General features: G+C 73.6%; 96 protein-coding genes and 2 tRNA genes (2 of these 98 running past the window's edge). 33 read left to right on the top strand and 65 right to left on the bottom strand.

Annotated elements, in window-relative coordinates:
- On the bottom strand, positions 1–682 hold the 5' portion of the coding sequence (locus ACPPVO_RS05610) for an amino acid adenylation domain-containing protein (RefSeq protein WP_426510193.1). Its footprint begins 4,538 nt before the window's first position; the window shows 682 of its 5,220 coding nt (coding positions 1–682); it begins with the start codon at positions 680–682; its stop codon lies beyond the left edge, outside the window.
- Positions 679–8,163 (bottom strand): amino acid adenylation domain-containing protein, encoded by a 7,485-nt coding sequence (locus tag ACPPVO_RS05605; protein ID WP_426510192.1) that lies wholly within the window; start codon positions 8,161–8,163, stop codon positions 679–681. Before ACPPVO_RS05605 ends, ACPPVO_RS05610 begins: the two co-directional genes overlap by 4 nt.
- A 178-nt stretch (positions 8,164–8,341) precedes the next feature.
- On the opposite strand from ACPPVO_RS05605, the gene ACPPVO_RS05600 reads away from it, so the two are divergent.
- Positions 8,342–9,457, top strand: a complete 1,116-nt coding sequence (locus tag ACPPVO_RS05600; protein WP_426510191.1) for a glycosyltransferase — start codon at positions 8,342–8,344, stop codon at positions 9,455–9,457.
- Here the strand turns inward: ACPPVO_RS05600 and ACPPVO_RS05595 are convergent.
- On the bottom strand, positions 9,454–10,635 hold the full coding sequence (locus ACPPVO_RS05595; RefSeq protein WP_426510190.1) for an NAD(P)-binding protein: 1,182 nt from the start codon (positions 10,633–10,635) through the stop codon (positions 9,454–9,456). The two genes, ACPPVO_RS05600 and ACPPVO_RS05595, sit on opposite strands and share 4 nt — an antisense overlap.
- Positions 10,632–11,558 carry an RNA polymerase sigma factor SigJ gene (sigJ, locus tag ACPPVO_RS05590; RefSeq protein WP_426510189.1) on the bottom strand — a complete coding sequence of 309 codons (927 nt, stop codon included), beginning with the start codon at positions 11,556–11,558 and terminating at the stop codon, positions 10,632–10,634. The genes ACPPVO_RS05595 and sigJ overlap by 4 nt, the downstream gene beginning before the upstream one ends.
- An 88-nt stretch (positions 11,559–11,646) precedes the next feature.
- On the opposite strand from sigJ, the gene ACPPVO_RS05585 reads away from it, so the two are divergent.
- Positions 11,647–12,438, top strand: coding sequence for an alpha/beta fold hydrolase (locus ACPPVO_RS05585; RefSeq protein ID WP_426510188.1), 792 nt, complete (start codon positions 11,647–11,649; stop codon positions 12,436–12,438).
- Here ACPPVO_RS05585 and ACPPVO_RS05580 read toward each other — a convergent pair.
- A complete protein-coding gene (locus tag ACPPVO_RS05580) occupies positions 12,435–13,487 on the bottom strand; it encodes a Gfo/Idh/MocA family protein (protein WP_426510187.1) in 1,053 nt (350 codons plus the stop codon). The genes ACPPVO_RS05585 and ACPPVO_RS05580 overlap by 4 nt on opposite strands.
- 110 nt (positions 13,488–13,597) lie before the next feature.
- Here ACPPVO_RS05580 and ACPPVO_RS05575 point away from each other — a divergent pair, with 110 nt between their 5' ends.
- Positions 13,598–14,764, top strand: a complete 1,167-nt coding sequence (locus ACPPVO_RS05575) for a cellulose binding domain-containing protein (protein WP_426510186.1) — start codon at positions 13,598–13,600, stop codon at positions 14,762–14,764.
- A gap of 97 nt (positions 14,765–14,861) precedes the next feature.
- Here the strand turns inward: ACPPVO_RS05575 and ACPPVO_RS05570 are convergent, their stop codons facing one another.
- From ACPPVO_RS05570 to ACPPVO_RS05545, 6 genes are all read right to left on the bottom strand, one after another.
- Positions 14,862–16,034 carry a cytochrome P450 family protein gene (locus tag ACPPVO_RS05570; RefSeq protein ID WP_426510185.1) on the bottom strand — a complete coding sequence of 391 codons (1,173 nt, stop codon included), beginning with the start codon at positions 16,032–16,034 and terminating at the stop codon, positions 14,862–14,864.
- Positions 16,031–17,236, bottom strand: a complete 1,206-nt coding sequence (locus tag ACPPVO_RS05565; RefSeq protein ID WP_426510184.1) for an MAB_1171c family putative transporter — start codon at positions 17,234–17,236, stop codon at positions 16,031–16,033. The genes ACPPVO_RS05570 and ACPPVO_RS05565 overlap by 4 nt, the downstream gene beginning before the upstream one ends.
- Entirely contained in the window at positions 17,233–17,772 is a 540-nt protein-coding gene (locus ACPPVO_RS05560; protein ID WP_426510183.1) for a hypothetical protein, read from the bottom strand. The genes ACPPVO_RS05565 and ACPPVO_RS05560 overlap by 4 nt, the downstream gene beginning before the upstream one ends.
- Positions 17,773–17,843: 71 nt before the next feature.
- Positions 17,844–18,383 (bottom strand): hypothetical protein, encoded by a 540-nt coding sequence (locus ACPPVO_RS05555; RefSeq protein ID WP_426510182.1) that lies wholly within the window; start codon positions 18,381–18,383, stop codon positions 17,844–17,846.
- 212 nt (positions 18,384–18,595) lie between these two features.
- Positions 18,596–19,237 (bottom strand): LuxR C-terminal-related transcriptional regulator, encoded by a 642-nt coding sequence (locus ACPPVO_RS05550; protein WP_426510181.1) that lies wholly within the window; start codon positions 19,235–19,237, stop codon positions 18,596–18,598.
- The gene (locus ACPPVO_RS05545) at positions 19,189–20,475 is read right to left on the bottom strand and encodes a sensor histidine kinase (protein WP_426510180.1); all 1,287 of its coding nucleotides are present in this window, start codon (positions 20,473–20,475) and stop codon (positions 19,189–19,191) included. Before ACPPVO_RS05545 ends, ACPPVO_RS05550 begins: the two co-directional genes overlap by 49 nt.
- Positions 20,476–20,574: 99 nt before the next feature.
- On the opposite strand from ACPPVO_RS05545, the gene ACPPVO_RS05540 reads away from it, so the two are divergent.
- On the top strand, positions 20,575–22,617 hold the full coding sequence (locus ACPPVO_RS05540; RefSeq protein ID WP_426510179.1) for an MMPL family transporter: 2,043 nt from the start codon (positions 20,575–20,577) through the stop codon (positions 22,615–22,617).
- On the opposite strand, the gene ACPPVO_RS05535 is transcribed toward ACPPVO_RS05540, so the two are convergent.
- From ACPPVO_RS05535 to ACPPVO_RS05495, 9 genes are all read right to left on the bottom strand, one after another.
- Positions 22,608–25,367 (bottom strand): AAA family ATPase, encoded by a 2,760-nt coding sequence (locus ACPPVO_RS05535; RefSeq protein ID WP_426510178.1) that lies wholly within the window; start codon positions 25,365–25,367, stop codon positions 22,608–22,610. The two genes, ACPPVO_RS05540 and ACPPVO_RS05535, sit on opposite strands and share 10 nt — an antisense overlap.
- Positions 25,368–25,407: 40 nt before the next feature.
- Positions 25,408–26,124 carry an alpha/beta hydrolase gene (locus ACPPVO_RS05530; protein ID WP_426510177.1) on the bottom strand — a complete coding sequence of 239 codons (717 nt, stop codon included), beginning with the start codon at positions 26,122–26,124 and terminating at the stop codon, positions 25,408–25,410.
- A gap of 127 nt (positions 26,125–26,251) precedes the next feature.
- Positions 26,252–26,328: transfer RNA gene (locus tag ACPPVO_RS05525), tRNA-Met, on the bottom strand.
- A gap of 46 nt (positions 26,329–26,374) precedes the next feature.
- A complete protein-coding gene (locus ACPPVO_RS05520; RefSeq protein ID WP_426510176.1) occupies positions 26,375–27,580 on the bottom strand; it encodes an ABC transporter permease in 1,206 nt (401 codons plus the stop codon).
- On the bottom strand, positions 27,561–28,229 hold the full coding sequence (locus ACPPVO_RS05515; RefSeq protein ID WP_426510175.1) for an ABC transporter ATP-binding protein: 669 nt from the start codon (positions 28,227–28,229) through the stop codon (positions 27,561–27,563). The genes ACPPVO_RS05520 and ACPPVO_RS05515 overlap by 20 nt, the downstream gene beginning before the upstream one ends.
- Positions 28,222–29,379 (bottom strand): hypothetical protein, encoded by a 1,158-nt coding sequence (locus ACPPVO_RS05510; protein WP_426510174.1) that lies wholly within the window; start codon positions 29,377–29,379, stop codon positions 28,222–28,224. Before ACPPVO_RS05510 ends, ACPPVO_RS05515 begins: the two co-directional genes overlap by 8 nt.
- Positions 29,376–30,308 (bottom strand): hypothetical protein, encoded by a 933-nt coding sequence (locus tag ACPPVO_RS05505; protein ID WP_426510173.1) that lies wholly within the window; start codon positions 30,306–30,308, stop codon positions 29,376–29,378. Before ACPPVO_RS05505 ends, ACPPVO_RS05510 begins: the two co-directional genes overlap by 4 nt.
- A gap of 25 nt (positions 30,309–30,333) precedes the next feature.
- Positions 30,334–30,786, bottom strand: a complete 453-nt coding sequence (locus ACPPVO_RS05500; RefSeq protein ID WP_426510172.1) for a hypothetical protein — start codon at positions 30,784–30,786, stop codon at positions 30,334–30,336.
- On the bottom strand, positions 30,783–31,718 hold the full coding sequence (locus tag ACPPVO_RS05495; RefSeq protein WP_426510171.1) for a hypothetical protein: 936 nt from the start codon (positions 31,716–31,718) through the stop codon (positions 30,783–30,785). Before ACPPVO_RS05495 ends, ACPPVO_RS05500 begins: the two co-directional genes overlap by 4 nt.
- 152 nt (positions 31,719–31,870) lie before the next feature.
- On the opposite strand from ACPPVO_RS05495, the gene ACPPVO_RS05490 reads away from it, so the two are divergent.
- Positions 31,871–32,584, top strand: coding sequence for a hypothetical protein (locus ACPPVO_RS05490; protein WP_426510170.1), 714 nt, complete (start codon positions 31,871–31,873; stop codon positions 32,582–32,584).
- A gap of 1 nt (position 32,585) precedes the next feature.
- Here the strand turns inward: ACPPVO_RS05490 and ACPPVO_RS05485 are convergent, their stop codons facing one another.
- The 10 genes from ACPPVO_RS05485 to ACPPVO_RS05440 all read right to left on the bottom strand — a co-directional run bounded on the left by ACPPVO_RS05485 (position 32,586) and on the right by ACPPVO_RS05440 (position 41,074).
- Positions 32,586–33,257, bottom strand: a complete 672-nt coding sequence (locus ACPPVO_RS05485; RefSeq protein ID WP_426510169.1) for a hypothetical protein — start codon at positions 33,255–33,257, stop codon at positions 32,586–32,588.
- The gene (locus tag ACPPVO_RS05480) at positions 33,244–33,771 is read right to left on the bottom strand and encodes an RNA polymerase sigma factor (protein WP_426510168.1); all 528 of its coding nucleotides are present in this window, start codon (positions 33,769–33,771) and stop codon (positions 33,244–33,246) included. Before ACPPVO_RS05480 ends, ACPPVO_RS05485 begins: the two co-directional genes overlap by 14 nt.
- 60 nt (positions 33,772–33,831) lie before the next feature.
- Positions 33,832–34,395, bottom strand: coding sequence for a hypothetical protein (locus tag ACPPVO_RS05475; RefSeq protein ID WP_426510167.1), 564 nt, complete (start codon positions 34,393–34,395; stop codon positions 33,832–33,834).
- Positions 34,396–34,413: 18 nt separating this feature from the next.
- Entirely contained in the window at positions 34,414–34,608 is a 195-nt protein-coding gene (locus tag ACPPVO_RS05470; RefSeq protein WP_426510166.1) for a hypothetical protein, read from the bottom strand.
- Position 34,609: 1 nt separating this feature from the next.
- Entirely contained in the window at positions 34,610–35,182 is a 573-nt protein-coding gene (locus ACPPVO_RS05465; RefSeq protein WP_426510165.1) for a hypothetical protein, read from the bottom strand.
- On the bottom strand, positions 35,148–35,675 hold the full coding sequence (locus ACPPVO_RS05460; protein ID WP_426510164.1) for a hypothetical protein: 528 nt from the start codon (positions 35,673–35,675) through the stop codon (positions 35,148–35,150). The genes ACPPVO_RS05465 and ACPPVO_RS05460 overlap by 35 nt, the downstream gene beginning before the upstream one ends.
- Before the next feature lie 19 nt (positions 35,676–35,694).
- Positions 35,695–36,426, bottom strand: a complete 732-nt coding sequence (locus ACPPVO_RS05455; RefSeq protein ID WP_426510163.1) for a hypothetical protein — start codon at positions 36,424–36,426, stop codon at positions 35,695–35,697.
- A gap of 363 nt (positions 36,427–36,789) precedes the next feature.
- Positions 36,790–36,863 (bottom strand) — tRNA-Met (locus ACPPVO_RS05450).
- 118 nt (positions 36,864–36,981) lie between these two features.
- The gene (locus ACPPVO_RS05445; RefSeq protein ID WP_426510162.1) at positions 36,982–39,990 is read right to left on the bottom strand and encodes a UPF0182 family protein; all 3,009 of its coding nucleotides are present in this window, start codon (positions 39,988–39,990) and stop codon (positions 36,982–36,984) included.
- Between the two features lie 49 nt (positions 39,991–40,039).
- Complete coding sequence (locus ACPPVO_RS05440; protein ID WP_426510161.1) at positions 40,040–41,074, bottom strand: YlbL family protein; 1,035 nt, start codon at positions 41,072–41,074, stop codon at positions 40,040–40,042.
- 56 nt (positions 41,075–41,130) lie between these two features.
- Between ACPPVO_RS05440 and ACPPVO_RS05435 the strand changes: the two genes are divergently transcribed.
- The gene (locus ACPPVO_RS05435; protein ID WP_426510160.1) at positions 41,131–42,486 is read left to right on the top strand and encodes a zinc-dependent metalloprotease; all 1,356 of its coding nucleotides are present in this window, start codon (positions 41,131–41,133) and stop codon (positions 42,484–42,486) included.
- Between the two features lie 6 nt (positions 42,487–42,492).
- Here the strand turns inward: ACPPVO_RS05435 and ACPPVO_RS05430 are convergent, their stop codons facing one another.
- Together ACPPVO_RS05430 and ACPPVO_RS05425 are read right to left on the bottom strand one after the other, a co-directional pair.
- Positions 42,493–43,083 (bottom strand): hypothetical protein, encoded by a 591-nt coding sequence (locus tag ACPPVO_RS05430; RefSeq protein WP_426510159.1) that lies wholly within the window; start codon positions 43,081–43,083, stop codon positions 42,493–42,495.
- Entirely contained in the window at positions 43,080–43,604 is a 525-nt protein-coding gene (locus ACPPVO_RS05425) for a M48 metallopeptidase family protein (RefSeq protein ID WP_360379784.1), read from the bottom strand. Before ACPPVO_RS05425 ends, ACPPVO_RS05430 begins: the two co-directional genes overlap by 4 nt.
- 377 nt (positions 43,605–43,981) lie before the next feature.
- On the opposite strand from ACPPVO_RS05425, the gene ACPPVO_RS05420 reads away from it, so the two are divergent.
- The 3 genes from ACPPVO_RS05420 (at position 43,982) to ACPPVO_RS05410 (ending at position 47,388) form a co-directional block, all read left to right on the top strand.
- A complete protein-coding gene (locus ACPPVO_RS05420) occupies positions 43,982–44,137 on the top strand; it encodes a DUF5679 domain-containing protein (RefSeq protein ID WP_425516560.1) in 156 nt (51 codons plus the stop codon).
- A 334-nt stretch (positions 44,138–44,471) separates the two neighbouring features.
- Positions 44,472–45,836 carry a hypothetical protein gene (locus ACPPVO_RS05415; protein WP_426510158.1) on the top strand — a complete coding sequence of 455 codons (1,365 nt, stop codon included), beginning with the start codon at positions 44,472–44,474 and terminating at the stop codon, positions 45,834–45,836.
- Positions 45,837–46,047: 211 nt separating this feature from the next.
- On the top strand, positions 46,048–47,388 hold the full coding sequence (locus ACPPVO_RS05410; RefSeq protein WP_426510157.1) for an ABC1 kinase family protein: 1,341 nt from the start codon (positions 46,048–46,050) through the stop codon (positions 47,386–47,388).
- A 991-nt stretch (positions 47,389–48,379) separates the two neighbouring features.
- On the opposite strand, the gene ACPPVO_RS05405 is transcribed toward ACPPVO_RS05410, so the two are convergent.
- The 3 genes from ACPPVO_RS05405 to ACPPVO_RS05395 all read right to left on the bottom strand — a co-directional run bounded on the left by ACPPVO_RS05405 (position 48,380) and on the right by ACPPVO_RS05395 (position 51,655).
- Complete coding sequence (locus ACPPVO_RS05405; RefSeq protein ID WP_360379792.1) at positions 48,380–48,763, bottom strand: WhiB family transcriptional regulator; 384 nt, start codon at positions 48,761–48,763, stop codon at positions 48,380–48,382.
- A gap of 118 nt (positions 48,764–48,881) precedes the next feature.
- Positions 48,882–49,343 (bottom strand): hypothetical protein, encoded by a 462-nt coding sequence (locus ACPPVO_RS05400; protein ID WP_426510156.1) that lies wholly within the window; start codon positions 49,341–49,343, stop codon positions 48,882–48,884.
- A 200-nt stretch (positions 49,344–49,543) separates the two neighbouring features.
- The gene (locus tag ACPPVO_RS05395; protein ID WP_426510155.1) at positions 49,544–51,655 is read right to left on the bottom strand and encodes an ATP-dependent DNA helicase UvrD2; all 2,112 of its coding nucleotides are present in this window, start codon (positions 51,653–51,655) and stop codon (positions 49,544–49,546) included.
- 83 nt (positions 51,656–51,738) lie between these two features.
- On the opposite strand from ACPPVO_RS05395, the gene ACPPVO_RS05390 reads away from it, so the two are divergent.
- Both ACPPVO_RS05390 and ACPPVO_RS05385 read left to right on the top strand, forming a co-directional pair.
- Positions 51,739–51,981 (top strand): mycoredoxin, encoded by a 243-nt coding sequence (locus ACPPVO_RS05390; RefSeq protein WP_360379800.1) that lies wholly within the window; start codon positions 51,739–51,741, stop codon positions 51,979–51,981.
- Between the two features lie 79 nt (positions 51,982–52,060).
- Positions 52,061–52,708 (top strand): hypothetical protein, encoded by a 648-nt coding sequence (locus tag ACPPVO_RS05385; RefSeq protein ID WP_426510154.1) that lies wholly within the window; start codon positions 52,061–52,063, stop codon positions 52,706–52,708.
- On the opposite strand, the gene nudC is transcribed toward ACPPVO_RS05385, so the two are convergent.
- The 11 genes from nudC to ACPPVO_RS05330 all read right to left on the bottom strand — a co-directional run bounded on the left by nudC (position 52,686) and on the right by ACPPVO_RS05330 (position 71,630).
- A complete protein-coding gene (gene nudC, locus ACPPVO_RS05380; protein ID WP_426510153.1) occupies positions 52,686–53,600 on the bottom strand; it encodes an NAD(+) diphosphatase in 915 nt (304 codons plus the stop codon). The genes ACPPVO_RS05385 and nudC overlap by 23 nt on opposite strands.
- 136 nt (positions 53,601–53,736) lie before the next feature.
- Positions 53,737–55,071 carry a M16 family metallopeptidase gene (locus tag ACPPVO_RS05375; protein WP_360379806.1) on the bottom strand — a complete coding sequence of 445 codons (1,335 nt, stop codon included), beginning with the start codon at positions 55,069–55,071 and terminating at the stop codon, positions 53,737–53,739.
- The gene (locus ACPPVO_RS05370; protein WP_426514545.1) at positions 55,068–56,363 is read right to left on the bottom strand and encodes a M16 family metallopeptidase; all 1,296 of its coding nucleotides are present in this window, start codon (positions 56,361–56,363) and stop codon (positions 55,068–55,070) included. The genes ACPPVO_RS05375 and ACPPVO_RS05370 overlap by 4 nt, the downstream gene beginning before the upstream one ends.
- 7 nt (positions 56,364–56,370) lie before the next feature.
- The gene (locus ACPPVO_RS05365; RefSeq protein WP_426510152.1) at positions 56,371–57,567 is read right to left on the bottom strand and encodes a S8 family serine peptidase; all 1,197 of its coding nucleotides are present in this window, start codon (positions 57,565–57,567) and stop codon (positions 56,371–56,373) included.
- 46 nt (positions 57,568–57,613) lie between these two features.
- Positions 57,614–58,603: a hypothetical protein gene (locus tag ACPPVO_RS05360; RefSeq protein ID WP_426510151.1), complete on the bottom strand. Its 990-nt coding sequence runs from the start codon at positions 58,601–58,603 to the stop codon at positions 57,614–57,616.
- 85 nt (positions 58,604–58,688) lie between these two features.
- Positions 58,689–58,850: a hypothetical protein gene (locus ACPPVO_RS05355; RefSeq protein ID WP_426510150.1), complete on the bottom strand. Its 162-nt coding sequence runs from the start codon at positions 58,848–58,850 to the stop codon at positions 58,689–58,691.
- 108 nt (positions 58,851–58,958) lie between these two features.
- Positions 58,959–62,240, bottom strand: coding sequence for an ATP-dependent helicase (locus ACPPVO_RS05350; RefSeq protein ID WP_426510149.1), 3,282 nt, complete (start codon positions 62,238–62,240; stop codon positions 58,959–58,961).
- Positions 62,177–65,278, bottom strand: a complete 3,102-nt coding sequence (locus tag ACPPVO_RS05345) for an ATP-dependent helicase (protein WP_426514544.1) — start codon at positions 65,276–65,278, stop codon at positions 62,177–62,179. The genes ACPPVO_RS05350 and ACPPVO_RS05345 overlap by 64 nt, the downstream gene beginning before the upstream one ends.
- A gap of 96 nt (positions 65,279–65,374) precedes the next feature.
- Complete coding sequence (locus ACPPVO_RS05340; RefSeq protein WP_426510148.1) at positions 65,375–70,297, bottom strand: HEAT repeat domain-containing protein; 4,923 nt, start codon at positions 70,295–70,297, stop codon at positions 65,375–65,377.
- On the bottom strand, positions 70,294–70,854 hold the full coding sequence (locus tag ACPPVO_RS05335) for a TIGR00730 family Rossman fold protein (RefSeq protein WP_426510147.1): 561 nt from the start codon (positions 70,852–70,854) through the stop codon (positions 70,294–70,296). The genes ACPPVO_RS05340 and ACPPVO_RS05335 overlap by 4 nt, the downstream gene beginning before the upstream one ends.
- On the bottom strand, positions 70,854–71,630 hold the full coding sequence (locus tag ACPPVO_RS05330) for a TIGR00730 family Rossman fold protein (protein ID WP_426510146.1): 777 nt from the start codon (positions 71,628–71,630) through the stop codon (positions 70,854–70,856). Before ACPPVO_RS05330 ends, ACPPVO_RS05335 begins: the two co-directional genes overlap by 1 nt.
- A gap of 70 nt (positions 71,631–71,700) precedes the next feature.
- Here ACPPVO_RS05330 and ACPPVO_RS05325 point away from each other — a divergent pair, with 70 nt between their 5' ends.
- A complete protein-coding gene (locus ACPPVO_RS05325; protein WP_426510145.1) occupies positions 71,701–72,486 on the top strand; it encodes a DUF3152 domain-containing protein in 786 nt (261 codons plus the stop codon).
- A gap of 103 nt (positions 72,487–72,589) precedes the next feature.
- Complete coding sequence (locus tag ACPPVO_RS05320) at positions 72,590–72,715, top strand: hypothetical protein (RefSeq protein ID WP_426510144.1); 126 nt, start codon at positions 72,590–72,592, stop codon at positions 72,713–72,715.
- 388 nt (positions 72,716–73,103) lie between these two features.
- Here ACPPVO_RS05320 and dapE read toward each other — a convergent pair whose 3' ends face one another.
- A complete protein-coding gene (gene dapE, locus ACPPVO_RS05315; RefSeq protein ID WP_426510143.1) occupies positions 73,104–74,171 on the bottom strand; it encodes a succinyl-diaminopimelate desuccinylase in 1,068 nt (355 codons plus the stop codon).
- A gap of 53 nt (positions 74,172–74,224) precedes the next feature.
- Between dapE and dapD the strand changes: the two genes are divergently transcribed.
- The gene (dapD, locus tag ACPPVO_RS05310; RefSeq protein WP_426510142.1) at positions 74,225–75,277 is read left to right on the top strand and encodes a 2,3,4,5-tetrahydropyridine-2,6-dicarboxylate N-succinyltransferase; all 1,053 of its coding nucleotides are present in this window, start codon (positions 74,225–74,227) and stop codon (positions 75,275–75,277) included.
- Between the two features lie 411 nt (positions 75,278–75,688).
- Here dapD and dapC read toward each other — a convergent pair whose 3' ends face one another.
- Both dapC and fdxA read right to left on the bottom strand, forming a co-directional pair.
- Positions 75,689–76,795, bottom strand: coding sequence for a succinyldiaminopimelate transaminase (gene dapC, locus ACPPVO_RS05305; protein ID WP_426514543.1), 1,107 nt, complete (start codon positions 76,793–76,795; stop codon positions 75,689–75,691).
- Positions 76,792–77,118, bottom strand: a complete 327-nt coding sequence (fdxA, locus tag ACPPVO_RS05300; protein WP_360379837.1) for a ferredoxin — start codon at positions 77,116–77,118, stop codon at positions 76,792–76,794. Before fdxA ends, dapC begins: the two co-directional genes overlap by 4 nt.
- Positions 77,119–77,297: 179 nt before the next feature.
- On the opposite strand from fdxA, the gene ACPPVO_RS05295 reads away from it, so the two are divergent.
- The gene (locus ACPPVO_RS05295; RefSeq protein ID WP_426510141.1) at positions 77,298–78,446 is read left to right on the top strand and encodes a GNAT family N-acetyltransferase; all 1,149 of its coding nucleotides are present in this window, start codon (positions 77,298–77,300) and stop codon (positions 78,444–78,446) included.
- A gap of 11 nt (positions 78,447–78,457) precedes the next feature.
- Here ACPPVO_RS05295 and ACPPVO_RS05290 read toward each other — a convergent pair whose 3' ends face one another.
- From ACPPVO_RS05290 to mshB, 3 genes are all read right to left on the bottom strand, one after another.
- Entirely contained in the window at positions 78,458–78,922 is a 465-nt protein-coding gene (locus tag ACPPVO_RS05290; RefSeq protein ID WP_426510140.1) for a hypothetical protein, read from the bottom strand.
- A gap of 203 nt (positions 78,923–79,125) precedes the next feature.
- Complete coding sequence (locus ACPPVO_RS05285; RefSeq protein WP_426510139.1) at positions 79,126–79,482, bottom strand: hypothetical protein; 357 nt, start codon at positions 79,480–79,482, stop codon at positions 79,126–79,128.
- Positions 79,483–79,982: 500 nt separating this feature from the next.
- Positions 79,983–80,909 carry an N-acetyl-1-D-myo-inositol-2-amino-2-deoxy-alpha-D-glucopyranoside deacetylase gene (gene mshB, locus ACPPVO_RS05280; RefSeq protein ID WP_426514542.1) on the bottom strand — a complete coding sequence of 309 codons (927 nt, stop codon included), beginning with the start codon at positions 80,907–80,909 and terminating at the stop codon, positions 79,983–79,985.
- 192 nt (positions 80,910–81,101) lie between these two features.
- Between mshB and ACPPVO_RS05275 the strand changes: the two genes are divergently transcribed.
- A complete protein-coding gene (locus ACPPVO_RS05275) occupies positions 81,102–83,207 on the top strand; it encodes a prolyl oligopeptidase family serine peptidase (protein ID WP_426510138.1) in 2,106 nt (701 codons plus the stop codon).
- Here the strand turns inward: ACPPVO_RS05275 and ACPPVO_RS05270 are convergent.
- The gene (locus ACPPVO_RS05270) at positions 83,176–84,048 is read right to left on the bottom strand and encodes a hypothetical protein (RefSeq protein WP_426510137.1); all 873 of its coding nucleotides are present in this window, start codon (positions 84,046–84,048) and stop codon (positions 83,176–83,178) included. The genes ACPPVO_RS05275 and ACPPVO_RS05270 overlap by 32 nt on opposite strands.
- A gap of 70 nt (positions 84,049–84,118) precedes the next feature.
- On the opposite strand from ACPPVO_RS05270, the gene ACPPVO_RS05265 reads away from it, so the two are divergent.
- The 9 genes from ACPPVO_RS05265 to ACPPVO_RS05225 all read left to right on the top strand — a co-directional run bounded on the left by ACPPVO_RS05265 (position 84,119) and on the right by ACPPVO_RS05225 (position 94,018).
- A complete protein-coding gene (locus ACPPVO_RS05265; protein ID WP_426510136.1) occupies positions 84,119–84,550 on the top strand; it encodes a hypothetical protein in 432 nt (143 codons plus the stop codon).
- Positions 84,547–85,824 carry a hypothetical protein gene (locus ACPPVO_RS05260; protein WP_426510135.1) on the top strand — a complete coding sequence of 426 codons (1,278 nt, stop codon included), beginning with the start codon at positions 84,547–84,549 and terminating at the stop codon, positions 85,822–85,824. The genes ACPPVO_RS05265 and ACPPVO_RS05260 overlap by 4 nt, the downstream gene beginning before the upstream one ends.
- A gap of 2 nt (positions 85,825–85,826) precedes the next feature.
- Complete coding sequence (locus ACPPVO_RS05255) at positions 85,827–86,900, top strand: S8 family serine peptidase (protein ID WP_426510134.1); 1,074 nt, start codon at positions 85,827–85,829, stop codon at positions 86,898–86,900.
- Positions 86,901–86,924: 24 nt separating this feature from the next.
- A complete protein-coding gene (locus tag ACPPVO_RS05250; protein WP_426510133.1) occupies positions 86,925–87,209 on the top strand; it encodes a 4a-hydroxytetrahydrobiopterin dehydratase in 285 nt (94 codons plus the stop codon).
- Between the two features lie 63 nt (positions 87,210–87,272).
- Complete coding sequence (locus ACPPVO_RS05245; protein ID WP_426510132.1) at positions 87,273–88,709, top strand: TldD/PmbA family protein; 1,437 nt, start codon at positions 87,273–87,275, stop codon at positions 88,707–88,709.
- 49 nt (positions 88,710–88,758) lie between these two features.
- Positions 88,759–90,144 (top strand): TldD/PmbA family protein, encoded by a 1,386-nt coding sequence (locus ACPPVO_RS05240; protein ID WP_426510131.1) that lies wholly within the window; start codon positions 88,759–88,761, stop codon positions 90,142–90,144.
- A 188-nt stretch (positions 90,145–90,332) separates the two neighbouring features.
- The gene (locus ACPPVO_RS05235; protein ID WP_426510130.1) at positions 90,333–91,154 is read left to right on the top strand and encodes a hypothetical protein; all 822 of its coding nucleotides are present in this window, start codon (positions 90,333–90,335) and stop codon (positions 91,152–91,154) included.
- A gap of 9 nt (positions 91,155–91,163) precedes the next feature.
- Complete coding sequence (locus ACPPVO_RS05230; RefSeq protein WP_426510129.1) at positions 91,164–93,029, top strand: fumarate reductase/succinate dehydrogenase flavoprotein subunit; 1,866 nt, start codon at positions 91,164–91,166, stop codon at positions 93,027–93,029.
- On the top strand, positions 93,029–94,018 hold the full coding sequence (locus ACPPVO_RS05225; RefSeq protein ID WP_426510128.1) for a succinate dehydrogenase/fumarate reductase iron-sulfur subunit: 990 nt from the start codon (positions 93,029–93,031) through the stop codon (positions 94,016–94,018). Before ACPPVO_RS05230 ends, ACPPVO_RS05225 begins: the two co-directional genes overlap by 1 nt.
- Before the next feature lie 31 nt (positions 94,019–94,049).
- Here ACPPVO_RS05225 and ACPPVO_RS05220 read toward each other — a convergent pair whose 3' ends face one another.
- Together ACPPVO_RS05220 and ACPPVO_RS05215 are read right to left on the bottom strand one after the other, a co-directional pair.
- Complete coding sequence (locus ACPPVO_RS05220; protein WP_426510127.1) at positions 94,050–94,535, bottom strand: DUF1990 family protein; 486 nt, start codon at positions 94,533–94,535, stop codon at positions 94,050–94,052.
- A 23-nt stretch (positions 94,536–94,558) separates the two neighbouring features.
- Positions 94,559–94,951: a (deoxy)nucleoside triphosphate pyrophosphohydrolase gene (locus tag ACPPVO_RS05215; RefSeq protein ID WP_426514541.1), complete on the bottom strand. Its 393-nt coding sequence runs from the start codon at positions 94,949–94,951 to the stop codon at positions 94,559–94,561.
- Between the two features lie 207 nt (positions 94,952–95,158).
- Here ACPPVO_RS05215 and ACPPVO_RS05210 point away from each other — a divergent pair, with 207 nt between their 5' ends.
- Entirely contained in the window at positions 95,159–95,476 is a 318-nt protein-coding gene (locus ACPPVO_RS05210) for a 4a-hydroxytetrahydrobiopterin dehydratase (RefSeq protein ID WP_426510126.1), read from the top strand.
- 130 nt (positions 95,477–95,606) lie between these two features.
- Here ACPPVO_RS05210 and ACPPVO_RS05205 read toward each other — a convergent pair whose 3' ends face one another.
- Genes ACPPVO_RS05205 through ACPPVO_RS05195 form a run of 3 tightly spaced genes read right to left on the bottom strand, consistent with a single transcriptional unit; the run spans position 95,607 to position 98,015 of the window.
- Entirely contained in the window at positions 95,607–96,062 is a 456-nt protein-coding gene (locus ACPPVO_RS05205) for a phage tail protein (protein ID WP_426510125.1), read from the bottom strand.
- An 18-nt stretch (positions 96,063–96,080) separates the two neighbouring features.
- Complete coding sequence (gene ychF, locus ACPPVO_RS05200) at positions 96,081–97,154, bottom strand: redox-regulated ATPase YchF (protein WP_426510124.1); 1,074 nt, start codon at positions 97,152–97,154, stop codon at positions 96,081–96,083.
- 27 nt (positions 97,155–97,181) lie between these two features.
- Positions 97,182–98,015 carry a sugar phosphate isomerase/epimerase family protein gene (locus ACPPVO_RS05195; protein ID WP_426510123.1) on the bottom strand — a complete coding sequence of 278 codons (834 nt, stop codon included), beginning with the start codon at positions 98,013–98,015 and terminating at the stop codon, positions 97,182–97,184.
- Positions 98,016–98,033: 18 nt separating this feature from the next.
- On the opposite strand from ACPPVO_RS05195, the gene ACPPVO_RS05190 reads away from it, so the two are divergent.
- Complete coding sequence (locus tag ACPPVO_RS05190; RefSeq protein ID WP_426510122.1) at positions 98,034–98,879, top strand: aminoglycoside N(3)-acetyltransferase; 846 nt, start codon at positions 98,034–98,036, stop codon at positions 98,877–98,879.
- Between the two features lie 197 nt (positions 98,880–99,076).
- Here the strand turns inward: ACPPVO_RS05190 and ACPPVO_RS05185 are convergent, their stop codons facing one another.
- Together ACPPVO_RS05185 and ACPPVO_RS05180 are read right to left on the bottom strand one after the other, a co-directional pair.
- Positions 99,077–100,036 (bottom strand): helix-turn-helix domain-containing protein, encoded by a 960-nt coding sequence (locus ACPPVO_RS05185; RefSeq protein ID WP_426510121.1) that lies wholly within the window; start codon positions 100,034–100,036, stop codon positions 99,077–99,079.
- A gap of 55 nt (positions 100,037–100,091) precedes the next feature.
- Positions 100,092–100,655 (bottom strand): hypothetical protein, encoded by a 564-nt coding sequence (locus ACPPVO_RS05180; protein ID WP_426510120.1) that lies wholly within the window; start codon positions 100,653–100,655, stop codon positions 100,092–100,094.
- A gap of 85 nt (positions 100,656–100,740) precedes the next feature.
- Between ACPPVO_RS05180 and ACPPVO_RS05175 the strand changes: the two genes are divergently transcribed.
- The 5 genes from ACPPVO_RS05175 (at position 100,741) to ACPPVO_RS05155 (ending at position 108,228) form a co-directional block, all read left to right on the top strand.
- On the top strand, positions 100,741–102,141 hold the full coding sequence (locus ACPPVO_RS05175; protein WP_426510119.1) for an AlkA N-terminal domain-containing protein: 1,401 nt from the start codon (positions 100,741–100,743) through the stop codon (positions 102,139–102,141).
- Positions 102,138–102,626, top strand: coding sequence for a methylated-DNA--[protein]-cysteine S-methyltransferase (locus ACPPVO_RS05170; RefSeq protein WP_426510118.1), 489 nt, complete (start codon positions 102,138–102,140; stop codon positions 102,624–102,626). Before ACPPVO_RS05175 ends, ACPPVO_RS05170 begins: the two co-directional genes overlap by 4 nt.
- A 43-nt stretch (positions 102,627–102,669) precedes the next feature.
- On the top strand, positions 102,670–104,424 hold the full coding sequence (locus tag ACPPVO_RS05165) for an ABC transporter ATP-binding protein (protein ID WP_426510117.1): 1,755 nt from the start codon (positions 102,670–102,672) through the stop codon (positions 104,422–104,424).
- Positions 104,414–106,198, top strand: a complete 1,785-nt coding sequence (locus tag ACPPVO_RS05160; RefSeq protein ID WP_426510116.1) for an ABC transporter ATP-binding protein — start codon at positions 104,414–104,416, stop codon at positions 106,196–106,198. The genes ACPPVO_RS05165 and ACPPVO_RS05160 overlap by 11 nt, the downstream gene beginning before the upstream one ends.
- Positions 106,199–106,407: 209 nt before the next feature.
- Entirely contained in the window at positions 106,408–108,228 is a 1,821-nt protein-coding gene (locus tag ACPPVO_RS05155; RefSeq protein ID WP_426510115.1) for a tetratricopeptide repeat protein, read from the top strand.
- Between the two features lie 315 nt (positions 108,229–108,543).
- Here the strand turns inward: ACPPVO_RS05155 and ACPPVO_RS05150 are convergent, their stop codons facing one another.
- Both ACPPVO_RS05150 and ACPPVO_RS05145 read right to left on the bottom strand, forming a co-directional pair.
- Positions 108,544–108,933: a hypothetical protein gene (locus tag ACPPVO_RS05150; RefSeq protein ID WP_426510114.1), complete on the bottom strand. Its 390-nt coding sequence runs from the start codon at positions 108,931–108,933 to the stop codon at positions 108,544–108,546.
- A 119-nt stretch (positions 108,934–109,052) separates the two neighbouring features.
- On the bottom strand, positions 109,053–109,796 hold the full coding sequence (locus ACPPVO_RS05145) for a hypothetical protein (RefSeq protein WP_426510113.1): 744 nt from the start codon (positions 109,794–109,796) through the stop codon (positions 109,053–109,055).
- 76 nt (positions 109,797–109,872) lie between these two features.
- On the opposite strand from ACPPVO_RS05145, the gene ACPPVO_RS05140 reads away from it, so the two are divergent.
- Positions 109,873–111,048, top strand: coding sequence for a DNA recombination protein RmuC (locus ACPPVO_RS05140; protein ID WP_426510112.1), 1,176 nt, complete (start codon positions 109,873–109,875; stop codon positions 111,046–111,048).
- A 79-nt stretch (positions 111,049–111,127) separates the two neighbouring features.
- Here ACPPVO_RS05140 and ACPPVO_RS05135 read toward each other — a convergent pair whose 3' ends face one another.
- The 3 genes in view from ACPPVO_RS05135 to ACPPVO_RS05125 are tightly spaced (each overlapping or abutting the next) and all read right to left on the bottom strand, a layout consistent with a single transcriptional unit that may run on beyond the window.
- Entirely contained in the window at positions 111,128–112,120 is a 993-nt protein-coding gene (locus tag ACPPVO_RS05135) for a 4-hydroxy-3-methylbut-2-enyl diphosphate reductase (protein WP_360379918.1), read from the bottom strand.
- The gene (locus tag ACPPVO_RS05130) at positions 112,117–114,441 is read right to left on the bottom strand and encodes an FtsX-like permease family protein (protein ID WP_426510111.1); all 2,325 of its coding nucleotides are present in this window, start codon (positions 114,439–114,441) and stop codon (positions 112,117–112,119) included. Before ACPPVO_RS05130 ends, ACPPVO_RS05135 begins: the two co-directional genes overlap by 4 nt.
- Positions 114,438–114,454, bottom strand: the 3' end of a protein-coding gene (locus tag ACPPVO_RS05125) for an ABC transporter ATP-binding protein (protein WP_426510110.1). The gene runs 742 nt beyond the window's last position; only the last 17 of its 759 coding nucleotides appear in the window; the start codon falls outside the window, past its right edge; it ends in the stop codon at positions 114,438–114,440. Before ACPPVO_RS05125 ends, ACPPVO_RS05130 begins: the two co-directional genes overlap by 4 nt.

Genomic DNA, 114,454 nt, shown 5'->3' with positions numbered 1-114,454 from the left:
TCTGCCGGGGCGGGCGCGGGTGGTCGGTCGGCAGGTCGAGCGGCTCGACGCCGGCCAGGGTCCGCCGCCAGAAGTCGACGCTCGCCGGGAACCCGGTGTTGGCGCGCTGCCAGGCCGCGTAGTCGCCGTAGCGCACCGGCAGCTCGGGGAGCGTGCCCCCGGCGTAGAGGGTGGCGACCTCGCCCGCGAACAGGTCCATCGACCAGCCGTCGGTGACGATGTGGTGGACGGCGACGGCGAGCAGGTGGTCGCCCGGGGCCAGCTCGACGAGGGCCGGGCGCAGCAGCCGGCCGGCCGCGAGGTCGAACGGCTCCGCCAGGTGCGCGTCCAGCCCTTCCAAGGGCAACAGCGGCAGCGGTACCGGTCCGGGCTCGTCGATGCGCAGTTCGGGCCGGCCGTCTCCGGCGTCGGCGAACCGGCTGCGCAGCGGCTCGTGCCGGGCCACGACCCCGGAGATGGCGTCGGCGAGCCGCCCGCGGTCGAGGTCGCCGTGCAGCCGCAGCACGATCGGGATCACCGCGGCGAGGTTGCCCGGGGCGAGCTGCTCGAGGAACCAGAACCGCTCCTGCGCGAACGACAGCGGCGGCGGCGTCCCGGCGGGAAGGGCGGGGACGGTCCGGGCCGAGCGCCCCTTGAGGCGCTGTTCGAGCAGCGCCCGCTTGGCCGGCGAGAGCGTCGTCATGCGGTCTCCCCCAGCAGCCGCTCGGCCTCTTCGTCGGTGAGTGCGCTCAGCTCGGCCACGATCAGCCCCTCCACGGCCACGGCCAGCTCGGCGAGGACGGGATGGGCGAACACGGTCCGCAGCGGCACCTCGGTGCCGGTGGCCGCCCGCAGGCGCCCCACCACCTTCATCGCCAGCAGCGAGTGGCCGCCGACGGCGAAGAAGTCGTCGTGCACGCCGACCCGCTCCAGCCCGAGCACCTCCCGCCACACCTCGGCGACCAGCTCCTCGGCGGCGTCGCGCGGCGGGATGTACACCGTCTCGGCGGCCGTCGCCACGGCCCGCGGCGCCCGGACCGACCGCAGCAGCGCGGCCCGCGCGGCGGCGTCCCCGCCCGCGTCGACCGTCGACAGTGCGGCGTCGGGGTTGGACAGCAGCGCGGTGGCGAGCGCCTCGAAGCGCAGTGCGAGCGCCTCGGCGGTGGCCCGGTCGAACAGGTCCGCCCGGTAGCCGAGCACCAGGCGCAGGCCGTCAGCGGTGCGCCACACGTCGAGGCTCAGCTCGAACTTCACCTGGCGCGCGCCCGGGTCGTGGAACTCCGCCTCGACCCCGGGCAGCACGTCGGTGCCGGCCGCCTCCTCGGTGTGCAGCGTGAACGAGGTCTGGAACAGCGGCGTCCGGTTGAGCCGCCGGGGCACGTCGACCGCGGCGAGCAGCCGGTCGAAGGGCACGTCCTGGTGGGCGTACGCGGCCAGCGCGGTGTCCCGGGTGCGGCCGAGCAGTTCCCGGAACGTCGGGTCGCCGGCCAGGTCGGCGCGCAGGGCCAGGGTGTTCACGAAGAAGCCGATCAGGTCGGCGACCTCGACGCGGGGCCGGTTCTCGATGGGGGTGCCGACGCAGAAGTCGTCCTGGCCGGTGAGCCGGGCCAGCAGCACCTCGTAGACCGACAGCAGCACCATGAACGGCGTGCACCGGGCCTCGGCGGCGATCCGGCGCACCCCGGTGGCCAGGCTCGCGGGCAGGTCGTGCACCAGGAACCGGCCGTCGAAGCCGGTCATCTCGGGCCGCGGCCGGTCGGTGGGCAGGTCGAGGATCGGCACGCCGGTCAGCTGGCCGCGCCAGTACTCCAGCTGGTCGTCCTCGTCCCGCCCGCGCTGCCAGACGGCGAAGTCGCCGTACTGCACCGGCGGCTCCGGCCCCGCCTCCCCGGCGTACGCCGCCCGCAGCTCGCGCACCAGCACGCCGAGCGAGCGCCCGTCGGCCGCGATGTGGTGCACCACGAGGCCGAGCACGTGGTCGTCGGGGCCGAGCACCCGCAGCCCCGCGCGCAGCAGCAGCCCGGAGGCGAGGTCGAACGGCCGGTTGGTCCAGGCCCCGACGTCGTCGCCGCGCTCCAGCACCAGCCGCGCGCCGGTCACCTCCTGCACCGGCTCGTCCTCGCCGGGGAGGAAGCGCGTGCGCAGCGACTCGTGCCGGGCCACGACCGTGTTCAGCGCGGCCTCCAGCCGGGCCGGGTCCAGCGGGCCCCGCAGCCGGTAGGCGACGGCGATGTTGTAGGACGCGTCCGCGGGGTCGAGATGGTGCAGGAACCACAGGCGCTGCTGGCCGTAGGACAGCGGGCCCCGGGTCAGGCCGCGGCGGGTCACCGGCTCCTCGGCGCGGTACCGGTCCACCGCGGCCGCGAGCCCGGCGACGGTCGGGACGAGGAACAGCGCCCGCACCGGGATGTCCCGCCCGGTGGCCGCGCAGAGCTTGGCGACCGCGGCGATGGCCAGCAGCGAGTGGCCGCCGAGGGCGAAGAAGTCGTCGTTCGCGCCGACCCGCTCCACGCCCAGCACGCCGGCCCAGACCTGAGCGACGAGGTCCTCGGCCGGGGTCCGCGGGGCCACGTACCCGCCGGCCGCGGCGACGGGCGCGGGCAGGGCGGCCCGGTCGACCTTGCCGTTGACCGTGAGCGGGATGCGGTCCAGCACCGTCAGGTGCGTCGGCACGAGGAAGGCGGGGAGCCGCTCGGCGAGCTCCCGGCGCAGCGCGGCCGGGTCGAGGCCCGCGCCGGCCGCGTAGGCCGCCAGGGCGCCGTTGCGCACGACGACCGCGGCCTGGTGCACACCCGGCAGGCCCCCGAGCACCGTCTCGACCTCGCCCGGCTCGACCCGGTAGCCGCGGATCTTCACCTGGTCGTCGAGGCGGCCCAGGAACTCCAGAAGCCCGTCATGGCGCCAGCGGGCGCGGTCGCCGGAGCGGTACAGGCGGGCGCCGGGCGGGCCGAAGGGGTCGGGGCGGAACCGGTCGGCGGTGAGCCCCGGCCGGCCCAGGTAGCCACGGGCCACGCCGTCGCCGGCGATGCACAGCTCGCCCGGGACGCCGGCCGGGGTCAGCCGCAGCCGCTCGTCCACCACGTACACCCGGGTGCCGGCGATCGGGGTGCCGATCGAGGTCTCGCGCGGGCCGAGCGCGCCGGTGGTCGCGATGACCGTCGTCTCGGTCGGGCCGTAGGTGTTGAGCAGCTCGACGCGGCCGCCGACCTCGGCGTACCACTGGGCGAGCCGGTCCGCGCGGACCGTGTCGGCCCCCAGGATGAGCAGGCGCAGCGCCGCGGGCCAGGGCACCCCCGAGCCGACGAGCTCGTGCCAGTAGGGCGTGGGCAGGTCCAGGACGGTGACGGGCTCGCGCGCCAGCAGCTCGGGCAGGTCCTCCCCGGGCGGCAGCAGCACCAGGCGGGCGCCCGCGGTAAGCGTCGGCCAGACCTCCTCGACGTGGGTGTCGAAGCTGACGGTGGCGAACTGCGCGACGACGTCGTGGGCGCTCAGCCGGTACCGCCGCCGCATCCACGAAACGCGCGAGCTCAGCGCCTCCCGGGTGACCCCGACGCCCTTCGGCGTGCCCGTCGAGCCGGAGGTGTGGATGACGTAGGCCAGGTGCGCCGGGTCCACAGTGGACTCGAACGGTTCCCCTTGCGCGACCGCGCCGACGGTCACCGCGCACCCCTCGGCCAGCAGCGACCGGCGGGCCTGCGGGTAGCGCGGGTCGATCGGCACGTACGCCGCGCCCGCCTTCAGCACCGCCAGCAGCGTGACGATCAGGTCGAGCGAGCGGGGCATGAGCACGGCCACTCGGTCGTCGGGGCGCACCCCCTGCGCGCGCAGCCACCCGGCCTGGCGGGCGGCCCGCTCGTTGAGCTCGCCGTAGGTGAGCGACGCGGTTCCGCACGACACGGCGACCGCGGCCGGGTCCTGGGCGGCGACGAGCCGCACCACGTCGGGCGCGTCGCCGGCCGGGCCGGTGCCGAGCGCGACCAGCTCCTCCCGCTCCCCCGGCCCGAGCAGGTCCACCTCGGACAGCCGCCGCGCCGGATCGGCGGCCAGCAGCCGCTCCAGCCGGGCCAGCAGCCGGTCCGCGGTGGCGGCGTCGAAGAGGTCGGTGCGGTAGTTGAGGGACAGCTGGATGCCGTCCGGCTCCCGCCAGACGTCGAGCATGAGGTCGAACTTGGCCTGGGCGAGGCCGTCCTCGGCGTGCTCGGCGGCGATTCCGGGCAGCAGGCCGGTGGTCGCGCCCTCCTCGGTGTGCAGGATCAGCATGGTCTGGAACAGCTCGGTGCGCGACGGGTCGCGGGGCAGGCCGAGCTCGGCGGTGAGGCGCTCGAACGGGATCTCCGGGTGGGCGTACGCGCCCAGGGCGACCTCGCGCACGCGGCCGAGCAGCTCGGCGAGGGACGGGTCGCCGGACAGGTCGGTGCGCAGCACGAGCGTGTTGACGAACATGCCGATGAGCCCGGCGAGCTCGGGCCGGGCGCGGTCGGAGACGGAGGTGCCGACGCTGATGTCGCTCTGGCCGGTGTGCCGGGCCAGCAGCGCCTGGTAGCCGGCGAGCAGCACCATGAACAAGGTGCAGCCGTGGGCCGCGCCGAGGCGGTCGAGCGCGTCGGCGGCCCCGGCGCCGAGGCGGCGGCGGGCGTGGGCGCCGCGCGAGGTCTGCACGGCCGGGCGGGGGCGGTCGGTGGGCAGGTCGAGGTGCGCGACCCCGGCGAGCCGCCGGGTCCAGTAGGCCAGGTCGCGCTCGTCGCCCCGCGCCCGCTGCCACTCGGCGAAGTCGGTGTACCGCACCGGCAGCTCGGGCAACGGCTCTCCGGCGTAGGCGGCGTACAGCTCCTCGCACAGGATCCCCAGCGAGCGCCCGTCGCCGGCGATGTGGTGCATCACCAGGCACAGCACGTGCTCGTCGTCCGCCACCGGGACGAGCCCGGCGCGCAGCAGCATCCCCGAGCCGAGGTCGAACGGCCGGTTGGTCCAGCGGGCCACGTCCGCGGGCGCGCCGCGCTCCAGCGCCGGGCGGTTGCCGGTGACGACCTGGCGGGGCTCGCCGTCGGCCGCGAAGAAGCGGGTGCGCAGGGTGTCGTGGCGCGCGACGACCAGCTCCAGGGCCCGGTGCAGCCGGTCCGCGTCGAGGAGCCCGCGCAGGCGGTAGACGAGCGCCATGTTGTACGCGGCGTCGTCCGGCTCCAGCACCTGCAGGAACCACAGCCGCAGCTGGGCCGGGGACAGCGGGGCGGGCGCGGCCGGATCCGCCCGCGGGGTGACCGGCACGTCGCGGGTGCGGTCCGGGGCGGCGACGAGCTCGTCCACGGCGGCGGCGAGCGCGGCCACGGTCGGGTGCGCGAACACGGTACGCACGGCGACCTCGTAGCCGCAGGCGACCGAGAGCCGCGCCGCGACCGCCATCGCCGGCAGCGAGTGCCCGCCGAGCGCGAAGAAGTCGTCTTCGACCCCGAAGTCGAGGACGGTCCCGTCCGACGTCACGGCGTCGGACCGGTTCAGCGCCTCGGCCCAGATGTCCGCCACCAGGCGCTCGGTGTCGGTCCGCGGGGCCACGCCGGTGCCGGTCGCCGGCGCGGGATCGGGCAGCGCGGCCCGGTCGAGCTTGCCGTTCGGGGTCAGGGGCAGGGCGTCGAGGGTGACGTACACCCGCGGAACCATGGGCCCGGGCAACTGCTCGGCGAGGTCGTTGCGCTCGGGGGCGCCGACGACGTAGGCGACCAGCCGGTCGTCGCGCACCGCGACCGCGGCCTGCCGCACGCCCGGCAGCGCGGCCAGGTGGGCCTCGATCTCGCCGAGCTCGATGCGGTGCCCGCCCAGCTTGATCTGGTTGTCGGCCCGGCCGAGGAAGCGCAGCTGCCCGTCACCTCCCCAGCGGGCCAGGTCGCCGGTGCGGTAGAGCCGGGCGCCGGGCGCGCCCCACGGGTCGGGCCGGAACCGGTCGGCGGTCAGGGCCGGGCGGCCGAGGTAGCCCCGGGCCACGCCGAGCCCGCCGATGCACAGCTCGCCGACCGCGCCGGGCGGCAGCTCGCGGCCGTCCTCGTCGCAGATGCGGATGTGGGTGTACGCGATCGGCTCCCCGATCCGCACCTCGTCGGCGTGCTCGGGCACGGGCCACGCGGCCGACCAGATGGTCGTCTCCGTAGGCCCGTAGACGTTGAGCGTGGCCCGGCTCTTCGCGCGCAGCTCCCGGGCCAGCGCGAGCGGCAGGGCCTCCCCGCCGACCAGCGCGACGACGCCGGGCCGGTCGAACCCCGCGGCGAGCAGCAGCCGCCAGCGCGACGGCGTGGTCTGCACGTGCGTGACCCCGGCCCGGGCGATGAGCGCGTCCAGGCGGTGCCCGTCGCGCTGGGCCTCCTCGTCGGCGAGCACGATCCGCCCGCCGGTGACCAGCGGCAGGAACAGCTCCAGCCCGGCGATGTCGAAGTTGAGCGAGGTGACGGCGAGCCAGCGGTGCCCGGGCCGCGACCCCAGCCGGGCCGCCATGTCGAGGACGAAGTTCGTGAGCGCGTGGTGCTCGACGACCACGCCCTTCGGACGGCCGGTCGAGCCGGAGGTGTGCAGCACGTACGCCACGCCCGCCCCCGGGTCGCCGGCGCGCGCGTCGGCCCGGATCAGCTCCTGCCGGGCGGGCGGGTAGCCGGGGTCGACGGGCACGTAGGCGGCCCCGGCCCGCCAGACCGCGAGGACCTCCTCGACCAGCTCGGGCGTGCGCCGCAGGGCGATCGGCACTAGCACCCCGGAGATCTCCTCGGCCCGCCGGTCCACGTTGGCCATCAGCTCGGCGTAGGTGCGGGTCTGCCCGTCGGCGCACTCCAGCGCCACGGCGCCGGGCGTGCGGGCGGCCTGGGCGTCGATCAGGTCCAGGACGGTGCGCGGGTCCCGACGCCAGCGGGTCGGCCGCGGCGGCTCGGGCGCGCGCCCCTCGGCGAGCATCCGCAGGTGCTCGGCGAAGTGCTCGAGCGCCCCGTCCTCCAGGTCGGTGTACCGCAGCGCCAGCTCGGCGCCGCCGTCCGGCCGGGGCACGGCCTCGACCACGAGGTCCTGCTCGACGGCGGGCACGTCGTGGTGCCAGACCTCGGCGTGCAGGCCGGGCCACGCCTCGGTCGCGCGCGGCTGGTGCAGGTGCAGGGCGACGCGGAACAGCGGCGTGCTCCGGCCGACGGTCTCGAACGGCACCTCGTGCGCGAGCGCCTCGGTGACCGTGCGGCGGGTCCGGCGCGCGACCTCGGCCAGGTCGCGGGCGCCGCTCAGGTCGGTCCGCAGCGCGACCGGGTTGAGGAAGCAGCCCACGACCGGCTCCAGCTCGACCCGGGGGCGGCCCGACGAGATGGTGCCGATGCTGACGTCGGGGTCGCGGGTGTACCGCGCCACCGCGTCGGACAGCACCGCGAGCAGGGCGGCGAACGGGGTGGCCCCACGCCGCCGGTCCAGGGTGCCCGGGGCCAGCTCCAGCCGTAGCGCCCGGGTCGGCGCGCCGGGGGCGTGGTCGCGGGCGAAGGGCAGGCGGGTGTCGCCGAGGCCGGCCAGCCGCTCCCGCCAGTAGCGGGCGTGCGCCTCGGGCACCGGGCGGGCGGCGGCCCAGGCGGCGTAGTCGGCGTACTGCAGCCCGGGCGGGGCGCCGAGGTCGTGCCCGGCGTAGGCCCGCGCGACCTCGCGCCGGACCAGGTCGACCGAGTGCTCGTCGAAGGCGATGTGGTGGCCGACGAAGAGCAGCACGTGGTCGTCGGGGGCGGTCTCGACCAGGGTGGCCCGGAAGACGGGGCCGGTGGCGAGGTCGAAGCGCTCGCGGACGGCCTCGGCGGCGATCGCGTGCGGGTCGCCGGCGCACACGTCGAGGCGGACCTCGGTGCGTTCCAGAACCCGTTGCCAGGGCCGGTCGCCGACGACCTCGTAGACGGTGCGCATGGCCTCGTGCCGGGCCGCGACCGCGGCGAACGCCCGGCGCAGCGCGGCCACGTCGAGCCGGCCGCGCAGCCGCAGGCCGAAGGTGGCGGGCGGGGCGGCGCCGAGCCGGTCGGCGACCCAGATGCGCCGCTGCGCGGGCGAGCACGCGACGAGCCCGCCGCCGGGCGGCCGCGGCGCGATGGCGTCGGGCGCGCCGCCCGCGCCCGCGCGGCGGGCGGCGAGCAGGCGGTCGAGCGCGGCGCGGCGATCCGGATCAAGGCGCGCTAAGGCAGGCGTGACCATCAATCGTTCCCCCGCGAACAATTAGTGCCGGAATACCCACATTTGGCGGTGTTGGGAGCGCTTCCAGATGTGCGCACGCTACGCACGCCGACAGCACAGCGTCAAGGTCTACGTATTTGGATCTTCAGATCGAATGAGTCTTGTTTGACGGCCGCCGCGATGGTCATACTCCACCGCCATGGCCGTCTTCCTCCTCGTCGCGCACGGCTCGGCCGGCGACGTGCTGCCGTTCGCGCGCATCGGCGCGACGCTTGCCGCGCGCGGCCACGACGTGACGCTCGTGAGCCACGCGCCCTTCGCCCGGCACGCGCCGTACGGTTTCGCCGCGATCGACACCGAGGAGCGCTACCGAGACAACCAGGCCCACTCGGCCGGCCTGCTCGCCGCGCGCCGCCCCGATGACCTGCGCCGCTACTACGAAGAGCGCGGCCTCTTCGACGAGCTGCGCCGCGAGGTCGCGCTGCTGGCCGAGCGGCACCGGCCGGGCGAGACCGTGCTGGTGGGCCGGCACACCAGCGCGCTGTCGGTGCCGATCGCCGCCGACCTGCTCGGCGCCCCGGCCGCGTGGGTGGCGGTCGCCCCGGTGCAGCTGATGGTGGCCCCGGTGGCCGCGATGCACGCCCGCAAGGGCCTGGCCCCGGGCGTCGACGCGGTGCGCGCGGGCGTCGGGCTGGCCCCGGTGGCCGACTGGGCCGGGTTCCTGCGGGTGCCGACGCTGGGGCTGTGGCCGGGCTGGTTCGACGCGGCCGGCACCCGGTCGCGGGCCGCGCTGACCGGCTTCGTCTGCGGCGACGAGGACGGCGAGGCCGTGGACCTGCCGGGGCGCCCGATCCTGGTCACGGGCGGGACCGGGCAGATGCTGCACCCGCGGTACTACGAGGTCGCCCTCGCCGCGGCCGGGCTGGTCGACCACCCGGTCGTGGTCGTCTCGCCGCAGCCGATCGAGGGCTTCCCGTGGTACCGCCGCCTGCCCTTCCCCTCGGCCCTGCCCCAGTGCGGCGCGATCCTGCACCACGGCGGGATCGGCACCGCGGCCCGGGCGCTGCTCTCCGGCACGCCGCAGGTGATCCTGGCCCACGGCGCCGACCGCCCGGACGTCGCCCAGCGCCTGGCCCGCCACGACCTGGCGCGCTGGCTGCCGGCCGACGCCTGGACCGCGGAGGCGGCGGCCGACCGGCTGTGGGCGGCGCTGACCGACACCGGCTACGGGGGCCGGGCGGCCGGATTCACCGAGCCGACCGTGGCGGGCCCGGAGCGCGCCGCCGACCACCTGGAGCGCCTGCTTCCCCATTAATCGTGAGACGTCGATGCCTTCGGGACCCGCGAAGGTGAAAGTTTCAGCGCGGCGGCCCGGGCCGCACTGCGCGCCGAGTTGAGCGCCACCTCGGCGAGCATGCCCGGCGCGGCCACGCTGTCGCCGATCAGCCAGACGCCCTCGCCGCGGTCGATCGCGGGGCGGTCACGCCAGGTCGTGCCCGGCCCGTCGACCGCGCCCGTGCGGCCGTTGGCGAAGGCGTCGCGGCGCCACGTCACGCGGTCGCGCCAGCCGGGCAGGGCCAGGTCGGCGAGGGCCTCGGCGCGCGCGGTCGCGGCCGGGACCGCCTCGTCCGGGCGGGCCGGCAGCTCCAGCTGCACCAGGGCGTGGCCGGGCGGGGCGAGGCTCGGGTCCGGCGCGGAGTACCGCTCCACGAATCCGCCCTCGTCGAGGTCCGACACCACGAACGGGTCGCGGCGGTCCGCGCGCAGGCCCAGGTCGATGAGCGCGGCCCGCCCGCTCGGCCAGCGCAGCGACTCGTCGCCCAGCAGCGCGCGGGCCGCGTCCAGGCCGGTGGCGACGATGACCGGGCCGTCGGGCAGCGCGTCGACGCGCTCGCCGGTGGCGATGACCGAGCCGAGGCGGCGGGCGTGGGCGGCCATCCGCTCGACCATCGCCGACCAGCCGCCGTGCACGTAGCGCACCGCCGGCCAGCCCGGCGCGGCCGCCCGCAGCAGGCGCTCCCAGACGAACGCGGCGGAGAGGCGGCCCGGGTCGGCGGTGTACGTGATGACGCCCACCACCCCCGCGGCCGCGCGCGTCGCCTCGGGGCCGAACCGGCGCCCGGCCCACTCGCCGAAGGGCTCGTCGGCGGGCGCGGTGAGGCGGCGGTGGGCGACCATGCGCAGCAGCGCGAGCGGCGGCAGGGCGCGGATCCGTCCGTCGCGGCGGAACCGGAAGCGCGCGAGCTCGCCCGGGGTGGGCCGGCTGAACGGCTGGACCAGGCGGCGTTCGGCGAGCCAGCGGAAGGGCTCCCCGTCGCTGTACAGCACGTGCGTGCCGTCGTTCGCGACGTACGGCCCGGGCGTCGAGCGCGCCCGTCCGCCCAGCCGGCGGTGGGCCTCGTGCAGCGTGACGGCGAGCCCGCGCTCGGCGCACGCGATGGCGGCGGTCAGCCCGGCCACGCCGCCGCCGACGATGGTGATGGAGTTCCTCATGCGGGTGTGGACGCGGCGCCCTCCCCCGAACGTGACACCCACGCGAGCTTCTCGGGGTTGCCCACCAGGAACACGGTGCCGATGCGGTCGTCGTCCGCCGGCTCCACCGACAGCACCAGGATCACCTGCTCCTCCACCCGGATGACGATGGCCGGGGCGGCGTTCACGTCCTCGACGGCGACCCCGAAGTCGTTCGTCCGGGGCACGCCGATCGAGTCCAGGAAGCGCTGGGCCCCTTCGGTGTTGGAGATCGCGTTGAGGAACCGCCCGACGTGGTCCGCGCCGTGCAGGACCCGCAGCGGGGCCTTGGCCCGCCCGCCGCCGTCGCTGACCAGCCGCACGTCGGCGGCGAGCAGGTCGACGAGGCCGGCCAGGTCGCCACCGAAGCAGGCGGCGAGGAACCGCTCGGTCAGGCGCCTTCGCTGGGCGCGGTCGGCGCGGAAGCGGGGCCGTGCCTCCTGCACGTGGTCGCGGGCGCGCCGGGCCAGCTGGCGGGTTGCGGCCTCGCTGCGGCCGATGACCTCGCCGACCTCGGCGTGCGAGAGGCCGAAGGCTTCATGGAGCACGAACGCCGCACGCTCCAGCGGCGAGAGCGTCTCCAGCACGACCAGCAGCGCCAGCTCGACGCTCTCGGCCAGCTCCGCGCGCCCCTGCGGGTCGGGCTGGGTGCTGACCAGCTCCGGCAGCCACGATCCGGGGTAGGCCTCGCGGCGGGCCCGGACCTGGCGCAGCCGGTCGATCGCGAGCCGCGTCGTCACCGTGACCAGGAACGCCTGCGGGTTGCCGACCGTGGCCCGGTCGACGGCCGACCAGCGCAGCCAGGCCTCCTGCACGACGTCCTCGGCGTCCGAGACGGTGCCGAGGATGCGGTAGGCGACGTCGAGCAGTCGGCGGCGGTGCGGCGTGAAGTCATCGGGGCCCATGCGTGACAAGACGGTACCGCGCCCGGATTCGTGACATCACCCGCGCGGGCGAGGAACCGGCGGCCCGAGGCTGTCACCGTTGGTCCTCATGAGCACGGTCCTGACGACCCTCGCGCTGGTGCTCGGCCTGGTCCCGGCCCCGGCCGGGCAAGCGCCGCCCGCGTTCGCCGCCGCCGACTGCACGCCCAGGCCGACCGTGGTGCTCGTGCACGGCGCCTGGGCCGGCACCTCCAGCTGGAACGGCGAGACGGAGCGGCTGCAGCGGGCCGGGTACACCGTGCGCGCCTTTGCCAACCCGCTGCAGGGCCTGACCGGCGACGCGGCCGGGCTCGCGGCGTTCCTGCGGACCATCGACGGCCCGGTCGTGCTGGCCGGGCACTCGTACGGCGGCTCGGTCATCACCAACGCGGCCGCGAGCAGCCCGAACGTCAAGCAGCTCGTCTACGTCGACGCGGCCGCCCCCGCCGTCGGCGAGACGACGGGCCAGCTCAGCGGGGCCGGCTCCGCACTCGGCGGCCCCGCGGCGATGCTCTACGACAAGGTCGGTTCGGAGTTGTACCTCAAGGAGTCGGTCTTCCTCGCCTCGTTCGGCCCCGACCTGCCCCGGGCCACGGGCCGGCAGCTGTGGGCCGGCCAGAACCCGGCGACCATGGGCGCGTTCACCACCCCGTCGGCGGCGGCCGCGTGGCAGCACATCCCGTCGTGGTACGTCATCGGCTCGGCCGACCGGATCATCACCCCGTCGTCGCAGCAGGCGATGGCGAAGCGGGCGCACGCGAAGGTCCGCACGGTCCCGGGCGGGTCGCACCTGACGCTGGTGTCCCACCCGCAACCGGTGACCGAGCAGATCCTCGCGGCCGCGCGCGCCGTCTGCACCTAGAGCCTCACGACCTCGCCCCGCTCGGCCGAGCGGCGGGCCGCCTCCAGCACCTTGAGCGCGGCGACCGAGTCGGCCACGTCGACCGGGCTCGGGGCGCCGTCGCGCAGGGCGGCCGCGAAGCCGGCGTAGAACTCCTGGTACGCGCCCGGGTCGGTCGGCACCGTGTGGTCGTGGCCGTCGTAGTCGGTGAGCACCCCGTAGGCGCCCGGGTCCTCCTCGCCCCAGCCCGGCTCGGTGGGCAGCCGCCCGGCGCGCAGGGCGTCCTCCTGCACGTCGAGGCCGTACTTCGTGTACGCCCCGCGGTCGCCCAGCAGCCGCAGCCGCGGGCCGGTCTTGGCCGCGAGCGTGGTCATCCACAGGTGCGAGCGCGCGTCGCCCTCGTGCCGCAGCGCGATGAAGGTGTCGTCGTCCACGGTGATCCCGGCGCGGCGGGTGTGCGCCTCGGCGTACACCTCGGTCGCGGGGCCGAGCAGCTGCAGCGCCTGATCGACGAGGTGGCTGCCGAGGTCGTACAGCAGCCCGCCCGCCTCGGCCGGGTCGTCGCTCTCGCGCCAGCCGCCCTTGGGCACCGGACGCCACCGGTCGAAGCGGGACTCCAGGCGCAGTACCCGCCCGAGCGCGCCCTCCGCGACGAGCCGCCGGGCGGTGCGGAAGTCCCCGTCCCAGCGCCGGTTCTGGTACACGGTCAGCAGCAGCTGGTTCCGCGCGGCCAGCGCCGCCAGCTCCTCGCCCTCGGCCGACGTCGGCGTGAGTGGCTTGTCCACCACCACGGAGAGCCCGGCCTCGAGCGCGGCGCGGGCCAGCGGCGCGTGGGTGCGGTTCGGCGAGGCGACGACGACGGCGTCGAGCCCGCCGTCCCAGAGCTCCTCGGCCCGCTCGGCGATCCGGGCCTCGGGGTAGCGCGCGGCCGCGGCGGCCCGCCGCTCGGGGTTGGCGGTGACGATGGCCTCGAGCCGGAGGCCGGGCGTGACGCTGATCAGCGGCGCGTGGAACGCGGAGCCGGCCAGCCCGTAGCCCAGCAGCCCGACGCGCAGGGTGGTGTCGCTCATGAGGTCCAGTCTTCCAAATCGTCGTACGTCGCTTTAACATCCACGCAGCGCGATGCCAGTGGGAGCCGGCCGCCAGCACCCCCGCCTGCCCTCCTCCGAGGAGTTCTCCCATGCTGCGCCGAACGCTCCTGCCCGCCCTCTTCGCCGCGCTCCTGGCCGCGGCCGGCCTCGTCGTCCTCCAGCCCGCCGGCGCCGCCCAGTCGGCCGCGGCCGCGCCCGTACGGATCATGCCGCTCGGCGACTCGATCACCGCCGGCCCCGGCTGCTGGCGCGCCAAGCTCTGGCACCGCCTGCAGACCAGCGGCTACACGAACATCGACTTCGTCGGCGGCGTCTCCGACGGCGGCGGCTGCAACCCCGGCTACGCGTACGACTTCGACCACGAGGGCCACGGCGGGTACTCCGCCACGGGCATCGCCGACAACAACCAGCTCCCGCCGTGGCTGGCCGCGGCCCGGCCCGACGTGATCCTCATGCACCTGGGCACGAACGACATGTGGGGCGGCTACATCCCGCTCGCCACCAAGCTGGCCGCCTTCACGAAGCTCGTCGGCCAGATGCGCGCCCAGAACCCGGCCGTGAAGATCGTGGTGGCCCAGATCATCCCGATGAGCCAGGCCGCCTGCGCCACCTGCCCGGCCGACGTGGTCGCCCTGAACAACGCCCTGCCGGCCTGGGCCGCGGGCCTGACCACGGCCCAGTCCCCGATCACGCTCGCCGACCTGTGGACGGGCTTCGACGCGGTGGCCGACACCGGCGACGGCGTGCACCCGAACGACGGCGGCTTCGAGAAGATGGCCAACGCCTGGTACCCGGTGCTCGCCCGCGCTCTGGGCGGCGTGACCCAGTCGCCGTCGGCGTCCGTCTCGCCGTCGCGCTCGGCGTCGGCGTCCGCCTCGCCGTCCCGCTCCGCGTCCACATCCCCGTCGCCGTCGCGCTCCACGTCCCCGTCGGCGTCCTCCGGTGGCTCCCGGGCGTGTACCGCGACCGCCAAGGTCGTCTCCCAGTGGGGCGGTAACTTCCAGGGCGAGGTCACGGTGACCAACGCGTCGGGCACCGCCTCGACGGCGTGGACGGCGACCCTCACCTTCGCCGACGGCCAGCAGGTCAACCAGGCCTGGAACGCCACCGTGACCCAGTCGGGCGCGACGGCGACCGCGCGCAACGTGACCTACAACGGCAGCATCGCCCCGGGCGCGTCCACCTCGTTCGGCTTCCTCGCCTCCTGGAACAACATCACGAACGCGCCCCCCGCCGTGACCTGCACAATCTCCTAGCGAAATATTTTCACATCGATAGACCTTGGTACATGAGGGTCAAATGCCGTAAAGTGGTCGGCGGGACCGGCGTCTCCCCCCGTGGATGCCGGTCCCTTCAGCTTTTCAGCGTCAGCTGCAGCGCCGACAGCGAGCGGCTGCGGAACGAACGGCGCCACACGGGCGGCTCGGCCAGGATCGGGCGCGGGAACCGGCGCAGCAGCTCACCCACCGCCACGTCCGCCTCCAGCACCGCCAGGGCCGCGCCCAGGCAGTGGTGGGGGCCGTAGCCCAGCCCCAGGTGCGGCGCGCTCGGCCGGCGCAGCCGGAACTCGTCCGGCGCCTCGACCACCGACGGGTCGCGGTTCGCGGCGGCCAGGCTCAGCAGCACGGTGGCCCCCGCCGGGACCGTCACCGCGCCGTAGGTCAGGTCCTCCCGGGCGAACCGGCGGATCGACAGCTGCGCCGCGGGCTCGTGCCGCAGCGTCTCGTCGATCGCGGCCCGGCGCAGCTCGGCGTCCGTGCGGACGCCGTCGAGCAGGTCCGGGTGGCGTACCAGGGCCAGGACGCAGTTGGCGATCAGGTTTATCGAGTTCTCGTAGCCGGCGAAGATCGTCAGGAACGCCAGCGACGTGAGCTCCTCCTCGCTCAGCCGGTCGCCCTCGTCGCGGGCCGTGATCATCGCGCTCAGCAGGTCGCCGGCCGGCTCCTCGCGCGTGCGCCGGATCAGCTCGACCAGGAACCGCTCGATCGCCATGACCGCCCGGGCCGCGGCCTTCGGGTCGTCGGGCGGCGGGCTCAGCAGCGTGTTCGTCCAGGCCCGCATCCGGTCCACGTCGGCATCGGCCAGGCCGAGCAGGTCGCAGATCGCGGCGACCGACAGCGGCGTGGCGTACTCGGCCACCAGGTCGGTCCCGGCGTCGGCGGCCAACCGGTCGAGCAGGTCGTTCGCGGTCCGCTCGATCCCCGGGCGCAGGGCCTCGACCCGGCGCGGGGTGAACGCCGGCGCGACCAGCCGACGGATCCGGCTGTGGTCCGGCGCGTCCATGTTGAGCAGGTTGGCGTCCAGCCGCGGCGGGAGCGAGAAGCCGGCCCAGCCGCCGGTGGAGTTGCGCTTGTCCAGCGAGAGCCGCGGGTCGGCGAGCGCGGCCCGGACGTCCTCGTAGCGGGTCAGCAGCCAGACCGGGGACCCGTCGGGCAGCGTCACCCGGTGGGCCGGGCCGCTCTCGCGCAGCCTCGCGTAGAAGTCGTGCGGGTCCGCGAGCAGCGCGTCGATCGCGGCGGTGGTCAAGTCCGGCTCCCCTCGTCGGCGCCCCGCAGCTCCCGGGCGACGGCGACGAGCCGGCGCACCTCGCCGGCGAAGTCATCCTGGTCCGTGCCGTTGTGGTGCTCCGACGGCAGCGCGGCCCGCCAGGCGTCCCAGCGGGCCCGGCGCCCGGCCTCGTCGGCGGACGGCGCCGACCCGTCGTCGCGGGCGCGGCGCTCCGCCTCGTACGCCAGGCAGGCCGACACGATCTGCCCCGCGTCCGCGTCCGCGTCCGCGCCGGCCGCCGGGTCGTCCATGTGGGGGCGCAGCTGGCGCAGGCCGTCGCCGATCTCGACCACCCGCCGCCGCAGCCGCCGGTCCACGTGGCGCAGGCCGGTGCCCCGCCCCGCCCCGGCCGCGGGGTCGAGCACGACCTCGGGGACGGTGACCGTGACGGCCTCCCACAGCGGGTACATCTGCCGGTAGGCCCGGCGCTGGGCCTGCCACGCGGCGACGCGCGACAGCCGCGGCCCGAACGACGGCAGGGTGAGCCCGACGATGACGCACACCGCCCCGAGCGCCGAGAAGACCGGCACGAACACCTCCAGCCGCCGCGGGTCGCCGCCGAGCCGGCCCTCCACGAGGGTTATCGCGCGGACCGCGCAGTACAGCAGGCCCAGGCCCGCACCGGCGGCGGTGAGCCGCAGGCCCCGGCGGAGCCAGACGCGCCCGGCGGCGCGGGCGTAGGGCAGGCACAGCCGGAAGATGTCGAGGAAGCCCAGGCCCACCATCGCGATGTAGCAGCCGAGGTAGGCCGCGTAGACCGGGTCGTGCGCGTAGGTCACGGCGGCGTCGGTCGGGTGCTCGGCCTGCCGCGCGGCCGCGGTGAACAGCACCGTCATCACCGTGAGCACGGCCAGCACCCACGCGATGCGCAGGCGGGCCCGCCGCCAGGCGCCGGCGCGCGGATGCGTCCAGAAGATGATGATGCACTGGATCGTGCCGGAGAAGGCGATGACGCCGCCCTGGCTGATGAGCAGCGACAGGTTGGGGATCGCGACGGCGGCGTCGATGCGCGCCCACACTGCCGGGGTCGACACGGTGAAGATGAGGCCCAGCAGCGCGAACGCGGCCCCGACGGAGTACAGCGACGGGTCCCGCGGGTCGTGGCGCAGGCCCCGGGCGAGCCGGTAGGCCAGCGCGAGCCACGCGACCGCCGCCGCGAGCGGGTACAACAGGCCGTTCATTCGCCCTCCCCGAGCGCACGCTCGATGCGGGTGATCACGCCGGCCGCCCGCTCCGGCACGTCCCACCGCTGCTCGCCCCGCCACGGGTTGAGCCGCTCGAACAGTTCGGTGCCCAGCTCCTCGGCCTCCCGCTCGGCCGCCCCGGCGAAACAGGTGCGGGCGAGCGTGCCCTCCACCGGCTCCCGCAGGGTGGCGCGCACCGCCGCCGGGTCGAGGCTCGGCAGCAGGCGGCGCAGCGCGTCGGGGTCGTCGAGCTCCTGCAGGTGGTGGCCGTGCAGGAGGTGGGCGAGCTCGTGGCACAGCACCATGTCGCGCAGCCAGCGCGGCGCGGCGGCGTCGATGACGATGCTCAGGCTCGCCGCGCGCACCGCGACCAGGCCGCTGGGCAGCTCGGGCGGCATGGCGAGGTAGAGGCGCTGGATCGGCCGGCCCACGCGCGCGCTGACGGCGTCGCACAGGGCGTCGGCGGTGACGTGCCGGGGCAGTGCCAGCCCGGCGACGAGGCTGCCGCGCCGGTGCGGCCGGGCCCATCTCATCCGTCCACCGTCCCGCTCATCCTCCAGACCGGCGTGCGGCGCGAGCGCCCACACCGATACCAGGCTCTGGTTCACGCCGGCGTCTCCGGTGCGCCCGGGCCGGGCGCGTCGGGGTGGCCGGTGCCTCCAGTGCTCTCAAGGCCTTCGAGCTCGAGCAGTTGCGCGAGTACCGAGTTGAGCGCGTGCTGGCTGGCCGAGGACAGCCCCGTGCGGCCGATTACGTCGCGCAGCACGACCTTCTGGACGTTGAGCTCGCGCAGGGCGCGCAGGCGCGAGAGGTCGCCCTCGACGTCGTCCAGCGCCGGGTCGTCGTCGGCGGAGACGAGGTAGGTCGTCGGCACCCCGAACGCCATCGCCAGCGCCTTGAGGTGGCTCAGCCGCGGGTCGGTGGCCTTGCCGCTGCGCAGCTCGCCGATGTACGCCCCGCTGATCGTGACCGGTGCGTCCATCTCCTGCAGCAGCCGCTCGGCGACCTCGCCCTTGTTGATGCGCTCGGCGATCTCGCTGTTGAAGTACTCACCGTCGGAGCGCGCCCGGTTGACGCCGTCAACCGGCTTGAACGTCGCAAAGAGCAGGTTCAGGCGATCCGCCAGGGAGCGTCGTCCCTCCATGCCCGCCTCCTCCGCTGACGCGCGGCTGCGAGTATATGGCATCAAACGGGCACGCGTTGACAGTCGCCTATCCGGACGGCGTATTCTCTGACCGTTGTGCGAAACGCATGTTGAACATGGTGGGCAACCCCGCAACGCGCGTGAAGCGTCCAACACCGGGGTGGAAGGTGCGGCACCACGGTGTGGTGTAACAGGGGGCACCTTCCACCCGCTCAGCCCCCGAGGTAGGCCAGCACCGCCATCACACGGCGGTTGTCGTCGTCGGACGGCGGCAGGCCGAGCTTGGCGAAGATGCTGTTGATGTGCTTGCTGACCGCCTTGTCGGTGACGAAGAGGCGGCCGGCGATCGCGGCGTTGGAGCGGCCCTCGGCCATCAGGCCCAGCACCTCGCGCTCGCGGGCGGTCAGCGCGTCGAGCGGGCCGGCCGGCCGGCGGGCCAGCAGCGCCGCCACGACCTTCGGGTCCATCACGGTGCCGCCGCCGGCGACCCGGCGTACCGCGTCGATGAACTGCCCGACGTTGGCGACCCGGTCCTTGAGCAGGTAGCCGACGCCGCCGTTGCCGCCGGCCAGCAGGTCGCGGGCGTACAGCTGCTCCACGTGCTGCGAGAGCACCAGGACCGGCAGCCCGGGCACCCGCTCCCGCGCGGCGATCGCGGCCTGCAGGCCCTCGTCGGTGAAGGTGGGCGGCAGCCGCACGTCGACGACCGCGATGTCGGGGCGGTGCGCCAGCAGGGCGGGCAGGAGGGACGGTCCGTTGTCGACGGACGCGACGACCTCGAAGTCGAACGCCTGCAGGATGTGTATCAGCCCGTCCCGGAGGAGGGCGAGGTCCTCGGCGATGACAACGCGCACGGCAGCTCCATCGTCACGGTGGTGGGTCCGCCCGGCGGACTGACCACCGACATGGTGCCATCGAAGGCGGCGAGGCGGCGCCCTATGCCCAGCAGCCCGCTGCCCCCGGCGGGGTCGGCCCCGCCCCGGCCGTCGTCGCGCACCACGATGCCGATGCAATTTTGCCGGTACCGCACGAGCACCCACACCCGCGAGGCGCCCCCGTGCTTCACGGCGTTGGCGAGGGTCTCGGCGACCGCGAAGTAGGCCGCCGACTCCAGCGGGGCGAGCGGCCGGCCGGGCAGGTCGATCTCCACGTCGACCGGCAGCGGCAGCGTCAGGGCCAGCGCGCGGACGGCCCCGTCCAGCCCGCGCTCGGCGAGCACCGGCGGGTGGATGCCGCGGACCAGGTCGCGCAGTTCCTCGAGGGCCAGGCCGCTGTACTCCCGCGCCTGCGCCATCAGCCGCTGCGCCGCCTCCGGGTCGCGCCCCATCAGCTCCTCGGCGAGCCCGATCTTCATGCTCAGCGCGACGAGCCGGGCCTGGGCGCCGTCGTGCAGGTTGCGCTCGATCCGCCGCAGCTCGCTCGCCTGTGCGTCGACGGTCTCGGTGCGGGTCTGGGTCAGATGGTCGACCCGCAGGGCCAGCGCGGCGGCGCGGGTCGGGCCGAGCAGGGCGGCGCTGAACCGCCCGAACCAGCGCAGGGCCCGCGGCGCGAACGTCAGCCCGAAGGCCAGGAAGGCGACGCCCTGGGGCCAGCCGAGCACGGCCTGCACCGCGTTGCGCAGCGGCCAGAAGACGCCGTAGCCGTACCAGTCGAGGAGGTAGTAGAGCAGGACGGGTACACCCAGGATGCCCTCGACCCCGTATACGGTCAGCGCCGCGGGCACGATCAGCAGGGGCGCGGTGACGTAGACCGACACCATCAGCCAGAGCAGGTCGCGCCAGGTGGCGGCGTCGCTCATCACCCAGCGGTAGGTGCCCCAGACCCCGAGCCGCTCCGGCCGCGGCCGGTAGGGGCTCGCGATCTCGACCCCGGTCCACTGGGCCAGGGTCCGCCGGTAGTGGTCGGTGACGGCCCGGACCACCAGCGCGAGCACCGGCACGAGGAAGATGCCGAGGCCGGCGACGGACAGCAGGACCCCGACCAGGAACAGCCCGAACAGCGCGGCGTTGACCGCCAGCACGCCGACCGCCAGCAGCAGCCCGCGCAGGCCGGCCAGCAGGCCCCGCACCACCCAGACACGCACGGGTGCCATTCTCGCCCATCGCCGTACGCCGGTCGGTGGTGCTGGCTCCACCATGGCCGGGGAGTTGTCGCTCCTGACCGGCGCGCGCCCGGCGCCTTGGATCGAAGCATGCGTTACAGACTGCTGACTCTGGCCCTCTGGGTCGTCGTCGCGGCCGGGCTGGGCCCGCTCGCGATGAAGCTCACCGACGTCCAGGACAACGACTCCCTGGGCTCGCTGCCCGCCGCGGCCGAGGCGACCCGGGCCGCGGCCCGCGCCGAGGCCGCCTTCCCGGAGCCGGACGCGCTCGTGGCCGTGGCCGTGTACGTGCGCGAGTCCGGCCTCACCGCCGCCGACCGGGCCAAGGTCGACGCCGACCGGGCCGCGTTCGCCGCGAACGCACAGGGCGGCCTCGTTCCCGAGCCCGCCCCGGCCGCCGACGGCCAGGCGCTGCTGCTGACCTTCCCGGTCACGGACGACGTCGCCCCGATCCGCCAGCGGCTCGCCGAGCAGACCCCCGACGGGCTGCGCACCGCGCTGACCGGCTCGGCCGCGGCCGAGGACGACCTGGGCGAGGCGTTCTCCGGCCTCGACCTGACGCTGCTGCTCGCCACCGTGGGCGCGGTCGCGCTGTTGCTGCTGCTGACGTACCGCAGCCCCGTGCTCTGGCTCATCCCCCTGCTGACCGCGGGCATCGCGAGCCAGTGCGCGGGCGGCATCGTCTACCTGCTCGTGCGGCACACCGGGCTGACCGTCGACCTGCAGAGCCAGAACATCATGACCATCCTGTCCATCGGCGTCGGCGTGGACTATGCGCTGCTGCTCATCTCCCGGTACCGCGAGGAGCTGCGCCACCACGAGAACCGCCACACGGCGATGGCGGTGGCCCTGCGCCGCTCGTTCCCGGCGATCTGCGCGTCGGCGGTCACCGTCGCGCTCGGCCTGCTGTGCCTGCTCGCCGCCGACCTGCCGGCCACCCGCGGCCTCGGCCCGGTGGGCGCGATCGCGGTCGTGACGACCCTGGCCGCGATGACCACGCTGCTGCCGGCCCTGCTCGTGCTGCTCGGCCGCTGGATCTTCTGGCCGTTCGTGCCCCGCGCCGGCGCTGCGGCCTCCGCCTCCTGGTCGTCGCGCGTGGCGCGGCTCGTCGGCGACCACGCCCGGCCGGTCTGGCTCGCCACCGCCGCCGTCCTGGCCGCGCTCACCATCGGCATCGGCCACCTGAGCATCGGCCTGCCCGCGGACGAGACGTTCACCAAGGAGGTCGGCTCGATCACCGGCCAGCGGCTCATCGAGCGCCACTACCCCGGCGGCACCCTGGCCCCCGCGGTCATCACGGCGACCGCCGGCACCGCGACCGAGGTCGCCGACGCCGCCCGCCGCGTCGAGGGAGTGGCGGCGGTCGGCGCGCCGGCGCGGTCGGCGGACGGCCGCTGGGCGCGCATCGAGGCCACGCTGGCGTCGGAGCCGACCTCCCCGGAGGCGGTGCGGACCCTGGAGCGGCTGCGCACCGCGGTGCGCTCGGTGCCCTCGTCGGACGCGCTGGTCGGCGGCGACACCGCGGCCGAGGCCGACGGCGACGCGGTCACGAGCCGGGACAACCGCGTGGTCGTCCCGCTGGTACTGGCCGTGGTCCTGCTTGTGCTGATCGTCCTGCTGCGCGCCCTGGTCGCCCCGCTGATGCTGCTGGCGAGCGTGGTCCTGTCGTACGCGGCCGCCCTCGGCGCCGCCGGCCTGATCCTGGACGCGATCGGCCACCCGCGCCTGTGGAGCGCGGTGCCGCTGCAGACGTTCCTGTTCATCGTCGCCCTGGGCGTCGACTACACGATCTTCCTGATGACGAGGGCGCGCGAGGAGACCGCCCGGCTCGGCCACCACCGGGGCGTGCTGCACGCCCTGACCGTGACCGGGGGCGTCGTCACGAGCGCGGGAGTCGTACTGGCGGCGACGTTCGCGGCGCTGACGGTCCTGCCCATGGTCCCGTCGGTCCAGATCGGGGTCATCGTCAGCGTGGGCGTACTGATCGACACCCTGCTGGTGCGCAGCCTGCTGGTGCCGGCCCTGACCCTCCACATAGGACCTCGGGTCTGGTGGCCGGCCGCCCGCCGGGGTCCGGTCGCCGACGCCGACGGCTCCGAACAGCCGGACCGCGTCGCGGGGGCCTACCGCTGATCACCGGTCCGCAGGGCGTTGGTCAGCTGGACCCGGGAGTTGACGCCGAGCTTGGCGAAGATCGCGCGCAGGTGGGTGCCGATCGTGTTCGCGGACACGCCGAGCTCGGCGGCGGCCGAGCGGTTGGTGTGGCCGGCGACGATGAGGCCGGCGACGCGGGCCTCGGTCTCGGTCAGCGCGGACCGGCCGGTCAGGGCGCGCGGCGGGCCGGCCGGGGGGCGCCGCCGCGCCGGCCCGCCCAGGGCGGCCAGCTCACCGGCGACGGCGCCGGCGTAGGCGGACGCGCCGACCCGCGCGTAGATCGCGTGGGCCTCGCGCAGCGCGGCGAGGCCGCCGGGGGTGTCGCCGCCGGCGGCGAGCGCGGAGCCGAGATCGTGCAGGGCGGCGGCCAGCGGTATCGGGCGGGGCGAGCGGCGCAGCACCGCGACGGTCGCACGCACGTCGGCGACGTCCCCGCCGAGGTGGCCGCGCAGGTGCAGCGCCACGCCCTCCAGCGTGGCGACGCCCGGGTTGCGCCGCGCGCCGAGCTCGGCGATGTGCAGCGCCCGGGCGGCCCGCTCGGCGTCGCCGGCACGCCGGGCGGCGTCGCCGAACACCCGCATCCACGGCGGCGACCAGGCCCACGCGTGGCAGCCGTTGTCGGCCGCGTCCAGCAGCGGCCCGACGATCCGCAGCGCCTCGGCCGGGTCGCCCGCCTCGGCCGCCAGCCACGCCAGCATGAGCCGCAGCCGCGACGCGCGCAGCTCGTCGGCGCTCTCGGCCGCGGACTCGAGCGGCGCGAGCAGCTCGCGGGCCCGGCCGAGCTCGCCGCGGTAGATGGCGACGCCGCACAGGATCATGCGGGCGTTCATGGCGTACGTGAAGTGCCGCAGCGCCTCGGCCTGGCGCAGGAGGGTGCGCGCGGTGGCGTCGGCGGCGTCGAGCTCCGCGAGGTTGTGGTGCTGCCACATCTGGGCGTACAGGTACGACGGCAGCAGCCGGTCCAGGTCCCCGTCGGCGTCCTCGCGGGCGGCGGCGAGCAGGCCGGCGGCCTCCGCGTAGCGGTCGAGGTGCTGCAGCGCGCGGATCCGCTCGGGCCGGTGGGCGGCCGGCGCGATCGCGTGCAGCTCGTCGAAGTACGCCAGGACCTGCGCGTGGTCGCCGAAGTTGCGGCCGGCCTCGGTGAGCGCCAGCAGCGCGATCTGGCGGGTCAGGTCGTCGCCGAGGCGGCGCCCCTCGGCGTCGGCGGCGGCCGCGGCCGGGGCGGCGGCCGGGGCCGACGGGGTGCGGGTGGCGGCGAGCGCTCGCAGCGCCAGCAGCCGCGCCCGCTCGACCTCGGGCACGGCGGCGCGCTCCAGCGCGGCCCCCGCGCGGCGCTCCAGTTCGCGGCAGGCCCCGTTGGCCCACAGGGCGCGGCCCACGGCGACCTCGATGCGGGCGACCGCGGCGGGCGTCCCGGCGAAGGGCAGCATCGCGTCGGCCAGGCCGATCACGTCGCTCTCGCGCTGGGCGTCGATGAGGACGGCGAGCGCCCGTTCGCCGGTCTCCAGCCGGCGCGGGTGGTCGCGGCCGAGCCGCGCGACCGCCTCGCGGGCCAGCTCGGCGGCCTGCTCCGGCATGACGTGGGCGCTCTGGGCGGCGGCCCGCAGTACTACATCGGCCGCCTCGAAATCGCCGGGCCCGGCGGACGCGCGGAAATGCGGCGCGGCCGCGAGGGGGCCGGCGCCGTCGCGCTCCAGCCGCCGCCCGCAGGCCCGGTGCAGGCGGCGGCGCTCGACCGGCGGGATGTGCGCGTACACGGCCTCGCGGATCAGGTCGTGCGGCAGCGACAGCCCGTCGCCCGCCAGCACCATGAGCCCCTCGTCCTGGCCCTGCAGGGCGGCCGCGAAGACCAGCTCGGGCGTGGTGTCGCCGACCAGGTCGGCGACCATCTCCGCGGACGCGACCCGGCCCAGCACGGCGACCACCCGCACGACGGCCGCGACCGGCGGCGGGACCATCGCCAGCCGCTGCCGGATGCTGGCGATGAGCTCGGCGTGCAGGTCGTTCTCGGGCAGGCCGCGGGCGCGCCGCCGGGCCAGGCCGGTGAGCAGCTGGACGGCCCAGAACGGGCTGCCGCCGACGCCGCGCAGCAGTTGCAAGGTCCGCGCGTCGGGTACCGCGCCGAGCCGGTCGGCGGCGAGGGCGTCGAGGTCGGCGGCGCGCATCGGCCCGAGCGGCACCCGGGTGACGGCGACGGCCGGATCGCACGCGCCCACGACGTCCTCGAGCCGGTCGATCGGCGCGAGGCGGCTGGTCAGCAGCCACACGACCGGCGCGCCGGCCAGGCGCGAGGGCAGGTAGCGCAGCGCGAACCGGGTGAGCGGGTCGGCCCACTGCACGTCGTCGAGGCCGATGAGGACCGGCTGCCGCGCGGCGAGGCCCTCCAGGAGCTCGGCGACGCGGTCGACGAGCCAGAGCGGGCGCTCGTACAGCGGCTCGAGCCCGGCGAACGCGTCGGCGTCGACCAGCGGCCGCGCGCCGGAGCGCAGGGCGAGCAGCAACGGCGCGCCCGGCGCGACCTGGTCGATCTCCTCGGCCTTGCCGACCCCGATCGCGAACCCCTTGCGCCGGGTCTGCTCGGCCGCGTCGCGCAGCAGGGTGGTCTTGCCCATCCCGGGCTCGCCGACGACGGCGACGAGCGAGCCGCACCCGGTGCGGGTCGTATGCCGCAGCGCGCCGAGGAGACGCTCCATCTCCTCGGCGCGGCCGCGCAACGTCACCCGGTTCATCGGGTGCGAGCATAGATCCGGACGATGAACTGCCGGTGGCTCAGCCGTTGAGGGCCTTGCGGATGAACGCGGCGACCTCCACCGGGCGGGCGATGAACGCGCAGTGGGAACCGCCGATGGTCTCGGTCGTGGCGCCCATCCGCTGGGCCATGAACCGTTCCGCGTCGGGGGCGATGGCGTTGTCGAACTCGGAGACGAGGTACCAGGACGGCTTCGTCCGCCAGCCGGCCGCCGTCAGCGGCTCCGTGAAGGCGGCCAGGGACAGGGGCCGCTGGCTCGCCGCCATGACGCGGGCGAGGTCGGCCGGGACGTCGGCGCAGAAGGTCTCGCGGAAGTCGGAGCGCCCGATGTACAGGTCCGGGCCGCCCGGCGCGCCGGGGGCCTCGTAGGGCGTCGGGACGTACGTCTTGACGAGCAGCGCCGGCGGGAACGGCTGCGTCACGCCGGCGCAGCTGTCGTCGACGTCGAGCCCGAACGCGGCGAGGTAGACCAGCCCGATCACGTTGTCGAGCGCGGCCGAGGCCTGCGTGATGACGGCGCCGCCGTAGGAGTGCCCGACCAGCAGCACGGGCCCGTCGATGGCGCCGACGACCGCGGCGAGCGCGGCGGCGTCACTGGCGAGCCCGCGCAGGGGCGTGGGCGGGGCGACGACGGCGTACCCGGCGCTCTCGAGCTCCCGGATGACCCCGGCGAACCCGGAGGCGTCGGCGAAGGCACCGTGCACCAGCACGATGGTGGGTTGCGTTGCATCAGTCATGCCGCACAGCGTCGGCGAACGCCCGCGCACACGCCTCACGCAAACAGGTGAGGCGGTCCGATCAATGCGGCCGGCCCAGGTGAGGAATTGCGAAAGGCCCCCGCCGCAATGACGAGGGCCTTTCATTTGGTAGCGGGGACAGGATTTGAACCTGCGGCCTCTGGGTTATGAGCCCAGCGAGCTACCGAGCTGCTCCACCCCGCGTCGCAAAGAGAACACTAGCGCAGCGGGGCGCGGATGCCCAACTTGATTACTCGCCGCGCAGGGTGCCGGCCGGCTCGACCCGGCCGGCGGCCCACGCCGGATACATGCCGGCGACGGCTCCGACCAACAGCCCGACCAGCGGACCGCTGATCAGAACCCGCATGTCCAGCACCAGCAGCCAGTCCTCGGCGAGGGCCACACCGGTCACCACGTCGATGCCGGCCAGCGTGCCGGCCAGGCCGCCCGTGACGCCCAGGATGCTGGACTCGACGATGAACTGCAGCATCACGGCCCGCCGGGATGCACCGACCGCCCGGCGGAGGCCGATCTCGGTGCGCCGCTCCAGCACCGCCACGAACGTCGTGTTCGACACACCCAGCGCCGCGATGGTGAGCGACACGATCGACAGGCCGAGGAACAGCGCGGCGGTGTCCCGCTCCACCCCCTGCCGAAACGTCCTGAGGTCCGGCGGAACGAGCGCGGCCAGCCGGTCGGGCGCCTCGGGCGCGAGAACCAGGCGCGCCTCGGCGGCGACCTGGTCCGCGGCGCCCAGCCGCGTGTTGATCACCGCGCTCGCCGGGCCGAACCGGTCGAAGTGGTGGCGTTCGTCCAGGCAGGTCTCGTACGGCACCACCGCCGCCGCAGTGAGCCGGATGTCGCCGATCGGGGCGGTGAAGACGCCCAGGACCAGCGTCGCCCGGCCGTCGAGGAAGACCATGCGACCGGGCTCCTCGACGTGCAGCCGCCGGGCCGCGACCGTGTCGAGCAGCAGCACCGGGTCACGACGCATGCCGTGCCCGGCGTCGAACGCCCGGCCGGCGACCATTGTGACGTGCAGCGCCGCCAACGCATCCGGCTGCGCCGCGATCACGTTGACCGAGCCGCCGCCGGTACCTTCGACCGTGGCAACCCGGTTGCGGTCGCCGGTCGCCTCGCACAGCAGGCCGGCGCCGACGACGCCGTTCAGCCGTCGCAGGCCGGCGGCCCGGCCGGCCTCGGGTCGTGGCAGGTCCTCGGGCCAGCGGACCGAGACCTGCGTTGCCCGAACCGCGTCGAAGCGGTCGGAGATGGCGGCCGCCGCCGTCGCCGTGACCCCCAGCGTGGCGGTGGTCGCGGCCACCCCGAGGGCGACCCCGGCCGCGGTCAGCAGCGAACGGAGCGGTCGGCCGGCCACGGCCAGCCACGCCTGATGCAGCACGTCCAGCACCGCGGTCCGCGGGCGCGGACCCGGCTCAGCCGACACGGCCGTCACGCACTTCCAGCGTCCGGTCGGCAACCTCGCGTACCGCCTGCTCGTGCGTCACCACGACGACGGCGCGCTGCGGCCCGACCGTCTCCCGCAGCAGCGCGAGGATCGCCAGCGTGGCGTTCTGGTCCAGGTTGCCGGTGGGCTCGTCGCAGAGCAGGAGCACCGGCTCGTGCACCATCGCCCGCGCGATGGCGACCCGCTGCCGCTCGCCGCCGGACAGGGTGGCGGGTCGCGCGGCGGTCCGATGGCCCAGACCCACCGACTCCAGCGCGGCCACCGCTCGGGCCCGGCGGCCGGTTCGCGACTGCCCGGAGTGCACCATCGGCAGCATCACGTTCTGCACGCAGTCGAGGTGCGCGACCAGGTGGAAGGCCTGGAAGACGAAGCCGATCCGGCGCGCCCGCAACGCCGTGCGGGTGCGCTCCGGCAGTCCGTGCACGGCCCGCCCGGCCAGCCTGAGCTCGCCGGCGGTCGGGGTGTCCAGCAGACCGAGCAGGTTGAGCAGCGTGGATTTGCCGGACCCCGAGGGCCCGACGATCGCGACCAGTTCCCCGCCGTGGACGTGCAGGTTGGCCTCGCGCAGTGCGGTGACCGGCGGCGGCCCGGCGAAGGTTCGCGCCACGCCCACGGCCTCCACCAGCGGCTCAGCCATCGCTGACCCGCACCCGGTCGCCGGCCCGCACCGCGCCCGGCGTGACCGGCACCACGGCGCATCGGCCGTCGGCCCGGACCGAGATCGTCACTGGCACCTGGACGCCGGACTCCAGCGTGAGGTTGACGGCCCCGTCGGCCGCGGTCCACAGCGCCGACAACGGCACGATCAGCGAACCGGCCGGGCTGTGCGACCGTTCCGCGATCACCTGCTGGGCGTCGCCGACGTGCGCGGTGGCGGGCGCCGCACCGCCGCTGACCGTCAGCACGGCCGCCTGGGTCGGCGGCGACTCGGGGTCGCGCCCGGGTACCTCGATGACGCCGCCCGGCGTCGCCGTGCGGCCCTCGAACGGCCCGTCGCCCAGGCGCAGCGCAACCCCCGCCTCGGTGGGCGGCGGCCGGTCCGCGTCCAGCGGCACGCGCACCTGCCAGGCGCCGGTCACCAGCGACAGCAGCGTTCCGGTCGCGGTGCCGCCCAGCCGGACGCGCACCGTGCCGATCTCCGCCGGCAGGCTGGGCACGAACGCCAGCTCGCCCGCCGGCACCTGCACGTGCCGGGCGGCCGGGACGGTGGCCGGGACGGTGGCCGGGACGGTGGCCGGGACATCGATCATGACGGGTCCGTAGCCCGCCCGCCGGTACATGCGATCGACGTCCGCTTCCGTCCTGGCCGTGAATGTTCCGGTGACCGGGCTGCCCAGCGCGGCCTGCAACTGCCGCACGTCGCGCCCGGTGTCGCCGACGGTCAGGTCGCGGTAGGCCGGAAACGCCCCGGGCAGGGCGATGACCGGCCGCCCGGACACCTCGACCAGAACCTGGCCGGATCGCACCGACCCGCCGACGACGTTCGGCGTCGCGGTGACCACCAGGGCCGCCGCACCGGCCACCCGGGTCGGAGCCGGCACGTCGACCTGGAACTCCCGCTGCAACCGGCCGTCGTAGGCGGCGGCGTCGATCAGCTCGCCCGCCTCGACGGCGACGGTCACCACCGACGGCGCGGGCGGTGCGGCCTGGGCCGCGCTCTGCGCCGGCGTTCGGGCCCGGCCGGCCGACTGTACGGCGACCACGCTGGCCAGCGCGAGGCAGGCGACGACGCCGGCCAGCGCCCAGGCCCGGGCGCGGCCCGGCCCGTGGTTGACCGCCGCGCTCATGCGCCGAGCAGCCGCTGGGCGGCGACCACCGCGGCCTGCAGCAGCTCCCGCAGCGCGACGAACTCGGTGTCGTGCTCGCGCATGTACTGCTGCGCGTGCTCGGTCCACGCCGAGCGCAGCACCCGGTCCACCTGCGAGGTCTCGGAGCACTTCGCGTCGGCGACGGCCAGCGCGATCTCGTTGCGCTTGGCGTCTTCGAAGCTGGGCGCCGGCGCGTTGTGCGGCCAGTGATAGCTCACGGCGGCCGCCTCCGCGTCGTCGACGGACTCCAGGCCCGGGTAGCCGGCGGCCACCATGCACGAGGTCCAGCGCTTCGTCGCCGCGACGACCCGCTCGTCGGCCTCGCCGGCCGACCGCAGCCGGCTGCTCATGTCCCCGGCGACGGCGACGAGCCGGAAGTACCGCTGGAGATCCCCGTACATGCTCGTCATGACCTCTTCGTCGCAGCCGCCGCGCCGCATCCGCAGCTTCGACCCGTCGGCGAGCGTGTACTGCGCCCAGGTGCCGAGCGCCGCCTGGTAGCGGTCGCGGTCGGCCTGCGGCAACCGGTCGTACGCCGAGGCCTGGGCCTGGGCCGGCGAAGGCGTTTCGCCCGATGGTTGTCGCTGCAGCCCGTACCCGTTGCGCTGGGCCTGTTCCAGCGTCGGCGCACCGTCGCGGTACGGGTAGGCGTCGGCGGCAGGCCGGGTGGCCGCCTTGGCGGGTGAGGCCGGATGCACGGTGAAGCCCCGGCCTTCCATGCACCGCGTGACCGCCTTGCCCTTGGCCGCCTCCGCCCCGTCCAGCAGCGACCACACCTCGGACAGAACCTGGACGACCGGGCTCGCCTTGGGGCCCGGGTCGGCCGGGCCGCCGGCCGCCGGCGCCCCCGGCGGTGCGGAGCAGGCGGCGGCGCAGCAGAGCACGCCGAGCCATGCCGCGCCCACCACCCGACCAATATGCATCGACGTCGACCTACGGCCAGACCACGAACTGTTCGGCGAACAGCGTGTATCCGCTACAGGTACTCGTCCAGACATGCGCCGAAATGAGGTCGTTCATGTCGGCTTGGCGGGAGACGCTGTAGCCCTTCTTGAGGCATTTGTTCCGCCCGCTGCCGCCGGCCGCGTCGAAGAAACGCACATTGCCGTACGTGCTCAGGCCGTGGTCCTCCCAGGAACGGCTGTTGTTGTTGATGTACCGGTAGGCGCTCGGAATGGACGCATAGTCCCAGGCGTCGTTGTAGAAACCGATCGCGTATCCGGTGTAGTCCTCCCAGACCCAGGCGCATACGTAGCCGCCTTGGCAGTTCGCGTTGCCGTAGTGCTCGTAGTAGGCCGCGGCCGCCTGAGCGGGTTGGGCCGTGGCGACAAGCGTCGCCGCCGTTGCGACGGCGGTGACAAGGGCCGCCGATCTGTGTCGTTTCACCTGCTGCCTCCTGAGGATTGTCCACCGGCGGTGCGCAGATCGTCGCGCAGGCTCTGTGCCTTGCGCACCGCCTCGGTCTTGATCGCGCGGTACTCCCCGGCGTCGCCGGCCCGGGCGCCGGCGATGCGCGCGAGCTGCGCCTGGTGCAGCCGGTCGCCGGTCGCTCGCAGCCCGCTGCGCTGCGAGCAGCCCGCATCGGTGGCGGCGAGCGCTCGTTCGTATTCCTGCGCCTGGCCCGGCGTCGCGGCGCGGTAGTGCGCCAGCGCGGCGGCGCGAGCCGCGTCCGGGTCGGCGAGGTCGAAGCCGTGCTCGGCCAGGCACCCCCGCCACACCTCGAGCGCCGCCCGGTACGCCGGGTCCGCTCGCACCACCGGCACGATCTGCGCGTCCAGGTCGGACGCCCAGACGTCGAGGGCGACCCAGCGGTCGAGGTCGCCGTAGAGCGCGCGGCGCGCGTCGGCCAGGCAGCCGGTACGACCGGTCGTGTACCGCAGGCCGTCGGCGGTTTCGGCGCTGGTCGTGTCGTCGCCGGCGCCGAAGAACGTCTCGTCGTAGCGCTGCCGGCGCTCGGGGCTCAGTCCGGAACGGTAGGAGCGGTTCGGGTCGTCCTTGTCCAGCCGCATCTCCGCGGTGATGCCGTACCCGTTCGCCGCGGCCGCGACGGCGTCGTCGCTGCCGTACGGCCGCACGGCCGAGACGCCGTCATCGGCGGAGGGTGCGGTCCAGTCCACCGTGAACCGGAAGCCGTTGGCCACCATGCACCGTCCGGCCAGGAGCAGTTCGGCCCACTCGAGCAACTGATCGGCCGGGGCCCCGCCGGCGGGTAACCGGCCGACCCGCAGCGCGACCGGCTCGGCGGTGGGCGGGTGGTCGCATCCCGCCGCCGCCAGCCCGGCCGCGACGAGCGGTACGACGATCCACCTGGTCCTCATCACCGATGAACCTCGCCCAAACGAGCAGGGCCCGCCATCCGCCTCCGAGCGGACCCCGATCCATTGACGCCGATATTCCGGGGTCGTAAGCTTCGGCGCTCAAAGCAGCATCGCAGGCCGTCGCCACCGAATGCGTTCTATGGGGGAATCGCATGAAGTCGGGCCTTACAGTCATGACCACCGGAGCGGAAGAAATCGTCGATCTGCCGCCCGGCCGGTCCGCCACGTTCGGATCATGTCGTTGTAACAACTGCACCTTCGACGTCCACGTGCATCCGGCCATCACCATCGCGGTGCGCATCATCGCGGAGGAGACCATGTGGCGGATCGGCAACCTGCATTCCGACGTCAGTTGTACCGTTTCGAATTTGGAGGCGCCGGCGGAGCACATCGCCGTTCCCAGCGGCCGGATGGCGATGCCCGTGCCGTTCGAGCTCGCCACGGTGATCAGCGGCGGCCGGCCGGCCCTCACCGTGTTCGGCCCGGAACCGCAGCTCGCTCCGGTCACCGTGTCGTGCCCGCAGGTCGCCTACGAACCGGTGCTCGACGAGGGCACGGCCTACTTCCGTGCCCTCGTCGCGCTGTGCGCCTCTCGCATGCACGGCGGATCGGACGCCCGGCTGCCGAGCACCGCGACGATCGCCGGGATCCTGACCCGGGCCGGGGTGCCGACCACGCCGAGGGGCGCTCGCGACCATCTGGACCATGTGTTCGGCAAGCTCGCGCTGGCCGGCAGCGCCGACCCGGACGGCGAGCGAAGCGGCCCGTGGCGACGCGAGCTGCTGGTGCGCACGACGCTGCGGCGCGGCATCGTGCGCACCGAACACCTCGATCTGCTCGTACCCCGCCTCGCCCGGTCCGCCTGACTCACATCGTGAAGTTCTGCTGCACGATCGGCCGCGCCATCTCCAGGCGGGCCGCCTCCGTCGCGCCGGTGACCGCGACGAACCACCGGTGGCCGTCGGGCTGCCAAGCCTTGAGGTAGAGCGTCGAGCCGTCGTCGGTCAGCAGGAACTGACCGCCCGTGTTCCAGGACGCGGGAAGGTCGAGCGGCACGCCGGGCAGGCCCTGGTCCTGTGCGCCGTCCTCGACGACGACGACCCGCCACACGTCGGCCGTCGAACCGTCCGACCGCACGAACGCCGCCCGGCGACCTTCCCTGGGCCACACCTTGAGCGCCGGCTCGCGCCGGGCCGCGGCGTCCACGTCGGCCACGCCGGTCAGCGCCTCCGCCACGCCGCGCAGCGCAAGCGGCGCCGCCGTGGGCGACGCCACGGAGCCGGTGATCCCGGTGGTCGCCGGATCACCGGGCTGCGGCCGGATGGATCCGCCGGGCCGGGCGAGCACACCGATCGTGACGATGATCGCGGCGGCGGCGACCGCCGCGCCGAGCACCGCGCCGGTGCGTCGCATCATGCGTCCGCGACGCAGTTCCCGTTCCACGTGCGCCATTACCGCCTCGGCCGGCAACGGCAGCGCCTGGCGGTCGGCGGTGAGTTCGCGGCGCAACCGGCGCTCCAGATCGTCAGAGCTGTTCACGAATCGCCTCCGCGGCTTCCGACGATGCCAGCGCGGCCCGCAGCCGGCCGAGGGCGCGATGCCGGAGAACCCGGATCGCGCCGGGGGTGCGCCGCAGCACCTGTCCGATCGTGACGTCGTCGTCGTCGTCGAAGTAGGTCAGCACGAGCACGGCCCGCTGCGACGGCGGCAGGTCGCGCAGAGCCGCCTGCAAGCCGTCCCGCTCGACGATCCGGTCGATCGCCGGGTCCGGGCCGTCCCGGCGCGAGGCGGCCTCGACCGGCATCCACCGTCGCCAGCGCTGGATTCGGCGCAGTCCGGTGACGTGCAGCCGCACCATGGTGGTCTTGGCGTACGCCTGCGGGTTGCTGGCCTGCTCGACCGTCCGCCAGGCCCGGGCGAGCCGGACCAGCGTGTCCTGGACCAGGTCCTGCGCGTCGTCGCGGTCGCCGGTCAGCGCACGGGCGAACGCGCCCAGTGCCGGCAGCGTTGCCCGCACGAAGGCGGTGAAGCCGGCCCACTCGCTGTCGTCCACGCCTTCGGCACCTCCCCGGTCACCTGCTACGACGCCCCAGCCCGCCACCGTGTTACACGGTCAACGGATCCAGTTCACCGCAATCAGGACCGCCACCGCGAGCGTCGCGGTGAACGCGACGATGAGCGCGGCGGCGATCTGCCGGTGGTACGCCTGCCATTGCACGTCCCAGCCGCCCTCCTTGTCGTAGCCGAGGTTGGCCAGGAGCATCAGGGACCGGCCCAGCCCGAAACCCAGCCCGGCCACGGCCGCGGCGACCGGCGAGGCGACGAGGGCAACGGCGACCGCCAGCGCGTACGGCAGGCCGGTCGGCAGGTACGTCCGGGCTCCGGTGCCCATCTCGAGCCCGAACTGGAACGGACCGATGAGCCGGCCAAGGCGGAACACGGTCTCCGGAACCAACCGGCGGTTCTCGGGCAACCGGAACCGCAGCACGCCCAGCTCACGCGCCAGCAGCACGAGGTACCACCCGGCCACGATCGCGACCCGGCCCCACCCGGGCAGCGGCGCCCGCAGCAGGGCGCCCAGCACGAGCAGGAGCAGGCACATCGCCGTCCCACCGGCGAGCAGGCCGGCGCAGAAGGCGTAAGTCGGTGCACCCCGCCAGACCGGCGAGCCCAGCACCGAGGCGGAGTTGCGGCTTCAAGTGGATCCACTGGCCGCGAAGCCGGCCGACGCCCCGGCCGCGAGCCAGCAAGCGAGCACGGTCCAGCCGGGGGCGAGCCCGGCCGCCCGCGCGATGACCGCCACCGCGGCGGCGACGACGACGGCCCCCGCGAGTACACGCGGGTGCCAGAACAGTCGCGCCCGGGAGCGGTCCCGCGCGGTGTCGGTCATCTCAGTACCGGCAGATCGTGAAGTACGTGTAGCTGGTGCCGCCCGCGCTCACCGTCATGTGCCCGTCGGAGCAGCGCCACCAGAGGCCGTTCGACGGCGTGGTCCATCGCCAGGCGTTCTTGTAGCGTCCGTTGCTGCCGCAGTAGCTCGACGACGGCGAGTAGGTGTAGTGCACCGGTGCGTCGTACACGGTGCCGGACCGGTGCCAGCCCGACGAGCAGTAGGTGCTGCCGCGGTAGTCGCCGCCGAAGCAGGCCGCCTGGTACCCGATGTAGGCCCCGACGTTGTCCGACTGTTCACCGTAGCCGCCCGGGTAGGCGTCCTGGCAGTCGTTGCGGTCCCAGCCGAGCAGACCGCCCGGGCCGGTCTCGGCGTGGGCCACGCCACCGCCTCCCGGCACGAGGCGGGAGCCGAGGTCGGCCACCACGCCGCCGACCGTCAGCGCGCCGAGCGTCAGCGCGCGCAGGACGACCCGGCGGTTCGAGGTGACCGGCAGGCCGCTGAGGGCCCGCGTCCGCGGCGCGCCGGCCGGGACGACGTCAGCGAACGGAATCTGTTCCAGCGTGTACGGCATCGGCTTCCACTCCCCGGTTCATCGCTAGGGACCACTCGTTCAGGACCCGGTCGACACCTGCGACGTCGACCGGAAGGAACAGCCGCTGCACCTCACCGTCGGCGGCGACCAGCAGCAGGACCGGCGGAGACAGATGGGCGATCTCCTGCCACGACACCGGGTCGCTGACCACGGGCAACCGGTCGGTGTCGATCCGGCCCGCCCACGCGTCGGCCTGCTCGTACGTCATGAGCGACAGCGGAGCCGGCAACCGGTCCGCCAGCCGCGACAGCCGTTCGGCGACCGCCCCGCACAGCGGGCAGCCGGAGTCGGCCGCCAGCACGATCCGGGCGGTGCCGGTGCCGGCGATGCGCATCGCGGTCCGCGTCGCGGCGAACTCCGTCGCATGCCGGTCGACCCGGGCCCGCAGCAGCCGCAGGGAGCGCACGGTCGCGCCGAGCGCCAGGAACAGCAGCGCGATCGCCAGCCAGGTCAACAGCAGCAGTGCGGTCATCGCGGGCATCTCCCGGCCGTCACTTCCCGGCCGGCGCGGCGCCCGGCGCATCCGCCCACTCGACCTGGACCTCGTCCAGCCAGGCGAGCAGGGCATCGTCGGTCACCCCGGCGCCGGGCGCGAAGTGCACCTCGCCGAATCCTCGGGGGAAACCCATGAGGTAGGTGTAGTCGGTGAGGGCCGAGGGGCTCTGCACGCCCGGCCGCGCACCGCGCCACACCTCGCCGTAGCGGGTGGCCTGGCCCTGGTGCACGGGGAGTACGGACCGCGCCTGCTGCGGGCTCATCGTGTTGACCGTGCCCCGCCCGGCGACCGAGACGACGATCTGCTCCAGCACCGAGTCGAGCAGCATGCTCGACGTCGGGCGCACCAGCATGCCTTCCGGGTGATCCTCGATCTCCAGGGCGGAGAACAGGTTGATCACGACCTCACGACGCGGCGCCGGGCCACCGAACACGGTCATGAGCTCGTGGTAGTCGCCCATCAGGGTGGCCACCGCCCCGGCGCCGTTCTCCTGCCGCGAGACCACGACCTCGCGGCCGTGCACGATGAAGCGGTCGACGGTCGACGCCGGCACGACGTAGGTCCCGGCAAACTTGTGGTATCCACGCGGGCCGATCTGGAATCCGCGGGCGAGCGATCCACCTGCGAAGCGGATGTGCGTGCCGACGGAGCCGGCCTTCGGCCCGTCGGCCAGCCCGATGTCGACCTGCTGCCCGCTCGGGGCGAGCACCCGCAGCCGCTGTGCCATCCCTGCCTCCTGTCGCCGTAGCCAACCTGGGCCAGCCCGACAGTACAAGCAATAGCTTTCTCTCTATATCCGCGCCCGCGCGGATGCCAACCCCAGGGGGTGTGGGCGTACTTCGCCTCTTGTGGACCGCACCTGACACAGGAACCGAGCTCCGCGCCTGCCCGAACGCACTCCGCTCCCCCACCACCCGCCACGCCCCCGCCCCCGCGCCGCCACAACCCGCCACGCCCCCGCCCCCGACCCGCGGATGGGGGGTGTGGGGTGGCAAAGCCCCCCACAGAGAGAGCGAGCAAAGCGAGCGGGAATGGCTGCTCATCAAACGGAAAACGCCCCCTGGTCGTGACCAGGGGGCGCCCAGATGAGTAGCGGGGACAGGATTTGAACCTGCGACCTCTGGGTTATGAGCCCAGCGAGCTACCGAGCTGCTCCACCCCGCGTCGGCTTGTTCAGATTAGCGTACGGGGGTCTTGAGGTCCAAATCGCGGGCGGGTGACCGTGTCGGGTGTCACCCGGGCCGGGGTCGTTACCGCCGGCCCGGGTGACGAAGACTTCCGGTCAGCCCGTGGAGGGCTGGACCGACGGCGACGGCGAGGCGCCCGCCGACGTGGTGTTGCTCGGCGAACCGCTCGGGGACGGGCTCGCACCCGCCGCCTTCGTGGCCTCCTCGTACCGCGCTATCGCGTCCTGCAGGGCCTTGAGGGCCTTGCCGTACGCCTCGAAGTCGCCCGACTGCTGGGCCGCCTTGAGGTCGGCTATCGCCTTGTTCATCGCGGCTATGGCCTCCTGGACCTGGGGCGTGCCCTGGGTGCCCGGTTTGCCGGTCGTGCCCTGGTCGGTGTTGCCGTTGTCGGTCTGGGGCACCGGCGCCTGGCCGGTCAGCTGTTTGACGAGCTGATCCAGGCCCGATGCGAGGTCGTCGGCGTAGGCCATGTACTTCGGGCCGTAGGCGACGAGCACCTTCTGCAGGCGCGGGAACGCGGTTTCGTTCTTCGCCTTCAGATAGATCGGCTCGACGTACAACATGCCGTTGGCCACCGGCAGGGACAGCAGGTTTCCGTAGAACACGTCGGAGTTCTGCGAGCTGAACTGGGTCAGCTCACGTCTGGCGTCCGCGATCGACGTCATGCTGCTGTGGGTCTGGTTCGGGCCCTGGATCGCGGTGTTGGCCGGTAGCTCCAGCACCTCGAAGCGGGGCTGGCCGTTGACGTACGACGCCGACATCAGCGCGGCCAGGTTGCCGCGCTTGCGCGGGGCCATCGCGGCGGTGAGCTGGAAGCGGGCGTCGTTCTGGCCGGGCAGCTGGGCGACGAGGTAGTACGGCGGCTGGTCGGCCGTCGCGTTCGCCGGGTCCTTCGGGACCTCCCAGAAGTCCTGGCCGGAGAAGAAGCCCTCGGGCGACGTGACGTGGAAGCGGCTGAGCAGGTCACGCTGGACCTTGAACTGGTCCTCCGGGTACCGCAGGTGGTCCATCAGGCTCGGCGAGATCGCCGAGCGCGGCTGGACCAGCTTGCCGCCGAAGGCCTTGTTCCAGGTCTTGAGCACCGGGTCGCTCTCGTCGAACGCGTAGAGCTTGACCTCGCCGGTGTACGCGTCGACCGTCGCCTTGACCGAGTTGCGCAGGTAGTTGACGTCCTGGCGCGGCTCCGGGAACACCCGGCCGCCGGTCGAGGAGTCCTGGATCGCGGTGTTCCAGTCGATCTTCTGCGCGTACGGGTAGGTCGCCGACGTGGTGTACCCGTCGATGATCCACTGGATCTTGCCGTCGACGACCGCCGGGTACGGGTCGCTGTCCAGCGTCAGGAACGGCGCGATGTTGCGCACCCGGGTCTCCGGGTCACGGACGTACAGCACCTTCGAGTGGTCGTTGAGCACGCCGGAGAGCAGGAAGTTGGTCTCGCGGAAGTACGACGCGTAGAGCAGCCGGCGCCAGAAGGTGTTCACGTCGACGCCGCCGCTGCCGTCGTACGTCGAGTACTGGTCCTGGTCGCCCGAGCCGCCGGTCGGCCGGTCGAACTCGGCGTTGCGGTCGGCGGTCTTGCCCTTGCCGACGATCGCGTAGACGTCGCCCATCTGCTCGCCGTAGTAGATCTGCGGGTGGGTGACCTTGATCTGGTCCTCGTCCGAGGCGCACTGCTCGCTGCCCTGGTCGTCGGGCTTGGTGTTGTCGCTGAGGAAGCCGGAGACGTAGAACGGCTGGCCCCCGCAGACGATCTGGTTGGCCGGGGCCGCGACGAAGCCGTAGCCGTGCGTGTAGACGCTGTGCCGGTTCTGCCAGTTGTTCTGCTGGAGCTGGTCGTAGCGGATCTCCCGGACGCCCACGACGTAGTCCTGGGTGCGGGACTTCCCCGTCTTGGGGTCGGTCAGCGAGTACCGGTCGATGTCCAGCTTCGGGTTGAACTCGTAGAAGCCGCGGACCTGCTGCTGCTGGGTGTACGTGTCACCGACGACGGCCGGGTCGAGCAGCCGGATGTTGTTGACGGTCGGGTCGGTGCCGTTGGTCAGCGACTGGGGCGGACTGGTGTTGTCCGCCGCGTACGGCGTCACCTGCACGTCCTTCAAGCCGTAGGCCTCGCGCGTGGCGTCGATCGCGTACTTGAAGTACGGCGCCTCCTTCTGCAGCTGGCTCGGCTTGACGGTGAACGACTGCACCGCGGCCGGGTAGATGCCGCCGACCGCCACCGCGGACAGCGCCAGCAGGCCGAGCGCCAGGCCGGGCCATACCAGGTTGCGCATGAAGGCGTTGGAGAACACGAGAATGGCGATGGCGACCACGATGGAGATCCACGCGAGGATCTCCTTGGCCGGCAGAAGAGCATTGATGTTGGTGTACCCGGCGCCGTACAGATCCTGCGTGGGGAACTTGTCGAGCAGCAGGCCGCGGCGGTCCAGGAAGTACGCCGCCGCCTTGAGCAGCACGAAGACCGCGACGAGGGTGGTCAGGTGGGCCCGCGCCGCGGCCGTCATCCGCTCGCCGGCGCCCTGCAGGCGCACCCCGCCGAAGAGGTAGTGCAGCGCGAGCCCGCCGATCAGCGAGAAGACCACGGCGGTGAAGGCGACGCCCAGCAGGTACCGCCAGAACGGGTACTCGAACACGTAGAACGACAGGTCCACGTGGAACTGCGGGTCGGTCTGGCCGAACGGGGTGCTGTTGCTGAACAGCATCCAGTCCTGCCAGTGGCCCTGCGCCGAGAGGCCGGAGAACAGCCCGATCAGGCCGGCGACCAGGACGATCCAGCCGGTCATGTGCGGCAGCAGGAACAGGCGGTAGCGGTCCAGCGCGTGCTGCTCGGCCGAGTGCGGCCGCAGCAGCGGGCGGGTGCGGTAGGCCAGGTAGAGGTTGGCGGCGATGACGAGCCCGACCGCCACGCCGAAGATCGCGAACATCCAGATCCGCGTCGTGAGCACCCCGGTGAAGACCTGGGGGTACTTGACCTCGGAGAACCACAGATAGTCGGCCCACGCCCCGACCACCCGGTCGAACAACGTGAACAGCAGGAAGACGACCACCAGGACGGCGATCGTGACCCGCCCTCGCCGGCTCACCCTGGTCATTGGATTACGCATTACCACGGTCGGCTCCGCCCGTTCGCGTATGGAAACTCGTCCAGCGTAGTCATCGGCTACACAGCGTCGGCGTCCGACCGGCTCGCAGCGTGTCGAGCGCGGTCAGCGCGTCGTCGATGTTGTTCACTTTGATCAAGGGCAGGCCCGCCTGCGGGTTGTCCATCGCCTCGCCGCAGTTGGCCGCGGGCGTGAGGAACACCTTGGCCCCGGCGGCCTTCGCGGCCACGAGCTTCTGCGGGATGCCGCCGATCGGGCCGACGGCGCCGGCGTCGTCGATCGTGCCGGTCCCGGCGATGACCATGCCGCCCGTGAGGTCCTCGGGCTTGATCGTGTCGATGATGCCCAGCGTGAACATCAGGCCGGCCGAGGGGCCGCCGATGCGGTCGAGCTGGATCGTCAGCTTGAAGGGGTGCGGCTGGCTGGTGCCGGCCTGGATGCCGATGCGCGGGCTGCCGTCGTCGCCGGCCTTGGTCGCAACCTCGACGGTCTGCGTCTGCCCGCCCCGCACGATCTCGATCTGGTGCGTCGTGCCGGCCGGCTTGGCCCGCACGAGCTGGGTGAGCTTGTCGGGGCTGTCCACCGCGGTGCCGTCCACGGACTTGATGACGTCGTCCTTCTGCAGCTTGCCCTCGGCCGGGAAGCCGGCGCTGACCTCGGCCACGGTGACCATGACCGGGTAGCCGAGCTCGCGCAGGGCGACGGTCTCGGCCGACGTCTGCGACTGCTGGAAGTCGCGGGCGTTGTCCTCGTCGACCTGCTGCTGGGTGCGGTCCGGCGGGTAGATGAGCTCGCGCGGCACGACCGCCCGGTCCTGCTGCCACCAGCCGATCATGGCGTCGAGCAGGGTCATGTCCGGCTGGACCGAGACGGTGGTCATGCGCAGCTGACCCTTGGACCTGGTGGCCTCGGCCCCGTCGACGCTGATGATCGGGTGTCCGCCGGGCTTGCCCGTGTCTGTGCCGAGCGTGTCGTACGTCGGGCCGGGGCCCATCTCGACGTACGGCACCTTGACCACGGTCGCCTGCCAAGCCAGCACCAACAGGAGCAGCGCGCCGAACAGCACGGTCAGCCCACGACGTCTCATGGCGGCGAGCCTAGCGCTCCCGGCCGGGAGCACCTGGAAGCGAGTACCTTTGTGGAATGCCAGCAGACATCCCGTTCGGCTTCGGTCCGTCCGGCGGCGACGTGCCGGATCCGAACGATCCGCGCCAGATGCAGCAATTCCTGAGCCAGCTGCAGCAGTTGTTCGCCACGCCCGGTGGCGGTCCGGTCAACTGGGATCTGGCTCGACAGCTGGCCCAGGCCCACCTCACCGGGGCCGGCCCGGCGGCCGGCGTGTCGCAGTTCCCGGTCGGCTTCGCGATGCCCGGCACCCCGTTGCCGACGGCCGAGCCGAGCGACCCGGACGCCGCCAAGCCCGTCGGTGACCCGGCCGTGACGGCCGTCGAGCGCGCCGCGGTCATCGAGGCCCTGCGCCTGGCCGACCTGTGGCTCGAGCCGGAGTCCTCGCTGCCCTCGGGCGTCCGGTCGACGGCCGCCTGGAGCCGCGGCGAGTGGCTCAACCAGACCCTGCCGATCTGGCGCAAGCTCTGCGACCCCGTGGCGGCCCGCATGGTCTCGGCGATGACCGAGCTGGTGCCCGAGGAGATGCGCGCCCAGATGGGGCCGATGACCTCGATGGTGGCCTCGCTCGGCGGGGCGCTGCTCGGCGGTCAGCTCGGCACCGCGCTGGGCTCGCTGGCGGCCGAGGTCCTCTCCGCCGGCGACATCGGCCTGCCCCTCGGCCCGGCCGGCACGGCGGCCCTGGTGCCGGCGAACATCGCGGAGTACGGCAAAGGGCTGGAAATCCCCGACGACCAGGTCCGTCTCTATGTGGCCCTGCGCGAGGCGGCCCACCAACGGCTCTTCGGGCACGTCCCGTGGCTGCGCGGACACGTCTTCGCCGCCGTCGAGGCCTACGCGGCCGGCATCCACGTCGACCGCGAGGCGATCGAGGAGGCGATGAGCCGCATCGACCCCTCCACGCTGGGCAACGACCCGCAGGAACTGGTGCTCGAGGGCATCTTCACGCCCGAGGACACGCCGCAGCAGCGCGCGGCCCTGGCCCGCCTCGAGACGGCGCTGGCGCTCGTCGAGGGCTGGGTCTGCCACGTGGTGGACCGCGCGGCCGGCGACCGCCTGCCCGACGTCGTGAAGCTCTCCGAGGCCTTCCGCCGCCGCCGCGCGGCCGGCGGCCCGGCCGAGCAGACGTTCGCGGCCCTGGTCGGCCTGGAGCTGCGGCCGCGGCGGCTGCGCGAGGCCACGGCGCTGTGGAACGCGCTCACCGAGCACCGCGGGGTCAGCGGGCGCGACGCGCTCTGGGGCCACCCGGACCTGCTGCCCGACGAGGAGGCGTTCGCCGACCCGGACATGTTCGCGCGGACCCAGCTCGACCTCGGCGATCTCGGCTTCAACGACGAGACCGGCACCGAGGAAGAGCCCAAGCCCGAGGACTGAACCAGGTCAGGTCAGCAGCGCGCGGGTCGCGTCCCAGCCGTCCAGCCCGAGATCCAGGCGACGGAGGTCTTCGGGGCCCCGCAGGCGGTGCCAGCCCGGCGCGGAGGCGACCATTGTCGGCTCCGGGGCCGGGCGGCGCGCCGTGGCCACGTCGCCGGTCTCGGCGTCGAGCTCGGGCACCCATTCCAGCAGCGGCAGGCGGGCGGCCGCGCCGAGCAGGCCCCCGTTGTGCGCCGGGGCGACCGCCAGGTGGCGGGTCGACAGCGGGCGCAGCAGCTTGCCCACGAGCATGGCCGGGAGGTCGGGCGCGTCGGCGACCAGTACCGCCGCCTTGTCGTGCCCGTCGGCGGCCGCGGCGGCGAGCGCGGCGCGGATGGTCGGGGCCGGGATCTCGTAGATCCGGGTCGACGGCCAGGCGATCTTGGCGGCCAGGGGCAGGTCGGCCGTGATGGCGGCGATGGCCGGCTGGACGCGCGGCAACGGGGTCAGCAGGTCGACGAGATCCTCGGCCATGGCCGAGCGCCAGGTGTCGGGGTCGGTACCGGGCGGAGCCCAGACGACCGGCACGAGCAACGCGACGACAGCGGCAACCGTCATTCGGTGATCCCAAGACCGGCGGCCGCTGACACCCCCTCAAGATACCCCCGGGCGCGCTCCGACTTCGGATAGCGGGCAACCAGGGCCCAGAAGGCGCTGCTGTGGCTCGGGATGACCAGGTGTGACAGCTCGTGCAGCAGCACGTAGTCGATAACCCAGTCGGGCATCTCCTGCACCCGGTGAGAGATCCGGATGGTACCGTCGGCCGGCGTGCAAGATCCCCAACGCCCGTTCTGGTTCTGCACCCAGCGGACGCTCGCCGGGCGGGCGGCCGAAGGATGGTCGGGCAGGTAGCGGGCCGCGAGGCGCTGCGCCCGACCGGCCAGCTCCACATCGGTCCGCCGTGCTCGCTGCTCCCGCACCGCCAGGCGCTCGAGCATCCGGTCGACCCACTCGCGCTCCTCGGCGCGGGAGAACTGGGCCGGAATCAGCACCACCACACGCTCGCCGTCACGGTACGCCGACACCGTGCGACGGCGGCGCTTACTGCGCCGCACCTCGATGACCGGCTTGCGGGTCATGCCGGCCGCCCCCCTCGGGTCCCGCTCACGGGGGAACGCTAGCCGGAGGAAGCCATCCCTTCGCAAGGCCCAATCTCTGGGAGCGCGTCCGTAAGTCACCCATTCGTGGGCACTCGCCGGAAAGATTCCGCCGGAAGTCCGGCCTGCTCCGGGTACCCGCGACGATTTCATCCACAGCAACCCACACCGTTGCCCACACGGTTATCCCCAGGCTGTGCATAGTGTGTACGGTGCGGTTAGAGGAAGATCTTCCGATTACGCTCGGCGTGTCCCGTCTAACCGCACTTTCCCCGAGTGTCCGACAAGGCACACTCACCACGTTGGCCTAGCTGGTCAGCACCGGTGCGCGGAACGTGCCGGACCGAGATGAGGAGGGCATCGTGGCCGAGACCTACAACGGCTACTGCGTCAAGTGCAAGGAGAAGCGGGACTTCGAGGGCGAGATCGCCATCTCGAAGACCGGCATGAAGATGGCCAAGGGCGCCTGCCCGGTCTGCGGCACCACGGTCAACCGGATCCTCGGCAAGGCCTGAGCCCGCAGCTCGGCCCGCCTCGCACAGACGCACCTCGGACTGGCTTGTGGCGCCGTACCGCGCTGAGTGCCCTCCCCGCCCGGCATTCGGCCGGATCGGTCCGCGCTTTGTGACGGACATTTCCGGAATATCGGTCCTGCGGCAGTCAGCGAGGTTCGCCATCCACGCCGAGGGACCGAAGCTTCAGATGCTCGCGTGGACCCCGCGCGGTACGCGGCCTTTGCCCCTTTCCCTGTGGATAACCAGCCCGCCGGCTGTGGATAACGCCGGCCGGCGGTGGATCGTCCTGTGGACAACCACCGTCGGCCGGCGGCGGGCGTGGGAGCGTTGGGGCATGCGACCGAGGCTGCTTCCGGGGCTGCGGCGCCTCTGGCGCGACGAGCGGACCATCCAGCTGGGCACCGACCCGGCCACCGCCGTCGTGCTCGAGCTGAGGCGGCCGGGGCTGGCGCGGGTGCTCGACCTGCTCGACGGGTCGCGCACGCTGCAGCGGGTGTTCACTGAGGCCCGGCCGTTCGGGGTGGACGGGGCGGAGGTGCTCGACCTGGTCGAGGCGCTGCGGGCCACGGGGATGGTGGTGGCCGCGCACGAGATGCTGCCGACCGGGCTGCGGCCGGACGAGGGGGATGGGCTCACTACCGAGGCGGCGGCGATCAGCCTTCGGCTGCGGGCGGGGCTGACGGGGGCGGATCGGGGCGGGCCGGAGTCTGGGGCGGAGCCGCCACCAGTGACTACTACGCAGCCAACAGCGGCCGCCTCGATGGAGCTGCGGCCGGTTTCCGCGGCGGACCGGGCGAGTGAGGCGGCGACGGGGCGGGCGACTTCAGCGGGAGAGGCCGCGCTGGAGCTACAGCCGGTGTCCGGGGCGGCGCGGCCTACAGAGGCGGCGCGACCCACGGCGGCGCAAGTGCGGCCGATGTCCGGTGCGGAGCGGCCCACGGTGGCGACGCGGTCGGGGACGGCCGGAGCGCGGCGGCAGACGGCGGCCGGGGTGTTACGACGGCGCCGGGCGGCACGCGTGATCGTGGCCGGTGACGGGCCTCTGGTGGCGCCGCTGGCCGCGGCGCTGGCCGGGGCCGGGGTCGGGCACGTCGAACCGGTGGTCGAGGGCCGGGCGACGGCCGCGGATGTGGCGGTCGGCGGCCTGGCCCGCGACGACGTGGCGGCCTCGCGGTTCCTGGCCACTTCCACCGCGATCGCTCGGCACGCGCCCTGGGTGCGGGTGACGCCCGGGCGCGAGGACGGCATCGACTTCGTGGTGCGGGTGGGCGACCGGCGCCTCGACGCGCTCGACCGGCGCGGGGTGCGCTTGCATCTGCTGCCGCGGCTGGAGGTGCGGGTGCGGCTCGGCACGGTCATCGTCGGCCCGCTCGTCCGGCCCACCCGGTCGCCGTGCCGCGGCTGCCTGGAACTGCACCGGCAGGATCGCGACCCGGCCTGGCCCGCGCTCGCGGCCCAGCTGGCCACCGCCCCGCCGGGCATCGGCGAGCCGTGCAGCCTGACCACGGCGATGGCGGGGGCGGCGTTCGCGGCCGACGAGGTGTTGTCGTACCTGGACGGGATCGCACTGCGCACCGAGGCGGCGATCGTCGAGATCCCCCGGCCGGGAGAGATCCGGCGCCGGGAGTGGACCGCCCATCCGCGCTGCGACTGCCGTCGCCGACGACGGACCGGCCCGAAGGGACAGGGGGTGCCTTGAGCGAGCAGACCGCGCTGGATGTCTGGCACTCCATCGCAGAGCGCGGGCCCGAAAGCGGCCCGATGCGGCCCCGGCCGGGCGAGCAGAGAACTCCGCTCGGTCACATTCGGGGCCGCCCCGAAGCGGACGCCGGGGGCCCGAAAAGGGCGGACATCCACGCTGTGACTGCCGTCGCCGTCGTCGGGGTGGCTCGAGCGGGTAAGAATGACTTGTGACCGAGATCCCTAGGGGCGCAGTGGCCCGCACCGCACGGCTGGCGTCGCTTCCCCTCGGGCTGGCCGGGCGCGCCGCGCTCGGGCTGGGCAAGCGCGTGACAGGCATGGCCGCCGAAGTCGTCTCCGCCGATGTGCAGCGCCGCACCGCCGAGCACCTGTTCAGCGTTCTTGGGCAGCTCAAGGGCGGTGCGATGAAGATGGGGCAGGCGCTGTCGGTCTTCGAGGCCGCGCTGCCCGAGGAGCTCGCCGGGCCGTACCGGGCGGCCCTGACCAAGCTCCAGGAGGCGGCCCCGCCGCTGCCCGCCGCCAGCGTGCACAAGGTGCTCGCCGAGTCGCTCGGGGCCGACTGGCGCGAAAGGTTCAAGGAGTTCGACGACAAGCCGGCCGCCGCCGCGTCCATCGGGCAGGTGCACCGGGCCGTGTGGTTGGACGGGCGGGACGTGGCCGTCAAGGTCCAGTACCCGGGGGCCGGCGACGCCCTGCGCTCCGACCTCAACCAGCTGGCGCGTTTCGCCGGGCTCTTCAAGGCGATCCAGCCCGGCCTGGACGTCAAGCCGCTCGTGGCCGAGATCCGCGAGCGGGTCACCGAGGAGCTGGACTACGAGCTCGAGGCGCGCTCGCAGACCGCGTTCGCCGCGGCCTTCGCCGACGATCCCGACATTTTCGTGCCCCCGGTGCTCGCCTCCTCGCCCCGCGTCCTCGTCACGGAGTGGGTGGAGGGGACGCCGCTGTCGGGGATCATCTCCAGCGGTACCGAGGAACAGCGCAACCGGGCCGGGCATCTCATGGCGCTGCTGCACTTCTCCGCCCCGGCCCGGGCCGAGATGCTCCACGCGGACCCGCACCCCGGCAACTACCGCCTGCTCGACGACGGCCGGCTCGGCGTGCTCGACTTCGGCGCGGTCGCCCGGCTGCCCGGCGGGCACCCCGACATCATCGGCCGGCTGACCCGCCTGGCCCTGGCCGGCGACGCCGAGGCGGTGCTCGACGGCCTGCGGCAGGAGGGGTTCATCAAGGGCGACGCGAAGGTCGACGCGCCCGCGGTGCTCGGTTACATCCGGCCGATGCTCGACCCGCTGGCCGAGGACGAGTTCCAGTTCACGCGGGCCTGGCTGCGCGGGGAGGCGACCCGGCTGGCCAACCCCAAGAGCCCGGCGTACGCGCTGAGCCGCCAGCTCAACCTGCCCCCGTCGTACATGCTGGTGCACCGCGTCACGCTCGGCTCGATCGGCGTGCTGTGCCAATTGGAAGCGAAGGCCGCCTATCGCTCCATCCTGACCGAGTGGCTGCCGGGGTTCGCCGAGCCGGAGGCCAAGAAGGCCCGGCGCAAGAAGTAGCAGCCGGCGCAGCAAAGGCGCAGTACAAGCAGCAGAGGCCGGCGCGGAGAGGCCGGCCGAAGCAGCGGTAGCGGAGGCGCAGAAGGCCGCCGCAAGCAGTCGTAGCGGACGCGCAGAAGGCCGCCGCAAGCCGCAGCAGCGGACGCGCAGAAGGCCAGCGCAAACCGCAGCAGCGGACGCGCAGAAGGCTGGCCCAAGCAGCAGTAGCCGGCACGAAGAAGGCCCGGCGCGAAGAAGGCCCGGCGCGAAGAAGGCCCGGCGCGAAGAAGGCCCGGCGCGAAGAAGGCCCGGCGCGAAGAAGGCCCGGCGCGAAGAAGGCCCGGCGCGAAGAAGGCCCGGCGCGAAGCAGGCCCGGCGCGAAGAAGGCCCGGCGCGAAGCAGGCCCGGCGCGAAGAAGGCCCGGCGCGAAGCAGGCCCGGCGCGAAGCAGGCCCGGCGCGAAGCAGGCCCGGCACGAAGCAGGCCCGGCGCGAAGAAGGCCCGGCGCGAAGAAGGCCCGGCGCGAAGAAGGCCCGGCGCGAAGAAGGCCCGGCGCGAAGAAGGCCCGGCGCGAAGAAGGCACGCGCGAAGAAGGCACGCGCGAAGAAGGCACGCGCGAAGAAGGCACGCGCGAAGAAGGCACGCGCGAAGAAGGCACGCGCGAAGAAGGCACGCGCGAAGAAGGCACGCGCGAAGAAGCAGCAGTAACAGGACATGGAAACGGGCCCCTCCGCGTGAAGGGGCCCGTTTCTCGTCATCAGGGTCAGGGTCGGGTCAGGAAACGCTCCTGCTCGCGACGAGCGCGCATGGCGACCTGACGGGCGGACGGGTAAGCCTCAGAGTGGATGGCAGTCTGAGGCCGACGCATTCGCGCTCTCGACAGTGCTTCGTGAAGTAGTTGCAAAGACATCGCGTAACTCCTGGGTCGGTCGGTGACGAACTCGGTGGAACTAAGCCGGGTCGGCTGCGCGGCGCGCAGTCCTCGGCTGGCCGGCTGGCGATGTGCGCTCATCTCAGGCCGCCACACCGGCGACCACGGCCGCCGTACGGGCGGCAACCTCGCCGCGCAGGACGGCGTCGCGAGCGACGTCCTCCTTGCGCGGGCGGCCCCGCGGACGCTTACGCGGCACAACCGCGCCGCGCTCGAAGATCTCGCCGCCCCAGACGCCCCAGGGCTCGGCGCGCTCGATCGCGCCCGCCAGGCACTCGGCGCGGAGCGGGCACTCCACGCAGAGCGACTTCGCGAGCTCGAGCTCCGCCGGCGAGTCGGCGAACCACAGGTCCGGGTCGAAGGTGCGGCACGGCAGGTCGGACTTCACACCCCGCGCAGCCGCACGGAGACGCTCGTCCGAGGCCGGGTCGATGCGCACATCGATCGATGCCAAGGCCAGGCTCATCCCGGTCACCCCTTTCTGTCTTTCGATCGTTTGGTGTGATCGTTCGGTGCAAACGAATGAGGCCGCGGATCCCGGTTACGGGTTCCGCGGCCTCGAGGTGAGCCGGTTGGTCGGTCTGTTAGACCGGCCTGCCTCGAGGTGGTATGCCGCGGACTCCGCCATTGGGCTTCGGAGCCGTCATGTCGTCGTGCTTCGCGCTGAACCCAGTGGTCCCCTGAACCCGGATTCCGCGCTGGTCGAGCAGAGCCGCCGAGGCGACGTGGATCTCATCGGTCGTGACGTCGGTCCGGATCTCCGCCGGCTCGGTCTCCCGAACCGCCAGATCCACCCGGGCCGACCCGGTAGCGCCCGCGACGAGCGCGGCCGGAACCAGAGCAGCCGGAACGCCGGTAACGCCCGCAACGCGCGCGGTCGGAACCAGAGCAGCCGGAACGCCGGTAACGCCCGCAACGCGCGCGGTCGGAACCAGAGCAGCCGGAGCCAGGGCAGAGTCCTGCCATTGCCGGGAAGCGGTCGGCGCTGTCGACAAGCAGAGGGCAGGCAGCAGCGCGTGCCGCTCCGAGGTCAGATAGAGCTTCACGGGTCCCACCTTCTCTCTAGCTACTCGTCGTGAGTCGACCGCCGGTCGTCCGGCGTCGTGTTCGCAGGCTATGCCGTGCCCCAACGGTAGGGCAAACGATTTATCGGGGAAAGTTTTTTGTCAGTTTCCAGCCCCCGGGCAACCGCTCGCGCCGGTACTCAGTGTGCCATGTCGGGCCAGCTCGTGGTGCCCCGAAACGCTCAAACTTCATCGATGGACCGGGCCAGCGCGTCGACGCTCGTGCCACCCACGAGGGCGATGACGTCGTCGCCGTACAACATCAGCTTTCGCGGCCCGATCCCCGCAATGGCGGCCAGCTCCTCGCGGCGCGACGGCCGCCGCTCGGCGATCGCGGACAGCGTCACGTCGGTGAAGACCACGAACGCCGGCACCTTCTGGATCGCGGCCAGCCGGGCCCGCCAGTCCACCAGCCGGGCCAGCAGGTCCTCGTCGAGGTCCGACGGGCACGTCGAGCAGCGCCCGAGCTTGCGGTCGGCCCCGTTGACCAGCCCGGTGCCACACACCCGGCACGACACGGCCATGACCCGCCGGACCCGCCCGGCCACGGCGGCCTTGTCCAGCGGGCGGCGCGGAGCGGGCGCGGCGCCGGCCGAGGCCGCGCCGGCCGAGGAGGTCGTGGGCACGAACCGGCTCGGCCGCCGGGCCCGGCCGCCGGGGGTGCGCGCGGCCGCGTGCGAGAGCCAGAGAGTGTGGCGGGCGCGGGTGACGCCGACGTACAGCAGCCGCCGCTCCTCCTCCACCGCGTCCGGCGTGCGGGCGTGGATCACCGGGAGGGTCCCCTCGGTGAGCCCGACGAGGAACACGGCGTCCCACTCGAGCCCCTTGGCGGAGTGCAGCGAGGACAGCGTGACGCCTTCGACGGTCGGCACGTGCTGCAGGGCCGACCGCCGCTGCAGCTCGGTGTTGAACTCGTCCAGCGACAGCGTCGCCATGCCCTCGGCCAGGTTGACGAGCGCGGCGACCGCCTCCCAGCGCTCCCGCTGGGCCCCGCCGGCGGGCGGGGCGTCGGCGCGCCAGGCCACCCGCTCGAGGGCCGTGTGCACGATCTCGAGCAGCCCGCCCTCGTGCGGGCCGCGGTAGGAGCGCAGCGCGATCATCGCCTCGCGGACCTCGGTGCGCTCGAAGAAGCGCTCGGTGCCGTGTACCACGTAGGGGATGCCGGCCTCGGCCAGCGCCTCCTGGTAGACCTCGGACTGGGCGTTGACCCGGAACAGCACGGCGATCTCGCGCGCCGGGGTGCCGGCGGCGATCAGCTCCGCGCAGCGCGCCGCCACGGCCGCGGCCTCCTCGGGCTCGTCGGCGAAGGTCTTCACGGTCGGCTCCGGACCGGCCGGGCGCTGCCCGACGAGCTCCAGCCGCAGCCGGGACAGCTCGCCGCGGGCGCGGGAGATGACGGCGTTGGCGAGGCCGACGACCTGCGGGGTGGAGCGGTAGTCGCGGGTGAGCCGGACGACCGTGGCGCCGGGGTGGCGGCGGCGGAAGTCCACGAGGTACGACGCGCTCGCCCCGGTGAACGAGTAGATCGTCTGGCTGGCGTCGCCGACGACGGTGAGGTCTTCGCGCCCGCCCAGCCAGGCGTCGAGCAGCCGCTGCTGCATCGGGTTGACATCCTGGTACTCGTCGACGACGAAGTGCCGGTACTGCGCCCGGACCTGCTCGGCGACGTCCGGGTGCTCCTCGACGGCCCAGATCGCGGCGCGGATCATGTCCTCGAAGTCGATCACGCCCTGGGCGCGCTTGGCCCGCTCGTAGTGCGCGTACACCTTGCCGACCAGGGCCCCGTCGAACGGCGGCTCGCGCAGCGCCTTGGCCGCCGCGGCCGCGTAGTCGTCCGGCTCGATGAGCGACGCCTTGGCCCACTCGATCTCGCTCGCGAGGTCGCGCGACACCTCGCGGTCGGTCTTCAGCCCAGCCTTGGTCGCGGCCAGGCCCACCAGCCGGGCCTTGCTGTCCAGCAGCTGGGGCATGTCACGGCCGGAGAAGAGCCGGGGCGCGAAATACCGCACCTGGCGCAGCGCCGCCGCGTGGAACGTGCGCGCCTGCACCCCGTCGGCGCCCAGGCGCCCCAGGCGCTCGCGCATCTCGGCGGCCGCGCGCGCGGTGAACGTCACGGCGAGGACGTGCTGGGCCCGGACCTGCCCGGACCGGACCCGGTGGGCGATGCGATGCGTGATCGCCCTGGTCTTGCCCGTCCCCGCGCCGGCGAGGATGCACAGGGGTCCCGCCGGGGCGGTCACGGCGATGGACTGGTCCCGGTCCAATCCCGCGAGAATCTCTGAGGAGTCCGCCACAGCTGGACATCATTCCAGTTGGGTACGACGTTATGCCGTATCGCCTGTGTGACCCCGCCGATGCTTTCTGGAGGAACCACCCCATGCTGACCATGTACTCCACCACCTGGTGCGGCTACTGCCACCGCCTCAAGACCCAGATGGACCGCGAGGGCATCCAGTACCAGGTGATCGACATCGAGCGGGACCCCGCGGCCGCGAAGTTCGTCGAGACCGTCAACGGCGGCAACCAGACGGTTCCGACCCTGCGCTTCGACGACGGCGTGTCCATGACCAACCCGACGATCGTGCAGGTCAAGAAGCATCTGGAAACTGTCGGTAGCTGAACTGGAGCAAATCCGTTACGGTGGCTGGCTAGAAACGCCGGGATTCGATGGAGTTCCCTGGATGGGAAGGCCGGCCACCATGCGGGTTGCCCGTCTGTACGCCGTGCGCAACGCGCCGGAGCGGCCGCGGGTGGCCGATCCCGAGCGGCGCCGCCGGATCGCCGACTACCTCGCGGGCGGCACGACGATAGGCCGCGGCCACGGGCCGGCCGTGCTGCACACCGACGGGCTGTGGCTGTGGCCGGAGCGCTTCGTGGGCGAGATCCGCGACGAGGGCCTCGCGCCCGAGCCCGACCTGCTCGCGCGCATGCACGCCCACTCCTACCGGCCCGAGGCGCCCGCGCCCGGGGAACGGCTCAACGACGAGGCGATGCGCGCCTGGCGCGCCGGGCCGCCGGTGGACCCGCGGCAGCTGGTCACGTACTTCGTGCGGGTCAGTCCCGAGACGACGCCGGAGCGCCCGCTGTCGCTGCTGCGGCGCACGGTGGGCCCGGCGGGCGGGGTCGCCGAGGAGGCCGTCTGGCGCGACCTCGCCTGGCACCCCACCAACGCCTTCGTGAGCCAGCGCAACGCCCAGTCCGGCTCGGTGACGCTTCGCGGAGACCGACCCGGACCAGGCGTCGACGACGAGCTGCGCGAGGTCTCCCCGGCGCACGCCGCCGCCGTCCTGGACCGCTGGTGCGCGGACTGGCACCGCGAAGCGCTCAGGCGTACAGCCAGGACGTGATCAGGTAGTGCGCGATCGAGGCCGGGAACGGCAGCCCGAACTCGGCCGACTCGCCCGCGAGCACCGCCGCGATCTCGCTCCGCGTCAGCCACCGCGCCTCCGCGATCTCCTCCACGTCGACGGTGATCGCCGCGCCCTCCGGGGCGAGCGCGTGGAAGCCGAGCATCAGCGAGCCCGGGAAGGGCCAGGGCTGGCTGGCGAGGTACGTGACCGCGCCGACGCGCACGCCGACCTCCTCGAGCACCTCCCGGGCGACCGCCATCTCGGCCGACTCGCCGGGCTCCACGAACCCGGCGAGGGTGGAGAAGCGCGGCACCGTGGCGCCGAGCGCCTTCCACTGCGCGTTGAACCCGAGCAGGCAGCGCCCGTCCGGGCCGGCCACGCCGTCGTGCACGAGCATGATCACCGCGGGGTCGGTGCGCGGCCAGAGCGTCTCCTCGCCGTCCTCGGTCACCCGCACCCAGCCGCCCTGGGCGGGGCGGGTCAGCCGGCCGCTCAGCGGGCTGTACGGGTGGCGCGAGTGCCAGTTGGCCAGCGCGACCGAGGTGATGAACAGCCCCGCGGGCAGGTCGGTCAGGGCCGCCCCGACCTGGCGCAGGTTGACCCGGCGGGTGCCCTCGGACTCGGTGACGTCGGCGGCGACCGCGAAGTACACCGTGCCGTCGTCCTCCTCACCGAGGAAGAAGCGCTCCCCCGCCGGCGCGTCGGCGGGATCGATGAAGACCAGCTCCGGCGCGTCGCCCGGGTGGACCAGCACGTGGCCGTCGTCGACCACCACGACCCGGGCCCGTTCGAAGGCCGCGGCGAGCCAGGCCTCGTCGGTGCGCCGGTGCGCGGCCCGGTCGAGCGGGCCGCGCGCGAACGGCGGAGCGTCGGGAACTAACGCGGTCATGCCACCTCCTCGCTGCGCTCGTCGGCGGCCTGACCGTCGAGCTGGGCTTCCCGATGCCCGGCCCCTCCGCCCAGTCTGGCTCGATGAGGCTTCGCGCCGATCGACCCAGACCAGGCGCCGCTTCGCTCCGGACCGGTCATGCCGCCTCGGCGCGCTGGACCGAGGTGAGGGCGGCGAGCCCGGACTCGATCCGGGCGGCGTCGCCGAGGACGACGGCGGCGGCCCGGGCCGGGGCCAGGTACTGCGCGGCCGCCGCGGCCACGTCCTCCTTGCTCGCCTTGGCCAGCCGGGCGGCGTGCTCGGCCAGGTAGTCCAGCCGCAGCCCGAAGCCCGCGTAGGTGGATACCAGCCCGGCCAGCCCGGCCTGGGTGGACATCCCGAGCTGGAGCGTGCCCAGCGCGTACTGCCGCGCCTGCTCCAGCTCCTCGTCCTTCGGCGGGAGGCTGGCGATCCGCCCGAGCTCGTACAGCGTCTCCAGCAGCGCCGGACCGGTCACCTCGGTGGCGACCTCGGCGGAGACCACGAGCGCGGAGCCGGCGACGGCGTGCTCGATGAGCGAGTGGGGGCCGTAGGTGTATCCCTTGTCCTCGCGGATGTTCTCGACCCAGCGGGAGGAGAAGTACCCGCCGAAGACCAGGTTCGCCAGCTGCAGCGCGGCGTGGTCGGGGTGCCGGCGCGACACCGCCGGCAGCGCCAGGCGCAGCGAGGACTGCACCGAGTCGGGCCGGTCGACCAGGGTCAGCGGGCCGGGCTCGAGCGCCGGGGCGGGCGGCAGCTCGGCCAGCAGGCCGCCGCCGTTCCACTTGCCCAGCATCCGCTCGGCCGCGGCGATCGCCTGCTCCGGCTCGAGGTCGCCGACGACCACGAGCGTGGCGCCGGCCGGATGTACCCGTTCGCTGTGCAGCAGTCGCAGCTCGTCGGGTACGACCGACTCGACCTGCTCCGGCGCCGGGGTCTGCACCGCGTAGGGGTGGGCGCCGTACATCCGCTTGAGCAGCGCGACCCGGGCCAGGTGGCTCGGCTGGCTCTGCGCGACGCGGATCCGGTCGACGAGGCGGGCGCGCTCGGTGTCGACCTCCTCCGCCGGGTACGCGGCGTCGGTGAGCACGGCCGAAAGGATGTCCAGCAGCCGGTCGAGGCCGTCCACCAGGGAGTTGCCCGAAATCAGCAGGCGGTCGGGGTCGGCCCCGGCGGAGAGCCCGCCGCCGACCTTCTGCAGCTCGGCCGCGATGTCGACGGTCGACATGGTCGAGGTGCCGGACAGCACCGTCTGGGTCAGCAGCGCGGCCCGGGACAGGTCGGCCTGGGCGAAGGGCATCCGGAGCCGGACCTCCGCCAGCGGCACCGACGGGCGGCGCAGCGCGATCACGGTGAGGCCGTTGTCCAGGGTGTGCTCGACGGTCGAGGGCACCTTGAGCGCGCGGTTGGGCCCGAGGACCGGCAGGGCGCGCGAGGGGGTTGGCACAGTCACTTGGCTCCTCCGGCGATGACCTCGACCGCGGCGCGGCGGGACGGCACGAGCTGGGCCGCGGCCGCGACGATCTGCTCCTCGGTGACGTCACCGATCAGCGTGTGGAGCCGGTTGAGCAGCTCCGGCTCGCCGCGCTGCTGCTCCAGCACGGCCATCTGCAGGGCGCGGCCGAGCACCGCGTCGGTGTCGCGCAGCAGGTGGGTGGCCATGCGCGCCTGGGTCCGGCTCAGCTCGTCGGGGGCGAGCCCGTCGCTCGCGATGCGGGCGCACTCCTCCTCGACGGTGCGCAGCACCTTGTCGACGTCGCCGCCGGGAGGGAGGTGGGCCTGCAGCACCAGGGCGGTGGGGTCGCGTACCGCGAAGGGCTCCCCCATGAAGCCGATGTACCCGCCGACGCTGGTCACCGACCGGTCCCGCAGCACCAGCCGCTCGACCAGGCGCGACGCGTCGCCGTCGGTGAGGACCTCGGCGAGCACCACATAGGGCAGGTAGCCGGCGAGGTCGTTGACCGGGTCGGGCACCCGCCAGGCGGCCGCGATGGCGGGCAGCGGCGCCAGCCGGTCCTCGTAGGTGGAGCGGCGCTCGGCGGTGAGGTCGGGCTCGGTGAAGTCGGGGCGCACCGGCGCGGGCCGGGCCGGCACGTCGCCGAAGTGCCGCTCGACCAGCTCGGTCGCGGTGGCCACGTCGAAGTCCCCGGAGACCGCGAGCACGGCGTTGCCGCAGGCGTAGTACCGGTCGAAGAAGTCGGCCGCGTCGGCCACGGTCGCCGACTCGAGGTCCTCGAACGAGCCGTAGCCGTCGTGGGCGTTGGCGAACGTGTCGAACATGACCGGGGGGAGCCGCAGCCAGGGGAAGCCGCCGTAGGGGCGGTTGAGCACGTTGACCCGGATCTCCTCCTTGACCACGTCGATCTGGTTGCGGAGGTTCTCCTCGGTCAGCCGCGGCGCGCGCATCCGGTCGGCCTCGAGGAAGAGGGCCCGCTCCAGCGCGTTGGAGGGCAGCGTCTCGAAGTAGTCGGTGTAGTCGAAGTGCGTCGAGCCGTTGAACGTGCCGCCCGAGCCCTGCACGTGCCGGAAGTGGGCGAGCTTCTCCAGGTTTTCCGAGCCCTGGAACATCAGGTGTTCGAACAGGTGGGCGAAGCCGGTGCGCCCCTGGGGCTCGGATCTGATGCCGACGTCGTAGACCACCGCCACGCCGACGACCGGCGCGGCGCGATCTGGGGTCAGCACCACGCGCAGGCCGTTGGCCAGGGTGAAGCGCTCGACGGGATACTTGGAAGCCGGGATCCGCACAGCGGGGCTACGACTGGACACCCACCGAATCTACTTCGTTCCGGGCCGAAATCCGGATTCGGCGTTCGGCCAGACCGGCGTAGACGCCCACTCCGGCGATCACGGCGAGCAGCGGCAGGCCCAGCAGCCAGCCGTAAGGCCCGCGGGAGCGCGGTGTCGAGGGTGCCGCGACCGGCGTGGTCGCCGGAGAGACGGCGAGTGATGTTGATCTCACCGAAGGTGACGGCGAGGGGCTCGGCAGCCGCCGGGTGAGCGCCTGGACGAGATCGAGCCGCCCGAGGCCGTTGTCGGCGTCGGGGCCGGCCGGGCCCGCGTCGACCGCGGTCAGCGTGAGCCGGCGGACGATCTCGGGCGCCTTGACCCCCGGGTACGCCGCCCGGACCAGCGCGACCGCGGCCCCGAGGATGCCGGGCGAGGCGCTGCCGTCGTCGACGCGGTACCGGTTGCCGCTGTTCGTGGTCATGATCTGGAACCCGGGCACGCCCAGGCCCAGCTTGCGGCCGCTCGCCGAGCTCACGAGCACCTCGCCGGTGCGGGTGAGCGGAACCGCGGCGAGCACGCCGTCGTAGGCGGCCGGGTAGGGCTCGAAGTCGCGGCCGGGCTGGTCGCCGTCGGCGGCCACGATTATCGCGTCGGCGGCCTGGGCGTCGCGGACCGCCTGCAGCAGCCGCTCGCTGCCGGCCACCGAGTACCCGATCACGATGACCGCGGTGCGCTGGGCGATCGCCGCCTCGATGCCGGCCGCGAGCTCGTCGCCGGTGGGCGCCCGGCCGACCGGGGTGTCGAGCACGATCGGCTGCACCTTGGCGCCGGGCGCGATGCCGATGACGCCGTCGGCGTGCTCAGGGCCGTGGCCCTGACCGGCGATGATGCCGGCGAGCGCGGTACCGTGCCCGTCCGGGTCGGCCTCCGGGACGCCGGCGGCCGGCGGGTCCGAGGGGCTCGGCGCGGCCCCGGGGTCGCCCGGCGTGGTGACGCGGACGGGGTCGAGCACGGCGCCGGCGAGGTCGGCGTGGGCCCGGTCGACGCCGCGGTCGATCACCGCGACCGTCACGCCCTCGCCGCGGGTGTGCCCGTTGGCCTCGGCGACGCTGAGGTACCGCAGGTGCCACTCGGTGTCGCGGATGACGTCGGCCCGGGCGGCGCCGGCGGGCACCACGGCCGCGAAGAGTCCGAGGGCCACCGCGGCCAGCCGCTGCTTCATGCGGGCTAGCGTGCCGGATGGATGCAAGCGGCGCCACTTGCCCTGCTCAGACGGGGCGGATGCTCTCGGGGGCCTCGTCGGCGACGTAGTCGAACTGACGGTGCGTGTCGGGGATGGACACGTACAGGATCGCCGCCTCGGGCTTGCCCAGGTCCACCAGGGCGATCGAGACCAGTTCGCTCTTGGCCCGCAGCCCGGGCTGGTTGAAGTGCAGGCGGAACTTGAGCAGCCGGGCCGGGCGCCCGCCCAGCGTCAGGTCCTTCGCCGCGATCTGCTCGAGCTGGTTGCCCTTGGGGTAGAAGCTGACCCGCACGTCGGCGGCGATCTGGTCGCCGACGCAGTGCAGGTCGAGCACCATGCCGTCGTTTACCGCGGCCGGAACGTGGCCGGACAGGATCGTGGCATGGTAGTCGGCGCCGGCCCCGTCGTAGTTCGGCTCGGTGACGAAGTCCTGGCCGATGCGGTACGTGATCTTGAGTTCGCCCTGGTCGCGCCAGTTCTCGGCGAGCGGGCGCCAGGGTTGGCCGTACTGCTTGTAGCTGATCCCGGACTCGCCGTCGCTCGTGCGCGGACCCGGCGGGACCTCCTCGCCGCCCTGGTTCGGGTTGTCCGGCGGGATCGTCGGCGGCGGGCAGCGCCGCGCCAGCTCGGGCCGGGTGTCGCTGGGCCCCTCGGCCTGCTTGTTGAACAGCCCGCCCGGCGTGGTCGCGTTGTTGGTCATCACCGACACGAGGATCACGATGAGCCCGATCGCGACGACCAGGATGGCGCCCCCGCCCAGCCACTTCAGGATTCGCTGGTTGCGGCGGATCGGATCGTCGTCGCCGGCGCGCTCGAGATCCGGCAGATCCGGCGGCGGTACCACGGGAGGCGTCCCCGACCGCCCGACCCGCCCGGACGCGTAGCCCCCCGCGACCCGCTGCTCGCGCCGGCGGAACGGTTCGGCGGGTGCGGCTGATGGCGACGCGGGCACGGTGACCGGTTCGATCACGGTCTGTGTGTCCGGCGTCGCCCACGGCGAATTCTGCTCGGTCATGTCAAAACCCAGTGTCGCAGCCGAATGCGACGGCGACCAGCAGCCCCCCGCCCCGCCCAGCTGGGGATTCGCTGGGGGTTGTGGACTACGGCTGCGGGTGGGGCGGCGGGTGCAGCTGGGTGACCTGCGGATAGCGGTGCGAATCGGCCGCCGCCACGGGTCCGATGACCACGAGCGCAACGGTCAGCACCCCGGCGGTGGCAACGCCCACCACCAGTGCGACTTCGCGAACGTACGGTGCCTGCATGTTGAGCGCTCCCCCTCGCATGCCCTCTTGGACAGCTTCGGGGACGGATCGGTTGCACCGACAGGCGCGTGTCGGAAGCTTGCCAATTCATTGAGACTTGGCTGTTACCTAGGTGGCGGGAAGCTCCGTGATGAGGGCGAGCAGCCCGGCCTCGTCCAGCAGGTCGGCCGGGCGGACCGTCTCGCCGCTGCGCACGTAGAAGAACGCGGCCCCGACGCCGGCCAGGGGCACCCCCCGCAGCTGCGCCCACGCCAGGCGGTAGGCCGCCAGCTGCACCGCCGCCGCCGTCGCGTCCACACCGCCCGGGCGCCCGCCGGTCTTCCAGTCCACGACGTCGAAGCGGCCGTCCGGGTACCGGTAGACCGCGTCCATCCGCCCGCGCACCACCACCCCGGCGATCACCGACGCGAACGGCACCTCGACGTCGAGCGGCACCCGGTCGGCCCATTCGCTGGCCAGGAACCGCGCCTGCAGGTCGGCCAGCGCCGAGTCGGGGGCGGCGTCCTCGTCGGCCGCGCCCGGCAGCTCGTCGAGGTCGATCAGCCGCTCGGCCCGGAAGCGCTGCTCGAGCCAGTGGTGGAAGGCGGTGCCGCGGCGCGCGTACGGGTCCGGGCGGGCCGGCAGCGGGCGGCGCAGCGAGCGGGCCAGCCGCTGCGGGTCGCGGCGCAGCGACACCAGCTGCGACACCGAGAGGTGCCCGGGCAGCGCGACCTCGACCGTCCCGCCGGCCCGGGGCGCGAGCCGGGCGCGCTCGGCCAGCAGCAGCTCGGCCTCGCCGGCCCAGCGCGCCACGAGCGGGTCGCCGGTGTCCAGGGGCGCCTCGGGGTCGGCCGCGCGGACCAGCTCGGCGGCCGCCTCCAACAGCGGGCGGCGGTGGCCGAGCGGGTCGGCGGGCCAGCTGGCGCTGGGCACGTCGGCGGCGGTCGGGTTCTGCGCGTCGGCCTCCGGCTTGGGCGCCCAGACGTCGACCACCCCGGCCCCGGCCAGGCAGCGCTCGCGGATCTCGTCCAGGAACACCGAGGCGCCGCGGGCCCGCTTGACCCCCTCACCCCACCAGTACCCGCTCGCCAGCAGCAGCCGGCGGGGGCGGGTGACGGCGACGTACGCGAGCCGCCGCTCCTCCCGGATGTCGTGCTCGCGCCAGTCCCGGGTGAACGTCTCCAGCGCCCCGACCACGCCCTTGATGTCCTCGACGCCGGCGAGGCGCAGCGCGGGCAGCCCGGCGTGGTCGCCGCGCAGCGGGAACGGCAGCACGCCGAGGCCGCGCAGCCAGTGGTCGCCCGCGTTGCTCGGCCCCGGGAAGACGTCCGTGCACAGCCCGGCGACGGCCACCACGTCCCACTCCAGGCCCTTGGCCGCGTGCGCGGTGAGGATCTGCACCGCCCCGGCGACGACCTCGACCTCGCCCGGGGCCAGGCCCCGCTCCTCGTTCTCGGCCGCGGCCAGGAACGCCAGGAACGCGCTCAGCGTGGCACCCTCCGACTCGGCGGCGAAGCGGGCCGCGATGTTGCCGAACGCGTCGAGGTGGCCCCGGGCCAGACCGGCGTCGCCGGGGCGGGCGGCGACCTCGACGTCGAGGCCGGTGACGCGCTCCAGGTCGGCGACGAGGTCGGGCAGCGGCTGGTCGAGCCGGCGGCGCAGGGCACGCAGCTCGCCGCCGAGGCGCACGAAGCGGCGGTGGCCCTCCTCGGAGTACAGCTCGGGGTCGCCCAGGTCGTCGAGGGCCTCCACGAGTACCGCCTCGTCCAGCCGGTCCGCGAGCTCCGGCTCGGCGGCGCTGTCCCCGTGGCGGCGCGCGGCGGCGAGCGCCCGGGCGCGCCGGTAGAGGGCGACCAGGTCCCGCGGGCCGATCCGCCACCGGGGGCCGGTGAGGATGCGCAGGAGCGCCGCGCCCTCGGCGGGGTCGGCGAGCACCCGCATGATGCTCACCACGTCGCGTACCTCGGGGGTGTCCAGCAGCCCGCCGAGGCCGACGACCTCGACCGGCAGGCCCCGCGAGCGCAGCGCGTTCTCCAGCGCCGGGATCTGGGCCCGGGTCCGCACGAGCACGGCGGTCGACGGGCGGTCCTCGACGGGGATGTCGTACGGGAACGTGTCCGGCTCGACCTTCGCCGCCAGCCGCCACGAGGCGAGGACCCGGTCGGCGAGCCAGGCGGCCTCCTCGGTGTACGTGTCGAGCAGGGCGCAGTGCACGGTCGCGGTCGAGGCGGGCTCGGCGAGCACGTCGGCCGGGGCGAGCTCGGCGACGCGGGCGCCGTACGCGCGCAGCGGCGCGGACAGGGTGTTGGCGATGTCGAGGATCTCGGGCCGGTTGCGCCAGCTCGTGGTCAGCTCCATCAACGGCGCCGGCTCCTCGGCCGTCACCGGGAACTCGGCCGGGAAGCGCTCCAGGGTGCCGGCCGAGGCGCCGCGCCAGCCGTAGATGGACTGGCACGGGTCGCCGACCGCGGTGACCGGGTGGCCGCCGCCGAACAGGGCGCGCAGCAGCACCACCTGGGCGTGGGAGGTGTCCTGGTACTCGTCCAGCAGCACGATCCGGAAGCGGTCCCGCTCGACCTGGCCGACCTCGGGGTGCGCGGTCGCGACGGCCGCCCCGCGCGACAGCTGGTCGCCGAAGTCCATCGCCTCCAGCAGGGCCTTCTTCTCGGCGTACTGCCGGATCAACGGCAGCAGCTGCAGGCGCGCCTGCTGCCGGGAGAGCACGTCGCGCACCGGCTTGGCCATCTTGCCGGTCTTCGAGCCCATCTCGGCGAAGAACCGCCCCGTCCACGCGGCCACGTCGGCGGGCTCGCGCAGGTGCTCGGCCAGGTCGCCGGCGAGGTGCAGCACCGCATCGACAACGGTCGACGGGGCGGCCGAGACCGCGGTCATGTCGCCGTCGTACGCGCGCACGACCGCGTCGGCGAGCTGCCAGCACGCGGCCTCGGTCAGCAGCCGGGTCGACGGCTCGAACCCGGCCCGCACGCCGTGCTCGCGCACGACCCGGGCCGCGTACGAGTGGTAGGTGGCCACCGTCGGCTCGCCGACGGTGAGTTCGGTCTCGGCGCGGCCCCCACCTCCGATTCTGCGCACGAGCTGGCCGAGGCGCTGGCGCACCCGGTGCGAGAGCTCACCGGCGGCCTTGCGGGTGAAGGTCAGGCCCAGGATCTGCTCCGGGCGGGCGTGGCCGTTGGCGACGAGCCAGACGACCCGGGCCGCCATCGTCTCGGTCTTGCCCGACCCGGCGCCGGCCACCACGAGCAGCGGCCCGACCGGCGCGGCGATGACCTTCGCCTGCTGCGGCGTGGGCGCCGGCAGTTTCAGCAGTCGGGCCAGCTCCAAGGGCGTCATGTGACGTGGCGGCCCTTGCCCGAGACCGGGCACGCGGTCTTCACCGGGCAGACCCGGCACTTGTTGTTGACCACGGCGCTGAAGGTCGAGGCGGCCATCGTCTTCGCGGTGCGCTGCACCAGGGCCTGGGCCCAGTTCGGGTCGTCGGCCTCGCCCAGCGGCGGCTGGACCTGCTCGCGCGCGGTGTTGGTCTCGCCGCCCAGCTGTACCAGCGCCGCGCCGCCGGCCACCGACGACTCCTCGAACGCGCCGAGCTCGATCGCGGCCTGGTACGCGGCCAGCTGCGGGTGCTCGGCCAGGTTGGCGTTGGCCGGGATCGACTTGCCGGTCTTGAGGTCCACGACCACGAGCCGCCCGTGCTCGTCGAGCTCCAGCCGGTCGACCCGCCCCTTGATCTCCACCGGCGCCTCGGGGTCGGCCAGCTCCACGAGGAAGTCCTGCTCGATCGCGACGAGCCGGCGCGGGTTGCCGGCCAGCCAGCCGATGAGCTTGTCGAGCATGGTCTCCGCGCGGTCCCGCTCCCGCCCGGCGAGCCACCGGGCCGAGAGCTCGATGGCGTCGAAGCGGTCGGCGACGTACGCCACCAGCTGCGCCCGGTCCGCGCTGGCGTCGGCGGCCAGCATCGCCGCGGCGTGCACGAGGTTGCCGATGGACTGCTCCGGCGACGGGGTCAGCGCCCCGCCGTGGCGCTCCAGCAGCCACCGCAGGCTGCACCGCTCGACGCTCTCCACGGTGGACGGGGTCACCTGCACCGGCTCGCCCGGGTCGACCAGCGGCCGCTCGTCGGACAGCGCCGGCAGGCCCCACCAACCGCCGGGATCCGCCCCCGGTACCTCCTGTTGCGCGAGGCGCGCCAGCAGCGCGGCGGCCGCGGCCCGCCGCTCCTCGGGCGCGTCGGGGTCGACCAGCGCGACCCGCAGCTCGGCCACCAGCGTCGGCAGCGTGAGCGCGCGGGGCGCCTCGAACCCGGGCTGCTCGTCGTCGATCGACAGCTCGATGAGGAACCGGCTCGGCTGCTCCTCGCCGTCGCCCGACGCGACCGCGGTCACCAGCACCTGCTCCCGGGACCGCGACACGGCCACGTAGAACAGCCGCCGCTCCTCGTCCAGCAGCGCCGAGAGCCGCCCGATGGTCTCCATCGTCCGCCCGGCCAGCACCTCGACCAGCAGCTCCGAGCCGAGCACGCTGCCGCGCAGCCGCAGGTCGGGCCAGACGCCCTCCTGCACCCCGGCCACGGCGACGACGTCCCACTCCAGGCCCTTGGCGGCGTGCGCGGTGAGGATGCGCACGGCGTCGCCGCGGTCGGCCATGGGGGCGAGGTTGTCCGCCGGAAGGTCCTGGCCCTCGACATGGTCCAGGAACACGTCGGTACCCGCGCCCGGCAGCCGGTCCGTGAAGCGCGCGGCCGCGTCGAAGAGCGTCACGACCGCGTCGAGGTCCCGGTCGGCGGCCGCGCCCCGGTGCCCGCCGCGCGCGCTCAGCGCCGACCAGCGCTCGGCCAGACCGCCGGCGTGCCACACCGCCCACAGCACCTCCTCGGCCGTCGCGCCCGGGCGGGCCGCGGCGTCGCGGGCCTGCTGGAGCAGCCCGGCCACGGCCCGCGCGGGCGCCGCCCAGCGCCGCTCGACCATCGCCAGCTCGGCCGGGTTGCGCAGCGCCGCGAGCAGCAGCAGGCCCGAGGGCCGCCGGTCCCCCGCGGCCAGCGCGAGCGCCCGCAGCCCCTGCCGCAGCCGCCGCTCGGCCAGCGGGTCGGCCCCGCCCAGCGCCGAGTGCAGCAGCGCGACCGCCGCGTCCTCGTCCAGCCGCGCGTCGTCCAGCGCGCACCGCAGGAGCAGCAGCAGCGGCGCGACCGCCGGCTGCAGGTGCAGCGGCAGGTCCTCGGCCTCGGTCGTCGTCGGTACCCCGGCGGTGTGCAGCGCCCGCTGCAGCGGGGCGAGCTGCCGCGCGGTCGAGCGCACGACGACCGCCATCCGCGCCCACGGGATGCCGCGCAGCAGGTGCGCCTCCCGCAGCCGGTGCGCGATGAACGCGGCCTCGGACGTCTCGGACGCGAACGTGCGCGTCTCGACGCTGCCGCCGGCCCGCTGCGGGAGCATCGCCCGGTGCCGCGAGGGCCCGCGCAGGCGCGCCGCGACCCGTCCGATCGGCGCGAGGAGGCCCTCGCCGAGCCGCCGGGAATGAGGCAGCGTCACCTGTACCGCACCCGGGAAGTACTGCTCGAAGTCGTTCACGATCGCCGGGTCGGCGCCGCGGAAGGCGAAGGTCGAGGAGTCCGGGTCCGCGAAGGCCACGAGGTGCTTGCCGTTGCCGGCGACGAGCTCCAGCAGCTCGACCTGGGCGGGGTCGGTGTCGGGGAGCTCGTCGACGTACACGTACCGCAGCCGGTTGCGCTCCCTGGCCAGCAGGTCCTCGTCGTCGGCGAGCATCCCGGCGGCGGCGCGCACGAGCTCGGCGTAGTCGTAGGCCACGGAGCCGCGCCCGGTCGCGTCGCGCAGGGCGAGCACCTGGAGGTACTCGCGGAAGAAGACCGCCGCGGCGCTCCAGTCGCTGCGGCGGTGCACCCGCGCCAGCGCCGCGAGCCCGTCCGGCCCGACGCCCCGCTCGACCGCGCGCAGGAGCAGGTCGCGCAGCTCGGTCGCGAACGCGCGCGTGTTGAGCGCGCTGCGCAGCGCCTCCGGCCATGGCGCAGCCGACTCCGGCAGGAGCTCGCGGATCACCAGGTCCTGCTCGGGCCCGGTGAGCAGCCGCGGCGACGCCTCGCCGCGGTCGACGGCGGCCCGGCGGAGGAGGCCGAACGCGTACCCGTGAAAGGTCCTGACCATCGGCTCGGCCGTCGTGCGCAGTCCGCTGGAGCGCCCGAGCCGCGCCTCGATCCGGTCGCGCAGCCGGCTCGCCCCGCGCCGCCCGAAGGTCAGGACCAGGATCGACTCCGGGTCCTCCCCGTCGGCGACGCGCTGAGCGACGGCCTCGACCAGCGTGCTCGTCTTGCCGGTGCCGGGCCCGCCGACGACGAGCAGCGGCCCCCGGACGTGCTCCACGACGAGCCGCTGCCACGGGTCGGCCGCGACCGGAACGGCCCGCCCCGGCGCGCGGCGCACGAGCCGGTAGGCCCGGCGCGGCGGCGCGGGGGAAGCGGTCGCGGTCACGGCCCAATGCAATCACGCGTCACACCGTTTTCCAGCATCGACGCGTCTCTAGGTTGGCTTCGCGACTCGGCGGTCACGTTCGGCGATCCGTTCCAGGACGGCGGTGTAGAGGTGCCGTTTGTCGGGCCGGGCGCGGCCCGCGGCATGGCGCAGGGCCGGGATCGCCGGGGATCCGATCTGGGCGAGTCCCGTCGCGGCGGCCCGGCGTACGGCGGGGTGGGGATGGGCCAGCAGTCCGACGATCGGCGGGATCGCGGGCCGGTGGCCGGCGTGGCAGAGGGTGCGGACGGCCGACCGGACCGTGTCGGGCTCGGGGTCCTCGAGCAGGACCGCGGTGTGGCGCAGGTGGGTCGGCCGGTCCAGGGCCTCGCGGCCGATCCGGTGGGCGTGCCGGCGGACCCGGGCCTCGGGATGGCGGAGCAGGTCCGCCAGCAGCCGTTCCAGCTCCGGATCGGGGCCCGCCGGGCGACGGTCCTCGGCCAGCTGGGTGAGTGCGCGCCGGATCTGTTCGGGGCCGCCGGTCCGGATCAGGTCGAACAGCTCGCGCCGGGACGGCCCGGGTTCGGCGGCCGGATGCGGGCGGACGCGGAGCGCCGCGAGGGCGTCCTCGCGCGGCGCCTGCGGGTTCCGCAGCGGGCCGTCGACCAGGACGAGCCTGTCGGCGAGGTCGCCGCGCCCTTCTCGGCGAAGCCGCGCGCACGCCTGCGTCAGGGCCGGGGTCCGCAGCAGGGGGCGGCCGGCGATCAGGTCCAGGAAGCCCCAGGCCCCGGCGTCGAGGCGGCCGCGGAGGTGCTCGGCGACGGCGTCGGCGTGTTCCCGGCGCAGGGCGCGTCCGGCCGCGGCGCGGGTGGCCTGGCCGCCCTGCTCCCACCACTGCAGCAGCAGCGGAATCAGGCGGTGCAGCTCGGGCGGGTCGAGGTGGTAGGCCAGGCCGGCGGCGCGCTCGCGAACGGCGTCGGCCACGTCGCCGCCGCCTGCCGCGATCCGCAATTCGGCCTCATTGACACCGACGGGCGCGACGTCGACGTCTCCGCGCAGGAACGCGCGGAGCACGGCCTGCCTGGTCTGCGGTTCCGGCCAGTCCCGCAGGGCCCTTGCCGCGGCTTGGCGCTGACCGGCGGCGGGCGCGTCGAGCAGGGCGAGCAGGCGGGTTCGGAGCGCGGCCGATCGGGGCTGGTCGAGGTCGCCGTCGTGGGGTGTCCGGGGCGTCGCGAGGGGCCGGCGGGCCTCCTCGGCGAGGGTCCAGCGGGGCGCGTCGATCGGTTGGAGGGCCTCCAGCCAGTCCAGAACCGCGCCGCGGGCGTCGGGGCCGGCCGAGGGGAACACGTCGATCAACGCGTTGAGACGCTCGCGGGACGGCAGCGGCCGCTCGTCGCCGGACGCGTCGATCGGCGCGCTGAGCCGGTCGCGGGACCGGAAGGCGGCGAGCGCCGGCAGCGTGCCCACGGCGGCCTCGAGTGCACGCCGCCAGGCCTCGGCCTCCGCGGACGGCGCCACGGCCTCGACCTTCCCGGACGGCGCCACGGCCTCGACCTTCCCGGACGGCGCCACGGCCTCGACCTTCCCGGACGGCGCCACGGCCTCGGCCCCCTCGGACGGCGCTGCGGCGGGGACCGCGAACGCCTCGCGCAGCACCTCGGTCTCGGCGAGGCAGGGGTCGGCCCCGAGCCGGGCGGCGGCCAGCGACCGCTCGACGTCGCCGCGGGTCAGCACCGCGCCGCAGCGGCGCAGCAGCGCCAGCAGCGAGCGGCGCCCGGCCGGCGCGGGCGGCAGCGCGCGGAGCCGCGCGATGGCGTCGAGGGCCGCGGCCGGGGACAGCTTCGGCGCGACCGCCCCGAGGACCGCGAGGAGCGCGTCCCGGTCGTCGCCGCCGGCCGCGGACAGGCCGGCGAGCAGGGTCGGGGCCGCCCGGGTGAAGGTGTCGACCTCGGCGGCCGACCAGGGTGCGGGGCAGATCGTCAGCGTGAACCGCAGGATGGCCTGGCGGGCCGCCGGCTGGGCCTCGGCCAGGCGCAGCCAGTCCGCCAGCAGCGGCCTCAGCCGGGCGGCCTGGTCGGCGGGCGGCCGTCCGGAGCGCCGTTCGTGCCGATCCACGGCCTGGAGCGCGGCCTCGTCGGTCCAGCCGTCGCGCACCAGCGAGTCGACGCCGCCGGCCGGCCGGTCGCCGGTGGCCGGCACGGGTCGGACCGGCCCGGCGATGCCGTGCGCCACCAGCTGGGCGGCCAGGTCCTCGACGGTTCCGCCGGCGAGCCCGACCCGTCCGGCGGCGACCAGCGTGAGCAGCATCGGCGCGACCGGTGACCCCTGCTGTGCCAGGGCGTTCACCGCGCGCGCATCCAGCACCCGGCCGAGCCCGGCGAGCAGCAGCTCGCGGCCCCGGTCGTCGCCGGCCTGCTCGGCCGCGGCGAGAACGGTGGCGGCGTACGCGGCGCCGAGGATCGCCCGGAGCGCCTCGACGAGCGTGGCGCGCAGGCCGGGGTTGTCATGGTGGCCGAGCCAGAACAGCAGCTTCGGCACGGCGGCGGGCGCCCCGGCGTCGACCAGGACCGCGGCGGCGGTCTTCTTGACGTTCATGGCGGGGTGGTCGAGCCCGGCCGCGATCGCCGGCGCGGCCCAGCGCGCGCGGACGCGACCGAGCGCGAGCAGGGCCTGCCGCACGGTCTGGGCATCCCCGGCGGCGGTCAGCGCGATCAAGCTCGCCGACAGCGCCTCCGCGTCCGCGCCGGTGCCGTCGCCGGCGATCGCCGCGATCGCGTGTTTGCGGACGTGCCGGTCGCGGTGGCGCAGCAGGCGGTGGATGCGGGCGCGGGTGCCCGGGTACGGGGCGCGCCGCAGCAGGGCGAGCAGGATCGCCCGCTCGCGATCCGGCACGTCGGGACGCTCGACGAGATCCAGCGCGACCGTCGCGACGAGGGCGTGCCCGGCCGCCTCGGCGTCGGCCGCGTCGAGCAGGCAGACCGGCCGGATCTTTCCCCGGTCGTGGAGCCGGCGACCGAGCGCGTGGACGGCGGCCACGACCGGCTCGGGCACGGCGGGCTCGCCGGCGGGCCGGTCGCCGTCGAACCAGTCGCCCGGAGGCTTTGGGCCGCCCGGTTCCCAGGCCGCGGCGAGATCCGCCACGATCCGTGCCAGGAGGTCGGCGATGATCGGCACGGATCCGGAGTCGCCGTTGCGGGCCAGCCTGACGAGCGCCGCGACCGGGTCGTCCGGATCGAACCCGGCCCCGAGCAGCGCCAGTTCCCGCGGGTCGGCGGCGCCGAGGTCGATGACGATCCGGCCGGGAAGATCGCGGGGGTCGAGGCGGGCGAGGATCGCCCGCCGCCCTTCGATCTCGTCGGTCAGGTGCCACAGCAGCTCGAGGGCACGATGGCGCACCGGGCGCAGGTACGCCGCGATGGCGTCGTCCGCCTCCGGCTCACCCCCGCTCGGGGACAGCCCGAGTCCCGCCGCCAGCGCGGCCGCGGTGGCCGGGCCACCGATGGCCTCGAGCGCGTCCAGGGCCGCCTCGGGCGCCCGCGGCAACGTGTCGAGGACGGCCGTCTCGGCGGGCGTGTGCCGCAGCGTACGGAGAGCGGCGAGGAACGGCTCCGGCCGGGACGCCCCGGCCAGCCCGCCGGTGATCGCGTCGCCGATCGGGAGATCGTCGCCGCCCTGCCGGGCCAGGCCGACCAGCAGGTCCAGCCGCCGCGGCCACGTCTCGTCGTCGGGCCCCGCCGCCGTCAGCGCGCCGAACGCCTCGCGCCGGCACGTGAACAAGATCGTGGCGACCTCGTCCGCGGACACCGTGTGATCGGCGAGCGCCAGGGACACGACGGCCGCCGCGTCGGCGCCGCCCGGTAGGCGCCCCCGCCGGTGCATCGCCCGCAGACCGGCCACCGCCGGTCCGCCCAGCAACAGCGGATCGGCGGCGGCGAGCGCCGTCAGCGCGCCGATGTCGTCGCGGTCGGCGAGCTCGCCTAGCGCCGCCAGCGCCCGCTGCCGCGCCCGCGGCGGCGCGCTCTCGTCCGCGACGAGGTCACGCAGGAGGTCGGCGTGCCCGTGCCGCGCGGCGGCCGCGAGCGCGGCATCGACCAAGGAAGCCTCAACCGGCGCGCCGGACGACAAGGCCTCAACCGGCCCATCGACCAACCCAGCCTCAACCGGCGCGCCGGACGACAAGGCCTCAACCGGCCCATCGACCAACCCAGCCTCAACCGGCGCGCCGGACGACAAGGCCTCAACCGGCGCGCCGGCCAACCCAGCCTCAACCGGCGAGCCGACGGCCAGGACCGCGCGCAGCCGCTCCCGCGGCAACGGGACCAGCGCGGCCCACGGCTCCGCGAGCTCGCGCAGGGCGGCGACGGCGACGGCGACGGCCGGGGTCGCGAGCAGCCGCCCGATGTACCCCCGGGCCCGCGCCGGAGCCAGCAGACCGGCGTGCAGTCCCTCCCGGATCAACCGCAACGCCGCGGTGTGCAGCACCGGATCGGAGCGGTCGACCAGCTCACGGATCAGCGCCTCGGGATCGGGCCCGCCGACCGCGTCGACCCCCGCGACGGCCTGGTACAGCAGCTCGCCCGCGGGTTCGCTCCGCACGGTCGCCGGCTCGTTGACCAGCTCGGCCCGCAACCAGGCGACCCGCACCCGGACCGGCAGATCGGCCGGGCGCCATCGGGGCCGGCGCGGCCCCGGCACGTACCGCCAAAGCCTCTGGTGGACGCCCGCCGCGACGAGCGCCGACTCGGGCGGCCCGTCGAGCCCCGCCGGGAGCAGCTCCCCGAGCTCGGCCAGCTCGGACTCGTCGGTCTCGGGGCGCGCGATCCGCTCGGCGAGCCGGACCCAGCCCAGATGGCGGAGCCCGGCGTCGTCGGGCCGGAGCAGGAGACCCACGACGGCCGGCGGGCAGTCGCGCGCCTCCAGGTGGGCGGCGAGCCAGCCGGCGTCGCCGCGCTGCACCGCGGCGCGGATCTGGGCGTCGACGCGCCCGGTCACGACCTGCCGGCGCCCAGCAGGGACGCCTCGATCAGGTCCAGCGAAGTGGGGACGTCGTGCGAGGTGAGGAGCATCGACAGGGCCGTGGAGCGGACGAACTCCTGGCTCGCCAGCGTGCGCAGCCACTGCAGCAGGCCGTCGTAGAAGCCCTCGTAGTCCAGCAGCAGGATCGGCTTGCGATGGAGGTCGAGCGTGGCCGTGGTCCAGACCTCGAAGAGCTCGTCCAGGGTGCCGAGGCCGCCCGGGAGGACGACGAAGGCGTCCGCGCGCTCGATCAGGAGGGTCTTGCGCGAGGCCATCCCGTCCGTCACGACGAGCTCGTCCGACTTGGTGTCGGCGACCTCGAGGTCGACGAGCTTCTGGGGGATGACGCCGTACGTGCGGGCGCCGCCCTCGCGGGCGCCGTCCGCGACCGCGCCCATCATGCCGACGCAGCCGCCGCCGGAGACGAGCTCGTGGCCGCGGCGGCCGATCTCGACGCCGAGGTCGTGGGCCAGGTCGAGCCAGCGCTGGTCGAGGCGTTGCGACGAGGCGCAGAAGACGCAGATCCGCGCCATCAGCTGCCGCCGCCGAGCTTGTCCTCTTCCAGCTGCTCGGCCGTCACCTGGATGTGCTGCACCGCGGCGTCGACGTCGTCGGTGAGGTACAGCAGCTCGAGGTCCTCGGGGCCGATCTTGCCGTCGGGCAGCATCGTGTCGCGCAGCCAGTCGAGGAGGCCCTGCCAGTAGGCGGTACCCATGAGGACCACCGGGAAGCGCGTGACCTTGCGCGTCTGCACCAGGGTCACGGCCTCGAAGAGCTCGTCCAGCGTGCCGAAGCCGCCCGGCAACACGACGAAGGCCTGGGCGTACTTCACGAACATCGTCTTGCGGGCGAAGAAGTACCGGAAGTCGATGCCGACGTCGACCCAGTCGTTGAGGCCCTGCTCGAACGGCAGCTCGATGCCCAGGCCGATGGAGAGCCCGCCGGCGTCGGCGACGCCCTTGTTCGCGGCCTCCATGACGCCGGGGCCGCCGCCGGTGATCACCGCGTACCCGGCGCGGGCGAGTGCCCCGCCGAGTTCCTCGCCCATGCGGTACTCGGCGCTCTCGGGCTTGCTGCGGGCCGAGCCGAACACGCTCACCGCGGGCGGCACGTCCGCCAGTGTGTCGAACCCCTCGACGAACTCGCTGAGGATGCGCAGCGCCCGCCAGGCATCCTTCGTCTTCCACTCGTGGCGCAGGCGGGAGTCCAGCAGCCGCTGGTCGGCGGTGCTCGGCGGGATCGCGTCGCGTCGCAGCGTCACCATGCCGCGATGCCGCTCCCGTGGGCGGTTGCGCTTCGGCTCGCTCATGCCTGTCACGGTACGTGGATCACCGAAGACGGGGCCCACCAGCCCGGCACAGTCATGGTCCAATACGGCCATGGGGAGACGGACGGGGCTGCTGATCGCGGCGGCGTGCGCCCTTTTGGCCGGATCGCTGCTCATCTGGTACACCCTGAGCGGCTCCGCTCCGACCGGCGCCTTCGTGGCGGACGACGCGCCTTCCTCGGCCGCCGTCGAGTTTCCGGTCTCCGAGCGTCCGTCGCCGCCGGCCTCGGCTCCGGCGTCGCCGACGCGCTCGGCCCCGCCGACGGTGCCCGCGCACGGCAACGGGAAGTTCGACCTCGCGGCGAGCGGCGGCGAGCGGGTCGGCACCGCCGGGCACCTGGTGCACTACGTGGTCGCGACCGAACAGGGCTCGGGCGTCGATCCGGAGGTCTTCGCGGCGGCGGTACAGCAGACGCTGGGCGACGCGCGCAGCTGGATCGCGGGCGGCCGGTTCTCGTTCCAGCGCGTCCCGGCGGGCAGCGCGTCCGAGCTCACGGTGCACCTGGCCACCCCGTCGACGACCGACTCCATGTGCGCGCGGCGCGGCGTGCGCACCAAGGGCGAGGTCTCCTGCCGCGGCGGCCGCGACGTCATCGTGAACCTGAAGCGGTGGCTGCTGGGCGTCGCGTGGTACCCGAGCGTCGCCGAGTACCGCCACATGGTCGTCAACCACGAGGTCGGCCACTTCCTCGGCAACGGCCACGCGGTCTGCCCGCGCAAGGGCGCGCCGGCCCCGGTCATGGCCCGCCAGTCGTTCGGGCTCGAGGGCTGTGTCGCAAACGCCTGGCCCTATCCGGACGGTAAGACCTTCGTCACAGGTCCACCGGCGCCGCGCTGATCGGACGTTCCCGGTAGGAAAACGGGTGCAGAGGGCAACGTTTACCCCTACCGTCGCGTCCTACCCGATATACCGGTGGCAGGGCGTGGGGGGTGTGACCGGCATGACACGGATTGAGACCGACCGCCAGAAGCGGCAGATGAACCGTCGGATTCGCGAGGTGCTCGCGCTGCGCCGCATGATGCGCACGCTCGAGCCCATGCCGGAGGAGCCGCCGGCGGAGCGCTGATGCTCTTCGTCTACGACTACGCGGCGCCGCCGACCAGGCCGCCCTTTTGACTACGCGGCGCCGCCGACCAGGCAGCCCTTTTGACCACGCGGCGCCGCCGATCAGGCGCGCTTTTGACTACGCGGCGCCGCCGACCAGGCAGCCCTTTGACCACGCGGCGCCGCCGACCAGGCTGCCCTTTTGACCACGCGGCGCCGCCGACCAGGCAGCCCTTTGACCACGCGGCGCCGCCGACCAGGCAGCCCTTTGACCACGCGGCGCCGCCGACCAGGCAGCCCTTTTGACCACGCGGCGCCGCCGACCAGGCAGCCCTTTTGACCACGCGGCGCCGCCGACCAGGCGCGCTTTGACTACGCGGCGCGTTCGATCGGGCTGCGCCGCCGTTTGGTCAGGCGACGCCTCGGAGCCAGCGGCGCAGGACCTCGGCCCCCTCGGTGATCTTGGGGATCTCGACATGCTCGTCCTGCTTGTGCGCGAGGTTGGGGTCGCCCGGGCCGAAGTTCAGGCCGGGGATGCCCAGCGCGGCGAAGCGGGCCACGTCGGTCCAGCCGAGCTTGGCGCGCGGCGGGCGGCCGATCGCGGCGAGCAGCTCCCGGGCCGCGGGCGCGTCGAGGCCGGGCAGCGCGCCCGGGGCCGAGTCCACGAACTCGATGTCGAACCCGTCGAACACCTCGCGCACGTGCGCCTCGGCGGCCGCCTCGTCGCGGTCGGGCGCGAAGCGGAAGTTGACCTCCACGACGCACTCGTCGGGGATGACGTTGCCGGCCACGCCGCCGGAGATCCGGACCGCGTTCAGTCCCTCATGGAACTCGCAGCCGTCGATGACGACCGAGCGGTCACGGTACCGCTGCAGACGCTCCAAAATCGGGGCCGCCTTGTGGATGGCGTTCTCGCCGAGCCAGGACCGGGCCGAGTGCGCGCGCTTCCCGCTGGTGCGCACCAGCACCCGCTGAGTGCCCTGGCAGCCGCCCTCGATCAGCCCGTGCGTGGGCTCGAGCAGCACCGCGAAGGACGCGTCGGTGAGCAGGTGCGGGTTGCTGTCGGCGAGGATCTTCAGCCCGTTGCGCGCGGAGTCGACCTCCTCGGCCTCGTAGAAGACGTAGGTCACGTCGTGGCGCGGCTCCGGTTCGGTGACCGCGAGGTGCAGGGCGATCGCGGTGCCGGACTTCATGTCGGACGTACCGCAGCCCCACATCACGTCGCCCTCGGTGCGCGACGGGAAGTTGTCGTGCAGCGGCACCGTGTCGAGGTGCCCGGCGAGCACGACCCGCTGCGCCCGGTCGAGCTCGGTGCGCGCGACGATGGTGTGCCCGAAGCGCTCGACCTTGAGCACGGTGCCGGCCAGCGCCTCCTCGACGCGGTCGGCGATCTCGGCCTCGTTGCCGGAGACCGACTCGATGTCGACCAGGGCCCGGGTCAGGGCCACGGGATCGGCGAGCACATCACGGGTGAGCATGGGTCGACCTTATCCGGGCGGCCGATCCGGCGGGTGCGGTAGCGTTCGCTCACGTGACGACCGCCTACATCGACTCCCCCGCGTGGGGCCTGGGCCTGGCCACCGTGACGTCCTCGGGCCAGGTGCTGGACGCCTGGTTCCCGGCCGGCAACCTCGGCCTCGGCGCCGCCCCCTCCGCGCCGGACGCGCCGGGCCTGGACCCGGCCGTGGCCGCCGCCGCGACCGCCGCCTCCGTCCTCGACCCCGGCGACACGGCCGCCGCGGTCTCCGCCGCCGTCGCCGCGGCGGGCCCCGCGGACTTCTCGGACCTCCCGGCCGCGGACGGCCCCCTCGGCCTGCGGTCGGAGGTCGTCCGCGTGGAGATCCAGTCCCTCGGCGATGCGCCGAAGAGCACGGCCGAGGTGTACCTGCGGCTGCACCTGCTGTCGCACCGAGTCATCCGCCCGCACCAGGCGAACCTCGACGGCCAGTTCGGCCTGCTCGCGAACGTGGCCTGGACCTCGGCCGGCCCGTGCCTGCCCGAACAGGTCGACGAGCTGCGCGTCCTGGAGCGCCGCGCGGGCCGCCGCCTCAACGTCTTCGGCGTGGACAAGTTCCCGCGCATGGTCGACTACGTGACCCCGTCGGGCGTGCGCATCGCCGACGCCGACCGCGTGCGCCTGGGCGCGCACCTGGCCCCCGGTACGACAGTCATGCACGAAGGCTTCGTCAACTTCAACGCGGGCACCCTGGGCAACTCCATGGTCGAGGGCCGCATCTCGGCCGGCGTCGTGGTCGGCGACGGCACCGACGTCGGCGGCGGCGCCTCGATCATGGGCACCCTCTCCGGCGGCGGCAAGGAGACGATCTCGCTGGGCGAGCGCTGCCTGCTCGGCGCGAACGCGGGCATCGGCATCTCCCTCGGCGACGACTGCGTGGTCGAGGCGGGCTGCTACATCACGGCGGGCTCGAAGCTGACCCTGCCGGACGGCCGCGTGGCGAAGGCGCGCGAGCTCTCGGGCGTGAGCAACCTGCTCTTCATCCGCAACTCGGTGACGGGCCGCCTGGAGGTACGCGAACGCCAGGGCCGCGGCATCGAGCTCAACGCCGCCCTGCACGCGAACTGACCGCGGACGGGCAGGCCGCACCCAGGTCCACGGCCTGCCCGTTTCCCGCGGCTCCTGGTCGGCTCTCTCACGCCGGCCCGACGGGACCAGCCCTTCACGGCCGGGCGACTTGCCTATTGCCGCCCCGCCTGGTCGCCGACGGCCGCGCGTTCGACGCCCGGGGACTCTCGGCGCGGCGCTCGGGCTGGCTGGCTGCGGGGTTCCAGCGCGCAGATATGTCGGACGCTTCGCGATCCGACATATCCGATTTATCGCCTGGCCGGGCATAAGTCCGAAATGTCGTGGCGCGCCAGCGCCCGACATTTCGCGCAAACCCGGCGGACGCGCAAACCCGGCGGACGCGCAAACCCGGCGGACGCGCAAACCCGGCGGACGCGCAAACCGGCGCGGCAAAGCGCGACGCAAGTTTGGTCAGAGGCGCGAAGCGGCCGAGTTCACGCGCTCGTCCGTGGCCGTGAACGCCACCCGCACGTGCCGCTCCCCCGCCGGACCGTAGAACGCGCCCGGCGCCGCCAGAATCCCTCGCTCCGCCAGCCAGCCGACGGTCGCCCAGGAGTCCTCGCCGCGCGTGAGCCAGAGGTACAGGCCGGCCTCCGAATGCTCGACCGTGAACCCGGCGCGCTCGAAGGCCTCGCGAAGGACCGAGCGGCGCCGGGCGTACCGGGCGCGCTGCTCCTCCACGTGCGCCTCATCGCCCAGCGCGGCGACCATGGCGGCCTGCACCGGGGCGGGCACGATCATGCCGGCGTGCTTGCGGGCGGCGAGCACCTCGTCGACGAGCGCGGGGTCACCGGCGACGAACCCGGCGCGGTACCCGGCGAGGTTCGAGCGCTTCGAAAGCGAGTGCACGGCGAGAACCCCGTCGAAGTTCCCGTCGCACACCGACAGGATCGACACCGGCTCCGACTCCCACGGCAGCGGCAGGTAGCACTCGTCGCTCACCACGACCGCGCCGCGCTCGCGCGCCCACGTGACGACCTTGCGCAGGTGCGCCTCGGGCAGCACCTTGCCGGTCGGGTTGGACGGCGAGTTGACCCACACCATGCTGACGCGTTCCGGCCCGAGCGCGGTCAGCGAGTCGGCGCGGAGCACGCGGGCGCCCGCGAGCAGGACGCCCACCTCGTACGTCGGGTAGCACACCCGCGGAATCACCACGGTGTCCCCGGGGCCGAGGCCAAGCAGCGTCGGCAGCCAGGCCACGAGCTCCTTGGAGCCGATCGTCGGCAACACACCGAAACTGCCGGATTCGGTACCGCACCAGCGCCCCACCCACCCCCTGATCGCCTCGCGCAGGCGCGGGGTGCCGGCGGTGAGCGGATACCCGGGGGCGTCCGACGCCTCGGCCAGCGCCGCGCGGATCAGCGCCGGCACGGGGTCGACCGGCGTGCCGATCGACAGGTCGACGAGGCCGTCGGGGTGGCGGGACGCGGCAGCCTTCGCCGGCTCGAGCCGGTCCCACGGAAAGTCGGGCAGCCCGGCCGCGAGTGCGCGCCGGGCCCCGAAGACTGTGCCGGTCAGTGTTCGCGCTCCTGCGGCGGCAAGGAGGCGACGAACGACGCGTCCTTCTCGATCTTGCCGACCTTCGACGCCCCGCCGGGCGAGCCGAGCTCGTCGAAGAAGGTGTAGTTCGCGCCGACGTAGTCCTTCCACTTCTCCGGAACGTCGTCCTCGTAGAAGATCGCCTCGACCGGGCACACCGGCTCGCAGGCGCCGCAGTCCACGCACTCGTCCGGGTGGATGTAGAGCATGCGGTTGCCCTCGTAGATGCAGTCGACAGGGCACTCCTCGATGCATGCCTTGTCGAGCAGGTCCACGCAGGGTTCGGCGATGATGTAAGTCACGGGTCGCCCTCTTTCGCGCCTGAGGCTGCCAACCTGGGCTGGCAAGCCCCGCCGCATCCCTACCGCGGCGGTACGAGCCTAGTATCCAGGTTCACGGGAGGTCGATCGTGCTCGGGCCACGACATGTGGGACAACGCGTTGTGGTGCGCCGAATCGTGGGGATGCGTGACGCACGACCCGTGTTTTCGGACATTCTGGGCCACCTTCTCGAAGCCACCGAGACGCATCTCACAATCCGTGCGCGCACGGGCGCGGTACGCGTTCCAGTTAATGAGATCGTACGCGCCAAACCGGTACCGCCGCGACGTCGTTTCACACCGACCGAGTCCCTCGAGGCCGCCGCCGCACTGGGCTGGCCGGCCCGCGAGCAGGCGCGCCTCGGCGACTGGCAGCTGCGCGCGACCGACGGCTGGACCCAGCGCGCCAACTCGGCGCTGGCGATCGGCTCCCCCGACCTCCCGCCGTCCGACGCGATCGAATTCGTCCGGCAGTGGTACCGGGAACGCTCCCTAACCCCCGCCATGTCCATCCCGGTGCCACTCTTCCAGCGCCTCGACAACGAGCTGGAGCGCCTCGGCTGGACCGCGATGCCGGTGACACAGGTGATGACGGCCGCCCTGCCGCCCCTGCTGGCCGCGCTGTCCCCGGCCCCGCCGGGCGGCCCGGCCGCACTGTCCCCGGCCCCGCCGGGCGGCCCGATCGAGCCGGCCGCCTCACCCGCGCAATCCTCGGCGGGCGAGCGGATCGAGCCGGCCACCTCGCCCGCGCCGTCCCCGCCGGGCGAGCGGATCGAGCCGGCCACCTCGCCCGCGCCGTCCCCGCCGGGCGAGCGGATCGAGCCGGCCACCTCGCCCGCGCCGTCCCCGCCGGGCGGTCCGATCGAGCCGGCCACCTCACCCGCACAATCCCCCGCGGGCGAGCGGATCGAGCTGGCCACCTCGCCGTCGGACGACTGGCTGGCCGCCGTCGCCGGGCGCAAGGGCCCGCTGCCCGAGTCGGCGCGGCACGTGCTCACGGCGGTGCCCGAGGTGCGGTTCGCCGAGTGGTACGACGAGGACGGCACCCTCCTCGGCACCGCCCGCGGCGTGGTCGCCGACGAGGAGTCGCGCTGGCTCGGGCTGTCGCTGATCGGCGTCGACGAGCGCATGCGCCGCCGCGGCCTCGCGCAGCGCCTGATCGCCGCGCTGGTGCAGTGGGCCCTGACGCTTGGCGCCCGCGACGCCTACCTGCAGGTGGAGCAGCGCAACACGGCGGCCGTGGCGCTGTACGAGCGCCTCGGCTTCACGGTGCACCACGTCTACTCGTCCCGCCGCCTGCTCACCGGCTGACGGGCCGGGGGTCAGCGGCGAACGACCTTGCGGGGCTTGGTTCCGGCCTGGTCGATGTACCGTTTCCAGGACTGCGACCGGTAGTCCAGCCCGGTCGTCATGAGCACCAGGAGCCCGACCACCGCGCCGATCGCGGACAGCCCCACGAAGTAGAAGAACTGGCGGAACACGAGCCCGACGCCGTTGCTGAACGGGCCGACCCCGGACACGAACGGCCCGATGAGCACGGCCAGCAGGCACGCCGCCACGACGGCCAGGCCGAGCTCGCCGATGACACGGATCATCGGGACGCGCCGGCCGTACCAGAACGCGATCGGAATCATCACCGCGCCGACCGCGAACAGCGCCCACAGGCCGATCGTGATCTGCTTGGCGTCATCGCCGCCGGCCGCGAACCGCACCACGAGCCGGGCGATGACGTTGACCACGAAGAGGCCCGCCGCGACGAGCCCGACGGGCAACCACCGCTCCTTCATTGCCAGCCTCCGTCACTTGTGTTCCCCGATTCGCCGAACTCTCGCAATCCCGGCGCGGGAACGTGTTTACCCGTCTACACTGCGTGCGCGCAAGACCCGCCGCCTCAGAGTTCGCTGAACCCCCCGCATTTCCGCACGACAAAGCGACGCCGAACCGCCCACGGTCACATTTCGGACCGCGGGCGACCCGGGCCGGGCGGAGCTCAGGTGCCGGCGGACGCGGGCGGGGCGGGCCGCGAGCGCAGCGTCGAGATGTAGATGCCGATGGCGAACGCGAGCGGACCCGCGAACAGGGTCAGCAGCCCGACCCAGTTGTCCTCGGTGATGATCAGGTCGCCCTCCGAGGTGCGCCCCGCCGCCAGTACCCACACCACGCACCAGGCCGCCGCGGGCAGCAGCGCGGCCAGGCGCCGCCGCGTCGTCGTGTACGCGAACCACCCCAGCAGCGGATTGGTCACCAGCGCCATGACCAGCGAGACGGGCACGCGCCACCCGCCGATGCGCAGCGGCGAGTACAGCGCCTCGATGATCGCCAGCGCCGCGCCGAGCAGCGTGGCCACGAGCAGCCCGGCGATCGTGAGGGCGATCTCGAGGGACGCCCGGGTCTCCGGCGACAGGTTCAGCCACGAACGCGACGGCTCCGCCGCGGGCCAGACGACGCCGTCCGGAACCCCGAACCCGGACTCGGGCGCGGCGCCAGCAAACGGCGACTCGGTGGGACCGGAAGCCGAGACGGAACCGGAAGCCGAAGCAGGACCGAAATCCGAAGCAGAGTCGGAGGCCGAGCCAGAACCCGAGGCCGGACCGGAAGCCGAGGCCGGACCGGAAGCCGGACCAGAGCCCGAGGCCGGACCGGAAGCCGAGGCCGGACCGGAAGCCGGACCAGAAGTCGGGGCGGAGTCGGGAGCCGGGGCGGAGTCGGGAGCCGGGGCGGAGTCGGGAGCCGGAGCGGGGTTGGAAGCCGGAGCGGGCGCGGAAGCGGCCCGCCCGCGCGCCGAGGCAGCCGGCCCACGCGCGGTAGCGGCCGGCCCGGGCCGCGGCGATCCCTTGCGCTTGGTCGTCACGATGACCCGGACTCCAGACCGGCCGACCCCAGCGCCGAGGTCCCGAGCACAGCCGCCGACGGCGCGGGCGGCTCCAGCACCGACACTCGCGGAGCCGGCGGCCGGGCCGCGTCCACGTCGAGGCCGGCGAAGAGGTCCTCCTCCCAGCCGTACGGCCCGACGCCGGGCCCCTTGGCGCCGCGCGCCAGCTGGTAGTACTCCACGCCCATGAACTCGGCGCCGAAGTTCCCCGCGATCGAGAACAGCCAGGACGTCTGCGGGATCTGCGTGGCGTGGGCCTTGAGGGCGGCCGTCTTCTCCTCCGCGTACTCATGGGCGTCCACCCGCGCCGCGATGTCCGCGTCGGCGGTGCCGAAGGGCAGGTCCTCCGGCCGCTCGATCTCGGCGAACGGGTTGTCGGAGGATCCGCGGAACTGCTCCATGCCGGCCTCCAGCACGGAACGGGGCACGGCGGTCCAGTACACCTTCGCGGGGGCCGTGCCCTCGGCCTCGGCCAGCTCCACGGCGCGCATGAGCACGCGGTGGGCCTGGATGTGGTCGGGGTGCCCGTAGAAACCGTTCGGGTCGTAGGTGACCGCCACCTGCGGGCGGGTCTCGCGGATGACCTCGAGCAGCTGGCCGGCGGCCACGTCGAGGTCGGCGCCCCAGAAGGAACGCGGGTGCTTGTTGGCCGGGGTGTCCATCATCCCGGAGTCGCGGTAGCGCCCGGCCCCACCGAGGAAGCGGTGGTCGCGGACGCCCAGGTGGCGACAGGCGGCATCGAGCTCGGCGATGCGGTAGCCGCCGAGCTGGTCACCCTCGGCGGCGGCGATCCCGGCCAGCGCGGGCACGTGGATCTCGCCTTCTTCACCGAGCGTGCAGGTGACGAGGGTGACGTGGGCGCCGTCGGCCGCGTAGCGGGCCATGGTCGCGCCGGTCCCCATCGACTCGTCGTCGGGGTGTGCATGGACGAACAGGATGCTCCGAGCACTCACGGGGGCAACTCTACGGCCTGCCCCCGACACTTTTCCCAACCGCCACGGCCCGCGTGAGCATCCCCTCACCAAGAGTGACCAACGTGCCCGGTTCCGGCCCAATCACATGACAATCCGGCGGGCAGGAGTCAACATTCCGGGGTGGACTATCCGGAGTTGGCCGCACGAACCCGACGTTTCTCCTATGGCGCGCCCCGCGCCGTCACGGTGAGCCCGGACGGCGCCCGCGTGATCTTCCTGCGTTCGTCGGGCCCCGAGGACCCCACGGACGCGCTGTGGGTCTTCGACGCCGCCGCGCGCACCGAGCGCCTCCTGGCCGACCCGGCGACGCTGCTGGGCGACCAGCCCGACCTGCCACCGGCCGAGCGGGCGCTGCGCGAGCGGCTGCGGCTGTCCGCGGGCGGCATCGGCTCGTTCGCGCTCGACGCCGCCGGGGTGCTGGCCGTCTTCGCGCTCGGCGGCCGGCTGTTCCGCGCCGACCTGCTCACCGGCGACGTAACCGAGATCGACACCGCCGGGCCGGTCGTCGACCCGCGGCTCGACCCGACCGGCCGCCGGATCGCCTACGTCAGCGGCGGCGCCCTCCGGGTGATCGACACCGACGGCACCGACGCGGTCCTGGCCGGCGAGGAGGGCGTGACCTGGGGCCTCGCGGAGTTCGTGGGGGCTGAGGAGTTCCACCGCTTCCGGGGGTACTGGTGGTCGCCCGACGGCCGCAGCATCCTCACGGCCCGCGTCGACGAGTCGCGGGTCCCCCGCTGGCACCTGCACGACCCGTCGCAGCCGGAGCAGCCGCCCACCACGGTCGCCTATCCGCACGCCGGCGCGACAAACGCCAAGGTCACGCTGCACGTGCTCGACCTCGACGGCGGCTGGGTCGACGTGCACTGGGACCGGGAGACGTATCCGTACCTGGTCGCCGCCAGCTGGTCCGAGCAGGGCGGCCCGCTGCTCGCGGTGCTGCGCCGGCTCCAGCAGCACGGCCTCGTGATCGCGGTCGACCCGCGCACCGGCGAGACGCAGGTCCACGCCGAGCTCGCCGACCCCCGCTGGGTCGAGCCGGTGCCGGGCACACCCACCCACCTCTCCGACGGCCGGGTGCTGGTCGGGGGCGAGCTCGCCCACGACGGCTACGACGCGCGCTGCCTGTTCGCCGACGGCAGCCTCATCACACCCCCCAACCTGTACGTCCGCAGGGTGGTCGGCCGCCTCGACGGCGACCTGGTCGTGGAGGCCAGCGACGGGGAGCCGAGCGAGCAGCACATCTTCCACATCCCGGTGACCCAGTCCAGCCCGAGCGCGACGCGCCTGACGTCGGAGCCCGGCTGGCACGTGGCCCAGGCGGCCGGGCGGACCGTCGTGATCGGGTCGCAGACGCTGGAGCGGGCCGGCTGGGAGTACCGGATCGTCCACAACGGCGAGACGGTCGGCGCGATCGCGTCGCTGGCCGCGCCGCCGCCCTTCGCGCCGCGGCCCGTCCTCGAGCGGGTGACCGATCGGCACGTCCCGACCGGGGTGCTGTACCCCCGAAGCCACGTGGCGGGGCGCCGGCTGCCGGTGCTGGTGGCGATCTACGGCGGCCCGGGCCATCAGGAGGTCGTCGCCGCGCGGGCCCGCTGGCTGGAGAAGCAGTGGTGGGCCGACCAGGGCTTCGCCGTCGTGTCCATCGACAACCGCGGCACGCCCGGCATCGCGCCCAGCTTCGACAAGGCCATCCACCGCCGCTTCTCCGACGTGATCCTGTCCGACCAGGTCGACGCGCTGGAGGCGCTGGCCGGCAAGCACCCCGACCTCGACCTCGGCCGGGTCGCGATCCGCGGCTGGTCCTTCGGCGGCTGGCTGTCGGCGCTCGGGGTGCTGCGGCGGCCGGACGTGTACCACTGCGCGGTCGTCGGGGCCCCGGTCACCGACTGGGCCCTCTACGACACCGCCTACACCGAGCGGTACCTCGGGCTGCCGGCCGACGCCCCCGACGTGTACGCGCACAACTCGCTCGTCGAGCTGGCCGCCGAGCCGCCGGTGCGCCCCGACGACGCGCGGCCGATGCTGCTCGTGCACGGCCTGGTCGACGACAACGTGGTGGCCGCGCACACCCTGCGCCTCTCGGCCGCCCTGCTCGCCACGGGCCGGCCGCACTCGATGATCCCGCTGACCGGCGCCACGCACATGGCCGCGGGCGGCCTCGCCGAGAAGCTGCTGCGCATCGAGCTCGACTTCATCCGCCGCTCCCTGCCGCCGCCAGATTGATCACGACGTCGCCGCCGAGGCGCCCGCCCTCGGGCGAGCGCCGCACGGCCCCGGAGTGCAGCAGCGCCGCGATGACCTTCTGCGCGTCGGCGGCGCGGTACACCGTTTCCGTGAGCGCGAACCGCTTGAGCTCGGTCACGGTGAGCCCGCCGCCGCCGAGCCGCTGCAGGATCTCGCGCCGCAGCGCGCCCGGGTTCGGCTCCAGCGAGATGTCCATCAGGTGCCCCTCGGGATCACGCGGATCGCGATAGCGCACGCCGGCGTACTCGTCCAGCGCCCAAAGCTCGCCCTTGAACGCTTCGAGGCGCTTGTCCGAGCGCGTACCGAAGCCGACGAGCATTTCCTCGTCGCCTTCCACGAGCTCGACCCCGGCCGTGAGCTCCAGCCCCGCCGCGTGCAGTTCCCGGCGCTGTTCGGCCCATGTACCGGCGGGGGCGGTGAGGAGTACAACCGCGGCTTTGAAGCTTTTGACAATGCTGTCGTCGACCATTGCCAGCAGCGGCCCGCTCGCGGCCCCGGCCGCTTTGAGAACGGCATCGACATTACCGCCGGGCACGACGTGAACGGCCATTTCCGCGGGTGTACCGATTTCGCGCTGAACCTCCGCGAGCCGCCCCCGGAGCCCCTCGGTCCCGGGCGCGACGAACAGCAGCGTAAGCCGCCCACGCAGCCGATCCCCGAACTCCCCGAACGCACGAACGGCGGCTTCGGCCGCCTCATCGTCAATCCCCCGCGCGGACGCGTAGAGAAACGCGGCCCCGTGCGCAGCGTGCAGATTCCCGGGCGCCCACGTGTCGACACAGCGCACGAGCAGTTCCCGGGTTACCGCACGGATAGACATATCGTCCTTTCGACCCCAGTACCCACCCCGCTACTTTAAGCACGTCGATACACGGACGGGGAGGCAAACCGTGGCGGACGGCAAGCGCATCGAGATCGACCCGGAGGGCGTCCGCACCTTCGGCGCCGACCTACAGGCCTACGTGGACAAGGACATCGCCCCGACAACGGCCTTCGTGACGCGGCAACTGCAGTCGTACGGCGCTTTCGGCATACGCAGCGCCAGCCCGGCGGTTCAAGAAGCGGCGCTGCAGTACTGGAACACGATGGACCAGGCCATCACCTTCTTGTCGGCCCTGTCGCACAACACGGGCGCGCTGGCCCGGACGGCGAGGGAACTCGCCACCACGTACCGCGATGCCGACCTCGACTCCGCCCACTTCCTGAAGTCGGTCGAGGGCGGCGCGTCGACGGGCCTGACCGCCTCCGAGCAGGCCGCCCAGGTCCAGAACCGCAACGACCTGCTCCAGGAGCGGCGCAACACGCACGGCGGTGCCGCATGACCAACTACCAGCAGTACACGGTGCGCGAACTCTGGGAGATGGTGGCGCACGAGAACCCGGCGGAACACGCCGAGGCCATGCGCGGCTGGGAGGCGAAGCACTCGATGCTCAGCGCCCAGGTGAACAACCTGCGGCGGCTGCGCGAGGACCTCGCCGAAGCTTGGCGCCCGGAGGGCAGCCCGGCAGCGCAGGCCTTCCTCGAGCAGATCGACCGGACCATCGATTTCATGACCAAAGCGCAGGACGGCGCCGGTCAAGCCAAGGCGGTCTACGGCAAGGTGACCAGCGCCTTGATCGCGGCGCAGCAGCGGATCAAGCCGCTGCACGACTCCTATGACGACCCGAAGCAAGCCTGGCGGGAATACCTCGCGAAGACTCCGGCAGGTCCGATGGTCAGCGCGCTGCCGGACAGCTGGGCGCCGAATGCGAGCATGCCGGAGCTGGCCACCGCTGCGGTCCTCCGCCAGCATCGGGAGGAGCTCGACCGGCGGGCCCGCGTCATCATGGAAGACACTGACGCGAAGGTCGCGGCCGCCACCGCTCAGCCTGTTTACATGCCGCCCATGGAGCGCTTCGACGGGGGAGCGCCACCACCTTCGCCAAAGTCACACGGCGACAACGGCACGTCCGGCGCCGGTCATCACGTGCCCCGGCCCGTATTCGATCCGCCTCCACCCAATCTCGAGTTGATCAACGCCGGCCCGGGACCGGCGGCTCCGCCAGTGACCTTTGATCCGGGCCCGTTTCTGACCGCGACTCCGACACCGGTGCTCCCTCCGGTGCTGATGCCACCTCCGCTGACCGGACCGGCCGTCGGGCCGCCGATCACTCTGCCGCCACCGCTGCCAGCGCCGCCCATGACCGGCTGGGTGCCGGGCCGGTTGATGCCGACCAACGGACTCATCGAGCGTCCACCGGCCCGGCCGGGCGCAGGTCGTGCGGCCGGTGCGCCGCTCAGCGAGCACGGCGTCATCGGCGGTCGGGGCACAGGGCCGGTCCGACAGCCGGGTGTCAGCGGTGGCCGCCCGTCGCGCTCCACCGGGCGCAGCACCGGCCGTCCCGCAGCCGAACCGACCGCAGAGGGCGGCGAACACCTGCCGGGCGGCGGCTGGCGGGATCGCAGTTACGAGGCGTACGCCCAGCGCCGGTCCGGACGCAAGCGGCCAGAGGACGACGTGTGGCAGGTCGAGGAGGGCGTTCCCCCCGTTCTCGAGTCGCCGCCGGCCAAGCCAACCGGCGACGTGCCACCCGGCGTGATCGGCATCGACCGTTGATCGTGCGACGAATCGTGCTGCCGTTGGCGGCGGTGATGCTGGCGGCCGTGGCCGCGCCCACTCCGGCGCTGGCCGACAGCGTTCGCGATCAGCAGTGGCACCTGGATTTCATGCACGTTGTCGAGGCGCAACGACTCAGTCAGGGCGAGGGCGTGCTCGTCGCCGTCGCGGACACCGGCGTGGAAGCGACCGTCCCGGAACTGGCCGGGGCGCTGGTCCCCGGCAAGGACTATGGCGGCAACACCGGCGACGGAACCACCGACCCGCAAGGTCACGGCACCGCCATGGCCACACTCATCGCCGGACGCGGCCGCGGGGCCGGCAAGGGTGCGCTCGGCATCGCCCCGAAGGCGACGATCCTGCCGATCCAACTGTCTCAGGACTTCGACTTCGCTGGGGGCGACGCTCGCGACGTCGCCGCCGCCATCGACTACGCCGTGAGCAAGGGCGCCAAAGTCATCTGCCTATCCATCGGCACGGGCGACACCAAGATCGTGCGCACCGCGATCGCCAACGCCATAGCCGCGGATGTCGTCGTAGTCGCGGCGGCCGGCAACAAGCCCGGTCGCGGCGACGTCGCCTTTCCCGCGCGAGTGCCGGGCGTCGTCGCGGTCGGTGCCGTCGACCGCAAGGGTGAGCGCGCCGCCATCTCAGTCGCCGGACCCGAACTCGCCCTGGTCGCCCCGGGAGTCGACATCACCGCGGTCGACGCCGAGGGAAGGACACGCACCGGCACCGGAACCAGCGACGCCAACGCCCTCGTCGCCGGCGCCGTGGCCCTCATCCGCGCCAGGTACCCGCAGCTCAAAGGCCCCGACGTGGTCCGCCGGCTCACCGTGACCGCGCAGGACAAGGGTGAGCCGGGCAAGGATCCGGTGTACGGCTACGGCGTCATCGACCTGGTCAAGGCCCTCACCGCCGACATCCCCCAAGCCCCACCCAGCGCCTCCCCACCCCCAAGCCCGCCACCGCCCGCCAACCAAAGCGCCGCCGTGATCACAGCCATCGGCGCCGCCGTAGTGGTCATGGTTCTCATAGCGGTACTCCGGAGCAGCCGCCGCCGGCAACATCGGTGAACAGGCCGGAGTAGGTTCGGGAGCATGGCTGACGTACTCGGCAACGACCAGATCTCCGCCGCCCTCGAGAAGCTCGCCGGCTGGGCCGGTGACGCGGACGGCATCGAGCGCTCCGTGACCGCCGCTTCGTTCCTCGACGGTATCCGGCTGGTCGCCGAGGTCGCGCACCTGGCCGAGGCCGCCGATCACCACCCCGACATCGACATCCGCTGGCGGACCGTCACCTTCCGGCTGTCCACTCACTCGGCGGGTGGGGTGACGGAGAAGGACATCGCGCTCGCGCGGCAGATCAACGAGTTGATCGGGTAGCCGGGACATCGACGTAGGGTCGTGTCCGCCCAAAGTGTCGTACCCCCTCGGTAGGGTCCAACCATGACCCACTTCGACGTGGCGACCGCGGCGGTCGAGGCAGCCCTCGCGGCCGGCGCCCGATATGCCGATGCCCGCGTGATGCACCGCCGCTCCGAGTCGATGTCCGCTCGCAACGGTGAGATCGAGGATCTCAGCCAGGACGAGGATGCGGGTGTCGGCGTGCGGGCGCTGGTGGGATCGAGCTGGGGATTTTTCGCGGTGCCCGACCTGGGCTCGGCGGCCGCCAAGCGCGCCGGGGAGCGGGCCACGGCGATCGCCCGGGCCTCGGCCACGGTGCCCGGGCCGGCGGTCGACCTCGTCGACGTCGAGGCGCGGGTGGACTCGTGGGCGAGCGCCTGCGCGGTGGACCCGCTCGGGGTGGCGCTGTCGGTCAAGGGTGACCTGCTGACGAGCGCGACCGCGGAGTCGCACAAGGCGGGCGCGGACATCGCCGAGGGGCTGTATCAGATCTGGGACACGCGCAAGTGGTTCGTCTCCTCGCAGGGGCACCGCATCGACCAGCACATCCGGGAGTCGGGCGCGGGAATCTCGGCCACGGTCATCGGTGACGGCGAGACCCAGCGGCGTTCGTATCCGTCCTACCGCGGGCAGTACGGCACCCGCGGCTGGGAGCTCGTCGACGAGCTGGACCTCGCGGCGCACGCGGCGCGCATCGCCGACGAGGCGCGGGCCCTGCTCTCGGCGCCCCAGTGCCCGGCGGGTGAGACGACGCTCATCATCGGCAGCGAGCAGATGGCGCTGCAGATCCACGAGTCGGTCGGGCACGCCATCGAGCTGGACCGCATCCTGGGGTGGGAGGCGGCGTTCGCGGGCACGTCGTGGCTCGACCTGGCGAAGATCAACCAGCTGCGGTACGGCTCGGAGCTCATGAACATCACGATCGACCCGACGATTCCGGGGGCGCTGGGCTCGTTCGGGTACGACGACGAGGGCACTCCGGCCCGGCAACGCTATGCGGTGCGCGACGGCATCTGGGTCGGCACGCTCGCCGGGCGCGACTCGGCCGCGGTCGCGGGGCTGGACTACGCGGGCAGCGTGCGCGCCGACGGGTGGGCGCGGCTGCCGATGGTGCGCATGACGAACGTCGGGCTGCTGCCGGGGCCGCACACGCTCGACGAGATGATCGCCGCGACCGACGACGGCGTGCTCATGGACCTGAACCGGTCCTGGTCGATCGACGACAAGCGCCTCAACTTCCAGTTCGGCTGCGAGGTCGGCTGGGAGATCAAGAACGGGCGCCGCGGGCGGATGTTGCGCAACCCGACGTATACGGGCATCGGTCCCCGGTTCTGGGGCTCCATGGACATGCTGAGCTCGGAGAGCGTCTCCTGGGGCACCCCGAACTGCGGCAAGGGCCAGCCGGGCCAGATCGGCCACACCGGGCACCCGGCGGCGGCCGCGCGGTTCCAGAACGTCAGGGTGGGGGTGCGCGGATGAGCGGGAACGGCAAGGCGCCGGGCGGAATCGGTACCGTGGGGGTGCGGGGATGAGCGTGACGGCGACGGAGACCGACCTGGCGCAGCGGGTGCTGGAGCTGGTCGGGGCCGGGATCGAGGCCGAGGTGACGGTCGAGCGGCAGGCGCTGGCGCTGACGCGGTTCGCCGGGTCGTACATCCACCAGAACGTGGCCGACGAGGTCACCGCGGTGCGGCTGCGGCTGCACGCCGACGGGCGGACGGCGAGCGCCTCGACCACGGTGGTCGAGGGGCTGGAGGATCTGGTGGGGCGCACGGTCGCGTCGATGCGGCTCGCGCCCGCCGACCCGACGTGGCCCGGGCTCGCGCCGGCGAGCGCACTCGGCCCCGCGGCGGAAGGGAACGTGGACGACGAGACCGCCGCCGCGTCGCCGGACGACCGGGCCGCTCGGGTGCGGGCGTTCGTGCGCGAGGCCGCGGGGCTGGACACCGCCGGGTACTGCCGGACGTCCGCGACGCGCGTGGCGTACGCGAACTCGGCGGGGCAGCACCTGGCCGCGGCGCGGACCAGCGCGGCGATGGACGGCATCGCGCGGACCTCGAGCTCGGACGGGCTCGCTCGGCTCGCGGCGGTGCGGCTCGGGGACATCGACGGCGCGGTACTCGGCGCGCGGGCGGCGGCGAAGGCGCGGGCCGGGGTCGACCCGGTGGAGCTGGCGCCGGGGCGCTACGAGGTGGTGCTCGAGGCGGCCGCGGTCGCGGACGTGCTGATGATGCTGGCGATGTACGGCTTCAACGCCCGGATGGTGCTCGACCGCCAGTCGTTCCTGGAGGTCGGCGCGGCGCAGTTCGACCCGGCCGTGACAATGGTCGAGGACGCCCTGCAGCCGGATGCGACAGCGATCCCGTTCGACGTCGAGGGCACGCCGCGGCGGCGGGTCGTGCTCGTGGACCGGGGCGTGTCGGCCGCGGTGGTGCACGACCGGCGGACGGCGGCGCGGGCCGGCGACGGGACCGAGTCGACCGGGCACGCGATCCCGGGCGGGGCCAGCTTCGGGGCGCTCCCCTCGAGCCTGCGGCTGCTGCCCGCGGACGGGCCGGCGGTGCACGAGGTCGACGGGCCGGCGACGGACTCGACCGTGGCGGCGCTCGTCGCGGGGGTCGAGCGCGGGCTGCTGGTCACGGACAACTACTACACGCGGGTGCTCGACCCGCGCACGCTCGTGGTCACGGGGCTGACCCGCAACGGGGTGTGGCTCATCGAGGACGGGCGGATCACGACCCCGGTGCGGAACTTCCGGTTCACGCAGTCCTACCCGCAGGCGCTCGGGCCCGGAGCGGTGCTCGGGATCGGGTCGCACGCGGTCGAGATGCCGGGGCCGTGGGCCGAGGCCGGGTTCATGGCCCCGGCGCTGCGGCTCGCCTCGTGGAACTACACCGGAGGCGCGTCGGGCTGAGCGCGAATACCCGTGACAGTGAAGTTCTCCACAACCGGGGCCGAGGTTTCCATCAGGCCTTTCGGTAGCGACTCGGCGCGCGTAAGACTCCCAACGCACGTCGCTTCGGGATCGGGCGTAACGTGTGCACCGACCATAGATCGGTACATCAGAGAACTCTTCACCAGCCCGTCCAGGGAGTACTCACCATGACGACCACGCCTACACGGCCACGGTCAGTTGCGGGCGCTGGGCCCCGCGCAGCCATTGGCGCCAAGACATTGCGGACGGACGGGTGGCGGACTTCCCCGCTCTCCATCGCGGCGATTCTGCTGTTCTTCATCGTCTATTCGACGATCCGGATTTTCATGGCGAAGTGGTACTTCGTCCCCGAGCACGGATATCTCACGCCGTTGTACTCGCCGTGTCTGAGCGACTCCTGTCAGGCGGGCGCATCGCACTTCGGCACCCCGTTCGGCGAGTTCCCGCGATGGCTTCCGCTCGGCCTGGCGGCATTCCCGTTCGTCGCCGGCTTCCGGGTGACGTGCTACTACTACCGCAAGAGCGGGTACCGGTCGCTCTGGCTGTCCCCGCAGGCGTGCGCGGTGCAGGAGCCGCACAAGAAGTACAGCGGCGAGACCCGCTTCCCGCTGGTCTTCATGAACTCGCACCGCTACTTCTTCTACGTGGCCTCGCTGATCCTGCTGATCAACGTCTGGGACGCCTTCCACGCCTTCAAGGGCGACGACGGCGGGTTCGGCATCGGGCTCGGCTCGCTGATCATCGTGGTGAACGTGCTCGCGCTGGCGGGGTACACGGCCAGCTGCCACGCCTGCCGGCACGTGATGGGCGGGCGGCTCAAGCACTTCTCGAAGCACCCGGTCCGGTACCGGCTCTGGACGCTGATCTCCAAGCTGAACACCCGGCACGGCACCTTCGCCATGACGTCGCTGTTCACGGTCATCCTGACGGACGCGTACATCATGGCCGTGTCCGCGAACTGGATCACCGACCTTCGAATCTGGAATTAGGACCCCCCGATGACGAACATCGAGCGACACACCTACGACGTCGTGGTGATCGGTGCGGGCGGCGCCGGGCTGCGGGCCGCGATCGAGGCCCGGCTCGCGGGCAAGAAGACCGCCATCATCTCGAAGTCGCTGTTCGGCAAGGCGCACACCGTCATGGCCGAGGGCGGCGCCGCCGCGGCCATGGGCAACGTCAACGCGAAAGACAACTGGCAGGTGCACTTCCGCGACACCATGCGCGGCGGCAAGTTCCTGAACAACTTCAGGATGGCCGAGCTGCACGCGAAGGAGGCCCCGGACCGGATCTGGGAGCTGGAGACGTACGGTGCGCTGTTCGACCGCACGAAGGACGGCAAGATCAGCCAGCGTAACTTCGGCGGCCACGAGTACCCGCGGCTGGCGCACGTCGGCGACCGCACCGGCCTGGAGCTGATCCGCACCCTGCAGCAGAAGATCGTCTCGCTGCAGCAGGAGGACTACGCGGAGCACGGCGACTACGAGGCGCGCATCCGGGTCTTCCAGGAGTGCACGATCACCGAGCTGTTCATCGAGAACGGCGCGGTCGCGGGCGCCTTCGGCTACTACCGCGAGTCCGGCGACTTCGTGGTCTTCGAGACCTCGGCGATCGTGCTGGCCACGGGCGGCGTGGGCAAGTCCTACAAGGTCACGTCGAACTCGTGGGAGTACACCGGCGACGGCCACGCCCTGGCCCTGCGCAGCGGCGCGACGCTGATCAACATGGAGTTCCTGCAGTTCCACCCGACCGGCATGGTCTGGCCGCCCTCGGTCAAGGGCATCCTGGTCACCGAGTCGGTCCGGGGCGACGGCGGCGTGCTGCGCAACACCGACGGCAAGCGGTTCATGTTCAACTACGTCCCCGACGTCTTCCGCAAGCAGTACGCGGAGACCGAGGAGGAGGCCGACCGCTGGTACTCCGACCCGGACAACAACCGCCGCCCGCCCGAGCTGCTCCCCCGCGACGAGGTCGCCCGCGCGATCAACAGCGAGGTCAAGGCCGGGCGCGGCACCCAGGCCGGCGGCGTGCTGCTCGACATCGCCAGCCGCCTGCCGGCCGAGCAGGTGCGCAAGCGGCTGCCGTCGATGTACCACCAGTTCAAGGAGCTGGCCGACGTCGACATCACCAAGCAGCCCATGGAGGTCGGCCCGACCTGCCACTACGTGATGGGCGGCGTGGAGGTCGACGCCGACTCGGGCTCGGCCGCGGTGGCGGGCCTGTTCGCGGCCGGCGAGGTCTCCGGCGGCATGCACGGCTCCAACCGGCTCGGCGGCAACTCGCTGTCGGACCTGCTGGTCTTCGGCAAGCGGGCGGGCGAGCACGCGGCGGTCCACGCGACCGACGCGGGGCGGCGCAAGCCGTCGCCGGCGGCGGTCGAGGCGGCCGTGGAGACGGCGCTGGCCCCGCTGGCCCGGGGTGAGGGCGGCGAGAACCCGTACACCCTGCACCAGGAGCTGCAGGACATCATGGGCACGCTCGTCGGCATCATTCGGCGCGAGGGTGAGCTGCGCGACTCGCTGGTACGGCTGGCCGAGCTCAAGGAGCGCGTGAAGAAGGTCGGCGTAGCCGGCGGGCGAAAGTACAATCCGGGCTGGCATCTGGCGCTCGACCTGCGCAATATGCTGGTGGTCTCCGAGTGCACCGCGAAGGCGGCGCTGGAGCGCACCGAGTCGCGCGGCGGGCACACCCGCGAGGACTTCCCGAAGATGGACCCCGACTGGCGCCGGGTCAACCTGGTCTGCTCGCTCGACGGCGAGGACGTCCGGCTCGAGCGCAAGCCGCTGCCGGTGATGCGGCCGGAGCTGCAGGCCCTGTTCGAGCAGAGCGAGCTGGCCAAGTACATGACCGACGAGGAGCTGTGATGGGTACCAATCGCCACTTCCGCGTCTGGCGCGGCGACGACACGGGCGGCCAGCTGCAGGACTTCCAGGTGGAGGTCAACGAGGGCGAGGTCGTGCTCGACGTCATCCATCGCCTCCAGGCCACCCAGACCCCCGACCTCGCGGTGCGCTGGAACTGCAAGGCCGGCAAGTGCGGCTCCTGCTCGATGGAGATCAACGGCAAGCCGCGCCTGGGCTGCATGACCCGGATGTCGACGTTCGAGGACAACGAGACGGTGACGGTCACCCCGCTGCGCACCTTCCCGGTGGTCCGCGACCTGGTCACGAACGTCAACTTCAACTACCAGAAGGCGCGGGAGATGCCCGCCTTCGCGCCGCCGAAGGGCGTGGAGCCCGGCGAGTACCGCATGCAGCAGATCGATGTGGAGCGCTCGCAGGAGTTCCGTAAGTGCATCGAGTGCTACATGTGCCAGAACGTGTGTCACGTGATCCGCGACCACGAGGAGAACAAGCGGGCCTTCTCCGGACCCCGGTTCTTCATCCGGGCCGCCGAGCTGGACATGCACCCGCTCGACGCGCGGGGCGACCGCAAGGAGATGGCCCAGGCGGAGCAGGGCCTGGGCTACTGCAACATCACCAAGTGCTGCACCGAGGTCTGCCCCGAACACATCAAGATCACTGATAATGCGATCATTCCCATGAAGGAACGCGTTGTCGATCGGAGGTACGACCCCGTGACCTGGCTTGGGCGCAAGATCTTCCGCCGTGACCAGCTGGACGAGCCGGCCCTGGCGCACGCGTCGAGCCCGACGGGCGCGGCGGCGGACACGGGCACGCACTGGAACCAGCAGGGCCCCGTGCCGCAGGAGCCGGCCCTCGGCTCGGACGGCAAGCTGACCGTGGCCGAGCTCTACCTGGACCGTGCCGCGGCGGCCTCGCCGTTCGGCGACGACCAGGAGTTCCCGCTGCCGCCGGAGAAGCTGCGGTACAACCACCCGGACTCGCACTAGACGACCCCGGATGCAGGGCCTCGGCCACCGGTCAGAGGCTCTGCATCGCGGCCGTGTAGCGGTCCGTGACCTTCGCCTGCAGCAGGCGCGCCACCGGCGCGCCCAGCTTCACCCACCACTTGGCCGGGCGGCTGAACGCCCGCACGTCGAACCACACGTGCCCTTCGGCGTCGGTGGAGAGCAGGAACGCCTCCTCGCCGGTCTCCACGTGCCCGGGCAGCGTCCCGAACCCGAACCCGTAGCGGTCGGGCTCGTCGACGATCCACACGATCTTGCACGGCACCCACAGCCGCAGCGGGCCCGCCCCGATGCCGGACGCGAACTCGACCCCGAGCCCGGCCCGCTCCGCGTCCGTGCGCACCCTGAGCCCGGCCCCGTGCTGCGGCCGCCAGCGGGCGAGCGCCTCGGCCGCCGCCGCGAACCCCGCCGTGAGGCGGACCCGCCGGGTCACGTGCAGATAGCCGGCCGGCAGCGGACCCTCGCGCGTCGCGCCGACCTCGGCGTATGTGACATCCACGGGGCCCAAGGTAACAACGGCGCCTACGAGGGCAGCAGGGGCTCCAGCGCGTGCACGATCGGCGCGTCGGCGGGCAGCCACGGCACGCTGTCGAGCTCCCCCGCGCCCAGCCAGCGCAGGTCGCTGTGCTCGAGCGGGAGCGGCTGGCCGCCGTTGATCAGCGTCGCGATGTACACCCGCAGGATCGCGGTCCCGTTCAGCATCGCGATGTCGTCCCCGACCCGCTCGCCCACCGCGACGTCGACCCCGAGCTCTTCCTGGCACTCGCGCACCAGCGCCTGCTCCTCGGTCTCCCCCGGATCGACCTTGCCCCCGGGGAACTCCCACTTTCCGGCCATTTCGGGCGGTTGGGCTCTTTCGCACGCCAAAACGCGCCCGTCGGCGATGATCGCCGCGCCGACGATGATCCGTGGCATCAACCGTTCGGTCTGCACGGGCAACCAGGGTGCCAGATCCACATGAAGTTCCGGTGGCGGGCTATGCCCTGTTGTTCACCAGACGAGGGAAAAGTGGCCGTGGACAGATCCCCCGGTTGCTAGTCAGACTTGCAGACACCGTTGATGACGGGCAGGCTTCGAATCGGCCACAAGCCGGCAACGATGCCGTGGGAGGGTAGGTCGTACATGCGGGCCCGGTGGAGCGACGATCACCGCGACTATCTCAGCGATGCGCTGGCCTTACTACAAGGCTGGACACATGACGGCGGTGAGATCCGCCGGACGCTGCAGCTCGACGAATCCCAGCATGCGGCACTGACCGAGCGAATGAAAGTGGTCGCCGATGCCGTCGGCGTCCGCCCGGACGTCCGCCGCCTGGACGGACGCACCCAGATCCGCTTACGAGTGCCCGGCAGCGACGAGTCGGACCTCTCCCCGGGCGAAGTGACGCTTGCCGCGCGCATCGAGGACCTGTACAAGAACATCATTGCCGGAGCGGCATGAAAAAGATCCTGGCTCGGGCCCGCGTCACCTGCGGACCGTCGCTCCCGCCAGAAATCCCGGCGTCCGTGCGGTCAAGACCGCACCGCACCGATGTGCGGGGCGCTGCGCGCCCGGCAGATCGGAACCGGACTCAGTACTCGCCCTTGATGACGAAGAACGAGCCACGGATGGTGCCGGCGAGCTTCGACCGCTGACGGGCGAACTTGAAGCGGTCCGCGAGCTCCTCCGGGACCTCCATTCCGTCCGAGAGCTTGAAGCCGACGGCGCGCTTCCCGCCGTCCTCGACGGTGTAGAGCACATTGATCGACAGGCCCGACTCGTAGAACACGTAGGTCCATCGCACGCCCTCGACCTCGAAGGACGTCACCTCCAGCGGCCGGGAGCCGATGGCGAGGTCCCGCTCGTCCCGCAGGATGCGGTGCACGTACTCCACCGCATCCGGGGCCGCTGTCGCCGGCTCGACCGTGAAGACGTGGTCGTACTTGTTCCTGAAGTAACGGGCCTCGTTGGCGCGCAGGCCGGCGAGCGCCTCGGCCACCGGTGAGGTCTCCAGGCCGGTGGTGGAGACGGTCTCGAAATCGACCACGTACGACAACCTGTGCCCCTAGACGTTGAAGCGGAACTCGACGACGTCGCCGTCCTGCATGGTGTAGTCCTTGCCCTCGATGCGGACCTTGCCCGCGGCCTTCGCGGCGTTCATCGAGCCCGCCGTCATCAGGTCGTCGAACGAGACCACCTCGGCCTTGATGAAGCCGCGCTGGAAGTCCGAGTGGATCACGCCGGCCGCCTCCGGGGCGGTCGCGCCGGTCGGGATCGTCCAGGCGCGGGCCTCCTTGGGCCCGGCGGTGAGGTACGTCTGCAGGCCCAGGGTGCGGAAGCCCACCCGGATCAGCTGGTGCAGGCCCGGCTCCGGCTGCCCGATCGAGGCCAGCAGCTCCAGGGCCTCCTCCTCGTCGAGGTCGGTGAGCTCCGACTCGATCTTCGCGTCGAGGAAGATGGCCTCCGCCGGGGCGACGATGGCGCGCAGGTCGTCGAGGAAGGACTCGTCGGCCAGGCCGGCCTCGTCGACGTTGAACACGTACAGGAACGGCTTCGCGGTGAGCAGGTGCAGCTCGCCCAGGTCGGAGACGTCGAAGCCGGCCGCGTAGAGGGTGTTGCCCTCGTTGAGCAGCTCGCCGGCGGCCTTCGCGGCGGCCACGACGCCGGCGCGCTCCTTGCGGACCTTCGCCTCCTTCTCCAGCCGCGGCAGCGCCTTCTCGATGGTCTGCAGGTCGGCGAGGATCAGCTCGGTGTTGATCGTCTCGATGTCGTCGCGGGGCGAGACCTTGCCGTCGACGTGCACGACGTTCGGGTCGGAGAACGCCCGCACCACCTGGCAGATCGCCGACGCGTCGCGGATGTTGGCCAGGAAGGCGTTGCCCCGGCCCTGCCCCTTCGAGGCGCCCCGCACCAGCCCGGCGATGTCGACGAACGACACCGGGGCCGGAATGATCTTCTGCGAGTCGTACAGCTCGGCCAGCCGCCCGAGCCGCGTGTCGGGCAGCCCGACGACGCCGACGTTGGGCTCGATGGTCGCGAACGGATAGTTCGCGGCGAGCGCGTCCCCCTTGGTCAGGGCGTTGAACAGGGTGCTCTTGCCCACGTTGGGCAGGCCGACGATGCCGATGCTGAGTGCCACAACACGTAAGCGTACGCAACAGCCGGTTCAGGCCAGCTCGATCCCCAGCCCGTCGGTCAGCCCCCGCAGCGCCCGGGCCGCCTCCCCGAACCGCCGCGGCCCCGACAGCACGTCCGGGAAGGCCGGGTCCGAGAGGTGCGGCTCCAGCGAGGCGAAGCCCTCGAACCCGGAGTCGCGCAGGGCGGTGAGCGTCTCGGGCAGCTCCCCGTCGCCGTACCCGGCCGGCACCTCGATCCCATCGGCCGCGCGGGCGTCCTTCACCTGCAGGTACTCGATGTAGGGCCGCAGCATCGCGAAGCCCTCGGTGAACGGCCGCACGCCCACCTGCACGAAGTTCGCGTTGTCCCACGCCACCCGCAGCGCCGGCGACCCCACGGACTCGATCAGGTCCAGCACGCGCTCGGGCGTGTCGCCGTAGATCGCCTTCTCGTTCTCGTGCACCAGGACGACCGACTCGCGCTCGGCGACGTCCGCGAACGCGCGCATCCGGCGCACCACCGTGTCGCGCACGTCCGCCGCGGCGACCCCGTCGGGCCGGTAGAAGGAGAACAGCCGCACGTACCGCGCCGAAAGCCTCCGGGCCACCCACACCACGCGCTCCAGCCGGGCCTGCTCGGCCGCCGGATCGTCGCCGACCCCGCTCTTGCCGATCGGCGACGCGACCGCCGACACCCCGACGCCGTGCCGCGCCAGCACGTCGGCCAGGCGGGCGACGTCCTCGTCGGCCAGGTCGACGACGTTTGTGCCCCACGCGCTGCGGACCTCGACGTGCCGCGCGCCAAGAGCCAGAAGCACCGGCAGCTGTACCGCCGGATCCGCATCGATCTCATCCCCGAACCCCGACAGCGTCCACCGCACCATGCACGCGATTATGAAGGGATGGAAGCCGATGCCGTCGCGCGGACGTCCCGCCCGGGCACGACCACCGGTCTGGCCGAGCAGCTGCGCGCCCTCGGACTGCCCCCGGGCGCGACCGTCGTCACCCACTCCGCGCTGTCACGCCTGGGCTGGGTGGCCGGCGGCGCGCACACCGTGGTGCTGGCGCTGCTGGAGGCGCTCGGCCCGCAGGGCACGCTGGTGATGCCGACCCACTCGCGGCAGCTGACCGAGCCCGCGGACTGGGGCAACCCGCCGGTCCCGGAGCCGTGGTGGGAGATCATCCGGGCCGAGACGCCCGCGTACGACCCGCGCATCACGCCGACGGGCTACATGGGCGCGGTCGTCGAGTGCTTCCGCTCGTTCCCGGGCGTCGTGCGCAGCGCCCACCCGACGGTCTCGTTCGCCGCGCTCGGCCCGCTCGCGGAGCGGATCACCGGCGGCCACGGGCTGGACGACGGCCTCGGCGAGGGCTCGCCGCTGGCCCGGCTCTACGAGGCGGACGCGTGGGTCCTGCTGCTCGGCGTCGGGCACGACAACAACACGTCGCTGCACCTCGCCGAGTACCGCGCGGACGCCCCGAAGCGGTACCTGCGCCAGGGCTCCCCCGTGCTCGTCGACGGGGAGCGGCGCTGGGTCTCGTACCGCGAGCTGGCCGACGACACCTCGCTCTTCGAGCCGCTCGGCGCCGACTTCGCCGAGATCACGGGCGGCGAGCGGGTGGGCCCGGTCGGGGCCGGCACCGGCCGCCTGATGCGCCAGCGCGAGCTCGTCGACTTCGGCACCCGCTGGCTGTCCCAGCGCGCGGCGAACGTCGAGAACGAGGGAGGGCCGCGCGGCGTCGCTTAGGTGGAGGGCTGAACGACGACACGCGGCCCTTGGCACAGGCGGCACGGACTGTGAGGGGGGATCGTCCGGGCCACCCGACCGAGAAGTCTGATTCCCGAACGATTCTCGCGACATGTCCGGCCTGTGCCGCAATGCGGACATGGCGCAATGTGGACAGGGTCGGCGAGCCGGCTCCAGCGCCTGGCACGGCGGCGGCCTCAGGCGAGCCAGCCCCGGCGCCCCGCCTCGAACGCCAGCCCGGCCCGGGTATCGACCCCCGCCGTGGCCATCACCCGCTCCAGGCGCCGCTGGACGGTACGTTTGCTCACACCCAGCTGCGAGGCGATCGACTTGTCCGGGAACCCGGCCACGAACAGCGACAGCAGCAGCCGCTCGGCCCCGACCGGCCCCGCGTCCGCATCGCCCTCCAGCAGCGGCGCCGCCCGCTCCCAGGTGCCCTCGAACAGCGCCAGCAGCGCGTCCAGCAGCTCACTGCGCCGGATCAGCGCGGCCGTCGGCTCCACCAGGCCGCGGTCGCGGTCGGGCACGAGGGGGCAGATGGCGACGGCGCGGTCGGCGATCGCGAGGCGTACCGGCAGCGCGTCGACGACCCGCGCCCGCTCGCCCCGGCGCACGGAGGCCGCGATGCCGTCGAGCTCCCCGGGCATCTCGATGAGCGCCCGTTCGTAGATCGCGCGGTACCGGACCCCGCGGGCCAGCGCCGAAGACTCCTCGGTGTTCTCGGGCCCGGCCATCGCGATCGGGTTGACGCGGCAGAACCACAGGATCTCGTCCTGCGCCGAGTCCTGCATGTCGCGCAGCCGCTCCCGCATCGCCGAGGCGCCCACCACGATCTCGACGAGATGGTCGGCGATCCGCCGCCGCGACGTCGCCCGGTACTCCTCGGTGAGCCCCGCCACCACCCGCCGCGCCGAGTCGAGGGCCCGCTGCCGGCGCAGGAGGGCGTCGCCGAGCGCGACGTCGGGCGGCAGCGGCTCGAAGATCGGCCCGCCCCGCGCGAGGCCCTTGGCCCGCAGCGACTCCAGCAGGCGGGCGACCTCGGCGGCCGGGATGTCCGCGCGCTCGGCCAGGTCGTCGGCGCCGGCGCCGGCCAGACGCACCAACAGCCGGTACACGCTCTGCTCGGCCGGGTTCAGCAGCTCCATGTCCTCGGACATGATCGTTAGCCTACGAACGGCCGCCGCCCGTGACGAGGGGGCGGCGGCCGGACGCTCAGGCCTGGGCCAGCGGGTCGCTCTTCGGGTCGTCGTAGTGCACGGTGTCGAAGTGCCCGTCGTGGTCACTGTCGGTCACGGTGTAGTCGCGGCGGCCGTCGCCGTCCTCGTCGCGGGCGATGTAGTCGGCCCGGCCGTCGTGGTTCGTGTCGCGGATGTCGGTGTCGATGTGCCCGTCGCCGTCGGAGTCGACGATCACCCGGTCGAACCGGCCGTCGCCGTCGGAGTCGAGCGCCGCGACGTCCTTGTGGCCGTCGCCGTCGGTGTCGACGAAGACGGCGTCGATGCGCCCGTCGCCGTCGAGGTCGCGCAGCTCGGTCTCGAGCGTGCCGTCGCCGTCGGTGTCGATCGCGATCCGGTCGATCACGCCGTCGTTGTCGTCGTCGTACGCGGCCGCGTCGGCCACGTTGTCGCCGTCCCGGTCCAGCGCGTAGATGGTCTCGCCGTGCTCGCCGTGCACCTGCACGATCCGCGGCTCGTTGTCGTCGGCCGCCCCCAGCCCGGCGTGCGCGGAGCCGTGGTCGGCGGCCTCAAGTCCCTCGGTGGCCTCGTGGTCAGTCATAGCGTCCAGACTAGGGCCGGGCGTCGTGCAAGTACGCGTCCGAATCCCGCCAGTCGACGGCCGCCGCGCGGGGCAGGATGGAGTCGTGGAACTCGACTTCGAAACCTGTCGCAAGGCGGCGACCAGCCGTGACTCGCGCTTCGACGGCGTGTTCGTCACCGCGGTCAAGTCGACCAAGATCTATTGCCGCCCGTCCTGCCCGGCGATCGTGCCGAAGCGGGAGAACGTGCGGTTCCTGCCGACGGCCGCGGCCGCGCAGCGCGAGGGCTTCCGCGCGTGCCTGCGCTGCCGGCCCGACGCGGCGCCCGGCTCGCCCGACTGGGACGTGCGGGGCGACGTGGTCGGGCGCGCGATGCGGCTCATCGCCGACGGGGTGGTCGACCGCGACGGGGTGCCGGGGCTCGCGGGCCGGCTCGGGTACACCGAGCGTCACCTGCACCGCATGCTCGCGGCCGAGGTGGGGGCGGGCCCGCTCGCCCTGGCCCGGGCGCAGCGCGCGCAGACCGCGCGGGTGCTCATCGAGACGACCCGGCTCGGGCTGGCCGACATCGCGTTCGCGGCCGGCTTCGGCAGCGTGCGCCAGTTCAACGACACGGTCCGCGAGATCTACGGCCGCACCCCGTCGCAGCTGCGGGAGCGGCGCACCCAGCCCGAGACGGACGAGGGCCTGATCTCGGTACGGCTGCCGTACCGGGCCCCGCTGCACGCCGAGGCGCTGCTGACGTTCCTCGGCGACCGCGCGGTGGCCGGGATCGACGGGCTGGACGCGGAGGGGTACCACCGCAACCTGCGACTGCCCCACGGCATCGGGCGGGCGACCCTGGCCCCGCACCCGGGCCACGTGGCCGCCACGCTGCGCCTGACCGACCTGCGCGACCTGGCCCCGGCGGTGGCGCGCTGCCGGCGGCTGTTCGACCTCGACGCCGACCCGGCCGCCGTCGACGCCGTGCTCGGCGCCGACCCGGCCCTGGCGCCGATGGTGCTCAAGGAGGAGGGCGTGCGGGTACCGCGCGCCACCGACGGCTTCGAGATCGCCGTGCGGGCCGTGGTCGGCCAGCAGATCTCGGTCGCCGCCGCGCGCACCGTGCTGCGCAAGCTGATCAGCGCCGACGCCGGGCTGTTCCCGAGCGCGGAGGAGCTGCTGGCGCTGCCCGACGAGGCGTTCGCGATGCCCGAGTCGCGCCGGCGCACCCTGCGCGGGCTCGCCGCCGCGGTCGTCGACGGGCTGGACCTCGACGGCGGCGGCGACCGCGACGAGACCGTCGAGCGGCTCAAGGCGCTGCCCGGCATCGGGGACTGGACCGCGCAGTACACCGCGATGCGCGCCCTCGGCGACCCCGACGCCTTCCTGCCCACCGATCTCGGGGTGCTGCGCGGCGCGCGGGCCGCCGGGCTCCCCGACAACCCGAAGGCCCTGGCCGCTCACGCCGAGCGCTGGCGGCCCTGGCGGTCCTACGCCGCCATCAGACTCTGGAGGATGCCATGAGCACGTACTGGACCACGACGAACACGCCCGCCGGCCCGTTCACCATGCTCACCGACGCGGACGAGACGGTGCTGGCCAGCGGCTGGACCACCGATGTGCCCGGGCTCATGAAGCTCGCACGGCTCTCGGGCACGCCGGAACAGCGCGTGGATCCGGGGGTACCGCTGAAGGCTCTGCAGTCCTATGTGGACGGCGATCTGGCCGCGATCGACGGCGTCGCGGTGCGCCAGCGGGGCGGGTCGTTCATCGCGCACGCGTGGGACGTGCTGCGGCAGGTGCCCGCGGGCGCGCCGGTGACCTACACCGAGTTCGCCGAGCGGGCCGGGCGCCCGGCCGCGGTCCGCGCGGCCGCGATGGCCTGCGCGACGAACGCCGCGGCCCTGTTCGTGCCCTGCCACCGGGTGCTGCGCCTGGACGGGACGCTGGGCGGGTTCCGCTGGGGCCTGCCGGTCAAGCGCTGGCTGCTGGAACATGAGGCTATCTGAATATCGCTTGGCGCCGATGTAACGGGACACGTACGTTTGAGGCATGTCAGCGACCGCCGCGCCCCCGCAGGCGCGGCGGCCCGGCAAGGCCCACGCGCTGTGGCGCATGCGGGTCTACCTGCAGCCGTACTACCGGCTCACCGCGTGGTCGATGCTGGCCGCGGTGCTGTCCACCGCGGCCAGCCTCGCCATTCCGCTGCTCATCCAGCGCGTCGTCGACGGCCCGGTGCGCCACGGCGACACCCGCGGCCTGTTCCTGCTCGGCGGGCTCGCCGTAGCGCTCGGGGTGTGCGAGAGCGTGCTGAGCTTCATCCGCCGCTGGGCCCAGTCGGCCTCGTCGGTGGGCATGGAGGCGCGGCTGCGCGAGGATCTGTACGCGCACCTGCAGCGCCTGCCCATCGAGTTCCACGACCGCTGGCAGTCCGGGCAGCTGCTCTCGCGGGCCACCGCGGACCTGTCCTCGATCCGGCGGTTCCTGTCCTTCGGGCTCTTCTTCTTCGTGCTCAACCTCGCCACCTACCTGGCCGTGTCGGGCCTGCTGATCCACCTGTACTGGCCGCTGGGCCTGTTCGTGGCACTCAGCGCGATCCCGCTGTTCCTCATCGTGCGGCGCTTCACCGGGCGGTACTTCGCCGCCTCCCGCGAGCTGCAGGACGCGATCGGCGACCTGACCACGCAGGTCGAGGAATCGGCGCAGGGCATCCGCGTGATCCGCGCGTTCGGCCGGCGCGACCACATGAGCGAGCGCTTCACCGGGGGCGCCCGGCACGTGCACGACCTCGGCGTGGGCAAGAGCCGCATGGTCGCGCGCACGCTCTCGCAGTTCGACCTGGTGCCCAACGTGACGCTCGCGGTGGTGCTGGTGGCCGGGGCCGTGCAGGTCTCGCGGGGCCAGCTCACCGTCGGCACGCTCGTCGGGTTCGTGGCGCTGCAGGTGATGCTGGTCTGGCCGATCGACATCCTGGGCTGGATCATCGCCAACGCGCAGGAGGCGATGAGCGCGTCCGCGCGCATCTACGAGGTGCTCGACAGCGCGCCGTCCATCGTGGACCGCCCGGGGGCCGCCACGCTGTCCACCGTGGAGGGCCGGCTGCGCTTCTCCCGCGTCGAGTTCGGCTACGAGCCGGGCCGGCCGGTACTGCGCGGCATCGACCTCGAGGTCGAGCCGGGCGAGACCGTGGCGATCGTCGGGCTCACCGGCAGCGGCAAGACGACGCTGGTCTCGCTCGTCCCGCGGCTGTACGACGTGGACGCCGGGGCGATCACCATCGACGGGCACGACATCCGCGACATCCGCCTCGACTCGCTGCGCCGGATCGTGGGCACCGCGTTCGAGGACCCGACGCTGTTCTCGATGAGCGTGCGGGAGAACCTGACGCTCGGCCGCACCGACGCCACCGATGCCGAGATCGCCGAGGCCATCGACATCGCCCAGGCGGGCTTCGCCTACGAGCTGCCGTGGGGCCTGGACACGCGCATCGGCGAGCAGGGGCTCTCGCTGTCGGGCGGGCAGCGCCAGCGCCTCGCCCTGGCCCGCGCGGTCGTCGGGCGGCCGCGCGTGCTCGTGCTCGACGACCCGCTCTCGGCGCTGGACGTGCACACCGAGGCGCTCGTCGAGGCGGCGCTGTCGACCGTGCTGGCGGGGACGACAGCGCTGCTCGTGGTACACCGGCCGTCGACGATCGCCCTCGCCGACCGCGTGGCGTTCCTCGACGGCGGCCGCCTGGCCGCGATCGGGACCCACTCGCACCTGCTGGCCACGTGCCCCGGCTACCGCGAGGTGCTGCGTGGCGCTTGACGTCCAACGGTGGCGGGGCACCGCGACGGAGGAGCCCGACCCGACCCAGCGCGTCGCCAGCCGGCGGCTGCTGGGCTCGCTGCTGCGCCCGCACCGGGCGGCCATCGCCGCGCTCGTCGCGCTGCTGCTGGCCCAGAACCTGGCCGGGATGGCCGGGCCGCTGCTGGTGAAGCTGGGCATCGACCGCGGCATCGGCCACCCGCCGACGCTGGTGCTCGTGACCGTCCTGTTCGGCCTGGCCACCGCGGCCGAGTTCGGCACCCGGCGCGCGTTCCTGGCGCTGTCGGGCCGCGTCGGCAACGCCGTGCTGCTCGACCTGCGCGGCCGCGTGTACAACCACCTCCAGCGGCTGTCGATCGGCTTCCACGAGCGGTTCACCTCGGGCCGGGTCATCGCGCGGCTCACCAGCGACGTCGACAACATCTCGGAGCTCGTCGACGGCGCGCTGGACGACCTGGTGCTCGCCGCGCTGTCGGTGCTCTCGGTGGCCGGCATCCTGCTGTGGCTCGACCTGCCGCTGGCCCTGGTGACGCTCGCGTCGTTCCCGTTCCTGCTGTGGCTCTCGCGCTGGTTCCAGCGGGCCAGCGCGCGGGCGTACCGCCGGACCCGCGAGACGATCGCGCTGGTCATCATCCACTTCGTCGAGTCGCTGGGCGGCATCCGCGCGGTGCAGGCCTTCCGGCGCGAGCGGCGCAACGACGAGATCTTCGCCGCGGTGAACGACGACTACCGGGACGCGAGCCTGCGCGCGCAACGGCTCGTCGCGACGTACTCCCCCGCCATCAAGATGATCGGCAACGTCTCGGTCGCCGTGGTGCTCACCTACGGCGGCTGGCGGGTGCTGCACGGGCGCACCGAGGTCGGGGTGCTGGCCGCGTTCCTGCTCTACCTGCGCCGGTTCTACGAGCCGATGCAGGAGCTGTCGCAGTTCTACAACACGCTGCAGTCCGCGACGGCCGCCCTGGAGAAGCTGGCGGCGGTACTCGACGAGCCGCCGGCGGTCGCCGAGCCGCGCACGCCCGCACGCCTCGCCGCGGCGCGGGGCGAGCTCGCCTTCGACGCGGTCGAGTTCGCCTACGACGCCGGGCGCCCGGTGCTGCCGCCGCTGGACCTGTTCGTCCCGGCCGGGCAGACGATCGCGCTGGTCGGCGCGACCGGCGCCGGGAAGTCCACCCTGGCCAAGCTCGTCGCCCGCTTCTACGACCCGACGGCCGGCACGGTCGCCCTCGACGGCGTCGACCTGCGCTCGCTGGCCGAGGACGACCTGCGCCGCGCGATCGTGATGGTGACCCAGGAGAACTACCTCTTCTCCGGCACCGTCGCGGACAACATCGCCTTCGGCCGCCCGGGCGCGACGCGGGCCGAGGTGGAGGCGGCCGCGGCGGCGATCGGGGCGGACGCGTTCATCCGCGGGCTGCCGGACGGGTACGACACCGACGTCCGCAAGCGCGGGGGACGCCTTTCGGCCGGACAACGCCAACTCGTGGCGTTCGCGCGCGCCTTTCTGGCCGACCCCGCGGTGCTGATTCTCGACGAGGCGACGTCCTCTCTGGACATCCCGAGCGAGCGGCTGGTCCAGCAGGCGCTGCGCACGATCCTGGCCTCGCGGACCGCGCTGGTCATCGCCCACCGCCTGTCCACAGTGGAGATCGCCGACCGCGTGCTCGTCCTGTCCGGCGGCCGGATCGTCGAGGACGGCCCGCCGGCGTCCCTGATCAGCGGCGGCGGCCACTACGCCGACCTGCACGCCCAGTGGCGCGACTCCCTGCTCTGATTCTGTCGGGAAATTGACAGTTCTACCCGTAGGTCTGCGTGAATGGCGGGGTTCATGCCGTCGATCTACCGTTGATACATCGGTTCGTGGGAGGATTCTCGTCACGCTAAGGATCTCGGCTTGTTGCCCGTAGTGATCTTCGGAGGGTCTCCTCGGTTCGTGGGGCGTTTGTTGCACTCGCTTTGGTACGGCGCGGATGAAGAGGACCGATGACTGGCGGACGCTGGAGTGGCCAGACCCGATTTCTCGTCGTGTTCGTCGGGCTGGCGCTTGTCGCCCTGGGTGTGCTGACGACGGTGCAGTTCCGCAGCACCGCCGGGGCCGCCGCCCTGGTCGGCGCCGGCGTCCTGGTCGGCCTCGCGGGCCTGTCCGGCGGCATCATCAACGTCCGCTCCACCGACCGCGAGGAGCGGCTCGCCTCGGCGGGCCGGGCCCAGCAGGACGGTGACGCCGAGGGCGCCTACGACCGCTTCGTCCAGCTCATCCGCGGCCACGCCCCGCAGGCGATCGCCTACCACGAGGGCGCCAACGCCGCGCTCTACGAGGCCGCCGGGCGCGAGGGACAGAAGCTGCAGCCCGTCTTCGGGTACTTCCTGGGCCCGATCGCCATGTCCGAGGCCCACATCATCGTCGACATCCGGGCCGGCACCGGCTTCTCGATCGCGCGGATGCAGGCGACCCTGCAGGCCCTGCTGGTCGGCCCGACGGCCTCGTTCCAGGCCGCCCTGGTCATCATCAACGCCGCCCCGGACGACTCGCTCCTCGGCTCCGTGCGCCAGCTCAGCACCGCGCTCGACCGCCCGGTCGCGGCCGTCGCCTGGCGCCTCGGCGACCACTCCGACGCCATCTCCGACGCGATCGTCTCCCTGCGCCGAGAGCTGCGCCGCCGCGAGCGCGAGTCCCCGATCGACGTGCCGTCGGAGATCCTCGACGAGTACGAGCCGGCCTACGACCAGCCGGAACCGTTCGAACCCGTACGAATCCCGAGCCGCCCGGTCGTCGCCCCGTCGCCTCCGCCGCCGCCCCCGGCGATCCCGCACCAGCAGCCGCAGCGCATGGACGATGACGACGTGTACCCGCACGTCACGTCCTCGACCGTGTACGGCAGCGCCGCCGAGCACCACGACGACGACCCGGACCCGGTCGAGTGGCCCGCCCCCGAGCCCCGCCGCCGCCCGTCCCCGGCCCCGCGCGTCTACGACGACTCGGCGACCTGGCAGCGCGCGACCGACCTGCACTGGCGGGGCCAGCTGCAGGAGGCCGAGGAGGCGTACCGCGAGATCGTCGACGCCCGCGCCCACGCCCTCGGCTGGGACCACCCGGACACCCTGACCGCGCGCGACCAGCACGCGACGGTCCTGCGCGACCTGGACCGCCTCGCCGAGGCCCTGGTGGAGTGCGACGAGGCCCTGACCGCCCGCGTGCGCATCCTGGGCGAGGACCACCCCGACACGCTGACCAGCCGCAGCCACCTGGCCACGATCTACCACCAGCTCGGCGACCTGACCCGCGCCGAGGGCGAGCACCAGCGGGTGCTGGAGTCCCGCACCCGCGTCCTGGGCGCCAACCACCAGGAGACGCTGATCAGCCGCAGCAACCTCGCCAAGGTCTACCAGGACATGGGCGAGCTCGACCGAGCGATCGACGAGCACGGCACCGTGATGCGCGCCCGGGCGCGCCTGCTCGGCCCGGAGCACCGCGACACCCTCATGAGCCGCAGCCTGCTGGCCTCGGCCCTGCACCACGCGGGCCGCCTGGGCGACGCGGAGTCCGAGCACCGCGCGGTCCTGGGCAGCCGGCTGCGGCTCCTGGGCCCGGTGCACCTGGACACCGCCGTCTCCCGCCACCGCCTCGCGAGCGTGCTCCACGACCTCGGGCGGCTGGACGAGGCCATCACGGAGTACCGCGCGGCCCAGGCCGTCTACGCCGAGCTCCTGGGGGCGTCGAGCCCCTTCGCACGCGCGGCGGCGTCGGACCTGGCCCTGGCCGAGCGAGCCCTGCGGGGCGCGCAGGGCAGCCACCGCTACTGATCCCGTACGGCAGGGCGCCGATCAGTCGGGCACGCCGAAGAGTTGGGCACGCCGATAAGTCGGGCGCTCCGCGCCGCGCAGCGATAAGTCGGGCGCTCCGCGCCGCGAACCGATAAGTCGGGCGCTCCGCGCCGCGAACCGATAAGTCGGGCGCTCCGCGCCGCGAACCGATAAGTCGGGCGCTCCGCGCCGCGAACCGATAAGTCGGGCGCTCCGCGCCGCGAACCGATAAGTCGGGCGCTCCGCGCCGCGACTTATCGGATATTTCGGTTATGCGCGGAACGCGCCCGATGCGGCCGAGGCGGCGCGCGGACCTCAGCGGGCGGTGGCGATGACGCTCACCGGCGGGTCGCCGTGGCGGTACAGGGTGTCGACGACCACCCGCAGGCCCGGGTTCGCCAGCACGCGGTCGTAGCTGCGGTCCTTGATGCGATCGCGGTCGAACTCGATGCGGCCGGCAGCGCCCGGCTCGTACCGCACCCAGGTCTCCTCCCCGATCATGGGCCCGGCCGTCCCGCGGAGCTTGACCTTGATCGCGGCCTCGAACGAGGCGGCGTCGTCGGGGTACACGCGGACGCGCACCGTGTACCGCGCCGACCGGGCATGGCCGTGCCCGTCGACGTTCTGCAGGCCGAGGTCGACGTGCACGATCTCGCCGCGCGCGGTGATCGCCTGGGCGCCGGGCTTCCGGCCGAGTCCGAACATGGGCGCGACGCTAGAACCCCGCGGGCCGCGGCTCGATCATGTCCGCGACAGACGTGAGTCAGACATCTTCCGAGCGGGCGCGGCGGCCCCGGGCGCGAGACCCGGGGCCGCCGGCAAGGTCAGAAGTCGCCGCCGAAGTCGCCGCCGTCGAAGCCGCCGCCGTCGTCCCAGCCGCCGCCGTCGCCGCCGTCCCAGTCGCCGCCGTCGCCGTCACCGCCGCCGTCGTCCATGGCCTGGTCGAATCCCTGGTCGTACCCCTGGTCCACGCCCTGGTCGAAGCCGGCGTTGTACGCCGCGTCGTAGCCGTGGTCGCCGAAGGAGTTGTCGAAGAGGGCGTCGAAGACCAGGACCGAGCCGATGCCCCACGCGCCGGCCACGAGGGCCGTCTTCCACCAGGGCTCGGAGTACCAGCCCGCGGGCACGCCGCGGCCGGCCACGGCGCCGCCGGGGTAGTAGTACGGCGTGCCGTTCGCCGGCTGGGGGCTGGCACGGTACGAGTGGCCCTGGACGTTGACCTCGCGCTCCTTCGTGATCTGACCGGCCCGGGCGCCCGCGAGCGGGGGCAGGTCGGGGCCGGGGTCGAGGCCCATCGCCGTGCGGGCCGCGCGGATGTAGGCCAGGCCCTCGAGCGCGGTCTCGCGCGCGAGGTCGAACTGCTTGAGGCTTGTCGCGCGCTCGAGCTGCCCGCCTGAGGCGTTGTACCGCTCGCTCGCGTCCACCAGCGCCTGCTTGACCGCCGGCTGGTCGCCGGAGAGGTTCATGAGCTGCCCACCGAGCCGCTCGTACCAGCGCAGGGCCTCCTCCCGCGCATCGGCCAGCTGCTGCGCCTCACGCTTCCTGCGCCCGAAGCCGAACACCGTCACCACTCCAACCAGGACGAGTAACCCATGCCTCCGACGGTACCGGTTTCTGTCATACCCCTACGGCATGCTGAATACCGTGGATCTCGTCCTCTTGATCATCGGTCTCCTGCTCGGTGCCGCGCTCGGCTGGTACGTCGCCCGGTCGCGCTCGGCCGTCGACCTGGCCAAGCTCGAGGCGACGCTGCAGGCCACCCGCGACGGGGAGGCGCGGCTGGAGTCCTCGCTGCGCGCGCTGACGCTCGAGGCCCGCGGGCAGACCCAGGACGCCGTGGCCGACGCGGTGGCGCCGCTCAACGAGGCGCTGCTGCGCTACGAGCGCCGGGTGGCGGAGCTGGAGCGCGACCGCGTGGGGGCCTACGAGGCCCTGCGCGAGCAGGTGCGCGCCATGCACGAGGTCTCCGGCGAGCTGCGCACCGAGACGCATCGCCTGGTCTCGGCCCTGCGCGCGCCCACGGTCCGCGGCCGCTGGGGCGAGCAGCAGCTACGGCGGATCGTCGAGGCCGCGGGCATGCTCGAGCACTGCGACTTCGACGAGCAGGTCAGCGCCGCGACCGAGGACGGCGTCGTGCGCCCCGACCTGGTCGTGCGCCTGCACGGCGGGCGCCAGGTGGTCGTGGACGCGAAGGCACCCCTGGAGGCGTACCTGTCGGCGCTGGAGTCCCCCGACGAGCAGAGCCGCACGGCCCGGCTCACCCAGCACGCCAAGCACGTGCGCGCCCACGTCGAGGCCCTCTCGGCCAAGTCCTACTGGACCGCCTTCGAGCCCGCCCCCGAGTTCGTGGTCCTGTTCGTGCCGGCCGACACGTTCCTCGACGCGGCGCTCCAGCACGACCCGGGCCTGCTCGACCACGCCTTCGCGCGGAACGTGATCCTCGCCACCCCGGCCACGCTCGTCGCCCTGCTGCGCACCGTCGCCTACGCGTGGCGCCAGGACTCCCTGACGACCAACGCGCTCGCGGTCCACCAGACGGGCCGCGAGCTGTACGCGCGGCTGAGCACCATGGGCGAGCACCTGGCGAAGGTCGGCACGTCGCTGGCGACGGCCGTGACGTCGTACAACCGGGCGGTCGGCTCCCTGGAGGGCCGCGTCCTGGTCAGCGCGCGCCGGCTCGCCGAGCTGGGCGTGAGCGGCGACGACCTGCCGGCACCGCCCCAGGTCGAGGCCACCCCGCGCCAGCTGCAGGCCCCGGAGCTGGTCGACGACGAGTACGAGGCACTGCTGGCGGCACTGCGAGAGGAGCCGCCGAAGTAAGAAAAGTGCGAGAGGAGCCGCGGAAGAAAAGAAGACCGCGAGGAGCCAGCCGCCGAAGTAAGAAGTAGCCGAAGGAAAGTCAGGAGAGGGTCTTGGCCACCTCGGCCGAGCGGGCCGCGGCCTGGGCCTTCATGTCGCGCTTGAGCTCCTGGGGCAGCGAGAAGACCAGCTTCTCCTGGGCCGTGGTGATCTCGGCCACGTCGGCGAAGCCGCGCTGGGCCAGGAAGTCGAGCACGTCCATCACCAGCTCCTCGGGGACCGAGGCCCCCGACGTCACGCCGACCGTGGTCGCGTCGGTGAGCCACTCGTCCTGGATCTCCGACGCGTAGTCGATCAGGTAGCCGGCCTTGGCCCCCGCGTCCACGGCGACCTCGCGCAGGCGCTGGGAGTTCGAGGAGTTCTGCGAGCCCACGACCAGGACGATGTCGCAGTTCGGGGCCATCGCCTTCACGGCGTCCTGGCGGTTGGACGTGGCGTAGCAGATGTCGTCGCTCGGCGGCGACATGAGCAGGGGCAGCCGCTGCTTGAGCCGCGCCACCGTCTCCAGGGTCTCGTCCACCGACAGCGTGGTCTGCGACAGCCAGACCACCTTCGCCGGGTCCCGGACGGTCACCTTGTCGGCGCCGTCCGGTCCGTCGACCAGCTGGATGTGGGCCGGGGCCTCGCCGGTGGTGCCGACGACCTCTTCGTGCCCCTCGTGCCCGATGAGCAGGATGTCGTAGTCGTCCGCGGCGAAGCGGCGGGCCTCCTGGTGGACCTTCGTGACCAGCGGGCAGGTCGCGTCGATCGCGCGCAGGGAGCGGGCCTTGGCCTGGTCGTGCACCTCGGGGGCGACCCCGTGCGCGGAGAAGACCACGATCGCGCCCTCGGGCACCTCGTCGTTCTCGTCGACGAAGATCGCGCCCTTGCCCTGCAGCGTGCTGACCACGTGCTTGTTGTGCACGATCTCCTTGCGCACGTAGATCGGAGCGCCGTACAGCTTCAGCGCCTCCTCCACCGTCTGGACCGCACGGTCCACACCGGCGCAGTAGCCGCGGGGCTTGGCGAGCAGGACACGCTTCGAAGCAGTCACCCCGCCATGGTACGTGCCACCGCCCCGCCGCCCCGGGCCCGCAAAGTCGGCAGCGCGGCCGCCAGCACCGCCAGAACGCCGCACACGCTCACCACCGCCGCGAGCGTCCCCCACGGCATGACCAGCGTCACAGGGGCCCCGATCTCGTCCTGCAGCCCGGCCCGGCTCTCGAACAGCGCCGGCACGGCGACCGCCAGCCCGAGCAGCGACCCGACGAGCACGGAGAGCAACGCCTCACTCACCACCACGCGCACGATCTGCCCGGTGGTCGCCCCCGTGCGGTGCAGGGTGTCGAACTCGGGGCGCCGCGCGTTCGTGGCCATGAGCAGCGTGTTGGCCACGGCGAGCCCGGTGTACCCGACCGAGATCGCCAGCAGCACCCCCAGGAACAGGTCGATGAGGTCACCCTCCTCGGCCGCCTCCCGCTCCACGAACTGCCGCGCCGTCATCCGCACGGCGCCCGGCGCGGGGGCGAAGTCACCCGCGAGATACACCACATCGGTGAGGGCCGCCGGGTCGTGCGCGCGGACCAGGTCCCGGGGAAGCTCGACGGACCCGACCCGGTCCGACACGGCGGCGACCGGCACCGCCACCACCGCCCCGTCGGCGAAGCGCAGGGGGACGGTCTGCCCCGCGGCCCAGCCGAGCTCGGGCGAGGCCACGAGACCGGCGGACCCCGGCACACCACTCGCGACCAGGGGCCGGCCCGATTCCAGGTAGACGATGCTGGTCAGCGCGGACCGGCCCGGCTGGGCCCGCACCGCGGCCTCCGACAGCCCGGGACTGTCGTCGGAGCGCGCGGCCACCGCCGACTCCGGGATCTTCGCGGTGTCCTCGATCCCGACCGCCGCGTCCGCCGTCTGGAACGTGCCGACGAGCAGCACCGCGAAGCCGACCGCGGCGAGCACGGGCGCCGCCGTCGAGGCCACCCGGCGGGCCGACACCCGCGCGCCCTCGCGCACCAGCAGGCCGGTCGGGCCGCGGCGGGCCGGCCAGGTGACCAGGCGCACGATCGGCACCACGAAGACCGGCGCGAGGAGGGCGGCCGCCACCAGCAGGACCATCGCCGAGCTCAGCACGATCGTGGGCTTCTGCTCGGCCGAGGAACCGGGCAGGAGCAGGGCCAGGCCGCCGCCGAGGGCGAGCAGCGCGAGGCCGGTGATCCACCGCGCGAGCGTCATCGGGCGCGGCTCGGCCGCGGCCACCCGCAGCGCCTCCAGCGCCGGCACCCGCGAGGCCCGGCGGGCCGACAGCCACACCCCGAGCCCGGCGACGACGAGCCCCACCGCGATCGCGGCGACGGGCGCCCACCAGGTGAACCCGACCCGGAACCCGGCCGGCTCCAGCCCGGTCGCCACGAACGGGCCGGCCGCCGGCGGGGCCAGCGCGACGCCGAGCAGCGCGCCCGGCACGCCGGCGACGAGCGCGACCAGCAGGGCCTCGCCGAGCAGCATCCGGCGCACCTGGCCGGGCGTGGCCCCGACGGCCCGGAGCAGGCCGAGCTCGCGACGGCGCTGGGCCGCCGAGAAGGCGCACGTCGAGGCGACCACGAAGATCGCGACGAAGGTAGCGACGAAGACCACGGCGATGATCAGCTGCGCGCCGATCCAGCGGGTGCGCTGGTCGCTCTCGGGCTCGGCCGCGCCGCGGGCGTCGCCGGTCAGCGCCGTGCCGAGGCCGCCGAGCACCGCGGGGAGCCGGCCCGCGACCTCGGCCGCCCTCGCGCCCGGGGCCAGCCACAGCGCGATGAACCGCGGGCCGGCCGCGAGCCCGTCGGCGGTGGCCGGCGCGACGTAGAAGCCGGGCCGGTCGCTGGTGCCGCTCACGGTCCAGGTCGCCGGGCCGGCCGCGGTGAGCACCGGCAGCGCCGCGCCCACCGGCACCCCGAGCGCCGCGTCCACCACGACCTCGCCGGGGCGGGACGGCGCGGCGCCCGCGGTCAGGGCCACGGTCCCGGCCCACGGCCGGCCGCTGTGCAGCGCCTCGCGCCGGTCCCCCACCGGCCGGCCGTCGACGATCCGCTGCACGTAGAAGGGCCGGTCGGGCACGGCCGCGGCGACCCCCGGCACCGCGGCCAGGTCGGTGGTGAGCCGGTCCAGCTCGCCGGCCGACCACGGGCGGAAGGTCGGGAAGCCCCCGTCGGGCGGGTCGTACCGCGGCGCCGCGACGATCACGGCCGCCCCGGCCAGCTCGTCGGGCACGCGGGGGCGCGCCGCGGCCCAGAGCGACAGGCTGCCCGCGAGCACCGCGACCCCGAGCAGCAGCGCGGCGAAAGTGCCGAGGAAAGAGCTCCAGCGGTACCGAATCATGGCCAGACTCATCGCGGGGCTCCGG

The organism is Dactylosporangium sp. McL0621 (assembly GCF_049995355.1).
GTDB lineage: Bacteria > Actinomycetota > Actinomycetes > Mycobacteriales > Micromonosporaceae > Dactylosporangium.
This window is presented reverse-complemented; position numbering and strand designations above follow the sequence as displayed.

What these genes read in the sequence shown, in the direction of transcription:
- ACPPVO_RS05225 (WP_426510128.1), top strand. Translation starts at nt 93,029, where the DNA reads ATGGGTACCAATCGCCACTTCCGCGTCTGGCGCGGCGACGACACGGGC.
- ACPPVO_RS05270 (WP_426510137.1), bottom strand. Translation starts at nt 84,048, where the DNA reads ATGTCTATCCGTGCGGTAACCCGGGAACTGCTCGTGCGCTGTGTCGAC.
- ACPPVO_RS05460 (WP_426510164.1), bottom strand. Translation starts at nt 35,675, where the DNA reads ATGACCGCACTGCTGCTGTTGACCTGGCTGGCGATCGCGCTGCTGTTC.
- ACPPVO_RS05530 (WP_426510177.1), bottom strand. Translation starts at nt 26,124, where the DNA reads ATGACTGATGCAACGCAACCCACCATCGTGCTGGTGCACGGTGCCTTC.
- ACPPVO_RS05555 (WP_426510182.1), bottom strand. Translation starts at nt 18,383, where the DNA reads ATGGAGGGACGACGCTCCCTGGCGGATCGCCTGAACCTGCTCTTTGCG.
- ACPPVO_RS05585 (WP_426510188.1), top strand. Translation starts at nt 11,647, where the DNA reads ATGAGCACGGTCCTGACGACCCTCGCGCTGGTGCTCGGCCTGGTCCCG.
- ACPPVO_RS05180 (WP_426510120.1), bottom strand. Translation starts at nt 100,655, where the DNA reads ATGACTGACCACGAGGCCACCGAGGGACTTGAGGCCGCCGACCACGGC.
- ACPPVO_RS05495 (WP_426510171.1), bottom strand. Translation starts at nt 31,718, where the DNA reads ATGAGGACCAGGTGGATCGTCGTACCGCTCGTCGCGGCCGGGCTGGCG.
- ACPPVO_RS05360 (WP_426510151.1), bottom strand. Translation starts at nt 58,603, where the DNA reads ATGACCGAGCAGAATTCGCCGTGGGCGACGCCGGACACACAGACCGTG.
- ACPPVO_RS05240 (WP_426510131.1), top strand. Translation starts at nt 88,759, where the DNA reads ATGAGCGTGACGGCGACGGAGACCGACCTGGCGCAGCGGGTGCTGGAG.
- ACPPVO_RS05515 (WP_426510175.1), bottom strand. Translation starts at nt 28,229, where the DNA reads ATGGCTGAGCCGCTGGTGGAGGCCGTGGGCGTGGCGCGAACCTTCGCC.
- ACPPVO_RS05415 (WP_426510158.1), top strand. Translation starts at nt 44,472, where the DNA reads ATGCGACCGAGGCTGCTTCCGGGGCTGCGGCGCCTCTGGCGCGACGAG.
- ACPPVO_RS05535 (WP_426510178.1), bottom strand. Translation starts at nt 25,367, where the DNA reads ATGAACCGGGTGACGTTGCGCGGCCGCGCCGAGGAGATGGAGCGTCTC.
- ACPPVO_RS05335 (WP_426510147.1), bottom strand. Translation starts at nt 70,854, where the DNA reads ATGGCGCGGATCTGCGTCTTCTGCGCCTCGTCGCAACGCCTCGACCAG.
- ACPPVO_RS05165 (WP_426510117.1), top strand. Translation starts at nt 102,670, where the DNA reads ATGTCAGCGACCGCCGCGCCCCCGCAGGCGCGGCGGCCCGGCAAGGCC.
- ACPPVO_RS05595 (WP_426510190.1), bottom strand. Translation starts at nt 10,635, where the DNA reads ATGAGGAACTCCATCACCATCGTCGGCGGCGGCGTGGCCGGGCTGACC.
- ACPPVO_RS05245 (WP_426510132.1), top strand. Translation starts at nt 87,273, where the DNA reads ATGACCCACTTCGACGTGGCGACCGCGGCGGTCGAGGCAGCCCTCGCG.
- ACPPVO_RS05390 (WP_360379800.1), top strand. Translation starts at nt 51,739, where the DNA reads ATGCTGACCATGTACTCCACCACCTGGTGCGGCTACTGCCACCGCCTC.
- ACPPVO_RS05195 (WP_426510123.1), bottom strand. Translation starts at nt 98,015, where the DNA reads ATGGTGCGGTGGACGCTGTCGGGGTTCGGGGATGAGATCGATGCGGAT.
- mshB (WP_426514542.1), bottom strand. Translation starts at nt 80,909, where the DNA reads ATGGGGACCGGCGCGACCATGGCCCGCTACGCGGCCGACGGCGCCCAC.
- ACPPVO_RS05320 (WP_426510144.1), top strand. Translation starts at nt 72,590, where the DNA reads ATGACACGGATTGAGACCGACCGCCAGAAGCGGCAGATGAACCGTCGG.
- ACPPVO_RS05290 (WP_426510140.1), bottom strand. Translation starts at nt 78,922, where the DNA reads ATGAAGGAGCGGTGGTTGCCCGTCGGGCTCGTCGCGGCGGGCCTCTTC.
- ACPPVO_RS05235 (WP_426510130.1), top strand. Translation starts at nt 90,333, where the DNA reads ATGACGACCACGCCTACACGGCCACGGTCAGTTGCGGGCGCTGGGCCC.
- ACPPVO_RS05465 (WP_426510165.1), bottom strand. Translation starts at nt 35,182, where the DNA reads ATGCCGTACACGCTGGAACAGATTCCGTTCGCTGACGTCGTCCCGGCC.
- ACPPVO_RS05170 (WP_426510118.1), top strand. Translation starts at nt 102,138, where the DNA reads ATGAGCACGTACTGGACCACGACGAACACGCCCGCCGGCCCGTTCACC.
- ACPPVO_RS05385 (WP_426510154.1), top strand. Translation starts at nt 52,061, where the DNA reads ATGCGGGTTGCCCGTCTGTACGCCGTGCGCAACGCGCCGGAGCGGCCG.
- ACPPVO_RS05440 (WP_426510161.1), bottom strand. Translation starts at nt 41,074, where the DNA reads ATGAGACGTCGTGGGCTGACCGTGCTGTTCGGCGCGCTGCTCCTGTTG.
- ACPPVO_RS05545 (WP_426510180.1), bottom strand. Translation starts at nt 20,475, where the DNA reads ATGGCACCCGTGCGTGTCTGGGTGGTGCGGGGCCTGCTGGCCGGCCTG.
- ACPPVO_RS05365 (WP_426510152.1), bottom strand. Translation starts at nt 57,567, where the DNA reads ATGAAGCAGCGGCTGGCCGCGGTGGCCCTCGGACTCTTCGCGGCCGTG.
- ACPPVO_RS05155 (WP_426510115.1), top strand. Translation starts at nt 106,408, where the DNA reads ATGACTGGCGGACGCTGGAGTGGCCAGACCCGATTTCTCGTCGTGTTC.
- ACPPVO_RS05560 (WP_426510183.1), bottom strand. Translation starts at nt 17,772, where the DNA reads ATGAGATGGGCCCGGCCGCACCGGCGCGGCAGCCTCGTCGCCGGGCTG.
- ACPPVO_RS05355 (WP_426510150.1), bottom strand. Translation starts at nt 58,850, where the DNA reads ATGCAGGCACCGTACGTTCGCGAAGTCGCACTGGTGGTGGGCGTTGCC.
- ACPPVO_RS05490 (WP_426510170.1), top strand. Translation starts at nt 31,871, where the DNA reads ATGAAGTCGGGCCTTACAGTCATGACCACCGGAGCGGAAGAAATCGTC.
- ACPPVO_RS05430 (WP_426510159.1), bottom strand. Translation starts at nt 43,083, where the DNA reads ATGACGGTTGCCGCTGTCGTCGCGTTGCTCGTGCCGGTCGTCTGGGCT.
- ACPPVO_RS05600 (WP_426510191.1), top strand. Translation starts at nt 8,342, where the DNA reads ATGGCCGTCTTCCTCCTCGTCGCGCACGGCTCGGCCGGCGACGTGCTG.
- ACPPVO_RS05455 (WP_426510163.1), bottom strand. Translation starts at nt 36,426, where the DNA reads ATGGCACAGCGGCTGCGGGTGCTCGCCCCGAGCGGGCAGCAGGTCGAC.
- sigJ (WP_426510189.1), bottom strand. Translation starts at nt 11,558, where the DNA reads ATGGGCCCCGATGACTTCACGCCGCACCGCCGCCGACTGCTCGACGTC.
- ACPPVO_RS05325 (WP_426510145.1), top strand. Translation starts at nt 71,701, where the DNA reads ATGGGGAGACGGACGGGGCTGCTGATCGCGGCGGCGTGCGCCCTTTTG.
- nudC (WP_426510153.1), bottom strand. Translation starts at nt 53,600, where the DNA reads ATGACCGCGTTAGTTCCCGACGCTCCGCCGTTCGCGCGCGGCCCGCTC.
- ACPPVO_RS05445 (WP_426510162.1), bottom strand. Translation starts at nt 39,990, where the DNA reads ATGCGTAATCCAATGACCAGGGTGAGCCGGCGAGGGCGGGTCACGATC.
- dapE (WP_426510143.1), bottom strand. Translation starts at nt 74,171, where the DNA reads ATGCTCACCCGTGATGTGCTCGCCGATCCCGTGGCCCTGACCCGGGCC.
- ACPPVO_RS05605 (WP_426510192.1), bottom strand. Translation starts at nt 8,163, where the DNA reads ATGGTCACGCCTGCCTTAGCGCGCCTTGATCCGGATCGCCGCGCCGCG.
- ACPPVO_RS05565 (WP_426510184.1), bottom strand. Translation starts at nt 17,236, where the DNA reads ATGAACGGCCTGTTGTACCCGCTCGCGGCGGCGGTCGCGTGGCTCGCG.
- ACPPVO_RS05435 (WP_426510160.1), top strand. Translation starts at nt 41,131, where the DNA reads ATGCCAGCAGACATCCCGTTCGGCTTCGGTCCGTCCGGCGGCGACGTG.
- ACPPVO_RS05470 (WP_426510166.1), bottom strand. Translation starts at nt 34,608, where the DNA reads ATGACCGACACCGCGCGGGACCGCTCCCGGGCGCGACTGTTCTGGCAC.
- ACPPVO_RS05260 (WP_426510135.1), top strand. Translation starts at nt 84,547, where the DNA reads ATGACCAACTACCAGCAGTACACGGTGCGCGAACTCTGGGAGATGGTG.
- ACPPVO_RS05580 (WP_426510187.1), bottom strand. Translation starts at nt 13,487, where the DNA reads ATGAGCGACACCACCCTGCGCGTCGGGCTGCTGGGCTACGGGCTGGCC.
- ACPPVO_RS05230 (WP_426510129.1), top strand. Translation starts at nt 91,164, where the DNA reads ATGACGAACATCGAGCGACACACCTACGACGTCGTGGTGATCGGTGCG.
- ACPPVO_RS05575 (WP_426510186.1), top strand. Translation starts at nt 13,598, where the DNA reads ATGCTGCGCCGAACGCTCCTGCCCGCCCTCTTCGCCGCGCTCCTGGCC.
- ACPPVO_RS05150 (WP_426510114.1), bottom strand. Translation starts at nt 108,933, where the DNA reads ATGTTCGGACTCGGCCGGAAGCCCGGCGCCCAGGCGATCACCGCGCGC.
- ACPPVO_RS05190 (WP_426510122.1), top strand. Translation starts at nt 98,034, where the DNA reads ATGGAAGCCGATGCCGTCGCGCGGACGTCCCGCCCGGGCACGACCACC.
- ACPPVO_RS05130 (WP_426510111.1), bottom strand. Translation starts at nt 114,441, where the DNA reads ATGAGTCTGGCCATGATTCGGTACCGCTGGAGCTCTTTCCTCGGCACT.
- ACPPVO_RS05510 (WP_426510174.1), bottom strand. Translation starts at nt 29,379, where the DNA reads ATGAGCGCGGCGGTCAACCACGGGCCGGGCCGCGCCCGGGCCTGGGCG.
- ACPPVO_RS05215 (WP_426514541.1), bottom strand. Translation starts at nt 94,951, where the DNA reads ATGCCACGGATCATCGTCGGCGCGGCGATCATCGCCGACGGGCGCGTT.
- ACPPVO_RS05250 (WP_426510133.1), top strand. Translation starts at nt 86,925, where the DNA reads ATGGCTGACGTACTCGGCAACGACCAGATCTCCGCCGCCCTCGAGAAG.
- ACPPVO_RS05540 (WP_426510179.1), top strand. Translation starts at nt 20,575, where the DNA reads ATGCGTTACAGACTGCTGACTCTGGCCCTCTGGGTCGTCGTCGCGGCC.
- ACPPVO_RS05330 (WP_426510146.1), bottom strand. Translation starts at nt 71,630, where the DNA reads ATGAGCGAGCCGAAGCGCAACCGCCCACGGGAGCGGCATCGCGGCATG.
- ACPPVO_RS05210 (WP_426510126.1), top strand. Translation starts at nt 95,159, where the DNA reads ATGCGGGCCCGGTGGAGCGACGATCACCGCGACTATCTCAGCGATGCG.
- ACPPVO_RS05185 (WP_426510121.1), bottom strand. Translation starts at nt 100,036, where the DNA reads ATGTCCGAGGACATGGAGCTGCTGAACCCGGCCGAGCAGAGCGTGTAC.
- ACPPVO_RS05425 (WP_360379784.1), bottom strand. Translation starts at nt 43,604, where the DNA reads ATGACCCGCAAGCCGGTCATCGAGGTGCGGCGCAGTAAGCGCCGCCGT.
- ACPPVO_RS05405 (WP_360379792.1), bottom strand. Translation starts at nt 48,763, where the DNA reads ATGAGCCTGGCCTTGGCATCGATCGATGTGCGCATCGACCCGGCCTCG.